This window comes from Pseudomonas sp. 1 R 17 (genome assembly GCF_900067035.1).
GTDB lineage: Bacteria > Pseudomonadota > Gammaproteobacteria > Pseudomonadales > Pseudomonadaceae > Aquipseudomonas > Aquipseudomonas marginalis.
In genome coordinates, this window is the sequence record NZ_FKLB01000019.1 from 114,519 (window position 1) to 229,861 (window position 115,343).

The 115,343-nt window shown below is 61.4% G+C and carries 97 protein-coding genes and 2 pseudogenes (2 of these 99 cut by a window edge); 49 read left to right on the plus strand and 50 right to left on the minus strand.

Annotated elements, in window-relative coordinates; translation table 11 throughout:
* The 9 genes in view from BFP99_RS03630 to BFP99_RS03670 are tightly spaced (at most 33 nt apart) and all read left to right on the plus strand, a layout consistent with a single transcriptional unit that may run on beyond the window.
* Positions 1 to 1,959 carry the 3' portion of an MMPL family transporter gene (locus BFP99_RS03630; protein ID WP_065946646.1) on the plus strand. Its footprint begins 354 nt before the window's first position, so 1,959 of the gene's 2,313 nt are visible here — the last part of the coding sequence; its start codon lies off the left edge, out of view; it ends in the stop codon at positions 1,957 to 1,959.
* Between the two features lie 33 nt (positions 1,960 to 1,992).
* Entirely contained in the window at positions 1,993 to 3,240 is a 1,248-nt protein-coding gene (locus BFP99_RS03635) for an NAD(P)/FAD-dependent oxidoreductase (RefSeq protein ID WP_065925697.1), read from the plus strand.
* Positions 3,237 to 3,971 (plus strand): class I SAM-dependent methyltransferase, encoded by a 735-nt coding sequence (locus tag BFP99_RS03640; RefSeq protein ID WP_065925698.1) that lies wholly within the window; start codon positions 3,237 to 3,239, stop codon positions 3,969 to 3,971. The genes BFP99_RS03635 and BFP99_RS03640 overlap by 4 nt, the downstream gene beginning before the upstream one ends.
* Positions 3,968 to 4,450, plus strand: a complete 483-nt coding sequence (locus BFP99_RS03645) for a hypothetical protein (RefSeq protein WP_065946647.1) — start codon at positions 3,968 to 3,970, stop codon at positions 4,448 to 4,450. The genes BFP99_RS03640 and BFP99_RS03645 overlap by 4 nt, the downstream gene beginning before the upstream one ends.
* Positions 4,447 to 5,613, plus strand: coding sequence for a beta-ketoacyl-[acyl-carrier-protein] synthase family protein (locus BFP99_RS03650; RefSeq protein ID WP_065946648.1), 1,167 nt, complete (start codon positions 4,447 to 4,449; stop codon positions 5,611 to 5,613). The genes BFP99_RS03645 and BFP99_RS03650 overlap by 4 nt, the downstream gene beginning before the upstream one ends.
* Positions 5,610 to 6,071, plus strand: a complete 462-nt coding sequence (locus BFP99_RS03655) for an ApeP family dehydratase (RefSeq protein ID WP_027604991.1) — start codon at positions 5,610 to 5,612, stop codon at positions 6,069 to 6,071. The genes BFP99_RS03650 and BFP99_RS03655 overlap by 4 nt, the downstream gene beginning before the upstream one ends.
* Positions 6,068 to 6,796, plus strand: a complete 729-nt coding sequence (fabG, locus tag BFP99_RS03660; protein ID WP_065925701.1) for a 3-oxoacyl-ACP reductase FabG — start codon at positions 6,068 to 6,070, stop codon at positions 6,794 to 6,796. The genes BFP99_RS03655 and fabG overlap by 4 nt, the downstream gene beginning before the upstream one ends.
* On the plus strand, positions 6,796 to 8,022 hold the full coding sequence (locus BFP99_RS03665) for a beta-ketoacyl-ACP synthase (protein WP_027604993.1): 1,227 nt from the start codon (positions 6,796 to 6,798) through the stop codon (positions 8,020 to 8,022). Before fabG ends, BFP99_RS03665 begins: the two co-directional genes overlap by 1 nt.
* Positions 8,023 to 8,048: 26 nt before the next feature.
* Positions 8,049 to 8,495 carry a hypothetical protein gene (locus BFP99_RS03670; protein WP_065946649.1) on the plus strand — a complete coding sequence of 149 codons (447 nt, stop codon included), beginning with the start codon at positions 8,049 to 8,051 and terminating at the stop codon, positions 8,493 to 8,495.
* A gap of 110 nt (positions 8,496 to 8,605) precedes the next feature.
* Here BFP99_RS03670 and BFP99_RS03675 read toward each other — a convergent pair whose 3' ends face one another.
* Entirely contained in the window at positions 8,606 to 9,514 is a 909-nt protein-coding gene (locus BFP99_RS03675) for a LysR family transcriptional regulator (protein ID WP_065925704.1), read from the minus strand.
* 172 nt (positions 9,515 to 9,686) lie between these two features.
* Between BFP99_RS03675 and BFP99_RS03680 the strand changes: the two genes are divergently transcribed.
* From BFP99_RS03680 to BFP99_RS31680, 3 genes are all read left to right on the plus strand, one after another.
* Positions 9,687 to 10,916 carry an MFS transporter gene (locus BFP99_RS03680; protein WP_370737631.1) on the plus strand — a complete coding sequence of 410 codons (1,230 nt, stop codon included), beginning with the start codon at positions 9,687 to 9,689 and terminating at the stop codon, positions 10,914 to 10,916.
* Positions 10,917 to 10,992: 76 nt separating this feature from the next.
* Positions 10,993 to 12,258: an AAA family ATPase gene (locus BFP99_RS03685; RefSeq protein WP_065946651.1), complete on the plus strand. Its 1,266-nt coding sequence runs from the start codon at positions 10,993 to 10,995 to the stop codon at positions 12,256 to 12,258.
* On the plus strand, positions 12,255 to 12,899 hold the full coding sequence (locus BFP99_RS31680) for a retron system putative HNH endonuclease (RefSeq protein WP_083221129.1): 645 nt from the start codon (positions 12,255 to 12,257) through the stop codon (positions 12,897 to 12,899). The genes BFP99_RS03685 and BFP99_RS31680 overlap by 4 nt, the downstream gene beginning before the upstream one ends.
* Here BFP99_RS31680 and BFP99_RS03695 read toward each other — a convergent pair.
* The 11 genes and pseudogenes from BFP99_RS03695 to pilM all read right to left on the minus strand — a co-directional run bounded on the left by BFP99_RS03695 (position 12,857) and on the right by pilM (position 28,061).
* Complete coding sequence (locus BFP99_RS03695; protein ID WP_065946652.1) at positions 12,857 to 13,435, minus strand: cytochrome b/b6 domain-containing protein; 579 nt, start codon at positions 13,433 to 13,435, stop codon at positions 12,857 to 12,859. The genes BFP99_RS31680 and BFP99_RS03695 overlap by 43 nt on opposite strands.
* Before the next feature lie 195 nt (positions 13,436 to 13,630).
* Positions 13,631 to 14,698 carry a uroporphyrinogen decarboxylase gene (gene hemE / locus BFP99_RS03700; RefSeq protein WP_065946653.1) on the minus strand — a complete coding sequence of 356 codons (1,068 nt, stop codon included), beginning with the start codon at positions 14,696 to 14,698 and terminating at the stop codon, positions 13,631 to 13,633.
* A gap of 243 nt (positions 14,699 to 14,941) precedes the next feature.
* A complete protein-coding gene (locus BFP99_RS03705) occupies positions 14,942 to 16,360 on the minus strand; it encodes an FAD-dependent oxidoreductase (protein ID WP_053140574.1) in 1,419 nt (472 codons plus the stop codon).
* Between the two features lie 32 nt (positions 16,361 to 16,392).
* On the minus strand, positions 16,393 to 20,838 hold the full coding sequence (gene gltB, locus BFP99_RS03710) for a glutamate synthase large subunit (protein WP_065946654.1): 4,446 nt from the start codon (positions 20,836 to 20,838) through the stop codon (positions 16,393 to 16,395).
* A 351-nt stretch (positions 20,839 to 21,189) separates the two neighbouring features.
* The gene (locus BFP99_RS03720) at positions 21,190 to 22,734 is read right to left on the minus strand and encodes an SPOR domain-containing protein (protein ID WP_027605003.1); all 1,545 of its coding nucleotides are present in this window, start codon (positions 22,732 to 22,734) and stop codon (positions 21,190 to 21,192) included.
* Positions 22,735 to 22,744: 10 nt separating this feature from the next.
* Entirely contained in the window at positions 22,745 to 23,845 is a 1,101-nt protein-coding gene (gene aroB / locus BFP99_RS03725; RefSeq protein WP_027605004.1) for a 3-dehydroquinate synthase, read from the minus strand.
* A gap of 125 nt (positions 23,846 to 23,970) precedes the next feature.
* The gene (aroK, locus tag BFP99_RS03730; protein ID WP_003171222.1) at positions 23,971 to 24,489 is read right to left on the minus strand and encodes a shikimate kinase AroK; all 519 of its coding nucleotides are present in this window, start codon (positions 24,487 to 24,489) and stop codon (positions 23,971 to 23,973) included.
* A gap of 4 nt (positions 24,490 to 24,493) precedes the next feature.
* Positions 24,494 to 25,750, minus strand: a pseudogene (locus tag BFP99_RS03735) (type IV pilus secretin PilQ); the annotation flags it as partial.
* Between the two features lie 138 nt (positions 25,751 to 25,888).
* Positions 25,889 to 26,860 carry a pilus assembly protein PilP gene (locus BFP99_RS03740; protein WP_065946656.1) on the minus strand — a complete coding sequence of 324 codons (972 nt, stop codon included), beginning with the start codon at positions 26,858 to 26,860 and terminating at the stop codon, positions 25,889 to 25,891.
* Positions 26,857 to 27,408, minus strand: coding sequence for a PilN domain-containing protein (locus BFP99_RS03745; RefSeq protein WP_065946657.1), 552 nt, complete (start codon positions 27,406 to 27,408; stop codon positions 26,857 to 26,859). The genes BFP99_RS03740 and BFP99_RS03745 overlap by 4 nt, the downstream gene beginning before the upstream one ends.
* Complete coding sequence (gene pilM / locus BFP99_RS03750) at positions 27,405 to 28,061, minus strand: type IV pilus biogenesis protein PilM (protein ID WP_065925845.1); 657 nt, start codon at positions 28,059 to 28,061, stop codon at positions 27,405 to 27,407. Before pilM ends, BFP99_RS03745 begins: the two co-directional genes overlap by 4 nt.
* Before the next feature lie 221 nt (positions 28,062 to 28,282).
* On the opposite strand from pilM, the gene BFP99_RS03755 reads away from it, so the two are divergent.
* Positions 28,283 to 30,742 (plus strand): penicillin-binding protein 1A, encoded by a 2,460-nt coding sequence (locus BFP99_RS03755; RefSeq protein WP_370737632.1) that lies wholly within the window; start codon positions 28,283 to 28,285, stop codon positions 30,740 to 30,742.
* A 135-nt stretch (positions 30,743 to 30,877) separates the two neighbouring features.
* Here the strand turns inward: BFP99_RS03755 and BFP99_RS03760 are convergent, their stop codons facing one another.
* The 3 genes from BFP99_RS03760 to rpmE form a co-directional block, all read right to left on the minus strand.
* Complete coding sequence (locus BFP99_RS03760) at positions 30,878 to 32,146, minus strand: malic enzyme-like NAD(P)-binding protein (protein WP_027605010.1); 1,269 nt, start codon at positions 32,144 to 32,146, stop codon at positions 30,878 to 30,880.
* Between the two features lie 181 nt (positions 32,147 to 32,327).
* A complete protein-coding gene (locus BFP99_RS03765) occupies positions 32,328 to 33,134 on the minus strand; it encodes a thermonuclease family protein (protein ID WP_065946659.1) in 807 nt (268 codons plus the stop codon).
* A gap of 14 nt (positions 33,135 to 33,148) precedes the next feature.
* Positions 33,149 to 33,382 (minus strand): 50S ribosomal protein L31, encoded by a 234-nt coding sequence (gene rpmE, locus BFP99_RS03770; protein ID WP_005784030.1) that lies wholly within the window; start codon positions 33,380 to 33,382, stop codon positions 33,149 to 33,151.
* A gap of 230 nt (positions 33,383 to 33,612) precedes the next feature.
* On the opposite strand from rpmE, the gene BFP99_RS03775 reads away from it, so the two are divergent.
* The 10 genes from BFP99_RS03775 (at position 33,613) to BFP99_RS03820 (ending at position 46,332) form a co-directional block, all read left to right on the plus strand.
* A complete protein-coding gene (locus tag BFP99_RS03775; RefSeq protein ID WP_065946660.1) occupies positions 33,613 to 35,832 on the plus strand; it encodes a primosomal protein N' in 2,220 nt (739 codons plus the stop codon).
* A gap of 110 nt (positions 35,833 to 35,942) precedes the next feature.
* Positions 35,943 to 37,679, plus strand: coding sequence for an arginine--tRNA ligase (gene argS / locus BFP99_RS03780; RefSeq protein WP_027605013.1), 1,737 nt, complete (start codon positions 35,943 to 35,945; stop codon positions 37,677 to 37,679).
* A 1-nt stretch (position 37,680) separates the two neighbouring features.
* The gene (locus BFP99_RS03785; RefSeq protein ID WP_027605014.1) at positions 37,681 to 38,382 is read left to right on the plus strand and encodes an SPOR domain-containing protein; all 702 of its coding nucleotides are present in this window, start codon (positions 37,681 to 37,683) and stop codon (positions 38,380 to 38,382) included.
* Positions 38,383 to 38,640: 258 nt separating this feature from the next.
* On the plus strand, positions 38,641 to 39,171 hold the full coding sequence (gene hslV, locus BFP99_RS03790) for an ATP-dependent protease subunit HslV (RefSeq protein WP_010563201.1): 531 nt from the start codon (positions 38,641 to 38,643) through the stop codon (positions 39,169 to 39,171).
* 37 nt (positions 39,172 to 39,208) lie between these two features.
* Positions 39,209 to 40,546: an ATP-dependent protease ATPase subunit HslU gene (gene hslU, locus BFP99_RS03795; RefSeq protein ID WP_027605015.1), complete on the plus strand. Its 1,338-nt coding sequence runs from the start codon at positions 39,209 to 39,211 to the stop codon at positions 40,544 to 40,546.
* A gap of 79 nt (positions 40,547 to 40,625) precedes the next feature.
* Positions 40,626 to 41,003 (plus strand): gamma-butyrobetaine hydroxylase-like domain-containing protein, encoded by a 378-nt coding sequence (locus tag BFP99_RS03800; RefSeq protein WP_065925716.1) that lies wholly within the window; start codon positions 40,626 to 40,628, stop codon positions 41,001 to 41,003.
* 249 nt (positions 41,004 to 41,252) lie between these two features.
* Complete coding sequence (gene phaC, locus BFP99_RS03805) at positions 41,253 to 42,932, plus strand: class II poly(R)-hydroxyalkanoic acid synthase (protein WP_065925717.1); 1,680 nt, start codon at positions 41,253 to 41,255, stop codon at positions 42,930 to 42,932.
* 135 nt (positions 42,933 to 43,067) lie between these two features.
* Positions 43,068 to 43,913, plus strand: coding sequence for a poly(3-hydroxyalkanoate) depolymerase (gene phaZ / locus BFP99_RS03810; protein WP_027605018.1), 846 nt, complete (start codon positions 43,068 to 43,070; stop codon positions 43,911 to 43,913).
* A gap of 88 nt (positions 43,914 to 44,001) precedes the next feature.
* The gene (phaC, locus tag BFP99_RS03815; RefSeq protein ID WP_065925718.1) at positions 44,002 to 45,684 is read left to right on the plus strand and encodes a class II poly(R)-hydroxyalkanoic acid synthase; all 1,683 of its coding nucleotides are present in this window, start codon (positions 44,002 to 44,004) and stop codon (positions 45,682 to 45,684) included.
* A 27-nt stretch (positions 45,685 to 45,711) separates the two neighbouring features.
* Positions 45,712 to 46,332, plus strand: coding sequence for a TetR/AcrR family transcriptional regulator (locus BFP99_RS03820; protein ID WP_065946661.1), 621 nt, complete (start codon positions 45,712 to 45,714; stop codon positions 46,330 to 46,332).
* A gap of 38 nt (positions 46,333 to 46,370) precedes the next feature.
* On the opposite strand, the gene BFP99_RS03825 is transcribed toward BFP99_RS03820, so the two are convergent.
* Positions 46,371 to 47,033, minus strand: a complete 663-nt coding sequence (locus BFP99_RS03825; RefSeq protein ID WP_065925846.1) for a response regulator transcription factor — start codon at positions 47,031 to 47,033, stop codon at positions 46,371 to 46,373.
* 370 nt (positions 47,034 to 47,403) lie between these two features.
* Between BFP99_RS03825 and BFP99_RS03830 the strand changes: the two genes are divergently transcribed.
* From BFP99_RS03830 to BFP99_RS03855, 6 genes are all read left to right on the plus strand, one after another.
* Complete coding sequence (locus BFP99_RS03830; RefSeq protein ID WP_065925847.1) at positions 47,404 to 47,985, plus strand: fimbrial protein; 582 nt, start codon at positions 47,404 to 47,406, stop codon at positions 47,983 to 47,985.
* Positions 47,986 to 48,083: 98 nt separating this feature from the next.
* Positions 48,084 to 48,851 carry a fimbrial biogenesis chaperone gene (locus BFP99_RS03835; protein ID WP_235865639.1) on the plus strand — a complete coding sequence of 256 codons (768 nt, stop codon included), beginning with the start codon at positions 48,084 to 48,086 and terminating at the stop codon, positions 48,849 to 48,851.
* An 8-nt stretch (positions 48,852 to 48,859) separates the two neighbouring features.
* Positions 48,860 to 49,627, plus strand: a complete 768-nt coding sequence (locus tag BFP99_RS03840) for a fimbrial biogenesis chaperone (RefSeq protein ID WP_065946662.1) — start codon at positions 48,860 to 48,862, stop codon at positions 49,625 to 49,627.
* A 158-nt stretch (positions 49,628 to 49,785) separates the two neighbouring features.
* Positions 49,786 to 52,371, plus strand: a complete 2,586-nt coding sequence (locus BFP99_RS03845; protein WP_083221130.1) for a fimbria/pilus outer membrane usher protein — start codon at positions 49,786 to 49,788, stop codon at positions 52,369 to 52,371.
* Positions 52,358 to 53,377, plus strand: coding sequence for a fimbrial protein (locus BFP99_RS03850; RefSeq protein WP_370671256.1), 1,020 nt, complete (start codon positions 52,358 to 52,360; stop codon positions 53,375 to 53,377). Before BFP99_RS03845 ends, BFP99_RS03850 begins: the two co-directional genes overlap by 14 nt.
* Before the next feature lie 18 nt (positions 53,378 to 53,395).
* Positions 53,396 to 53,917, plus strand: a complete 522-nt coding sequence (locus BFP99_RS03855) for a fimbrial protein (RefSeq protein ID WP_065925722.1) — start codon at positions 53,396 to 53,398, stop codon at positions 53,915 to 53,917.
* 70 nt (positions 53,918 to 53,987) lie between these two features.
* Here the strand turns inward: BFP99_RS03855 and BFP99_RS03860 are convergent, their stop codons facing one another.
* The 3 genes from BFP99_RS03860 to BFP99_RS03870 all read right to left on the minus strand — a co-directional run bounded on the left by BFP99_RS03860 (position 53,988) and on the right by BFP99_RS03870 (position 55,784).
* Positions 53,988 to 54,968, minus strand: coding sequence for a phasin family protein (locus BFP99_RS03860; RefSeq protein ID WP_065946663.1), 981 nt, complete (start codon positions 54,966 to 54,968; stop codon positions 53,988 to 53,990).
* A 12-nt stretch (positions 54,969 to 54,980) separates the two neighbouring features.
* Complete coding sequence (locus tag BFP99_RS03865; RefSeq protein WP_027605028.1) at positions 54,981 to 55,403, minus strand: phasin family protein; 423 nt, start codon at positions 55,401 to 55,403, stop codon at positions 54,981 to 54,983.
* A gap of 105 nt (positions 55,404 to 55,508) precedes the next feature.
* A complete protein-coding gene (locus tag BFP99_RS03870) occupies positions 55,509 to 55,784 on the minus strand; it encodes a polyhydroxyalkanoic acid system family protein (RefSeq protein ID WP_027605029.1) in 276 nt (91 codons plus the stop codon).
* Between the two features lie 144 nt (positions 55,785 to 55,928).
* Here BFP99_RS03870 and ubiE point away from each other — a divergent pair, with 144 nt between their 5' ends.
* From ubiE to BFP99_RS03925, 12 genes and pseudogenes are all read left to right on the plus strand, one after another.
* Entirely contained in the window at positions 55,929 to 56,699 is a 771-nt protein-coding gene (ubiE, locus tag BFP99_RS03875; protein WP_003171186.1) for a bifunctional demethylmenaquinone methyltransferase/2-methoxy-6-polyprenyl-1,4-benzoquinol methylase UbiE, read from the plus strand.
* Positions 56,699 to 57,322: a ubiquinone biosynthesis accessory factor UbiJ gene (locus tag BFP99_RS03880; RefSeq protein ID WP_065925724.1), complete on the plus strand. Its 624-nt coding sequence runs from the start codon at positions 56,699 to 56,701 to the stop codon at positions 57,320 to 57,322. The genes ubiE and BFP99_RS03880 overlap by 1 nt, the downstream gene beginning before the upstream one ends.
* A complete protein-coding gene (gene ubiB / locus BFP99_RS03885) occupies positions 57,319 to 58,923 on the plus strand; it encodes a ubiquinone biosynthesis regulatory protein kinase UbiB (RefSeq protein WP_065925725.1) in 1,605 nt (534 codons plus the stop codon). The genes BFP99_RS03880 and ubiB overlap by 4 nt, the downstream gene beginning before the upstream one ends.
* A gap of 41 nt (positions 58,924 to 58,964) precedes the next feature.
* The gene (hisI, locus tag BFP99_RS03890; RefSeq protein ID WP_065946664.1) at positions 58,965 to 59,357 is read left to right on the plus strand and encodes a phosphoribosyl-AMP cyclohydrolase; all 393 of its coding nucleotides are present in this window, start codon (positions 58,965 to 58,967) and stop codon (positions 59,355 to 59,357) included.
* Between the two features lie 2 nt (positions 59,358 to 59,359).
* Complete coding sequence (locus BFP99_RS03895) at positions 59,360 to 59,692, plus strand: phosphoribosyl-ATP diphosphatase (protein WP_027605032.1); 333 nt, start codon at positions 59,360 to 59,362, stop codon at positions 59,690 to 59,692.
* 26 nt (positions 59,693 to 59,718) lie between these two features.
* Positions 59,719 to 59,997, plus strand: a complete 279-nt coding sequence (locus tag BFP99_RS03900; RefSeq protein WP_003171180.1) for a twin-arginine translocase TatA/TatE family subunit — start codon at positions 59,719 to 59,721, stop codon at positions 59,995 to 59,997.
* Positions 59,998 to 60,007: 10 nt separating this feature from the next.
* Positions 60,008 to 60,418 (plus strand): Sec-independent protein translocase protein TatB, encoded by a 411-nt coding sequence (gene tatB / locus BFP99_RS03905; protein WP_065946665.1) that lies wholly within the window; start codon positions 60,008 to 60,010, stop codon positions 60,416 to 60,418.
* The gene (tatC, locus tag BFP99_RS03910) at positions 60,415 to 61,206 is read left to right on the plus strand and encodes a twin-arginine translocase subunit TatC (RefSeq protein ID WP_027605034.1); all 792 of its coding nucleotides are present in this window, start codon (positions 60,415 to 60,417) and stop codon (positions 61,204 to 61,206) included. The genes tatB and tatC overlap by 4 nt, the downstream gene beginning before the upstream one ends.
* Complete coding sequence (locus BFP99_RS03915) at positions 61,203 to 61,910, plus strand: 16S rRNA (uracil(1498)-N(3))-methyltransferase (RefSeq protein WP_065946666.1); 708 nt, start codon at positions 61,203 to 61,205, stop codon at positions 61,908 to 61,910. Before tatC ends, BFP99_RS03915 begins: the two co-directional genes overlap by 4 nt.
* 216 nt (positions 61,911 to 62,126) lie before the next feature.
* A pseudogene (locus BFP99_RS33950) lies at positions 62,127 to 63,098 on the plus strand (methyl-accepting chemotaxis protein); the annotation flags it as partial.
* A gap of 141 nt (positions 63,099 to 63,239) precedes the next feature.
* On the plus strand, positions 63,240 to 63,953 hold the full coding sequence (locus tag BFP99_RS33955; RefSeq protein ID WP_370671261.1) for a methyl-accepting chemotaxis protein: 714 nt from the start codon (positions 63,240 to 63,242) through the stop codon (positions 63,951 to 63,953).
* Positions 63,954 to 64,118: 165 nt separating this feature from the next.
* Entirely contained in the window at positions 64,119 to 66,026 is a 1,908-nt protein-coding gene (locus BFP99_RS03925) for a methyl-accepting chemotaxis protein (protein WP_065946668.1), read from the plus strand.
* 12 nt (positions 66,027 to 66,038) lie between these two features.
* Here the strand turns inward: BFP99_RS03925 and BFP99_RS03930 are convergent, their stop codons facing one another.
* The 22 genes from BFP99_RS03930 to hutC form a co-directional block, all read right to left on the minus strand.
* The gene (locus BFP99_RS03930) at positions 66,039 to 66,773 is read right to left on the minus strand and encodes an amino acid ABC transporter ATP-binding protein (protein ID WP_027605038.1); all 735 of its coding nucleotides are present in this window, start codon (positions 66,771 to 66,773) and stop codon (positions 66,039 to 66,041) included.
* Complete coding sequence (locus tag BFP99_RS03935) at positions 66,766 to 67,725, minus strand: amino acid ABC transporter permease (protein ID WP_065925730.1); 960 nt, start codon at positions 67,723 to 67,725, stop codon at positions 66,766 to 66,768. The genes BFP99_RS03930 and BFP99_RS03935 overlap by 8 nt, the downstream gene beginning before the upstream one ends.
* Before the next feature lie 94 nt (positions 67,726 to 67,819).
* Positions 67,820 to 68,617, minus strand: coding sequence for a transporter substrate-binding domain-containing protein (locus tag BFP99_RS03940; protein WP_065925731.1), 798 nt, complete (start codon positions 68,615 to 68,617; stop codon positions 67,820 to 67,822).
* Positions 68,618 to 68,827: 210 nt separating this feature from the next.
* Positions 68,828 to 69,637, minus strand: coding sequence for a transporter substrate-binding domain-containing protein (locus tag BFP99_RS03945; protein WP_065946669.1), 810 nt, complete (start codon positions 69,635 to 69,637; stop codon positions 68,828 to 68,830).
* A 177-nt stretch (positions 69,638 to 69,814) separates the two neighbouring features.
* Positions 69,815 to 72,385 carry a glucans biosynthesis glucosyltransferase MdoH gene (gene mdoH / locus BFP99_RS03950; RefSeq protein ID WP_065946670.1) on the minus strand — a complete coding sequence of 857 codons (2,571 nt, stop codon included), beginning with the start codon at positions 72,383 to 72,385 and terminating at the stop codon, positions 69,815 to 69,817.
* A complete protein-coding gene (locus tag BFP99_RS03955; protein ID WP_235865643.1) occupies positions 72,378 to 74,057 on the minus strand; it encodes a glucan biosynthesis protein G in 1,680 nt (559 codons plus the stop codon). The genes mdoH and BFP99_RS03955 overlap by 8 nt, the downstream gene beginning before the upstream one ends.
* A gap of 323 nt (positions 74,058 to 74,380) precedes the next feature.
* The gene (gene dtd, locus BFP99_RS03960; RefSeq protein WP_065925734.1) at positions 74,381 to 74,818 is read right to left on the minus strand and encodes a D-aminoacyl-tRNA deacylase; all 438 of its coding nucleotides are present in this window, start codon (positions 74,816 to 74,818) and stop codon (positions 74,381 to 74,383) included.
* Positions 74,815 to 75,786 carry a prolyl aminopeptidase gene (gene pip, locus BFP99_RS03965; RefSeq protein ID WP_027605045.1) on the minus strand — a complete coding sequence of 324 codons (972 nt, stop codon included), beginning with the start codon at positions 75,784 to 75,786 and terminating at the stop codon, positions 74,815 to 74,817. Before pip ends, dtd begins: the two co-directional genes overlap by 4 nt.
* A 103-nt stretch (positions 75,787 to 75,889) precedes the next feature.
* A complete protein-coding gene (locus BFP99_RS03970; RefSeq protein ID WP_065946671.1) occupies positions 75,890 to 76,819 on the minus strand; it encodes an alpha/beta hydrolase in 930 nt (309 codons plus the stop codon).
* Between the two features lie 175 nt (positions 76,820 to 76,994).
* Positions 76,995 to 77,942, minus strand: coding sequence for a choline ABC transporter substrate-binding protein (locus BFP99_RS03975; RefSeq protein WP_065925737.1), 948 nt, complete (start codon positions 77,940 to 77,942; stop codon positions 76,995 to 76,997).
* Between the two features lie 131 nt (positions 77,943 to 78,073).
* Complete coding sequence (hutG, locus tag BFP99_RS03980; protein WP_065925738.1) at positions 78,074 to 78,874, minus strand: N-formylglutamate deformylase; 801 nt, start codon at positions 78,872 to 78,874, stop codon at positions 78,074 to 78,076.
* Positions 78,875 to 78,885: 11 nt separating this feature from the next.
* Complete coding sequence (gene hutI, locus BFP99_RS03985; protein ID WP_065946672.1) at positions 78,886 to 80,091, minus strand: imidazolonepropionase; 1,206 nt, start codon at positions 80,089 to 80,091, stop codon at positions 78,886 to 78,888.
* Between the two features lie 15 nt (positions 80,092 to 80,106).
* Positions 80,107 to 81,516, minus strand: coding sequence for an amino acid permease (locus BFP99_RS03990; protein ID WP_065925740.1), 1,410 nt, complete (start codon positions 81,514 to 81,516; stop codon positions 80,107 to 80,109).
* 160 nt (positions 81,517 to 81,676) lie between these two features.
* Positions 81,677 to 83,215 carry a histidine ammonia-lyase gene (gene hutH / locus BFP99_RS03995; protein ID WP_137211651.1) on the minus strand — a complete coding sequence of 513 codons (1,539 nt, stop codon included), beginning with the start codon at positions 83,213 to 83,215 and terminating at the stop codon, positions 81,677 to 81,679.
* 33 nt (positions 83,216 to 83,248) lie between these two features.
* Positions 83,249 to 84,757, minus strand: coding sequence for a histidine ammonia-lyase (hutH, locus tag BFP99_RS04000; protein WP_065946673.1), 1,509 nt, complete (start codon positions 84,755 to 84,757; stop codon positions 83,249 to 83,251).
* Positions 84,758 to 84,811: 54 nt separating this feature from the next.
* Positions 84,812 to 85,636, minus strand: coding sequence for a quaternary amine ABC transporter ATP-binding protein (locus tag BFP99_RS04005; RefSeq protein WP_051429333.1), 825 nt, complete (start codon positions 85,634 to 85,636; stop codon positions 84,812 to 84,814).
* Positions 85,633 to 86,484: an ABC transporter permease gene (locus tag BFP99_RS04010; RefSeq protein WP_027605053.1), complete on the minus strand. Its 852-nt coding sequence runs from the start codon at positions 86,482 to 86,484 to the stop codon at positions 85,633 to 85,635. Before BFP99_RS04010 ends, BFP99_RS04005 begins: the two co-directional genes overlap by 4 nt.
* Positions 86,485 to 86,555: 71 nt before the next feature.
* Complete coding sequence (locus BFP99_RS04015) at positions 86,556 to 87,521, minus strand: ABC transporter substrate-binding protein (RefSeq protein WP_027605054.1); 966 nt, start codon at positions 87,519 to 87,521, stop codon at positions 86,556 to 86,558.
* Between the two features lie 70 nt (positions 87,522 to 87,591).
* Entirely contained in the window at positions 87,592 to 89,052 is a 1,461-nt protein-coding gene (locus tag BFP99_RS04020) for a purine-cytosine permease family protein (RefSeq protein ID WP_065946674.1), read from the minus strand.
* A gap of 142 nt (positions 89,053 to 89,194) precedes the next feature.
* Complete coding sequence (hutU, locus tag BFP99_RS04025) at positions 89,195 to 90,865, minus strand: urocanate hydratase (protein WP_027605056.1); 1,671 nt, start codon at positions 90,863 to 90,865, stop codon at positions 89,195 to 89,197.
* Between the two features lie 406 nt (positions 90,866 to 91,271).
* Complete coding sequence (locus BFP99_RS04030; protein ID WP_065925743.1) at positions 91,272 to 91,832, minus strand: HutD/Ves family protein; 561 nt, start codon at positions 91,830 to 91,832, stop codon at positions 91,272 to 91,274.
* A complete protein-coding gene (hutC, locus tag BFP99_RS04035) occupies positions 91,829 to 92,539 on the minus strand; it encodes a histidine utilization repressor (RefSeq protein WP_223841674.1) in 711 nt (236 codons plus the stop codon). The genes BFP99_RS04030 and hutC overlap by 4 nt, the downstream gene beginning before the upstream one ends.
* 147 nt (positions 92,540 to 92,686) lie before the next feature.
* Here hutC and BFP99_RS04040 point away from each other — a divergent pair, with 147 nt between their 5' ends.
* Positions 92,687 to 94,051 (plus strand): formimidoylglutamate deiminase, encoded by a 1,365-nt coding sequence (locus BFP99_RS04040; RefSeq protein ID WP_065946675.1) that lies wholly within the window; start codon positions 92,687 to 92,689, stop codon positions 94,049 to 94,051.
* Positions 94,052 to 94,180: 129 nt separating this feature from the next.
* Here BFP99_RS04040 and BFP99_RS04045 read toward each other — a convergent pair whose 3' ends face one another.
* The 6 genes from BFP99_RS04045 to BFP99_RS04070 form a co-directional block, all read right to left on the minus strand.
* Positions 94,181 to 94,750 (minus strand): lipocalin family protein, encoded by a 570-nt coding sequence (locus BFP99_RS04045; RefSeq protein ID WP_027605060.1) that lies wholly within the window; start codon positions 94,748 to 94,750, stop codon positions 94,181 to 94,183.
* Between the two features lie 30 nt (positions 94,751 to 94,780).
* The gene (locus BFP99_RS04050) at positions 94,781 to 95,035 is read right to left on the minus strand and encodes a hypothetical protein (protein ID WP_027605061.1); all 255 of its coding nucleotides are present in this window, start codon (positions 95,033 to 95,035) and stop codon (positions 94,781 to 94,783) included.
* A gap of 176 nt (positions 95,036 to 95,211) precedes the next feature.
* Entirely contained in the window at positions 95,212 to 96,222 is a 1,011-nt protein-coding gene (locus BFP99_RS04055) for a class 1 fructose-bisphosphatase (RefSeq protein ID WP_065946676.1), read from the minus strand.
* A gap of 110 nt (positions 96,223 to 96,332) precedes the next feature.
* A complete protein-coding gene (locus BFP99_RS04060) occupies positions 96,333 to 97,685 on the minus strand; it encodes a DUF3999 domain-containing protein (protein WP_065946709.1) in 1,353 nt (450 codons plus the stop codon).
* Positions 97,685 to 101,200, minus strand: coding sequence for a DUF2339 domain-containing protein (locus BFP99_RS04065; protein WP_065946677.1), 3,516 nt, complete (start codon positions 101,198 to 101,200; stop codon positions 97,685 to 97,687). Before BFP99_RS04065 ends, BFP99_RS04060 begins: the two co-directional genes overlap by 1 nt.
* Before the next feature lie 133 nt (positions 101,201 to 101,333).
* Positions 101,334 to 103,784 carry a glycogen/starch/alpha-glucan phosphorylase gene (locus tag BFP99_RS04070; protein ID WP_065925746.1) on the minus strand — a complete coding sequence of 817 codons (2,451 nt, stop codon included), beginning with the start codon at positions 103,782 to 103,784 and terminating at the stop codon, positions 101,334 to 101,336.
* 238 nt (positions 103,785 to 104,022) lie between these two features.
* Between BFP99_RS04070 and BFP99_RS04075 the strand changes: the two genes are divergently transcribed.
* A complete protein-coding gene (locus tag BFP99_RS04075; RefSeq protein WP_024072902.1) occupies positions 104,023 to 104,457 on the plus strand; it encodes a YkgJ family cysteine cluster protein in 435 nt (144 codons plus the stop codon).
* A gap of 247 nt (positions 104,458 to 104,704) precedes the next feature.
* Here BFP99_RS04075 and typA read toward each other — a convergent pair whose 3' ends face one another.
* Positions 104,705 to 106,525: a translational GTPase TypA gene (gene typA, locus BFP99_RS04080; RefSeq protein ID WP_032890153.1), complete on the minus strand. Its 1,821-nt coding sequence runs from the start codon at positions 106,523 to 106,525 to the stop codon at positions 104,705 to 104,707.
* Positions 106,526 to 106,664: 139 nt separating this feature from the next.
* Positions 106,665 to 108,119, minus strand: coding sequence for a tRNA uracil 4-sulfurtransferase ThiI (gene thiI / locus BFP99_RS04085; RefSeq protein WP_065925747.1), 1,455 nt, complete (start codon positions 108,117 to 108,119; stop codon positions 106,665 to 106,667).
* A gap of 334 nt (positions 108,120 to 108,453) precedes the next feature.
* Here thiI and glnA point away from each other — a divergent pair, with 334 nt between their 5' ends.
* The 5 genes from glnA (at position 108,454) to ntrC (ending at position 114,014) form a co-directional block, all read left to right on the plus strand.
* Complete coding sequence (gene glnA / locus BFP99_RS04090) at positions 108,454 to 109,860, plus strand: glutamate--ammonia ligase (RefSeq protein WP_024072899.1); 1,407 nt, start codon at positions 108,454 to 108,456, stop codon at positions 109,858 to 109,860.
* A 275-nt stretch (positions 109,861 to 110,135) separates the two neighbouring features.
* Positions 110,136 to 110,675 (plus strand): chorismate mutase, encoded by a 540-nt coding sequence (locus BFP99_RS04095; RefSeq protein ID WP_065925748.1) that lies wholly within the window; start codon positions 110,136 to 110,138, stop codon positions 110,673 to 110,675.
* A gap of 98 nt (positions 110,676 to 110,773) precedes the next feature.
* Entirely contained in the window at positions 110,774 to 111,199 is a 426-nt protein-coding gene (locus BFP99_RS04100; protein ID WP_065925749.1) for a cupin domain-containing protein, read from the plus strand.
* A 296-nt stretch (positions 111,200 to 111,495) separates the two neighbouring features.
* Positions 111,496 to 112,581, plus strand: coding sequence for a nitrogen regulation protein NR(II) (glnL, locus tag BFP99_RS04105; protein ID WP_024072896.1), 1,086 nt, complete (start codon positions 111,496 to 111,498; stop codon positions 112,579 to 112,581).
* On the plus strand, positions 112,578 to 114,014 hold the full coding sequence (gene ntrC / locus BFP99_RS04110; RefSeq protein WP_027605069.1) for a nitrogen regulation protein NR(I): 1,437 nt from the start codon (positions 112,578 to 112,580) through the stop codon (positions 114,012 to 114,014). Before glnL ends, ntrC begins: the two co-directional genes overlap by 4 nt.
* 530 nt (positions 114,015 to 114,544) lie before the next feature.
* On the opposite strand, the gene BFP99_RS04115 is transcribed toward ntrC, so the two are convergent.
* Entirely contained in the window at positions 114,545 to 114,985 is a 441-nt protein-coding gene (locus tag BFP99_RS04115) for a hypothetical protein (RefSeq protein WP_065946678.1), read from the minus strand.
* On the opposite strand from BFP99_RS04115, the gene BFP99_RS04120 reads away from it, so the two are divergent.
* Positions 114,984 to 115,343, plus strand: the 5' portion of a protein-coding gene (locus BFP99_RS04120; RefSeq protein ID WP_065946679.1) for a tRNA (cytidine(34)-2'-O)-methyltransferase. 96 nt of this gene lie beyond the right edge of the window; only the first 360 of its 456 coding nucleotides appear in the window; it begins with the start codon at positions 114,984 to 114,986; its stop codon lies off the right edge, out of view. The two genes, BFP99_RS04115 and BFP99_RS04120, sit on opposite strands and share 2 nt — an antisense overlap.

Here is a 115,343-nt window from a genome sequence, read left to right on the forward strand (position 1 = left end):
CTCTCGGCCAAGGACCGCGAACAGCTGATCGACCACCCCGACGCGTTCATCCAGCAACGGGTGCAGTCGCTGTTCGACCCCTTCACCGGCTTCAGCCTGGTGCCGAGCCAGGACGACTGGCTGGGCCTGACCGGGCGCATCCAGAACAGCCAGCCGCAACGCGGCTCGGTGCAACTGGACATCGGCAGCGGCACCTTGATCGCCGATGCCGACGACAAGAGCTGGGTGCTGCTGCGCGCACGCACCACCGGCAATGCCTTCGACATGAAACTGCCGCTGCAGGTGGCGGATCTGCTCCAGGCCAGCCGCACGCAGGCCGGCGAACACGGCGCGCAATTGCTCGCCGCCAGCGGTTTGCTTTACGCCGCCAATGGCCAGCAGCAGGCCACGCGGGAAATCACCTGGGTCGGCGGCGGCGCCACCGTCGGCATTCTGCTGTTGCTGTTGCTGGCGTTCCGCCGCGGGCGAGTGCTGCTGGCGTTTGTACCGGTGCTGGTGGGCATGCTGTTTGGTGCCGTCGCTTGTGTGGCGCTGTTCGGCCATATGCATGTGATGACCCTGGTGCTCGGCTCCAGCCTGATCGGCGTCGCGGTGGATTACCCGCTGCACTACCTGTCGAAAAGCTGGAGCATGAACCCCTGGCGCAGTTGGCCGGCATTGCGCCTGACGCTGCCAGGGCTGAGCCTGAGCCTGGCCACCAGTTGCATCGGCTACCTGGCGCTGGCCTGGACGCCCTTCCCGGCCTTGACGCAAATCGCGGTGTTCTCCGCCGCGGGCCTGGTCGGCGCCTACCTGTCAGCGGTGTGCCTGCTGCCGGCACTGCTCAAGGGTGTCGAACTGCGCCCGGCACAATGGCCGCTGCGCGTCGCCGAATGCCTGTGGCGGGTGCGGGCCGCCTTGCTCAAGCGTGTGCCCAGTCCGGTGCTGCTGGTGTGGGTGCTGCTGTTCTGCGCCGGCGGCCTTTGGCAGCTGAACAGCAAAAACGATATCCGCCAGTGGATCGGCGCGCCGCCGCAGTTGCTGCAAGAGGCACAGGCCGTGGCGCGCATTACCGGTTTCCAGCCCACCAGCCAGTTTTTCCTGATACGGGCCGACAACCAGCCGCAGTTGCTGGAGCGCCAAGCCGCCCTGGGCCAACGCCTGGACCAGTTGGTGAATATGGACAAGCTCCAGGGTTACCTGGCGCTCAACCAACTGGTCAGCCTGCCCGCCGAACAGCAGCAACTGCGCGATGCCCTGAGCACACTCCCACAGCATTGGCAGCCGCTGCTGGACCTCGGCGTGCCCGCCAGCGCGCTGCAAGCCGAAGTCGCGCAACTGCAAGCGCTGCCTACCGAAGACATCGACGCTGCGCTGGTGGGCCCTTTGGCCGAACCCTGGCGCACCCTGTGGCTCGGCCCGGTGGACGGCGGCGTGGCGGCCATGGTCAGCCTGCAGGGTTTGAACAACCCGGCGCTGCTGCGGGTGCAGGCCGTGGACCTGCCCGGCGTGCAGTTGGTGGATCGTCTCGGGGATTTGAACCGTGTATTCGCCGACACGCAGATCAGCGCCGCCGAATTGAAGTTGATGTCGTGCGTACTGATCGTGCTGTTACTGATCCTGCCGTTCGGCTTCGGCGGGGCCTTGCGCATCGTCGCCCTGCCGTTGCTGGCGGCGCTGTGCAGCCTGGCCAGCCTGGGTTGGCTGGGCCAGCCGTTGACCCTGTTCAGCCTGTTCGGGTTGCTGCTGGTCACGGCCATCAGTGTCGACTATGCGATTTTGATGCGCGAACAGATCGGCGGCCCCGCGGTCAGCCTTTTAGGGACGCTGCTGGCAGCGCTGACGACCTGGTTGTCGTTCGGCCTGCTGGCGGTGTCCAGTACCCCGGCAGTGAGTAATTTCGGCCTGTCGGTCAGCCTGGGCCTGGCATTCAGCTTTATGCTGGCGCCCTGGGCCGGCCAACGGAAACACGCCTCATGAATGTAGTTATCGCCAAAGCGGCAAGGAGCCCTCGTGCCCATAGTTGAAATGGAACGTCGCCAGGTCGTGGTGATTGGTGCCGGGCCATCCGGCGCGATTGCCGCCGCACTGCTCAAACGCAAAGGGCATGATGTATTGATCATCGAGCGCCAGCATTTCCCGCGCTTCTCGATCGGCGAAAGCCTGCTGTCGCACTGCATCGATTTTATCGAGGAAGCCGGCATGCTCGACGCCGTGCAGGCGGCGGGATTCCAGGTAAAAACCGGTGCCGCGTTTGCCTGGGGCGAGCGTTACAGCGCGTTCGATTTCGGTGACACCTTCAGCAACGGCAAGCCCACCACCTTCCAGGTGCAGCGCGGCGAGTTCGACAAGTTGCTGGCCGATCAGGCCGCCCAGCAAGGCGTCGACATCCGCTACGGCGAAACCATCGTCGGCGTGGATTTCTCCGGTGAGTGCCGCTACCTGCATGTGCGCCGTGAGAACGGCAGCGAGTACCACATCAAGGCCAAGTTCGTGCTTGATGCCAGCGGCTACGGCCGCGTGCTGCCGCGCCTGCTCGACCTGGAGGCGCCGTCGCATTTCCCGCTGCGCCAGGCGGTGTTCACCCACGTTGAAGACCGCATCGAACACCCAGGCTTCGACCGCACCAAGATCCTGGTCACCACGCACCCTACGAAGCGCGACATCTGGTTCTGGACCATCCCGTTCAGCAACGGTCGCTGCTCGGTGGGTGTGGTCGCGGCCAAGGAGCATTTCGACGGCCGCGACAGCGATCTCGACGCTTGCCTGCGGGGTTTTATCGATGAAACCCCAAGCCTGTCCGGTGTACTGCGTCACGCTGTGTGGGATACCCCCGCGCGCACCATCGGCGGCTACTCGGCCAACGTCAAAACCCTGCACGGCCCCGGCTTTGCGCTGCTGGGCAATGCGGCGGAATTCCTCGACCCGGTGTTCTCCTCCGGCGTGACCATCGCCATGCGCTCGGCGAGCATGGCCGCCGGCGTGCTGCATCGTCAGCTCAAAGGCGAAACGGTGGACTGGCAAACCGAGTTTGCCGAGCCGCTCAAGCGCGGTGTCGACACCTTCCGCTGCTACGTCGAGGGCTGGTATGCAGGCACCTTCCAGGATGTGATTTTCCACCCCGGCAGCTCACCGGACATTCGCCGGATGATCAGTTCGATCCTCGCAGGTTACGCGTGGGACGAACGCAACCCGTTTGTCAGCGAGCCCAAGCGGCGCTTGCGGATGTTGTCGGAAATTTGTGCGAGTGAACCGGTATGACGTCTCAATACCTGAGTAAAAACTACGTCGAAGAAACCCGCTTCGGCTTCTGGTTCCTGCGCAGCCATACCTGGCAGCACCATGTATTGCGCGTGGCAATCAACGACCTGCGCAGCCTGTTCACCGACCCGTTGCCCGAGGCGCCGGTGCTGCTGGACGCCGGTTGCGGCCAGGGCAAGTCATTCCAGTACTTGCAGCAGGTGTTTGCCCCCGCGCGCCTGATCGGCCTGGATGCCGACCCCCACAGCCTGGAACTGAGCAAGGCCGAAGCCGCGCGCCAGGGCTTGGCCATCGAATTGATCGGCAGTGACTGCGCCACCCTCGATGTGCCGGACGCCAGCGTCGACATCCTGTTCTGCCACCAGACCTTCCATCACTTGGTTGAACAGCATCGCGCACTCAAGGAGTTCTACCGGGTGCTCAAGCCGGGCGGTTACTTGCTGTTTGCCGAATCCACCGAAGCCTATATCGACACCTGGGTCATTCGCTGGCTGTTCCGCCATCCCATGCATGTGCAGAAAAGCGCCGAAGAGTACCTGCAGATGCTCCGCGAGCAGGGCTTTGAGTTCGACCCGCAGAACGTTTCGTACCCCTACCTGTGGTGGAGCCGTTCCCGCGACTTCGGCCTGCTGGAGCGCTGGGGCCTGCGTAACCCGCCGCCGGTGGGCCAGCGTGAGGAAACCCTGGTCAACTGCGTGGCGCGCAAACCCCTGGCGAGCGCCGCACCATGATGCGCAGCCTATTGATCGGTTGCCTGTTGCTGCTGAGCGCCTGCGCCAGCCAGCCGCCGCTGCCTGAAAAAACCCCGGCCTTGGCCTTGCCGCTACAGCTGCATGTGCAGCGCCTGGCAGACGGCCAGAGCCAGGACTGGCTGCTGGTGATCCAACGCGAAGGGGGTGCAATCCGCTGGTCGATGATGGACCCCCTGGGCATTCCCCAGGCCCGGCAAAAACTGATCGATGGCCAGTGGCAGGCCGACGGTCTGCTGCCGCCCAATCCCCAGGCACGCGAGCTGTTTGCCGCACTGTTGTTTGCCTTGGCCTCGGCCGATGACGTGCGCGCTCTCTACCCTGGCGCCCAGGCGATGGACCTCACGCGCACCCTGCCGGGCCATTGGCAGATCGTCTACCAATCGTCAGAAGTCTTCAGTGTGAACATGAGCGGCCAGCCCTTGAGCTACCGCATCACGCCGCTCGGTGCCGCCCGATGAGCGCCTACCTCAATGCCCTCGGCGTGATTTGCGCCCTCGGCCGTGGCCAGGCCGCCGTCAGTCGCAGCCTGTTTGCCGGCGACTGCTCGGGGATGCGTGCCGAAAGCGGCTGGGTGCCGGAGCGCACGCTGCCGGTAGGCAGTGTGCACGGCGAGCTGGTGACCATCCCGGTGGAACTCGGCCAGCAAAGCAGCCGCAATAACCAACTGCTGCTGGAGGCGGCGCTGCAGATCGAGGGCGAGATCCGCCAGGCGATCCACCGCTATGGCGCCTCGCGGGTCGGGGTGGTGCTCGGCACCAGCACCTCGGGCATCGACGAAGCCAGCCGCGGTATCGCCCAGTACCTGCGCGATCAGCACTTCCCCAGCGACTACGACTACCAGCAACAGGAACTCAGCGCCCCGGCGAATTTTCTCGCCGACTGGCTGCAACTGAGCGGCCCGGCCTATGTGATTTCCACCGCCTGCACCTCCAGCGCCCGGGCCTTGATGAGCGCACAACGCCTGCTCGACCTGGGAGTGTGCGACGCGGTGCTCTGCGGCGGCGTCGACAGCCTGTGCAAGCTGACCCTCAATGGGTTCGGCGCGTTGGAGGCGGTGTCCAACGAACGCTGCAACCCGTTTTCGGTGAACCGCAACGGCATCAATATCGGCGAAGCGGCGGTGCTGTTCCTGATGACTAAAACGCCTGCGGCGATCGCCCTGCTCGGCAGCGGTGCGAGTTGCGATGCGCACCATATTTCCGCGCCGGAACCCACCGGCAAAGGCGCGTTGCAGGCGATGCGCAAGGCCCTGGCCAGCGCAAAAGTGCAGCCCGGGCAGATCGGCTACCTGAACCTGCACGGCACCGCCACCCAACACAACGACGCCATGGAAAGCCTGGCCGTCGCCAGCCTGTTCCCCGACGGCGTGGCCTGCTCGTCGACCAAACCCATGAGCGGCCACACCCTGGGCGCGGCCGGCGCGCTGGAAGCCGCGTTCTGCTGGCTGAGCCTGGCCCACGGCCGGGTGCCGCCCCATGTGTGGGACGGCCAGGCCGACCCCACGCTGCCCGCCCTGCAATGGGCGCAGGCGGGGGACACCTTGGAAAAACCCCGCCTGATGAGCAACTCGTTTGCCTTCGGTGGCAACAATGTCAGCCTGATAATCGGAGAGGCCCCATGACCGATTGGCCACTCGCCGAACTGCTGCCCCACGCGGGCGACATGATCCTGATCGACCAGGTGCTGTCGTTCGATGAAGAGCAGATTCACACCCGCCTCACCGTCAAGCCCGGCGGCCTGTTCAACCGCCCTGACGGCAGCCTGCCGGCCTGGGTCGGCGTCGAGTTGATGGCGCAGAGCGTCGCCGCCTACGCCGGCTGCCGTGCCCGTCAAAAGGGTGAAGCGGTGGAACTGGGCTTCCTGCTCGGCACACGCAAGTTCGAGTGCAACGTGGAACACTTCCCGGCCGGCGCCGAGTTGAACATCCACGGCCTGCGTTCCCTGGAAGACGACAACGGCATGGGTGTGTTCGAATGCCACCTCACCGGTAGCGGTATCCAGGCCAGTGCGCGCCTGAATGTATTTCGACCGCCCCAGGCGGCCAACTATTTAGATGAATCGAAGGACGAAACGCCATGACTGAACCCGTACTGGTCACCGGCTCCAGCCGTGGCATCGGCCGCGCCATTGCCCTGCGCCTGGCCCAGGCCGGGCATGACATCGTGCTGCATTGCCGCAGCGGTCGGGCCGAAGCCTGCGCGGTACAGGTCGAGATCGAGGCCTTGGGCCGCCAGGCGCGTGTGCTGCAATTCGATGTGGCGGACCGCGCCGCGTGCAAGCAGATCCTTGAAGCCGATGTTGAGCAACACGGTGCTTATTACGGCGTGGTGCTCAACGCCGGCCTGACCCGCGACGGTGCCTTCCCAGCCCTGTCGGAAGACGATTGGGACGTGGTGATGCGCACCAACCTGGATGGTTTCTACAACGTGCTGCACCCGGTGATGATGCCGATGATTCGTCGTCGCGCAGCCGGGCGTATCGTGTGCATCACCTCGGTCTCCGGGTTGATCGGCAACCGTGGCCAGGTCAACTACAGCGCCTCCAAGGCCGGCCTGATCGGTGCGGCCAAGGCCCTCGCCATCGAACTGGGCAAGCGCAGGATCACCGTCAACTGCGTCGCCCCCGGCCTGATCGACACCGCCATGCTGGATGAAAACGTACCGGTGGAAGAACTGATGAAGATGATCCCGGCGCAACGCATGGGCACCCCGGAAGAAGTCGCCGGTGCGGTGAATTTCCTCATGTCGGCCGAAGCCGGCTATATCACGCGCCAGGTCCTGGCCGTGAATGGAGGCCTGTGCTGATGAAACGCGTCGTCGTCACCGGCATGGCCGGCGTGACCTCCCTGGGCAGCGACTGGGACACCATCGCCGCCAACTTCCGCGCCAACCGCAGCGGCATCCGACGCATGGACGAGTGGGAGCGTTTTACCGAATTGAACACGCGCCTGGCCGGGCCGGTCGATGATTTCGTCGTGCCCGCCCATTGGACGCGCAAGCAGCTGCGCAGCATGGGCCGCGTCTCGCGCCTGGCGGTGTGGGCCGCGGAACAGGCGTTGCAGGACGCGGGCTTGCTCGGTGACGAGTCGATCAAGGACGGGCGCATGGGCGTGGCCTGTGGCTCGTCCACCGGCAGTACCGACGAGATCAAGGCCTTCGGCAATATGCTGCTGAACTCGGTGGCCGAGGGGCTCAATGCCAACTCCTACGTGCGCATGATGCCCCACACCACGGCGGCGAATATCAGCATCTTCTTTGGCCTCACCGGGCGGCTGATCCCCACGTCCAGCGCGTGTACCAGCGGCAGCCAGGGCATCGGCTATGCCTATGAAGCGATCAAGTTCGGCCGTCTGCCGTTGATGCTCGCCGGCGGCGCCGAGGAGCTGTGCCCCACCGAAGCCATGGTGTTCGACGCGCTGTATGCCACCAGCCTGAAGAACGATGCGCCGCAGACCAGTCCACGTCCCTACGACAGCGGCCGCGATGGCTTGGTGATCGGCGAAGGCGGCGGCATGCTGGTGCTCGAAGAGCTGGAACACGCACTGGCGCGGGGCGCGCATATCCATGCCGAGATCGTCGGTTTCGGCAGCAATGCCGACGGCCAGCACACCACGCGCCCGGAACAGAAAACCATGCGCCGCGCCATGGAGCTGGCCCTGGAAGATGCGGGCCTGGAGCCGGCCGCCATCGGCTACGTCAACGGCCACGGCACCGCCACCGACCAGGGCGATATCGCCGAGACCCAGGCTACCAGCAGCCTGTTCGGCAGCCGCATGCCCATCAGCTCGCAGAAAAGCTTCCTCGGCCACACCTTGGGCGCCTGCGGTGCGCTGGAATCGTGGTTCAGCATCGAGATGATGAACCGCGACCAATACGTGCACACCTTCAACCTGGACTCCGTCGACCCGCAATGCGGCGAGCTGGATTACCTGCAGGGTGAATTCCGCGAGATGCACCACGACTACGTGATGAACAACAACTTTGCCTTTGGCGGCGTCAATACTTCGTTGATCTTCCGCCGCTGGTCCTGACTTTTTAATCGATTGGAGAATACGGAATGTCTTCCTTGCTACGCGTCACCCTGATCACCCTGGCTCTGCTGGTCACCGCCGGCTGCACCAGCAAGCCGGTCCTCAACACCCAGCACGACCTGCCGGCCGACGCCCAGGTCAGCGAAGAAAAGATGAAAAAGGTGATCGTCAACGCCCTGCAAAAACGCGATTGGACAGTGCAACGCCTGAGCCCGCAACTGGTACAGGCCGAAATCATCGTGCGCAACCAGTACTACGCGGCCATCGACATCCGCTACACCCGCAACAGCTACGCCATCACCTACCGCGACAGCCGCCAACTGGGCTACAAGGACGGCAAGATCCATCGCAACTACAACCGTTGGGTGAACAACCTGGACAGCGACATCATGGCGGGACTGCGCAGCAATGGCGTGAGTGGTGAGGCAGGGTCGGCAGCGCAGTTGTTTGAGCAGACGGGAACGTCGAAGTAAAACCAAGGCCGGGCACAACCTCTGTGGCGAGCGGGCTTGTCGAATCGTCGCACCGCCAGCGTTGGGCTGCGTAGCAGCCCCATTAAGATCACCGCGTTTTTTCAGGCAGATCACAGCGTCAGATTTGGGGCTAGCCCGGTCACCACCAACAACTCCACAAACGCCTTCGCCATCGGCGTTTGTGCGCCTTTGCGCTGCACCAGCCATACCGCCGTCACCGCCTCCTGATCCAGCAAGGTGCGATAGACCACGCCATCGATGCGTATCCGTTGGTACGACGCCGGCAGCACCGACACGCCCAAGCCCGCCGCCACCAACCCGATGATGGTCATCGCCTCCCCCGCTTCCTGGGCGAAGTGCGGGCTGAAACCGGCATCGCGGGCCAGGTTGAGCAGTTGGGCGTACAGGCCACTGCCGTAGGTGCGAGGGAAAAATACAAAGGGTTCCTCCGCCAGTTGCGCAAGGTGCAGGCCACGCTCACTGCCCTCCACTAAGGGGTGGTCAGCGTTTAATACGGCAACCAGCGGTTCGCGCATCAGCTCAATCACACTCAATGAGTCCGGCAACGGCAGCGGACGCATCAGCCCAACCTGGATCGACTCATCCACCAGCGATTCGGCCACTTCGGTGCTGCTCATTTCCTGCAGGTTCAGGTGCACCGCCGGGAAGGCTTGGCGAAACGCGAAGATCGCCTGCGGAATCGTGGAGTTGAACGGCGCCGACGAGGTGAAGCCAATCTTCAATTCGCCCAGTTCCCCCAACTGCGCACGGCGGGCCACGTCTGCCGCTTTGTCGACCTGGGCCAGCACCAGCCGCGCCTCGTGCAGGAACAAGCGCCCGGCCTCGCTCAGCTCGACCCGACGATTGGTACGCTCAAACAAGCGCGCGCCCACCTCCTGCTCCAGCGCCTGGATCTGCTGGCTCAATGGCGGTTGCGAGATGCCCAGCACCTGCGCCGCGCGACCAAAGTGCAGCTCCTCGGCGACAGCGATGAAGTACCGCAGGTGACGTAATTCCATGCCAGCCTCATTAGGTCGTAAAAGCTATCAAACGGGTCGAACAATATATTGGAAAGAATCATTAGCCGGCTATATTCTTTTTTGCATTGCCAGTCCTGGCAGGCTTTTCCTCCCCGAGGTCTCCGTGAAATCTGCTGTCGCTCCATTCGCCCAAGAAGTCCCGCCCACCGCCCTGGATGAGGTGGTGGCGCAGCTCAATGACGCGTACATCGAAAAAGGCACGCCGATGTTCATGCGCACGGTGCTGGCGCTGTTCTCCGGCGGCTTCGCCACGTTCGCCCTGCTGTATTGCGTGCAGCCGATGATGCCGGCGCTGTCCCACGAGTTCTCGATCAATGCGGCACAAAGCAGCCTGATCCTCTCAGTGGCGACGGCGATGCTGGCGCTGGGTTTGCTGATTACCGGGCCGATTTCCGACACCCTGGGCCGCAAGCCGGTGATGGTCGCCGCGTTGTTTTGCGCAGCGCTGGCGACCATCGCCAGCGGCTTGATGCCGTCCTGGGAAGGGATTTTGCTGATGCGTGCGCTGGTGGGCCTGTCCTTGAGCGGCCTGGCTGCCGTGGCGATGACGTACCTGAGCGAAGAGATCCACCCCCAGCACATCGGCCTGGCCATGGGCCTGTACATCGGCGGCAATGCCATCGGGGGCATGAGCGGACGCCTGATCATCGGTGTACTGATCGACTTCGTCAGCTGGCACACCGCAATGCTGATCATCGGCGCCCTGGCGTTGATTGCCGCCACGGTGTTCTGGAAGATTCTCCCCGAATCGCGCAACTTCCGCGCCAGCAGCCTCAAGCCCCGCAGCCTGGTGGATGGCTTCGTCATGCATTTCAAGGATGCCGGCCTGCCGTGGCTGTTCCTTGAAGCCTTCCTGCTGATGGGCGCGTTCGTGACGATGTTCAACTACATCGGCTATCGCCTGCTGGCCGACCCGTATGACCTGAGCCAGGCCGTGGTGGGCCTGCTGTCGCTGGTGTACCTCTCGGGCATCTACAGCTCGGCGAAAATCGGCTCCCTGGCCGACCGCCTCGGCCGCCGCCGCGTGCTCTGGGCCACCATCGTGCTGATGCTCGCCGGCATGGCCCTGACCCTGTTCACCCCACTGTGGCTGGTGGTGCCGGGCATGCTGATCTTCACCTTCGGCTTCTTTGGCGCCCACTCGGTGGCCAGCAGCTGGATCGGGCGCCGCGCGGTGAAAGCCAAGGGGCAGGCGTCGTCGCTGTATCTGTTTTGCTATTACGTAGGCTCAAGCATCGCCGGGACAGCGGGCGGATTCTTCTGGCACTTCGGCGGATGGAACGGCATCGGCTCGTTTATCGTGGCGCTATTGATGGGTGCGTTGCTGGTGGCGTTGAAGTTGGCGAAGTTGCCGCCGTTGGGGAGCGCAAAAAGCGCGTAACGCCTGCACCTCTGGCGGTTCCGGCGGGCCAAGGTACACTGTCGGCATTCGTCAGTCTTGGTAAAGGAAAGCCAGAATGCGCCTGGACCAGCTTCATATTCAGAATTTTCGTTGCTACGAAGATGCCACTTTTGACTTTCAGCCAGGTTTTAACCTGGTGGTGGGGGTTAATGGGAGTGGCAAGACTTCGTTGTTGCAGGCGGTGGCGGCAAGCCTGTATTCGTTTTCATCGTCATTGGGGGGAGCGGCTCTTCAGATCTCAAACCAAGATGCAAGGTTCGAAATCCAAGAGTTCGAGGGTCGCTATAGGTTTGAACGTATATATCCCGTGACACTGGATGCTGTCGGCTCCGCTTTCGGCCGCGCGGCTTGGAATGAATCGTTGGTACGTGAAGGTCAACTCAAGGTCTTTGATATCCCAGTACTCAACAGTTCAATTGATATCCTCAACCCATCATCAAAAAAAATTGTTGATCTCCCGCTCATGGCTTTTTATCGAGCTGACCGCCGATGGAATTCGTCTGATATATCTGTTGAATTCGCAGCACGCCAACAACCCTCAAGACTAGACGCCTACAAAGACTGGTTTGATGCCTCTGCAAATCTAGAAACATTTGAAAGCTGGCTTATTGGAAAAACCTTAGAACGCCTTCAGAAAATGTCTCGTTCCACAGCATCACCCAAGTTCAATGACGAGCTCCAACTGATAAATTCAGCACTGACCCACGCTCTACCTGACGCAAAAGGGATTGAGTACGACCTTGGTATTCGCAGCTTACTGGTGCATTTTGAAAACAATAGAAGCTTAACTTTTAACAGTTTGAGCGATGGACAGCGCGGCATGCTGGCAATGGTTTCTGACATAGCCCGGCGAATGTGCCTACTCAATCCACACTTAAAAAATAAAGTTTTAGAAGAGACAACTGGAATTGTCATAATCGACGAACTGGACATCCACTTGCACCCTGGATGGCAGCGGACAATAGCTTCGACTTTGAAAAAACTATTCCCTAAAATCCAATTCATCGCAGCCAGTCACTCGCCTCAAATTATTGGTAGTCTCAGGCCAGGAGAAGTCATTCTCTTAACTAATGAATCCCCCTCTCATCCCCGCGTTACTTATGGATTAGACTCCAGCCGAATCCTTGAAGAAGTCATGGGTGTCTCCGAGCGCGAGCCAAAAGTAGAAGTACTTCTAAGCGAACTATTCAGCACCATCGAAGATAACGAACTGGAAAAGGCCAAAACCCAGCTCCAAGCACTTAAAAAACTAGCGCCAGACCTACCCGAATTTGCTGGTGCCCAAGCGCTGATTCGCCGCAAGGAGATACTCGGAAAATGAAACAAGTGTTCAAAGGAACTGAACCTGCTTCTTTTAGTCAGTGGAAAGCTTCAATCAACGACGAATGGGTACCCACATACTCTACGCTGCAGAATCCCGAAAAACGTGAACTGCATGTCAGCTTATTGCTGGAACAAGGTGGCTTTTGTTGTTACTGCGGCAGAGATATTGATGCTGCATCCAGCCACATCGAACACTTCCGTCCCCAGGAGCATTTCGAAGAGCTGGCGCTTGAATACCAAAACCTTCATGCCTCCTGCATCAGGGAAACCAAGCCCGGTTCGCCTTTGCATTGCGGGCACGTCAAAGGCAATTGGTTTGATGAAGCTGAACATATCTCGCCCACCGAGGACGGTTGTGAACTGCGCTTCCGCTATCTATTGACGGGGCAAATCCAAGCGACACATACCAATGACTCGCCAGCAACAAAAATGATCGAAGTCCTAGCCTTGGATATCGCCTATCTGAACAACCGCCGCCAAGATGCCTTAGAGCGCGTATTCGATCCGGCATTTGTTGCCCAGGCCACTGACGAGGACTTCAAAACCATTACGACTGCATTACGCGCGATAGAACTCGGTAATCAGCAAGCCTTCGATCATGTGGTTGCACGATTTGCAGAACAAATTCTGACACCCTGATCCCCGAGCACAGCACCGGATGTCTTCTCAAAAGACATCCGCGCCATCACCCGCTTGCCTCGGCGCTCATGCATGACCACGGCGCCGATATGCAGGACCAGCATCAGCAGCAACCCCACACACGAGAGCACATGCACACGGGTATACAGGGCGATGCGGGCCGGGTCGTTGTCGAGGGGGGCGATGGAGAGCAGGTTAAAGATATTGATCGGGCGATCCATCATCAGCACGCCGGTCGCCAACACCACGGCGAGCACCAGGTACATGGCCTTGTGAACCAGCAACGCCAGGTATTCCTGCAGTGTTCGCTTGACGGAAAAGTCCAGGCCGTGGGCAAAGGAACAATAGACCCGCAAGACAAACACCGGAATATAGACAGTGGTCAGCGACACATTGAAGAACGCCACCCACGCCTTGACCGAGGCGGGCACGCTGAATACAGCCACGAAAAAACCCGACAATAACGCCCACACAATAATGACAGCCGAAACCCAATGCAGCAGTTTCTGGCTCGTTGAATACGCTGAAGTGTTCATCCTGATATCACCTGACAATAAACGCCATGCACTGGCGAGAGGAAGAGTCGGGTAGGATTTTTACCGAGGCAAGTTACCGGAGGCTGTAGGAGAAATCCCAAAGCACCCACACTACCAAGGCAGGACTTAACGAACGCTGAAACGCAACGAATCCCCCTTCGCCAGGCAAAGGGGGATCCGATTCAGGCGGGAATATTACGGGTGGTATTGCGCTGACAGCTCGTGCACGGCCTGCAGGAACGCACCCGCATGGTCCGGGTTCACTTCCGGAGTGATGCCATGGCCGAGGTTGAACACGTGGCCGCTGCCTGTGCCGTAGCTGGCCAGGATGCGGCCGACTTCGGTGCGGATCGCTTCCGGCTTGGCGTACAGCACGGTCGGGTCCATGTTGCCTTGCAGCGCGACCTTGCCACCGACACGACGACGGGCATCGCCGATATCGCAGGTCCAATCCAGGCCAAGTGCATCCGCGCCAGCGTCGGCGATGCTCTCAAGCCACAGGCCACCGCCCTTGGTGAACAGGATGACCGGCACTTTGCGGCCTTCGTGTTCACGGATCAGGCCGCTGACGATCTTGCGCATGTAGGCCAGGGAGAATTCCTGGTACGCCGCCGCGGACAGGTTGCCGCCCCAGGTATCGAAGATCTGCACGGCTTGCGCACCGGCCATGATCTGGCCGTTGAGGTAGGAGGTGACCGACTGGGCCAGCTTGTCCAGCAGCAGGTGCATGGCTTGCGGGTTGTCGTAGAGCATGGCCTTGGTCTTGCGGAAGTCTTTCGACGAGCCGCCTTCGACCATATAGGTGGCCAGGGTCCATGGGCTGCCGGAGAAGCCGATCAGCGGCACGCGGCCGTTCAGCTCGCGGCGGATGGTGCTGACGGCGTCCATCACGTAGCCAAGGTCTTTGTGCGGGTCGGGGATCGGCAGGGCTTCGATATCGGCCAGGGTGCTGATGACTTTCTTGAAACGCGGGCCTTCGCCGGTCTCGAAGTACAGGCCTTGGCCCATGGCGTCAGGGATGGTGAGGATGTCGGAGAAGAGGATGGCCGCGTCCAGTTGCGGGTAGCGATCCAGTGGCTGCAGCGTGACTTCGCAGGCGAACTCCGGGTTCATGCACAGGCTCATGAAGTCGCCGGCGTGGGCGCGACTGGCGCGGTATTCCGGCAGGTAGCGACCGGCCTGGCGCATCATCCACACAGGGGTGACGTCCACGGGTTGCTTGAGCAGGGCACGAAGGAAACGGTCGTTCTTGAGGGCAGTCATGTCGGCATCCGCAAAAAAAGTGCGGGCATTTTCTCAGAGCGCGACGCAAAAGGCACGGCAAGAGCGGTGCCTTTTGTCTATCGGGTCAATTTGTCGCGGTAGCTAGCTGTGGTGAGGGGGCTTGCCCCCCGTCGGGTTCACCGCAGATCAAAGGGGCTGCTTCGCAGCCCGGCGCGGGACAAGCCCGCTCACCACAGCAAGCCCCCTCCCACATTTTGATCGCATTTCAACCTGGGATCAGGGTCAGACTTGCAGGTAGTCCAGGATCCCTTCGGCGGCATTGCGGCCTTCGAAGATCGCCGTCACTACCAGGTCAGAGCCGCGCACCATGTCGCCACCGGCGAAGATTTTCGGGTTGCTGGTCTGGTGCTTGTACTGGCCTTGTTCCGGGGCGACAACGCGGCCCTGGCTGTCGGTCTGGATCTCGAACTGCTCGAACCACGGCGCCGGGCTTGGGCGGAAACCGAAAGCGATGACCACGGCGTCGGCCGGGATGATCTCTTCGGAGCCCGGGATCGGCTCGGGGCTGCGGCGGCCACGGGCGTCCGGTTCGCCGAGACGGGTCTCGACCACCTTCACGCCTTCGACGCGGTCTTCACCGACGATGGCGATCGGCTGGCGGTTGTAGAGGAATTTCACGCCTTCTTCCTTGGCGTTCTTCACCTCTTTGCGCGAGCCGGGCATGTTGGCTTCGTCACGGCGATACGCACAGGTCACCGACTTGGCGCCCTGGCGGATCGAGGTACGGTTGCAGTCCATCGCGGTGTCGCCGCCGCCGAGGACCACGACCTTCTTGCCTTTCATGTCGACGAAATCTTCCGGCGACTTTTCAAAGCCCAGGTTGCGGTTGACGTTGGCGATCAGGAAGTCCAACGCGTCGTAAACGCCCGGCAGGTCCTCACCGGCAAAGCCGCCCTTCATGTAGGTGTAGGTGCCCATGCCCATGAACACCGCATCGTATTCTTCGAGCAGTTGCTCCATGGTCACGTCTTTGCCGATCTCCGTGTTCAGGCGGAACTCGATGCCCATGCCGGTGAAGACTTCGCGGCGATTGCTCAACACGGTCTTTTCCAGCTTGAACTCGGGGATGCCGAAGGTCAGCAGGCCGCCGATTTCCGGGTTCTTGTCGAACACCACCGGGGTCACGCCGCCGCGCACCAGCACGTCGGCACAGCCCAGGCCCGCCGGGCCCGCACCGATGATCGCGACACGCTTGCCGGTCGGCTTTACCTTGGACATGTCCGGACGCCAGCCCATGGCGAACGCGGTATCGGTGATGTACTTCTCCACCGAACCGATGGTCACCGCGCCGAAGCCGTCGTTCAGGGTGCAGGCACCCTCGCACAGGCGGTCCTGCGGGCATACCCGGCCGCAAACTTCCGGCAGGGTGTTGGTCTGGTGGGACAGCTCGGCGGCGGCGAGGATGTTGCCCTCGGCCACCAGCTTGAGCCAGTTGGGAATGAAGTTGTGCACCGGGCACTTCCATTCGCAATACGGGTTACCGCAACCCAGGCAGCGGTGGGCCTGATCGGCCGAATGCTGGGGTTTGAAGGGCTCGTAGATTTCCACGAACTCTTTCTTGCGTTGACGCAACAGTTTCTTCTTCGGATCTTTGCGCCCGACATCGATGAACTGGAAGTCGTTATTCAGACGTTCAGCCATGTTAAAACCTCATCAAACTCTTCAGGCGCATATCACTGCGGGTTGGCACGGATGCTGGAAAGCAACGATTTCAGGTTGGCAGCCTTGGGCTTGACCAGCCAGAAACGACGCAGGTAATCATCGAGGTTTTCGGCGAGGTTACGCCCCCATTCGCTGCCGGTCTCCTCGACGTACTCGTCCAGCACGTGCTGCAAGTGGTTCCGGTAGGATTCCATGGCTTCGCCGCTGATCCGCTGGATCTCGACCAACTCGTGGTTGACCTTGTCGACGAAGGTGTTGTCCTGGTCGAGCACGTAGGCGAAACCGCCGGTCATGCCCGAACCGAAGTTGTAACCGGTCTTGCCCAATACCGCGACAAAGCCCCCGGTCATGTACTCGCAGCAGTGATCGCCAGTGCCTTCCACCACGGTGTGGGCACCGGAGTTACGCACGGCGAAACGCTCACCGGCCGTACCCGCGGCGAACAGCTTGCCACCGGTGGCACCGTACAGGCAGGTGTTGCCGATGATGGCACTGTCCTGGGTCTTGTAGACGCTACCTTTGGGCGGAACGATGACCAGCTTGCCGCCGGTCATGCCCTTGCCTACGTAGTCGTTGGCGTCGCCTTCCAGGTACATGTGCAGGCCGCCGGCGTTCCAGACGCCGAAGCTCTGGCCCGCAGTGCCCTTGAAGCGGAAGGTGATTGGCGCTTTCGCCATGCCCTGGTTGCCATGCTTGCGTGCGATTTCGCCGGAGATGCGTGCGCCGATGGAACGGTCGCAGTTGCAGATATCCAGGGCGAATTCGCCACCACTGGCGTCGTTGATCGAGGAACCGGCCATCTCGACCATCTTCTCGGCCAGCAGGCCCTTGTCGAACGGCGGGTTGCGATCCACCTGGCAGAATTGTGGCTTGTCTGCCGGGATGTGATCGCTGCCCAACAACGGCGTCAGGTCCAGGTGCTGTTGCTTGGCGGTCTGGCCTTCGAGGATGTCCAGCAGATCGGTGCGCCCGATCAGCTCTTCCAGGGAACGTACGCCGAGCTTGGCCAGCCACTCACGGGTCTCTTCGGCGACGTAGGTGAAGAAGTTCACCACCATGTCGACGGTGCCGATGTAGTGATCCTTGCGCAGCTTTTCGTTCTGAGTGGCGACGCCGGTGGCGCAGTTGTTCAGGTGGCAGATGCGCAGGTATTTGCAGCCCAGGGCGATCATCGGCGCGGTGCCGAAACCGAAGCTCTCGGCGCCGAGGATGGCGGCCTTGATCACGTCGAGGCCGGTCTTCAGGCCACCGTCGGTCTGCACCCGCACTTTGCCGCGCAGGTCGTTGCCGCGCAGGGTCTGGTGGGTTTCCGCCAGGCCGAGTTCCCACGGTGCGCCGGCGTACTTGATCGAGGTCAGCGGCGATGCGCCGGTGCCGCCGTCGTAGCCGGAGATGGTGATCAGGTCGGCATAGGCCTTGGCCACGCCGGCGGCGATGGTACCGACGCCCGCTTCTGCGACCAGTTTCACCGAGACCAGGGCCTGCGGGTTGACTTGCTTCAGGTCGAAAATCAGCTGCGACAAGTCTTCAATCGAGTAGATGTCGTGGTGCGGCGGCGGCGAGATCAGGGTCACGCCCGGTACCGCATAACGCAGCTTGGCGATCAGGCCATTGACCTTGCCGCCCGGCAGTTGGCCGCCCTCACCGGGCTTGGCGCCCTGGGCCACCTTGATCTGCAGCACTTCGGCGTTGACCAGATATTCCGGGGTCACACCGAAACGGCCAGTGGCAACCTGCTTGATTTTCGAGCTCTTGATGGTGCCGTAGCGCGCCGGGTCTTCACCGCCTTCACCGGAGTTGGAACGCGCGCCCAGGCGGTTCATGGCTTCGGCCAGGGCTTCGTGGGCCTCAGGCGACAAGGCGCCCAGGGAAATACCGGCAGAGTCGAAGCGCTTGAGGATCGATTCCAGCGGTTCGATTTCGCTGATGGCCAGCGGCGTATCCAGGGTCTTCACCTTGAACAGGTCGCGGATCATCGACACCGGGCGGTTATCCACCAGCGCGGTGTATTCCTTGAACTTGGCGTAGTCGCCCTGCTGCACGGCGGCTTGCAGGGTACTCACCACGTCCGGGTTGTAGGCGTGGTATTCGCCACCGTGCACGAACTTGAGCAGGCCACCTTGCTGGATCGGCTTGCGCGCGCTCCAGGCTTCGGCGGCCAGGGCTTTCTGTTCGGCTTCGATGTCGACGAAACGCGCACCCTTGATGCGGCTCGGCACGCCACGGAAGCTCAGCTCGCAAACTTCTTCCGACAGGCCGATGGCTTCGAACAGCTGCGCGCCACGGTAGGAGGTGACGGTGGAGATGCCCATCTTCGACAGGATCTTCAGCAGGCCCTTGGTGATGCCCTTGCGGTAGTTCTTGAACACCTCGTAGAGGTCGCCCAGTACTTCACCGGTACGGATCAGGTCACCCAGCACTTCATAAGCGAGGAAAGGGTACACCGCCGAGGCGCCGAAGCCGATCAACACCGCAAAGTGGTGCGGGTCGCGGGCGGTGGCGGTTTCCACGAGGATGTTGGAGTCGCAGCGCAGGCCTTTTTCGGTCAGGCGGTGGTGCACCGCGCCGGTGGCCAGAGACGCGTGGATCGGCAATTTGCCTGGAGCGATATGACGGTCGGTCAGCACGATCTGGGTACGCCCGGCGCGCACGGCTTCTTCGGCCTGGTCGGCGACGTTGCGCACAGCGGCTTCAAGGCCGAGGCTCTCGTCGTAGTTCAGGTCGATGATCTGGCGGTCGAAACCCGGCCGCTCCAGGGTCATCAGCGAACGCCACTTGGCCGGGGAAACGACCGGCGAGCTGAGGATCACGCGGGAGGCGTGCTCAGGCGACTCCTGGAAGATGTTGCGCTCGGCACCGAGGCACACTTCCAGGGACATCACGATGGCTTCGCGCAGCGGGTCGATCGGTGGGTTGGTCACCTGGGCGAACTGCTGGCGGAAATAGTCATACGGCGTGCGCACGCGCTGGGACAGCACGGCCATCGGCGTGTCATCGCCCATGGAGCCGACCGCCTCGTAGCCCTGCTCGCCGAGCGGGCGCAGGACCTGGTCGCGCTCTTCGAACGTGACCTGGTACATCTTCATGTACTGCTTGAGCTGGTCGATGTCGTAGAACGCCGAACCGTGGTCGTTGTCTTCCATGGTCGCCTGGATGCGCAGGGCGTTCTTGCGCAGCCATTGCTTGTACGGGTGACGGGACTTCAAGCGGTTGTCGATGGCATCGGTGTCGAGGATCTGGCCGGTTTCGGTGTCCACGGCGAGGATCTGGCCAGGGCCTACACGGCCCTTGGCGATAACGTCTTGCGGCTTGTAGTTCCACACGCCGATTTCCGACGCCAGGGTGATGAAACCGTTGGTGGTCGTGACCCAGCGGGCCGGGCGCAGACCGTTACGGTCGAGCAGGCACACCGCGTAGCGACCGTCGGTCATGACCACGCCGGCCGGGCCGTCCCACGGCTCCATGTGCATCGAGTTGTACTCGTAGAATGCACGCAGATCCGGGTCCATGGTCTCGACGTTCTGCCACGCAGGCGGAATGATCATACGCACGCCACGGAACAGGTCGATGCCGCCGGTGACCATCAGCTCGAGCATGTTGTCCATGCTGGAGGAGTCGGAGCCCACGCGGTTGACCAGTGGGCCGAGCTCTTCCAGGTCCATCAAATCGTTGGCGAACTTGGTGCGACGGGCCACGGCCCAGTTGCGGTTGCCGGTGATGGTGTTGATCTCGCCGTTGTGGGCGAGGAAGCGGAATGGCTGGGCCAGCGGCCATTTCGGCAGGGTGTTGGTGGAGAAGCGCTGGTGGAACACGCAAATGGCGGTTTGCAGGCGCTCATCGCTCAGGTCTGGATAGAAGGCGGTCAAGTCCGCCGGCATCATCAGGCCTTTATAAATGATGGTCTTGTGGGAAAAGCTGCAGATGTAGTGGTCGACATCGGCGGCGTTGGCCACGGACGAGCGACGACGGGAGGTGAACAGCTTGATCGCCATATCCTGGTCGCTCAGGCCGTCGCCTGCGATGAACACTTGTTCGATCTGCGGCAGGCGCTCAAGGGCCAGGCGGCCGAGCACGCTGGTGTCGATCGGCACTTTACGCCAGCCCACCAGCTGCAGGCCGGCAGCGATGATCTCGCGGTTCATGTTCTCGCGAGCGGCTTCGGCTTTGACCGGGTCCTGGTTGAAAAATACCATGCCCACGGCGTACTGCTTGGGCAGGTCGACCGCGAAATGCTCCTTGGCGACCGCGCGCAGGAACTGGTCGGGCTTTTGAATCAGCAAGCCGCAACCGTCACCGGTCTTGCCGTCGGCGTTGATCCCACCGCGGTGGGTCATGCAGGTCAGGGCCTCGATGGCCGTTTGCAAAAGGGTATGACTGGGCTCGCCCTGCATATGGGCTATCAGGCCGAAACCGCAGTTATCCTTGAATTCATCGGGTTGGTACAGACCTGCTTTCATAGACACTTTCTCACCAGGCTGCCTCTTATATCGAGGCAAATTTCTTTTCAATTCAACCGGTTACCTTCCACGCCGAACGTACGCCGGCTTAGCGGGGGCAAAAGGGAGGTCATTGTACACACCGACACGAACGCTCACAAATTTAGCGACGAAATGTCGCAAATCTATGTCGCATTTATGAAAGGTTTAAAGCGATATGCTGTGCTAGTCAAAACTTTTTTAATTCTGACCGCTACGACTCAAAAGCTACTGTAACGCAGACACCACAAAGCGCGCGGCCTGGAGGGGCTGCACGCCTTGCGATCTTTTTTGAGGTGCCGGGAGGGCGGCCTGGGTAAGGCCGCCGGATCTTCAGCGAGTTGCTGCCAGTTCTTGTTGAACGCTGGCGACAGTGCGAGGCCAAGGTTTACCAGCCTGAACCTTCGCTGGCAAGGCTTTGATGGCGGAATCAGCTGCGGCACGACTTGGGAAACTGCCGTAGGTGATCACGTAGAGAGGCTTGCCGTTGAGCACTTTCTTGAAATAACGGTATTCGCCGCCCTGCTCTTTCACGAACGCCTGGGCGTTCGCTTCGGAGCTGGTGCCGAGGATCTGCACGACGAAGTTGCCGGTGGGCTGGCTGCTGTACCAACTGCTGCCGGCCTTGGCGACGGTGGCTGCCGGCTTTTCAGCCGGTTTGGCGGCTGGCGCCGGAGCCGGCTTCGCCACTGGCGCCGCGGGCTTGGCAGTGGCAACGGTCGGTGCCGGGGTCGGCTTGGCGGCTGGCGCCACAGGGGTCGCTGGCGTACCTGCGGGAACGCCCGCAGGTGGCGCAGTAGTGGTCACGGTCGGCGGTGTGGCGCTGGAGCCTTCCACCGGCACACCGTCGTCGCCTTCGGAGATACCACCGGCTTCTTCCGCGAGCGGGCCACGCATCACCGGCTGGCCCACCATCGGCAGGTTGGTCGGCTGACCGGAATTGGCGAACTCGACATTCGGCGTGGGCTTGCCCAGTGGCAACTGCGCCTGTTCGGTTGGCGCACCGGCGGTGGTCGGCGCCTTGCTGCGACCCGGAATCAACCAGGCGGCGGCAACAGCAACCACGACAACGGCGGAAATTGCCAATACGTGCTTCTTAGGCATAGTGAACCCCATCTTTGGACGCTTGACCGCAGAGCGGCTGGCAATCATGGCTTCGATCATGGCATCGCGGGCGACCTGGTTGATGGTGCCAGGCCAGCCGTCGGAGCTTTCGTGAATATCAGAGATCTGCGCAGCGGAGAAAAGTTCGATGCCCTGCCCTGCGCCTTCGAGGCGTTGAGCCAGGTATTCCCGGGTTTCGTCCTCTTCGTACGGTTGCAGTTCGATAACGTGGAACAGCTCCTGATCACCGCTGATCTGCTCCAGATCGGCGATCAACGACGATTCACCGAACAGGAACACATGGGGGCGACCTTCCGGCGTGCCCGCCGCCAGCGCCAACAGCGCTTCCAGGGCGGACTCGTCGAGCTGCTCGGCGTCATCCACCAGCAGGTAGACTTCCTGGCCGGTCAGACCCAGTTGCACCACCTGCTTGAGGATCGCATTCGGCTCGGCAGTGGCCACATCCAGCGCCTGGGCTACCTGACGCAGCACGCCCGCCGCATCACCGGCGCCACGGGCAGACACCACCACGCTCTGTACGGACTGTTTGTTGGTACTGGCCACCAGGGCCTGGCGCAGCAAGGTCTTGCCGCTGCCCAACGGGCCCGTGACAACCAGCAGCAGCTGGCTGTAGCGCGCGAGATGGTGCAGTTGCCCCAGCACCGGCTTGCGCTGGGCCGGGAAAAATTTGAAACCAGGCACCCGTGGAGCAAAAGGGTCGTGGCTTAACTGGTAATGGCCGAGGAACGCCTCGTCGGCATGCAAACTAGTCATCGGGATCTTATTAACCTTTCAGCTGAGCCAGGGCGCGGTAATCCGCTCCCAGCGTGGCCTGTAAAATCTCTTTCGGATAATCGTCGGTCACTACCGCTTCGCCCATATGGCGCAACAGCACCAGTCGCAGGCGACCGTCGATCACTTTCTTGTCTATCGCCATATGTTCGAGGAAGTCCGCCTCAGTCATCTCTTCCGGCGGGATAACCGGCAAACCGGCACGCTGGAACAGGCGGATGCCGCGATCCCGCTCCTGGGCGCTGATCCAGCCCAGACGTTGCGACATTTCCAATGCCATCACTGTGCCAGCCGCTACGGCCTCCCCATGCAACCACACACCATAGCCCATGTGCGTTTCGATCGCATGGCCGAAGGTGTGGCCCAGGTTCAAGGTGGCCCGCACACCGGACTCCCGCTCGTCGGCATTCACCACCAGCGCCTTGGCGGCGCAGGAGCGGGAAATCGCCTCGGTGAGCGCAACCTGGTCGAGTGCGCGCAGGGCGTCCACATGTTCTTCCAGCCAGGCCAGGAAGGGTTCGTCGCAGATCAACCCGTACTTGATGACTTCCGCCAGGCCCGCCGACAGTTCCCGCGGTGGCAAGGTGTTGAGGGTCGCGGTGTCGATCAGCACGGCCTGGGGTTGGTAGAACGCGCCAACCATATTTTTGCCCAGGGGGTGGTTGATACCGGTCTTGCCGCCCACCGACGAATCGACCTGGGACAACAGGGTGGTCGGCACCTGGATAAAGTCCACGCCGCGCTGGTAGCAGGCCGCCGCAAAGCCGGCCATGTCGCCGATCACACCGCCGCCCAGGGCAATCACGGTGGTTCGGCGGTCATGGCGTGCGGTCAGCAGGCCATCAAAGATCAGTTGCAGGGTTTCCCAGTTCTTGTGGGCTTCGCCATCGGGCAGAATCACGGAGATCACTGAGTACGCCGCCAGGCTGCGGCTCAGACGCTCAAGATACAGCGGCGCGACCGTCTCGTTGGAGATGATTGCCACCTGCCGCCCGGCAATGTGCGGGGCCAGCAATTCGGGCTGGTCCAGCAGACCTTCGCCAATATGGATCGGGTAGCTGCGCTCGCCTAGATCGACCTTAAGTGTCTGCATGTGTCCCCGCGTTGAAGATGTATTGACGACCGGTAACGTCGAGATCTGACGTTGCCTGATGGCTCTACGCCACACCCCGCAGGGTGATAGCGCGCCGCCGAGAATAGCGCATTTCGGGCCTGGCTTTAACGGGGTGGCAGCCGTTGCAGGCGCTCGAGAATGTCGAGAACCACCATCCTAGGCGGCCGCTCATCGGTTTCCACCACCAGATCGGCGATTTCCCGATACAGCGGATCGCGCAGCGCGAGCAGGTCGCGCAAAGTTTTTTCCGGGTTCGCCGTGCGCAGCAAAGGACGATTGCGATCACGGGCGGTACGCCCCACCTGCTGCTCGACCGACGCATGCAGATAGACCACCCGACCACCGGCATGCAGCGCCCGCCGATTTTCATCGCGCATCACCGCGCCGCCGCCGGTGGCCAATACCACGCCATCGCAGCCGCACAGCTCGGCAATCATCGCCTGCTCGCGGTCGCGAAAGCCCAGCTCGCCTTCCTTATCGAAGATCCATGGGATATTGGCACCCGTGCGCAATTCAATTTCCTTGTCGGAATCTTTGAATGGCAGGCGCAGCTCTTTGGCCAGCAATCGGCCGATGGTGCTTTTTCCAGCCCCCATCGGTCCTACAAGAATCAAATTTCGCACAGAATCAACGACTCACAGCAATCGCCTGGTTATTCATAATACGCGGAGTCAGGAATACCAGCAGCTCGGATTTTTTCTCCGCCAGCACATCGCGCCGGAAAAGGCGGCCAAGATACGGCACATCGCCCAAAAATGGCACTTTATCTACCACTTTGCTTTGGGTATTGGAGAAAACCCCGCCGATGACGATGGTCTCGCCATCCTTGACCAGCACCTTGGCATTCACCTCGTTTTTCTTGATCGGCGGTACGTCGTTGAGTTTGTTGAGATAGTCGGGCTCATCCTTGGTGACCTTGACCACCATGATCACATGGTCATCGGGGGTGATCTGCGGCGTGACCTCCAACGACAGGGACGCCTCCTTGAACGACACCGAGGTAGCACCTTGAGAGGTGGATTCCTGATAGGGAATTTCGGTGCCCTTCAGAATGCGCGCGGTTTCCTTGTCGGAAGTGACCACCTTGGGCTGCGAGACGATTTCGCCATTGCCGGTTTTCTCCATGGCGGTCAGTTCCAGGTCCAGCAGGAGGTTATCGGTGATAAAGGCGATGCCCAGGCCCGAGGTACCCGTGAGTGAACCCAGGTCGACAAATGGCGAGCCGGGCACGTTTTCCGGCGCCTGGGCACCGTCCGGCAAAGGCTTCTGGATCCCCCCGGCAGCCCAATTCCCGCGATTGAGCCGCCCACCCCAGCGCGCGCCCAGGCTTTTGTCGTAGTCGACATTGGCCTCGACAATACGCGCTTCAATCATCACCTGGCGCACCGGCACATCCAGTTGCGCCACGATCCGCCGCAACTCTTCCAGGCGCTCGCCGGTCTGGAAGGCAATGATGTTATTGGTGCGGTCATCCACTGCCACTGAACCACGCTCATCGGTCGTGCCTTCAAAGCCGCTCACCGACTGAAACAGCTTGGCCAGGTCTGCCGCCTTGGCGTGGTTGACTTGCAGTAGCTCACGGCGCAGCGGCGCCAGGTCAGCCATCTGCTTGCGCGATTCCAGCGCCAGCAGTTCCCGTGCAGCCAACTCCTCGGCCGGCGCCACCAGCAGGACACCAGCCTTTATCCGTTTATCCAAGCCTTTGGTTTGCAGCACCAGGTCCAGCGCCTGATCCCAGGGCACGCCTTTGAGCCGCAGGGTGATAGAGCCCTGTACGTCATCGCCGACCACCAGATTGAGGCCCGCCACGTCGGCGATTTGCTGCAAGGCAGCACGCAGTCCGATGTCCTGGAAGTTGAGGTTCAGCTTTTCACCGCTATAGGCGCCCGAACCCGCGCTGCCGGGAGGCGGTAGCTGGATCAGGTCCACACGATTGGGCACAGCAGCAGCCATCGGTGCCGTGAACGCTATCCATAGCGCCACACCGAAGGACGAGAAAGTCCTTTTCATTGTTTGATTCCGTTATGAGTTGACGTTTAGCACGAGGGTTCGCGGACGCTCCAGCCATCCCCCCTGTTCATCGGGAAATAACTCGACCAGTTCGATATGGCCGTCATGAATCGCTGTAACTCGACCATGGTCCGGACCCAGATAGTCGCCGACTGCCAGGCGGTGCACGGTTGAGGCCTGGCGCAGCAAGGCGAAGGTCTGCGCCCCACGGGACAACGTGCCGACCATCTCGAACTGATCCACTGGGTGGCCTTCCAAGGCTTCCCGCGGGCGAGCGAGGTCCGGCGCAGCGGCCGTCCGCCCTGGCGCGCGGTCGACTTGCAGGGCAATGGGCTGGAACGGATCGCGAATACCAGAAGCACCGTATACAAAGGGTTGCCTTTGCATGACAGCCGCGTCCCGCTTGATGCCTTGTCGCTCATGCCAATAAGTCTTGGCCAGCAGATCAAGGTGCAGCAGTTTGCCGTCACGTCGCATGGCAATATCGTGCGCCGTGGCGATTCGCGAAAGGCCGCCCAGGGCACTCACAAACGTCGCCAGGTCGTGATAGGTACCGGTGGCGCCGATGCGAACGGGCTGTTCGCGATAGAACGGCCTAGACAGCTTATCCAGCGGAGTGACGCTCTCAATCACCAAACCGTTGGCCAGCGCCATCCTGGCGATGTCCTCAAGAAAGCCGGGCATTTCGGACTCTTCGGGCATTTGCTGCAAAAGCCTGCCGACCTTCTCCTGCATAAGCTGGACCTGGCGAGCCCGCTCTTCAAGATCGGCAGCCAGGACGGCCTTTTCCGCGAGTTGCTGCTGCAAGCCCACTTCCTGCACCTCGACCTCGCGCAAGCGCTCCCGCGACGGGCTGAGGTACACAAGGTCGCCCAACAGCATCACTACGCCGGCCAGCGCGCAGCCCAGCAAGATCCTGCCAGGTAAGGGCCATTTGGCAGCATTGTGAGTCAGCGCGGAAAATTCGAGCCAGGACCGGCTCATGGCTGGGCCTCGGAAGACTCTCCCTGGCGCACCATCAACTGGAATTCAGTGTTGCCGCGAGCGCCTTCGGTTCGTACATGCTGCAGGCGAGTGGCGTGGGCGCCTTCGGATGCCTCCAGGCGACGCATCAGTTGGGCAATATCCTGGCTGGATTCAGCACTGCCGCTGATACTCACCGTATCGCCTTTCGCCACGACCTCATGCAAATGCACACCGTCGGGCACCGCACGGGCCAACTGATCCAGCAGCTGTGCACCGGCGGAGCGATTATCGTGCAGGTCCTGCACGACTTTCATCCGCTCCGCCAGTTGCTGGCTTTGCACCTGGAGGTCATCAATGGTCTCGATACGCGAGTCCAGGACGCCGACGTCCTTGCGCACATGATCGTTTCGCGTCACCTGCCGGTCGATCGCCTGGTCGATCACCTGGTCCGCCAGCCACACCGTCGCGAGCGCCACACAGGCAAACGCCACCAGCAGTATCAGGAAATATTTACGCCGCCGCTCAACCAGCGCCTGGCGCCAAGGCAAAAGATTGATTCGTGTCATCCAGCGAAACTCCTCAGGGCCAACCCGCAAGCGACTCCCATCCCAGGGGCATCCACGATCCACTGGGCACCATCGACTCGATGACCCGGCGTGAAGCTGGCGAAATCCTGACGGCAAGCGCGCGCCAATGCAAACCCTTCGACATCCACCACCCTGGGCACCAGCCCCGCCAGGGCCAACACGGCTTCACGAACCTCGACGTGCTCCTTCAGACACGCCGCCAGCAACACCTCGACCTGCGCGGAATCCTGCGTCGACGGCCCCTGGACCTGAAAGTCCAGCGCCACCTCGTCCAGTGGGTAGGGAATGTATTGCTCTGCCTCCACCTGGATCCTCCGGGCCATTTCGTCGTCGCCAAGCCCCGCCTGCATTTCGATGACCCGTGTAATGACCGAAGGACCGGAAACGGCGACTGCCGCCTGCCTGGCTGACGTGCGCAGCCGGGAGAGCGCCATGTACAGCGCATGGCCTATGCCTTCCAGGTCCAGCCAGACGCCGTCGACCACCGCCTGGGCCGGCAGCGCCTGTGTGGCGTAGCCCTGCACGGTGTAACGGTTGGCTGAACAGCTCAGCTCTACCAACTTGATCCCTGCCTCATTGATGTCGACGCCAAGGACGGTGTCGACTTTGCGCCTGAAAAATCCCTTTCCCATAAAACTCCCCAAAGCTTTGCCTGTCTTAACGCCTGATTGCCGCCGGAAGCCCTGCATTCGGTCGACTTGTTGAGCCGGCGCGAATGACGCCCCAAGGCGAAAAATGCTTTAATGCCCAGCGTTTTTCCCCGCTTTTTATCTGCAGCTCGGGTCGATCCATCGTTTGCCATGCATGCCCCGACGCGTAACCCATTCTTTTCTCTGGAAATCCAAAAGCCTTGATCCGTCTGCTGAAGTTTTTCGGGTACTCCATTGTCGCGATCGTCTGCGGGCTGCTGCTCGTACTCAGCGGGGCCTACCTCTACCTTAGTCCGGGTTTACCCTCCGTAGAGGCCCTCAGAAGTATCCAGTTGCAGATTCCTTTGCGGGTCTACAGCAGCGATGAAAAGCTGATCGCGGAGTTCGGCGAAATGCGCCGCACACCGATCCGTTTTGCCGACATTCCACCTAATTTCATCAGCGCATTGCTGTCGGCCGAAGACGATAATTTTGCCAACCACTATGGCGTCGACCCCAGCAGCCTGGTGCGTGCGGCCACACAACTGGTAAAAAGCGGACACATTCAATCCGGCGGCAGCACCATCACCATGCAGGTGGCGAAGAACTTCTTCCTCACCAGCGAGCGCAGTTTTTCGCGCAAAGCCACTGAAATCCTGCTGGCATTGCAGATCGAACGTCAGCTGACCAAGGACGAGATCCTCGAGCTGTACGTCAACAAGATCTACCTGGGCAACCGTGCCTACGGGATCGAGGCGGCCTCGCAGGTCTACTACGGCAAGTCGATTCGTGACGCCAGCCTGGCGCAGATGGCCATGATTGCCGGCCTGCCCAAGGCCCCTTCGCGCTTCAACCCCCTGGCCAACCCGGCGCGCAGCAAAGAGCGCCGCGACTGGATCCTGGGGCGCATGTACAAGTTGGGCAAGATCGACCAGGCCGCCTATGAAAGTGCGGTGGCCGAGCCATTGAACGCCAGCTACCACGTGCCGACGCCGGAGGTGAATGCCCCGTATATCGCTGAAATGGCGCGTGCGGAGATGGTCGGTCGTTACGGCAGCGAGGCCTACACCGAAGGCTTCCGCGTGACCACGACGGTTCCGAGCGACTTGCAGGACATCGCCAATGACTCCGTGCATTCCGGCCTGATCACCTACGACCAGCGCCACGGCTACCGAGGCCCTGAGTCGCGCCTGCCAGGCAAGACCCTGAGCGCCTGGACGGCCGAGCTGGGCAAACAGCGTGCGATCAGCGGCCTGGAACCGGCCATCGTCACCCAGGTGAAGAAAGATGGCGTGCAGGTACTGACCCGCACCGGCGAAGCCCACGTGGCCTGGGACAGCATGAAATGGGCACGCCCGTTCCTGAACACCAACAGCATGGGCCCGATGCCGAAGCAACCGTCGGATGTCGCGCAAGTGGGTGACCTGATCCGCGTGCAACGCCAGAAGGACGACAGCCTGAAATTCAGCCAAGTGCCGCTGGCCCAGGGCGCACTGGTATCGCTGGACCCGCAGAACGGTGCAATCCGCGCCCTGGTGGGTGGCTTCGCGTTCGAGCAGAGCAACTACAACCGGGCCACCCAGGCCAAGCGCCAGCCAGGCTCGAGCTTCAAGCCGTTCATCTACAGCGCCGCCCTGGATAACGGCTACACCGCCGCCAGCCTGGTCAACGATGCACCCATCGTGTTCGTCGACGAGTACCTGGATAAAGTCTGGCGCCCCAAGAACGACACCAACACCTTCCTCGGCCCGATCCGTATCCGCGAGGCGCTGTACAAGTCGCGCAACCTGGTGTCGATCCGCTTGCTTCAGGCGATGGGTGTAGGCAAGACCATCGACTACATCACGCGCTTTGGCTTCAACAAGTCGGACCTGCCGCCGAACCTGTCCCTGGCCTTGGGTACCGCGACCCTCACGCCGATGGAAATCGCCACTGGCTGGAGCACCTTTGCCAACGGCGGCTACAAGATCGCGCCGTACCTGATCGACAAGATCGAAAGCCGCAACGGCGACACCCTGTTCACCGCCAACCCACCACGTGTGCCGGGTGATGTGGTCAACGGCATCGCTGCGACGGATGGCCTGGCGGCGCCAGGCAATGGCGGCATCACCATCGAGCCGACCCCAGGCACCGCGCCAGCCACCAACCCCGCTGCAACCGAACCGCAGGCACCCGCCGTGGCCGAGCGCATTGTGGATGGCCGTACCACCTATATCCTCAACAGCATCCTCGAAGACGTAATCAAGAAGGGTACCGGCCGTCGCGCCCTGGCCTTGGGCCGCGCAGATATCGCGGGCAAGACTGGTACCACCAACGAATCCAAGGACGCCTGGTTCTCCGGCTATAACGCCGACTACGTGACCACCGTGTGGACCGGCTACGACCAGCCGGAAAGCCTTGGCCGCCGCGAGTTCGGCGGCACCGTCGCGCTGCCGATCTGGATGAGCTACATGGGCGCCGCCCTGAAAGACAAGCCGCTGCACACCCAACCGGAGCCGGAAGGCATCCTCAGCCTGCGGATCGACCCGATCAGTGGCCGTGCGGCCTCGCCGAGCACGCCGAATGCGTACTTCGAACTGTTCAAGAGCGAAGACACGCCGCCGTCGGTCAATGAGCTGGGCAACGGCGTCGTACCGGGCAGCCCGTTGCCGGCGGATGAGGCGGCGCCGATCGATCTCTTTTAGAGAGCGGCAAGCTGTCAGCTACAAGCGGCAAGTTAAGAACTGCGATGTGCCGCTCTTGAACTTGCCGCTTGCAGCTTGAAACTTCCCCATAAAAAAACCCGGCGTTCTGAGCCGGGTTTTTTATGGGTCTACGGCTTAGCCGTTGAACACATCATCCACGCTTTGCAGCGGGTAGTTTTTCGGATACGGCAGGGTGGCCACACCGGTCTCGATCGCGGCCTTGGCCACGGCATCGGAGATCAGGGTGATCAGGCGCTTATCCATTGGTTTCGGGATGATGTACTCACGACCGAATTCCAGCTTGGCGCCACCGTAGGCGTCGCACACATCCTGAGGCACCGGCAGCTTGGCCAGTTCACGCAGGGCGTTGGCGGCAGCCACTTTCATCTCTTCGTTGATGCGCTTGGCGCGAACGTCCAGGGCACCACGGAAGATGAACGGGAAGCCCAATACGTTGTTGACCTGGTTCGGGTAGTCCGAACGACCGGTGGCCATGATCACGTCGTCGCGGGTGGCGTGGGCCAGTTCCGGGGCGATTTCCGGATCAGGGTTGGAGCAGGCGAACACGATCGGGTTGGCCGCCATGGACTTCAGGCCTTCAGCGCTCAGCAGGTTCGGGCCGGACAGGCCGACGAACACGTCGGCACCGTTCAGGGCGTCAGCCAGGGTACGCTTGGAGGACGGGTGGGCAAACATCGCCTTGTACTGGTTCAGGTCGGTACGCTCGGACTGGATCACGCCCTTGCTGTCGACCATATAGATGTTTTCCAGCTTGGCGCCCATGCTGACGATCAGCTTCATGCAGGAGATGGCCGCAGCGCCGGCGCCCAGGCAGACGATCTTGGCGTCAGCCAGGGTCTTGCCGGCGATTTCCAGGGCGTTGATCATGCCGGCCGCGGTGACGATCGCGGTGCCGTGCTGGTCATCGTGGAATACCGGAATGTCGCACTGCTCGATCAGGGCCTTTTCGATCTCGAAGCACTCAGGTGCCTTGATGTCTTCCAGGTTGATGCCACCGAAGGTGATGGAGATGCGCTTGACCGTGTCGATGAAAGCCTGCGGGCTCTCGGAATCGACTTCGATATCGAAAACGTCGATGCCGGCGAAGCGCTTGAACAGCACGCCCTTACCTTCCATGACTGGCTTGGAGGCCAGTGGGCCGAGGTTACCCAGGCCGAGAATCGCGGTGCCATCGGAAATCACTGCAACCAGGTTGCCTTTGCCGGTGTACTTGTACGCCAGTTCGGGGTCGCGGGCGATTTCACGTACGGGCTCGGCCACGCCAGGGCTGTAGGCCAGCGACAGGTCGCGGGCGGTGGCGGTGGCTTTGGTGAGCTCTACACTCAGCTTTCCTGGACGAGGATGGGCATGATATTCGAGAGCGGCAGTTTTCAAATCAGACATATCGGCATTCCGCTTTTACTGTTGGTCGACGGACCGCCGAGGATACTCGTGTCGTAAAGTCCCTACAAGACTGGGCAGTCACAGGTGTCAAGGGCCCTGCACTAAGACTTTCGGCCAAGAGCCACGGGATACAAGGGCTCAACTGTTCACAATCGACTTAAAAAATGTCTACAATTTTTTCTCAGTGCGTCGATTTGAGCATGCTTGGATCGGTCAACGGCAGAAGCCAGCGCGCCTGACCTTTTTTCAGCCCGCCACGTCGCGAGCGATCCTGTACCCAGCCCCGCGCCTCAACAGTGCGGCCTTGCAGACCATTGAGCCCGACAGCGTCGAATTGACTGACCAGAGCAGGCGAGACACGTAATACCAATGATCCCTGCATTTCAATCCAGATACCGCCGCGATTGCGCTTTACCTGGCTGACCCGGCCACTGACCACGGCAAACCCGGAGCGCTTGAGCTGCGCCACAGACTGTACCGGCGATTGGCGCCACAGGCCCAGGCGCGCGCTACGGGCGCTGTTTTCAGCCGCCTGCTGACAGGCGACGAGATCGACATTCGGCGCCACGCCAACCTGGAACCCCAGGCCCTCGGCCAACAGTTGCGCCTCCAGGTTCTCGCCGTCGGCACCATAGAGGTGGGCCAGGGTGCGACCGTAATGATCCTTGCGCTCACGCCCCGGCACCAGGCCGACACGACCACCGCTGGCACCCACCAATGCCTGCAGGCGTTGACGCGCGGCGACCGCGAAAGGCTCGTCGGCGCGCCCCTTCTTGCCTGTTTCCGGGGCATTGATACCGATCATCCGCACACTGCGGCCATCCTTGAGGCGCACCGTGTCGCCATCCACCACCCGCTGCACTTCCACGCGGGCCAGGGCCGTCGGCGCCGGGCAGAATACCTCGGCCTGCACGGCCGTCACCCAAATTACAGGCACAAAAAAGGCGCCCGCAAGGGACGCCTTTTTCAACAGCTGGCAAAAGCCCATAAGGCTTTTGAGCCTTACTCTGCTGGAGTAGCAGCAGGCTTCTTGCCGAAAGCACCAAAGCGATCTGCGAAGCGCTGTACACGGCCGCCGGTGTCCAGAGTTTTCTGCTTACCGGTGTAGAACGGGTGGCACTCGTTGCATACGTCAGTACCCAGTGGCTTGCACAGGTTCGAGCGAGTTTCGAACTTGTTGCCGCAGCTGCAGGTCACTTCGATGGTTTCGTACGCTGGATGGATATCGGCTTTCATGGTGACTTCCTCGGGCTAGCGTGCCGCCACTCGACACTATTGTCGAATACCGCACGTAATTAGGCCGCGGATTCTACCAGACCTTTTTAAACGCGCAAGCGGCGACACCCATCGCGTGTCAACATAAAAGCACCTTTCATCAGAAAACTGGCGGCTACCCCAAGGCTCCCCCGGTCTGCTAGGCTCCCGCCCCTGCGCCACTGCCTGCCTTTATAGATGAGACCTCTCGCGTGCCCGACGCCATTTTGCGCCTAGCCCTGCCCTCGCCCCTGCGCCGCCTGTTCGACTACCGGGCCCCGGCCGGTGTGCTGCGTGCGCAGTTGCAGCCGGGCATGCGCGTGCGCGTGCCGTTTGGCCGTCGAGAGATGATCGGCATCCTGGTGGAAGTCGCCGACCACAGTGAAGTGCCGGCCGAGAAGCTCAAGCCGGCCATCGCCATGCTCGATGCCACGCCGCCGTTGCCGCCCGCGCTGTTCAAGCTGTGCCTGTGGACCGCCCAGTATTACCAGCACAGCCTCGGTGACACGTTGAGCTGGGCACTGCCGGTGCTGTTGCGCCAGGGTGAACTGGCCGAAACGCGCCAGGAACGCTTCTGGTCGACGGTGCCCAGCGCACGCCTCGACGACCCACGCATCGCCCGCGCCCCGCGCCAGCGTGAAGCCCTGGCAACCCTGGCCCAGCACCCCCATGGCGTCGCCCATCAGCTATTGAGCAAGCTGATGCTGAGCAAGGACAGCCTCGACCTGTTGCTGGCCAAGGGCTTGGTGCAGGTGGAAATCCGCAGGCACGCCCCCGACCCGCGCCACGAACACTGGCTGGCCCAGCCCGAACTGCCGCTGAACCCTGAACAACGCGCCGCCTATGAAGCGATTCGCGCAGGTTTCGACAGCTTCCATGCGTTCCTGCTGGCGGGCGTCACCGGCAGCGGCAAGACCGAAGTCTATTTGCAGCTGATCCGCGAAACCCTGCAGGCCGGCAAACAGGCACTGGTGCTGATCCCCGAGATCAACCTGGGCCCGCAGACCCTGGCGCGCTTCGAACAGCGTTTCAATGCGCGCATCGCCCTGGTGCACTCGGCGGTCAATGACCGTGAGCGCCTGGAGTCGTGGCTGGCGGCGCGGGATGGCGAAGCCGACATTATTATCGGCACCCGCTCGGCGCTGTTCACGCCGATGAAAAACCCCGGGCTGATCATCATCGACGAGGAACACGACGGCTCCTATAAGCAACAGGAAGGCCTGCGCTACCACGCCCGCGACCTGGCGCTGGTGCGCGCGCGCCAGGAAGACATCCCGATTGTGCTGGGCTCGGCCACACCCTCCCTGGAAAGCCTGCACAATGCCTACACCGGTCGTTACGGGCTGCTGCGCCTGAACGAGCGCGCCGGCGGCGCCAAGCAACCCCGTTTCCTGCGCCTGGACGTAAAAAGCCGGCCGCTGGACAGCGGCATTTCCGGGCCGATGCAACAAGCCATCGGCCAGACCCTGGCGGCCGGCCAGCAGGTCTTGGTGTTTCTCAACCGCCGAGGCTTTGCACCGACGCTGCTGTGCCATGACTGCGGCTGGATGTCCGAGTGCGAGCGTTGCGATGCGCGCATGACCGTGCACCAGCGCCATGGCGAACTACGTTGCCACCATTGCGGCCATGTGGAACGTGTACCGCGCCATTGCCCGCAGTGCGGCAAGGTCGACCTGCGCCCGGTGGGTGCAGGCACCGAGCGCGCCGAGGAGCGCCTGGGGATTCTGTTCCCGGACTACCCGGTTTTGCGGGTCGACCGCGACAGCACCTCGCGCAAGGACGCGATGAACCAACTGTTCGCCACCATCCAGAAGGGCCAGCCGTGCATCCTCGTGGGTACACAGATGCTCGCCAAAGGGCACCACTTCCCACGGGTGACTCTGGTGTCGATCCTGGATGCCGACGGCGGCCTGTTCTCCGGCGACTTCCGCGCCAGCGAGCGCATGGCGCAGTTGATCGTGCAGGTCGCCGGCCGCGCCGGGCGTGCCGAAGAGCCGGGCAAGGTGATTATCCAGACCCACCTGGCCGACCATCCGCTGCTGATTCAACTGACCGAACAAGGCTACTTTGCCTTCGCCGAACAGGCGCTGAGCGAACGTCGCTCCGCCGGCCTGCCGCCCTTTGCGCACCTGGCGCTGTTGCGCGCCGAAGCCCATAAACCAGGGCAGGCCGAGGGTTTTCTGGATGAAGCCTGCAGCGCCGCCGAACGCTTGCTCGGCGAGCTGGGGCTGAGCGGCATCGAACTGCTCGGACCGGTACCCGCGCCCATGGAGCGTCGTGCCGGGCGTTATCGTGCCCAGCTACTCTTGCAGGCCACGTCCCGCGCAACGTTGCATCGGCTATTAAGTAGCTGGTTACTTGCGCTGGAGCAAATGCCCAGTGGCCGCCAGGTGCGATGGTCGTTGGATGTAGACCCGGTAGATTTGTATTAAGCCTGGCCATAGGTCCCGCGAAGGTTGGCAAGCCCGCCCTCGCCACGGATAATGCCCAGTTTTTCCACCTGCGCATCGCGCGCCGCCGCTTGCGGTCGAAAGAGAACACCATGAAAGACACCATTCGCCAGCTGATCCAACAAGCCCTCACCCAACTCGTCAACGAAGGTGTGTTGCCTGAAGGCCTGACGCCGGCGATCCAGGTGGAAAACACCCGCGACAAGACCCACGGCGACTTCGCCAGCAACATCGCGATGATGCTGTCCAAGCCGGCCGGCATGAAACCGCGCGACCTGGCGGAAAAAATCATCGCCGCGCTGCCTGCCGACGAGAGCGTTACCAAGGCCGAAATCGCCGGCCCGGGCTTTATCAACTTCTTCCAGAACACCCAGGCCCTGGCTTCACGCCTGGATGCGGCACTGGCCGACGCCAGGATCGGCGTGCGCAAGGCCGGCCCGGCTCAGCGCGTGGCCATCGACCTGTCGGCGCCCAACCTGGCCAAGGAGATGCATGTCGGTCACCTGCGCTCGACCATCATCGGCGACGGCGTGGCCCGGGTACTGGAGTTTCTCGGCGACACCGTGATCCGCCAGAACCACGTGGGCGACTGGGGCACCCAGTTCGGCATGCTGATGGCCTACCTGCAGGAAAACCCGATCACCAGCAACGAGCTGTCGGACCTGGAGAACTTCTACCGCGCCGCCAAGAAGCGTTTCGACGAATCCGAAGAGTTCGCCGACCGCGCGCGCGGCCTGGTGGTCAAGCTGCAAGCCGGCGACAAGGAATGCCTGGAACTGTGGGGCCGCTTCCGCGAGATCTCGCTGTCCCACTGCCAGGAAATCTACGAACTGCTCAACGTCAAGCTGACCATGGCCGATGTAATGGGCGAAAGCGCCTACAACGACGACCTGATCAACGTGGTCAACGACCTCAAGGCCAAGGGCCTGTTGGTGGAGAGCAACGGCGCGCAGTGCGTGTTCCTCGAAGAATTCAAGACCGCCGACGGCGAGCCGCTGCCGGTGATCATCGTCAAGGCCGATGGCGGCTACCTCTACGCCACCACCGACCTCGCGGCCGTGCGCTACCGTAGTGGCGTGCTCAAGGCCGACCGTGCGCTGTATTTCGTCGACCAGCGCCAGGCCCTGCACTTCCAACAGGTGTTCGAAGTGGCACGTCGCGCCGGTTTCGTCACCCATCCGATGCACATGGAGCACATGGGCTTCGGCACCATGAACGGCGCCGATGGCCGCCCGTTCAAGACCCGCGACGGCGGCACCGTCAAGCTGATCGACCTGCTCAACGAAGCCCAGGACCGCGCCTACAACCTGGTGAAGGAAAAGAACCCGGAGTTGGCGGAGGCCGACCTGCGCAATATTGCCCGCGTGGTGGGTATTGGCGCGGTGAAATACGCCGACCTGTCCAAGCACCGCACCAGCGACTACAGCTTCAACTTCGAACTGATGCTCAACTTCGAGGGCAACACCGCGCCGTACCTGCTGTACGCCTACACCCGCGTGGCCGGTGTGTTCCGAAAGCTGGGCAAGGACTTCAGCGAAGTCGAAGGCCGGATCGTGCTGGACGCGCCCCATGAACAGGAGCTGGCCGCCAAGCTCGCGCAGTTCGGCGAAGTGCTGAACAGCGTCGGCGAGAAAGGCACGCCGCATATCCTGTGCACCTACCTGTACGAAGTCGCCGGGTTGTTCTCCAGCTTCTACGAGAACTGCCCGATCCTCACCGCCGACGACGAAGCCCAGAAGCAAAGTCGCCTGCGCCTCGCCGCACTGGCTGGACGGACCCTCAAGCAAGGCCTGGAACTGTTGGGCCTGGAAACTCTGGAGCGTATGTAAGTTGGCTGCCAAGAAAAAACCTGCACCCAAGCGCGGCGCCAGCCGCTACCAGGCCCCGGCGAAGAAGCCGATCCCGGGTTGGTTGTGGATGGCGATCGGCCTTACGGTCGGCGCGTTCATTGTGTTCCTGATGAAGCTGGACCCAGGCCAGGGCGATGACGTCAAACGGGTCAAGCAGGAACAGCAGAAGGCCACGAAAATGGCTGAAGCCAACAAGACTGCGCCGAGCCCGACGGCACCGGTAAAGCCGAAGTACGATTTCTATACGCTGCTGCCGGAATCGGAAGTCATCGTGCCGCCTGACGCCGTGCCGGAGAAAACCCTGCCGACGCCGCAAGTGCCGACCACCCCGGTAACCCCTGCGGAAGCGGCGAAAATCGACACGGCGCGGGCCCAGGCGGCGTTGGCCGGGATTACTCCGCCGCCAGCACCACCGGTTGCCGAAACCAAGGCCGCGCCGGTGACCAAGTTCTTCCTGCAGGCGGGCTCGTTCCCGAAGCAGGCGGATGCGGATCGTGTGCGTGCGCAGATCATTCTGCTGGGCCAGACGGTGACGGTGGAGTCCGGCACGGTGAAGGACGCAACCTGGTATCGCGTGCTGGTGGGGCCGTTCAGCAACCGCGAACAGCTGACCGTGGCGCAGAAGCAATTGGCCGGCGCCGGGTTTAGCAACCTGTTGTTACAACAGCGCCAGAGCCGCTGATTCAAACTCAACACCGATCAAAATGTGGGAGGGGGCTTGCCCCCGATAGCGGTGTATCAGTCACCGAAAATATTGACTGATCTACCGCCATCGGGAGCAAGCCCCCTCCCACATTTGGTTTTGCAGCGCCCTGAAATGTGTGTCAGACCGATAAACACCACTCGTCCGCCTTAAACCCCCACGGTTGAAATCCCCCCCGCCACCCCCATATGAGTTTCCATCAGGGCATTTTCGCCCCGCTGCGTGGAGACTCTCCCCTTGACCACCATCGTTTCAGTACGTCGCCACGGCAAAGTCGTCATGGGCGGCGACGGCCAGGTTTCCCTGGGCAATACCGTGATGAAAGGCAACGCCAAGAAAGTCCGTCGCCTGTACCACGGCCAGGTCCTCGCCGGGTTTGCCGGTGCCACCGCCGACGCCTTCACCCTCTTCGAGCGTTTCGAAGGCCAACTGGAAAAACACCAGGGCCACCTCGTACGCGCCGCGGTCGAACTCGCCAAGGAATGGCGCACCGACCGCTCCCTCAGCCGCCTGGAAGCCATGCTGGCCGTCGCCAACAAAGATGCGTCCCTGATCATCACCGGTAACGGCGATGTGGTTGAGCCTGAACATGGCCTGATCGCCATGGGCTCCGGCGGTGGTTATGCACAAGCCGCAGCCAGCGCACTGTTGAAGAAAACCGACCTGTCGGCCCGCGAAATCGTCGAGACTGCCCTGGGCATCGCCGGCGACATCTGCGTGTTCACCAACCACAACTTCACCATTGAGGAGCAGGACCTCGCCGAGTAAGCCGTAGGCTTATTCCCGCTTGAGGCCGCCAAACACTATGTCCATGACTCCCCGCGAAATCGTCCATGAACTCAATCGCCATATCATCGGCCAGGACGATGCCAAGCGCGCGGTTGCCATCGCGCTGCGTAACCGCTGGCGCCGGATGCAACTGCCCGAAGAATTGCGCGTTGAAGTAACACCGAAGAACATCCTGATGATCGGCCCGACCGGCGTCGGTAAAACCGAGATCGCGCGACGCCTGGCCAAGCTGGCCAACGCGCCGTTCATCAAGGTCGAAGCGACCAAGTTCACCGAAGTCGGCTATGTGGGCCGCGATGTCGAGTCGATCATTCGTGATCTGGCCGACGCTGCCCTGAAGCTGCTGCGCGAGCAGGAAATGACCAAGGTCAGCCACCGCGCCGAAGACGCCGCCGAAGAACGCATCCTCGACGCCCTGCTGCCACCGGCGCGCATGGGCTTCAACGAAGACGCCGCACCGGCCTCGGATTCCAACACCCGCCAGCTGTTCCGCAAGCGCCTGCGTGAAGGCCAGCTGGATGACAAGGAAATCGAGATCGAAGTCGCTGAAGTCTCTGGCGTCGACATTTCCGCACCGCCTGGCATGGAAGAAATGACCAGCCAGTTGCAGAACCTGTTCGCCAACATGGGCAAGGGCAAGAAGAAAAGCCGCAAGCTCAAGGTCAAGGACGCGCTGAAGCTGGTGCGCGATGAAGAAGCCGGACGCCTGGTCAACGACGAAGAGCTCAAGGCCAAGGCCCTGGAAGCCGTTGAGCAGCATGGCATCGTGTTTATCGACGAGATCGACAAGGTCGCCAAGCGCGGCAACTCCGGCGGCGTCGATGTATCCCGCGAAGGTGTGCAGCGCGACCTGCTGCCGCTGATCGAAGGCTGCACCGTCAATACCAAGCTGGGCATGGTCAAGACCGACCACATCCTGTTTATCGCTTCGGGTGCGTTCCACCTGAGCAAGCCAAGCGACCTGGTGCCCGAGCTGCAAGGCCGCCTGCCGATTCGCGTAGAGCTCAAGGCGCTGACCCCCGGCGACTTCGAGCGCATCCTCAGCGAACCCCATGCGTCGCTCACCGAGCAGTACCGTGAGCTGCTGAAAACCGAAGGGCTGGGCATCGAGTTCCTGCCGGACGGCATCAAGCGCCTGGCGGAGATTGCCTGGCAGGTCAACGAGAAGACCGAGAACATCGGTGCGCGCCGCCTGCACACCTTGCTTGAGCGCCTGCTTGAGGAAGTGTCCTTCAGCGCCGGCGACATGGCCGGGGCGCAGAATGGCGTAGCGATCAAGATCGACGCCGACTACGTCAACAGCCACCTGGGTGAATTGGCGCAGAACGAGGACTTGTCACGGTACATTCTGTAAGCCGCAAGCTGTAAGCTACAAGCCGCAAGTTGAGCACACTCAACTCGCAGCTTGTAGCTTGCAGCCCAAGGTGTCCCCAATGCCGAAATTCCCCACCGCTGTTAATTTGCACAAAACCTCCAACACCCTCGGCCTCACCTATGGGCCCGACGAGGTCTACCAGTTGCCCGCCGAACTGCTGCGGGTGCATTCGCCTTCCGCCGAGGTCCAGGGGCACGGCAAACCCATCCTGCAATTCGGCAAGCTCAACGTGCGCCTGACCAAGATCGAACCGGCCGGCCAGTACGCACTGAAATTGACCTTCGACGATGGCCATGACAGCGGACTGTTCACCTGGGACTACCTCTACCAATTGGCCGTGCGTCAGGACGCGTTGTGGGCCGATTATCTTGCCGAGCTCAAGGCAGCCGGCAAAACCCGCGATCCGAGCGAGTCGGTCGTGCGGCTGATGCTCTAGTCCAGGCTTCTTGCTCTTTAGAGGGCATTTTCTAATTTCATCTGCTTGAATGCCCTGTCGCGTGGCCAACGATTGGCCCGCTTGCGAAAAAAATTAAACTCGGGTAACCAATGGAACTGGCAAGTTCCCTGCATTTGACGATGCGGTATCAACGGTCACCCGAGTCGCAGTACCTGGCTTGTGTTGTGTATCGAAACCTGGTGCGCAGCGGTACCCGGTACTCGTCTTTCGGACAATGGAGCGTCGTAGATGAGTAACAAGAACAACGATGACTTGAAACGCCAGGCCTCGGAAAACACCCTGGGGCTTAACCCGATCATCGCGTTACGTAAAAAGGATTTACTGGCCTCGGCCAAGATGGTGCTGACCCAAGCCATCAAGCAACCGTTGCACAGCGTCAAGCACGTCGCCCACTTTGGCGTTGAATTGAAGAACGTGATGTTCGGCAAATCGCAGCTGCAACCCGAAAGCGATGACCGTCGCTTTCACGACCCAGCCTGGAGCCAGAACCCGCTCTACAAACGCTACCTGCAAACCTACCTGGCGTGGCGCAAGGAACTGCACGACTGGATCGGCGACAGTAACCTGTCGGACCAGGACATCAGCCGCGGCCACTTCGTGATCAACCTGATGACCGAAGCCATGGCTCCTACCAACAGCGCGGCCAACCCGGCGGCGGTCAAACGCTTCTTTGAAACCGGCGGCAAGAGCCTGCTCGACGGCCTGTCGCACCTGGCCAAGGACATGGTGCACAACGGCGGCATGCCGAGCCAGGTCAACATGGGCGCGTTCGAAGTGGGCAAGACCCTGGGCATCACCGAAGGGGCGGTGGTATTTCGCAACGACGTGCTGGAGCTGATCCAGTACAAGCCGATCACCGAACAGGTGCACGAACGCCCGTTGCTGGTGGTACCGCCGCAGATCAACAAATTCTATGTATTCGACCTGAGCCCGGAAAAGAGCCTGGCGCGCTTCTGCCTGCGCAATGGGCAGCAGACCTTTATCGTCAGTTGGCGCAACCCGACCAAGGCCCAGCGCGAATGGGGCCTGTCGACCTATATCGAGGCGCTCAAGGAAGCGGTCGATGTAGTCACGGCAATCACCGGAAGCAAGGATATCAACATGCTCGGCGCCTGCTCCGGCGGAATCACCTGCACCGCCCTGCTGGGCCACTACGCGGCGCTGGGTGAGAAGAAGGTCAACGCCCTGACCCTGCTGGTGAGTGTGCTGGACACCACCCTGGACACCCAGGTGGCGCTGTTCGTGGATGAGCAGACCCTGGAAGCGGCCAAGCGCCACTCCTACCAGGCCGGCGTGCTGGAAGGCCGCGACATGGCCAAGGTGTTTGCCTGGATGCGTCCCAACGACCTGATCTGGAACTACTGGGTGAACAACTACCTGCTGGGCAATGAGCCGCCGGTGTTCGACATCCTGTTCTGGAACAACGACACCACGCGCTTACCGGCGGCGTTCCATGGCGACCTGATCGAACTGTTCAAAAACAACCCGCTCGTGCGCGCCAATGCCCTGGAAGTGTGCGGCACGCCGATCGACCTCAAGCAGGTCACGGCCGATATCTATTCACTGGCCGGCACCAACGACCACATCACCCCCTGGCAGTCGTGCTACAAGTCGGCACAGCTGTTTGGTGGCAAAGTGGAATTCGTGCTGTCGAGCAGCGGGCATATCCAGAGCATCCTCAACCCGCCCGGTAACCCCAAGGCGCGCTACCAGACCAGCGACAGCCTGGCGGGCAAGCCACTGGAGTGGCAGGAGAATGCGACCAAGCACACTGATTCGTGGTGGTTGCATTGGCAGGTGTGGCAAGCGGAACGTGCGGGCAAGCTGAAGAAGGCACCGACGGTATTAGGCAACAAGACGTACGCCGCAGCCGAAGCGGCGCCGGGTACCTATGTGCATGAACGCTAGTCCTGTAGGAGCGAGCTTGCTCGCGAAAGGCTCAAGATCAACACGGGACATCAGCTATCCCGCGTTATCGTTGACGACCTTCGCGAGCAAGCTCGCTCCTACAAGGGATTGAAGTACCTATCGAAGGGTTCCCCCATGCCGCAACCGTTCATCTTCCGTACCATCGACCTGGATGGCCAGACCATCCGCACGGCGGTACGCCCGGGCAAGCCCCACTTGACGCCGTTGCTGATCTTCAACGGCATCGGCGCCAACCTTGAGCTGGTGTTTCCGTTCGTCCAGGCCCTGGACCCGGACCTGGAAGTGATCGCCTTCGATGTGCCGGGCGTGGGTGGTTCCTCGACGCCCAACCGACCCTATCGATTTCCCGGCCTGGCCAAGCTCACCGCACGCATGCTGGACTACCTGGACTATGGCCAGGTGAATGCGGTGGGCGTGTCCTGGGGTGGCGCGTTGGCGCAGCAGTTTGCCTATGACTACCCGGAGCGCTGCAAGAAGCTGATCCTGGCGGCGACCGCTGCCGGGGCCTTTATGGTGCCGGGCAAGCCGAAGGTGCTGTGGCTGATGGCGAGCCCCCGGCGTTATATCCAGCCGTCCCACGTGGTGCGCATTGCACCGATGATTTATGGCGGTTCGTTCCGCCGCGATTCGAAACTGGCCGCCGAGCACGCGAGCAAAGTGCGCTCGGCCGGCAAGCTGGGCTACTACTGGCAACTGTTCGCGGGGTTGGGCTGGACCAGCATCCACTGGCTGCACAAGATCCGCCAGCCCACCCTGGTGCTGGCCGGGGACGACGACCCGCTGATCCCGCTGGTCAACATGCGCATGCTGGCCTGGCGCATTCCCAACGCACAGTTGCACATCATCGATGACGGCCACCTGTTCCTGATCACCCGGGCTGAAGCCGTGGCGCCGATCATCATGAAGTTTCTCGAGGAGGAGCGCATGCGGGCCGTGATTCACCCGCGACCAGCGGTGTAAGGAGCACACCGCCGCGCAACTTGCCGAGAACCGACTATGGTTCTGAATTGGCGTGCCTGTTGATGGCTTGACGAAGGAGTGTTGGCTCATGCGAGAAAGACCCGTGACGAACCCGGCGCCCACCCCTGCCGCGTTCATCAACGCACAAAACGCGATCACCGGCCTGCGCGGTCGGGATTTGCTGTCGACCTTGCGCAGCGTTGCCGCCCACGGCTGGCGCAACCCGGTGCATACCGCCCGTCATGCCCTGGCCCTGGGCAGTCAACTGGGTCGTGTGCTGCTGGGTGAGACCGTGCACGAGCCCAACCCACGGGACAGCCGCTTCAGCGACCCGACCTGGACGCTCAACCCGTTCTACCGACGCAGCCTGCAAGCCTATTTGAGCTGGCAGAAGCAGACCCGCCAGTGGATCGATGACAGCTCACTGAGCGCCGACGACCGCGCCCGCGCACACTTTGCCTTCGCCTTGATCAACGACGCCGTGTCGCCCTCCAACACCCTGCTCAACCCGCTGGCCGTCAAGGAGCTGCTCAACTCCGGCGGCAACAGTGTGGTGCGCGGCGTGAGCAACCTGTTCGACGACCTGCTGCACAACAACGGCCTGCCGCGCCAGGTGAGCAAACAGGCCTTTGAAGTCGGCAAGACCGTGGCCACCACCCCAGGCTCGGTGGTATTTCGCAATGAGCTGCTGGAGTTGATCCAATACAAGCCCATGAGCGAAAAACAGTACGCCAGGCCGCTGCTGATCGTGCCGCCGCAAATCAACAAGTACTACATCTTCGACCTGAGCCCGGCCAATAGCTTCGTGCAGTACGCCCTCAAGAACGGCCTGCAGACCTTCATGGTCAGCTGGCGCAACCCGGATGTACGCCACCGCGAATGGGGCCTGTCCACCTATGTGGCGGCGCTGGAGGAAGCGCTCAATGTCTGTCGGGCCATCACCGGCGCCCGCGAGGTCAACCTGATGGGCGCCTGCGCCGGTGGCCTGACCATCGCCGCCCTGCAAGGCCACTTGCAAGCCAAGCGCCAGCTGCGTCGTATCTCCAGCGCCAGCTACCTGGTGAGCCTGCTGGACAGCCAGATCGACAGCCCCGCCATGCTGTTCGCCGATGAGCAAACCCTCGAGGCGGCCAAGCGTCGTTCCTACCAGCAAGGAGTGCTGGACGGCCGCGACATGGCCAAGGTGTTCGCCTGGATGCGCCCCAACGACCTGATCTGGAACTACTGGATCAACAATTACCTGCTGGGCAAGAAACCGCCGGCCTTCGACATTTTGTACTGGAACAACGACAACACGCGCCTGCCCGCCGCACTGCATGGCGACCTGCTCGATTTCTTCAAGCACAACCCGCTGAGCCATCCCGGCGGCCTGGAAGTGTGCGGCACGCCCATCGACCTGCAGAAGGTCACGGTGGACAGCTTCAGCGTGGCCGGGATCAACGACCACATCACGCCGTGGGACGCGGTGTATCGCTCCACGCAATTGCTGGGTGGCGAGCGGCGCTTCGTGCTGTCCAACAGCGGGCATATCCAGAGCATCCTCAACCCGCCGGGCAACCCCAAGGCCAACTACGTCGAAAACCCCAAGCTGAGCAGCGACCCGCGTGCCTGGTACTACGACGCCAACCACGTCGAAGGCAGTTGGTGGCCGCAGTGGCTGGCGTGGATCCAGCAGCGCTCGGGCGTACAGCGCGAAACCCTCACCGCCCTGGGCAACCAGAACTATCCACCGATGGAAGCGGCGCCCGGCACCTACGTGCGAGTGCGCTGAGCTCAACGATCAGATTAAGAAGACTGGATGAAGACCCGCGACCGTATCCTTGAATGTGCCTTGCAGTTGTTCAACCAGAAGGGCGAGCCGAACGTGTCGACCATGGAGGTGGCCAATGAAATGGGGATCAGCCCCGGCAACCTCTACTACCACTTCCATGGCAAGGAGCCACTGGTGCTCGGGCTGTTCGAGCGCTTCCAGGGCGAATTGGCGCCGCTGCTCGACCCGCCGGCGGACGCGCAACTGCAGGCCCAGGATTACTGGCTGTTCCTGCACCTGATCGTCGAACGCATGGCCCAATACCGGTTTTTGTTCCAGGACCTGTCGAACCTGGCGGGGCGCCTGCCGAAACTGGCCAAGGGCATTCGCAACCTGCTGACCGCACTCAAGCGCACCCTCGCGTCCTTGCTGGCGCGCCTGAAGGCGGACGGGCAACTGGTCAGTGACACCCAGGCGCTGGGCCAGTTGGTGGAGCAGATCACCATGACCCTGCTGTTCTCCCTGGACTACCAACGCATTCTCGACCGTGAGGGCGAGGTGCGGGTGGCGGTGTATCAGGTCATGATGCTGGTGGCGCCGCATCTGCTACCTGCGGCGCGGCAGGCCACGGAGCGATTGGCGCTGCGCTATCTGGACGATCATGTTTAAGCATTATCCGAAAACCTGCGGCTGACATTTGAGCCGAATCAATCAAACTCCCCGAATTGCTGGGTAAACTTGAACAACTCACTGTCATTCTTGATTCCCAATTTTCTATAAGCCGATTGTTTCTGCGTACTGATCGTACTCGCACTGCGTGAGAACTTTGCAGCAATCGAATTCACCGACATTCCATCCAGAAAACACCGCAGCACCTCCTGTTCTTTAGGCGTAAGACAGGCGTGCAAGCGCAACGGCGTTGCATAGTCCATTTTCGACTTCATACTCACGACTTCCAGCATTGACTGCATGCCCTGCAAAGCAGGCACCATGCAAGGCTGCAGATAAATTCGACCTTGGGCGACGGTTCGAATAGCCGTGATCAACTCCGTCAGGTTCTGGGTTTTACCCAGGATTCCCCAACAGCCAGCCTTCAGCGACAGTGATACGGTAGCGGGCGTGTAATGCGAACAGACAATCAACGGCCGGCACTGGCTGAAGCGCCGGTTCAGCGCTTGTATAAGACTCAGGCCATCGTTGTCCGAAGGGGCCAGGATGAAGTCCATTACCACCACATCCGCCGGACGCCGCGCAAGGGCTTCCAGTAATTCCTTGGCCGTCCCGAAAGAGCCGACCACATGGAGGTCGGCCTCGTTGCTCAACCCCAACTCGATCCCCTGCCGAAGCATCGCATGGTCATCTAGCAGCATGACGGTATACGTGGTGGATATTGAAGTAGGCATAAATAAACCCGCATAAGTAAATACAACACCGCAACATTATTCGCTGCTGCGAGCACGGTATACCCTGCCCCATCAAGGGATCAACATAGCGGGGCAATAAGCGTTACCCCTTCAGCAACATCCTACAGATAATTCCCAGTACTACAGACAATTCCTAAGTTAACTCGATTATTTTTCGAACTATCACGAGATAAAACTCGCCACTTCGCTATAGATGCCATCTGGCACTGCACGCCAAATTATATAACCGCCATTAGAGACTAGTTCGAAACGAACTACAGGTGCTGCTTTTTACCTGTGGCGGCTCTCGTTTATTAAAATCACGACCGGAATCATCATGAAATTTACCGCTATCTCCACCGCTGCAACACTGCTTGCCCTGACGGCTGCGTTATCACGGCCCGCATTCGCCACCAACGACGGGGTCATCAACTTCACGGGGTTGGTGACCGATGTGACCTGCACCGTCGAGGGTGCCGCACCTGGCACAGGCGCAGTGGTCAAGGACGTCAACCTGGGCGGCGTCTCTGCTTCACGCCTGGCAACCGCTGGCAGTCGCGCCAACCTCACCGGTTTCACCATTCGCATTGGCGGGCCCGGCGAAGGCAGTTGCACCAACGGCCGCACGGCCATGGTGGCTTTCGACCCAACCAGCCCAGCCATTGACGTCGCTACCGGCCGCTTGAACATCGACGGCTACGACGACCCTTCCGACACCACCAACGCCAAGAACGTACAGGTCGAAGTCACAAACCGCGACGGCTCGCCGATCAACGTCTACACCGAAAAATCCGAGGGCGTTGTGATCGCCGATAACCAGGCCATTATCCCGCTGGCAGCCCAAATGTACGCCAGCGGCGCCGCAACCGAAGGCACGGTGAAAACACGCGTCGGCTTCCTGGTCGAATACGCCGAGTAAGGGATAACACGTCTGCACACGCAGACCTCGAACCCAGGACCTGCAACTGCGTTGCGGGTCCGCCCCCAGACTCGAAGAGACTTCAAATGATTAAAAGAATGGCCCGCCGTGCTCTCGCCACCTGTGCCCTCGGGCTGCTGTCGCTGCACGCGCTCAACGCCCATGCCGGCATCATTGTCCATGGCACACGCGTGATCTACCCCGCTGAGCAGCAGGAGGTCGTTGTGCGCCTGGAGAATAAAGCCGATCGTCCGGCATTGGTACAGACCTGGCTGGATACGGGCGACCGAAACTCGACACCAGCGACTGCGCGGACTCCGTTCACCCTCTCACCGCCGATGTTTCGCATCGAACCGCACCAACAACAGGCATTGCGCCTGCGTTATTCCGGCGCCCCGTTGCCTACTGATCGCGAAAGCCTGTTCTGGTTGAACATATTCGAAGTGCCGCCGACTTCCGCCGACGCCGCGCAAAACAACCAGATCGAATTGTCGTTTCGCACTCGCTTGCGGGTCTTCCTGCGCCCACAAGGATTGCCATACCCCGTCAGCAGCGCGGCAACCAAACTGCAGTGGAAACTGGTCCCCCATAACCATGGGTTCGCCCTGCAAGCGACCAACCCCACGCCCTACCATATTTCGCTGGCATCGGTCGCGTTGCTGAGCGAAGGCAAACGGTTCAACAAGGCGCCGAGCCAGGCGGCCAATGACGGTCTGTTATTGCCGGCCGGAGACATGAAACTGTTTGCATTGCCCCAGTTGCGTATTCGTCCCAACGGCAACCCCCAGGTCGAGTTCGTTTCCGTCAGCGATTTTGGCGCCCGCGTGCAGCACACGGCGGCTGTCACCCTTTCGTCCGCAGGATAACCCGCAGCATGAACGCGACTTTGATCTCACATTGGCTAACCAGACTCAGCCTGTTGACGCTTGCACTGATCTGTCCCGTCATGGCGCAGGCAAGCGTTGTGATCAGCAGCACACGGATCATCTATCCGCAACAGGACAAGGAAGTCACAGTAAGGCTGGAAAGCAAGAATCAGGTACCCGTCCTGATGCAGGCATGGCTGGACAAGGGTGACGAGCACTCTACCCCGGACGCCGGCGGAATCCCCTTTGTTGTCACGCCGCCGATCTTTCGTATCGAGCCAGGCCGGCAACACGTCGTGCGCCTGGCATACACCGGCGAAACGCTGCCGTCTGCGCAGGAAAGCCTGTACTGGTTCAACTTACTCGAAGTGCCTTCGCAGGCCCAAGATGCCGACCAGGGTAACCAGTTGCAACTTGCCTTCCGCTCCAGGATCAAGGTGCTTCTCCGACCGCCCAGCCTGCCCTTTGCGGCCGAAGCCGCGCCGGCCAAATTGCAGTGGCGCAGCGTAACCACCGAGCACGGCTCGTCACTGGAGGTCTATAACCCGACCCCCTATTACGTGAATTTCGACAAGATCGAAGTGGTCGCGCAGGGGCAGCGCCATGCGCGCAAATCCGCTGCATCGAGCGGCGACAATATGGTGGCGCCCGATAGCCGCAACCACTTCCAGATTGCAGGGCTTGCGTCGTTGCGTACGACCGAGATGACCGTGGAGTTCCAGACGCTCGACGACTTCGGGCTCACGATCCAGCACAGCGCCAAGGTGTCGCCATGATCGCCCCACCCTGAGTTCATCAGGGTCCAGTCACTGCCTCTCGAGGTTGATTGACCCGCCGCAGCACAAATCAAACACGTCCGTTCAGTACTTGTTCGTCAGGACAGGGCCGCGCTTTGTCGCAATTCGGACCACAACTTTCCCCGGGAACGGTATCCATGAGTTCGAAAACACCGGCCAGACCCGAAAACGGGTTTATATCGCCTTTCAGGTTGACGCTTGTAGCTCAAGGTCTATTGCTGTTGGGTGGCGCCCACACTGCAGCGGCCCAAGACGCCACGCATTCTGTATTCAACCCGGCCTTTTTTCCCGGCGGGGCAGCGGGCTTGCAGGTCGACATTTCAAAGTTCAACCAAGGCAACGTCGTGCTACCCGGCAGCTACCGTGCGGAGGTTTATCTCAACGGCCAATGGATAGGCAGAGAGACGCTATCGTTCAAGGCCATGGACGGACAAGACACTGCGCAGATGTGCCTTGAGCGTGACGCGCTCTTCAGGTTCGGCATCGACATGGAGGCGGTCGACAGGCAATCGACCGACGCCGTATTTTCCGCATGCGCCGATATTGCCAGCTACCTGCCAGGCGCCAGCAGCCGGTTCGATTCTGGTGAAAATCGCCTTGACCTGCAGATCCCGCAGATTTACCTCGCACGCAAGGCTCGGGGCTATATCGATCCCAAACACTGGGACAGTGGCATCGACGCAGCCTTCGTGCGTTACAACGCCAACACCTTTGCCACCCAAACCAGGCATCAGTCGCTCAACTCCAACTACCTGGGCCTGAACACCGGGCTCAACCTGGGCGACTGGCATTGGCGCCACAACGGCAGCTACAGCCAATCATCGGTGGGCTCTGGCTACCAGAGCAGCAGCACCTACGTTCAGCGTGAAATGAGCTCGCTGCAGTCTCAATTGATGGTCGGCGAAATCTACACGCCGGGCGAGCTGTTCGACAGCGTCCGCCTGCGGGGTGCGAGCCTGTTCAGTGATGACCGGATGCTGCCTGATTCCCAGACCGGTTTTGCCCCCGTGGTGCGCGGCGTTGCCGAGACCAACGCGCGGGTTACCGTGCGCCAGCGCGGGGTACTGCTGGATGAGGTGTCGGTGGCGCCCGGGCCGTTTGTACTCAATGATTTATTCCCTACCGGATATGGCGGCGACCTGACCGTCACGATCACCGAGGCGGATGGCCGTCAGCGGGAGTTCATCGTCCCCTTTGCGGCCAACGCCAACCTCCTGCGACCCGGCCACCACCGCTATTCGCTGAGCATCGGCCAGCTCGATGAACTTGGCCTTCGGCACCCTCCCACACTGATGCAGGCGACCTACCAGCATGGCCTCAGCAATCTACTGACCGGCTATACCGGCGCGGTGGTGGGCCAAGACTACAATTCACAATTATTGGGAACGGCACTCAACACGCCATTGGGTGCGGTGTCGTTTGACTTGACCCACTCCAATGCCCATGTACCTGGGCACGGTTCGCGGGAGGGACAAAGCCTGCAACTGCGCTACAGCAAGAATTTCGCAGACACCGGCACTCACTTCGCATTGGGGGCCTACCGCTATTCCACTGAAGGGTTCCTGAGCGTAGGCGATGCCGCACGGATTCGCGACCTTGCCATCGACGGACTCAGCCTCGACAGCGTCTCGCGCCTGCGCGACAGAATGGACATAAGCCTCAACCAGAGCCTGGGCAACGGCTCGGTTTACCTGACCGGTTCTTCGCAAAACTATTGGAACCGCACAAGTGGCAACCTGACCTTTACCGCGGGATACAGCGGCACCTGGAAGGGCCTTCACTATACCGTCAGTGCACAGCGCACCCGTGACCTGTTGAGCGACCGAGTCGACAAGCAGGTGGATCTGACCTTGAGCCTGCCCCTGGGCAGCGGCGCGCGTTCGCCGACCCTGACCACCACGGTCTATCACGGCGACCAAAACAGTGGCGAGCGCGTGAACGTCGGCGGCAGCCTTGGCGAACGCAGCGAATTCAGCTATGGCCTTGGTGCCAGTCGAACCCGAGGCAGTGGTAACGCCGCGAGTGCCGATATGAAATACCAGGCCAGTCATGGCGTGCTGTCTGCCGGTTACGGGCAGAGCAGCGACTACCGCTCGGTATCGCTGGGGATGACCGGCGGCATCGTTGCCCACGCCGGCGGCGTGACCTTCGCTCCGGAGCTGGGCGACACCATCGGCATCGTCCAGGCGCCCGACGCCCAGGGTGCGCGGATCAACGGTAACCACAGCGCGCAAGTCGGTAACAGCGGCTACGCCGTGGTACCCCACCTTACCCCGTATCGCCAGAACGTCGTGGAGCTGGACCCGAAGGATCTTTCGGTCGATGTGGAACTCAAGACCGCCGCCCAGAACGTAGCGCCCCGTGCCGGTTCGGTGGTGAAGCTTAAGTTCGAGACGGTCAGCGGCCAGGCCATGTTGATCACGGCACTGCGCGAGGATGGCAGCTCCTTGCCGTTTGGTGCGGATGTGTTTGATGAGGACGGCGCGAGCGTCGGGGTGGTCGGGCAGGGTGGTCAAGCCTTTGTTCGAGTGTCTCGTGCACAGGGACCATTGACGATCAAGTGGGGCCCCCATGCCGGCGCCGCATGCCAGTTGCATTACGACTTGGGCGCACAGTCGAACATTGCCGGCACCCAACGGTTGCTTAATCTCGACGCGGGCACCTGCCGGCTCGATACAGCACAGCACATGCCACCGTCGAGCGAGCGCAATGCAAGCAGTTGATCCGGCGCAGGCAAGCACGCCCAGTGCACTGCTTGCCTGCAACCGCCCTATTTCTTTTGCGGGACTGAAGATGAAACGCGCCATACAACTCATGTCAACAGTGCTGGTCCTTGGCTCGCCGATTGCGGCTCAAGCGGCGTGTGACAGGTATCAGAACGACACATTCACACTCACCCTTCCGTCCACAATCGTCGTACCGGACAGCCTCCCAGTGGAGTCTGAAATTGTCATTAAGGAATTCACTGGTACGGCACCCAATTACACCATGAATTGCGGCCACACTTTAGGAACGATCACCGGGCGCTACAGCGCAAGGTCTCACGTAAAGTACTACGAGACCGAAGTTCCTGGTGTGGGTGTACACATGCGCATCCGACATTCCGGCTCGCTTTACCCTTTCTTTGCCATGCAGAGCCTACAACGCACATTCAGCGGCCCCATCACCAGCTTCATGGCCGCGGAGTTGAGGTTCTATAAAGCCGGGCCTGTAACAGACGGGACAGTGCCTGCCGGTAACATTTGGGTGAAGAGACTGGATAACCGTCCGGAGAGTTTTACCCTGAGGCTCGGCAACGCAGTGCGCTTTGTCAGGCCCGCCGCCACCTGCGACCTGGCAACCGGCGACGTCAACCGCACGATCTCGCTCGACCCGGTGCAAGTCGGCGCATTCAATAACGCAACGACCGCGGGCCCACGCAACTTCGAGTTAACCGCAAACTGCACCAACGCTTCCAACGTGACCTTCCGCTTTTCCGGTACCCCCGCACCTGGCAATGATCGGCTCTTCGCCAATACGGGCACTGCCGGTGGCGTCGCCCTGTGGCTGTATTCGCGCATTGGCGGTGGTATCCAGAACATCCTCGCCAACGGCACCGAAAACACCCGCACGGTGCCGGTCTCCGGGGGGCGCGCGGTGCTGCCGCTGGGTGCGGCCTATCACAAGAACGGCACGGTCAGCCAAGGCAGGCTCGAAACGACCGCGACCGTCAACATCACCTATAACTAAAAACCTGAGGAGTATGTAATGAGGATTCGAGCCCTGCCCCTGCTGCTGGCTATCACCGCGAGCCTGGCCGCCACTGCGGTCCAGGCCGCAACCACGGGCACCTTGCGCTTTACCGGCCAGGTCAATGCCGGCACCTGCAACCTGGCCGCCGGTGATGTGACCCGCACCATCACCCTGCCCTCGATCAAAGTATCGGATTTTGATTCATCCGAAGAAGTGGGTACGACAAATTTCGACATTACCGCCGAGTGCGAATCGGACATTCAAAATGTGTTCTTTCTGTTCGCGGGCACTCCGTCCAGCGGCAACGGCGCATTGTTCGCCAACACCGGAACCTCAGCCGGGACGGCGCTCTCGCTTTCCCACCGAAACGTCGCTGACATTCCCGCCAATGGTTCTGTCGCCCAGCGCACCCGCCAGATCGCCACAAGCGGCGCAAGAGCGTTGTTACCGATGAATGCGTCGTACCGGAAAACCGGCTCCGCGATTACCGCAGGTACCCTGGACAGCACTGTCACCGTTTCCATCACTTATAATTGATGGGGTAACCGCGCACAAAAAAAATGCCCAGCTTTTGCAGGCCGGGCATTTTTTGCGCGTCCCGGAAAAATCAGGACTGACTGGTTGGCGTCGGGGTGACCGGCGTTGCAGTCGGGGTGGCGGCAGGCGTGGGTGCCGACACCGAGTTGGCCGCCGAAGCAGCCGGTGCCGTGGTTGCCGGCTTGGCGGCAACAGCAGGCTTAGGCGCTGCCGTTTTTTTCGCTGCAGCTGGCTTTTTCGCCGCAGCAGGTTTGGCGGCTGGCTTGGCCACCGGTTTCGCGGCGGCGGGCTTGGCTGCAGGTTTAGCAGCGGCAGGCTTGGCCGCGGGTTTGGCGGCTGCGGTTTTGGCTGCGGGCTTAGCGGCCGGTTTTGCGGCGGCCTTGGCTGCTGGCTTGGCCGCAGGTTTGGCAGTTGCTTTCGCAGCCACGGGTTTAGCTGTGGTCTTGGCAGCCGGTTTGGCCGCTGCGGTTTTGGCAGCCGGTTTAGCGACTGCTTTTACAGCTGCCTTGGCCGCGGGTTTTGCAGCTGGCTTGGCGGCAGCTTTCACCAGAGGTTTGGCAGCCGTTTTAGCCGCTGGTTTGGCAGCGGCCGTTTTTGCAGCAGGCTTGGCAGCCGGCTTAGCTGCAGCCGCTTTCACAGGAGCCACTTTGGCACCGGTGAGTTTTTCGATCTGCTTGGTCAGGGTATCGACCTTGCCGTGCAATGCCTTCAATTCAGCTTTACTCGGCACGCCCAGGCGCGAAATAGCACTGTTGAGGCGCTTGTCCAGCGCCCCTTCAAGCTCGCCCCAAGTACCCAATACCTGTTTCTTCGCATCGCTGATGCGCGAACCGGCAGTGGCTTTAGCAGCGCCTACTTGTTTACCGACTGCGCTCTTGGTCAACTTCTCGGCCTTCTCGCCGTCTTTAACCAAGGTCTCGAAGAGTTTGCTGCCGTCACTGTCGATCTTCGAGTAAACGCCTAAACCAGCCAGCCAGATCTTGCGGGAGTATTCTTCAACTTTCCCGACCCACGAGCTGCCTTCTTTCTGAGTAGTCTTTTTAACAGCCATCCCGATGTCTCCTTAGTGTTTACGCGCGACACGTTCGAGCAATGCCGTCAGCTCTTCGAGCTTAGCAGAGAGTGTCTCCACGTCATGTTTAGACGCAATGCCAATTCGATTCAAGGCACTGGCAACGCGAGTATCAAAAGCTTTTTCAACTTTATCCAGCTGAACTTCTACCAGACCTTTGACCGCGGAGACATTACTCTTTACTTGATCAATCTGACTGTTGGCCGCATCAAGTTGTTCCACTGCAACTTTTTTTCCTTTACTTTCAACATGTTGACCGGTTTTAACCAGCTCTTTGAAGTAGTCGCCGCCCTCGCTGCCGACCTTCGCGTAGGCACCAAGACCCGCCAACCAGATCTTGCGGGCATAGGTTTTAACGTCACTCAACGCGCCGGTCTGAGCATCGATTTTTTTCTTCAGGATAACTTTGGCCATGGTGCACCTCACGCAGAAAAGGGGGGAGGAACGGCCCGCAGGAGTTGAGGACCTGGGCACAAAGTAGGCTGGAAAATTAGAATCGGCACCCTAAGTACTCGCGGATCAGGCCAAGGCTTTATCCAGGGCTTTCTCGATTTCGGACTTGATGGTGCCACTCATGGCCGACATCAACAGGCCCAGTTCCACATCAATGCGCAGCGAATCATCCGCCACCAACACGGTGCCTTTAACCCCCGAACGCTTGAGGTTCAAGGTATCGCCGGACCACGAGGGCTCCAGGCCATATTGCTCCTGGAGTTTATGCGCCAACTTCTCGGCCTTTGCGCGTGCCCCTTCTTTACCCAGGGAATGCGCACGCTCAACGGTTATACGGGCCATTGCAATGACTCCTCTTTATAGGGATTTGAATACCTTGAATGCGGCAAAAGGTCTCGGTGCCTGCCTATCTTACCTGCAGCCTTGCCAAGACAAAGCAGGCCTTGGGGATTATCATGTCCCGCATTCTCTTTTGGTGACAGCGATATGACTGATCAGCGCAAAGGCAGCGATGCCGAACCCACCACTCACTTCGGCTTCAAGAACGTCCCGGAAAGCCAGAAAGCGGAAAAAGTCGCTGAGGTATTCCACTCCGTGGCGGCCAAGTACGACCTGATGAACGACGTGCTCTCCGGCGGCATGCACCGCCTGTGGAAACGCTTCACCATCGAGCTGTCGGGTGTACGCACCGGCAACCGCGTGCTGGACATCGCCGGCGGCACGGGTGACCTGGCGGCCAAGTTTTCCAAGCTCGTCGGCCCTACCGGCCAGGTGGTGCTGGCGGACATCAACGGCTCGATGCTCAAGGTCGGCCGTGACCGCCTGCTCGACAAAGGCGTGGCCGGCAATATCGAATTCGTCCAGGCCGACGCTGAAAAGCTGCCGTTCCCCGACAACCATTTCGACTGCGTGACTATCGCCTTCGGCCTGCGCAACGTGACCCACAAGGAAGACGCGATCCGCTCGATGCTGCGCGTACTCAAGCCGGGTGGTCGCCTGTTGGTACTGGAGTTCTCCAAGCCGACCAACGCGCTGATGTCCAAGGTCTACGACACCTACTCCTTCGCCTTCATGCCGTTGATGGGCAAGCTGATCACCAATGACGCCGAAAGCTACCGCTACCTGGCCGAATCGATCCGCATGCACCCCGACCAGGAAACCCTGAAGTCGATGATGGTAGAAGCCGGTTTCGACCGCGTGACCTACCACAACATGACTTCGGGGATTGTCGCCCTGCACCGTGGCATCAAGCCCTGATGCTGCTCAAAGGCCTTCTCGCCAGCGTCGAACACGGTATCAACCGTGTACTGCGCCTGGACAGCACCGCCCTGGCACGGCTCGCGCACTTGAACGGCAAGGTCATCGCCGTGGACTGCACCAGCCCCGCCCTGCAGCTGTTTATCCTGCCCAGCGATGAAGGCCTGCTGCTCGCCACTCAATGGGCTGCCGAAGCCGACTGCACCCTGCGTGCACCGGCCTCCAGCCTGTTGCACCTAACGCTGAGCCGCAACAAGACCGCCATCCTCCACGGCCCCGAAGTGCACCTGGAAGGCGACAGCGCGGTCCTGATGGACCTGGCCGCCGTACTGCAGGACCTGGAACTGGACTGGGAATACGAGCTGTCCCGCTGGATCGGCCCCGTCGCCACCCAGTTGATCAGCGGGCACCTGCGCAGTCGCACGCGCTGGTACCAGCAGGGGTTCGCCAGCCTCAACCAGAACCTTGCCGAATACCTGAGCGAAGAATCGCGCACCCTGGTCGGAGAACGCGAAGCGCAAGCGCGCTTTCGTGAGCTCGACAAGGCCAAAATCGACCTGGAACGCCTCGAGGCCCGCTTCGAGCGCCTGAGCCGTTCCCTTGATCCAAGCGATAACGCATGAAGCTGCTCGCCGTCCGCCGTTTGTTCCGTATCCAGCGCGTCGTAATCCGCTACCGCCTCGATGACCTGCTGTTCGCCCTGCCTTTGCCGTGGTTCCTGCTGGCGGTGCGCTATGTGCTGCCGTGGCGCTGGTTCCCGCGCAAGCAGCTGGAGTTGAGCCGGGGCGCGCGCCTGCGCCTGGCGTTGCAGGACCTGGGGCCGATCTTTATCAAGTTCGGGCAGATCCTCTCCACGCGCCGCGACCTGCTGCCCGAAGACATCGCCGACGAACTGATGCTGCTGCAGGATCGCGTACCGCCGTTCGATTCCCAGCAGTCGATGAAGCTGATCGAAGAGCAGCTGGGCAAGAAGATCAGCGAGGTGTTCAGCCGCTTCGACGTCGAACCGCTGGCCTCGGCCTCGGTGGCGCAAGTGCACGCCGCGCAGTTGAAGAGCGGCGAAGAAGTGGTGGTTAAGGTGATTCGCCCGGGCCTCAAGCCGATCATCGGCCAGGACCTGGCGTGGCTGTTTATCCTGGCCCGCGCCGCCGAACGTTTCTCTGCCGATGCGCGCCTGCTGCACCCGGTGGACGTGGTCGCCGACTACGAGAAAACCATCTACGACGAACTCGACCTGCTGCGCGAAGCGGCCAACGCCAGCCAGCTCAAGCGCAACTTCGAAGGTTCGCCGTTGCTGTACGTGCCGCAGGTGTATTGGGACTGGTGCCGCCCGAAAGTGCTGGTGATGGAGCGCATCTACGGCGTGCAGGTCACCGACCTCGCCACCCTGGCCGACCAGCGCACCGATATGAAGATGCTTGCCGAGCGCGGCGTGGAGATTTTCTTCACCCAAGTGTTCCGCGACAGTTTCTTCCACGCCGACATGCACCCCGGCAATATCTTCGTCAGCACCGTCAACCCTTGGAGCCCGCAGTACATCGCGATCGACTGCGGCATCGTCGGCAGCCTGACCCCGGAAGACCAGGACTACCTGGCGCGCAACCTGTTCGCCTTCTTCAAGCGCGACTACCGCCGCGTGGCGCAGTTGCACATCGATTCGGGCTGGGTGCCGGCGGAAACCAAGCTCAACGAATTCGAAGCGGCGATCCGCACCGTGTGCGAGCCGATCTTTGAAAAGCCCCTGAAAGATATCTCCTTCGGCCAGGTGCTGATGCGCCTGTTCCAGACCGCGCGGCGCTTCAATATGGAAGTGCAGCCGCAGTTGGTGTTGCTGCAAAAGACCTTGCTCAATATCGAAGGCCTGGGCCGCCAGCTGTACCCGGACCTTGACCTGTGGAACACCGCGCAGCCTTTCCTGGAACGCTGGATGCGCGAGCGCATGAGCCCCAAGACCATGCTGGGCAACTTGCATAGCCAGATGGAACAACTGCCCCACCTGGCCAACATGACCCGCGACCTGCTGGAGCGCATGTCCCAGCCCCACGCCAAAGACCCGGAACCGCCATGGCGCAAGCGCAAGGACGATTGGTTCCTGCGCCTGCTGGGCGCCGCGCACCTGGTGGGCGGGGCAATGCTGGCCATTGGCGGACCGCTGAACCAACTGGGCCACTGGCCGGCCGGCATCATGGTCGCCGTGGGTGTTTATCTGATCGTGCGTCGATAGCCCATCCGGTTATACACTGTCGCAAATTGCCGGAGCCGAAGATGAAAGACTGGCTGGACGAGATCAAGTGGGACAGTGACGGCCTGGTGCCGGCCATTGCCCAGGACTACAAGACCGGGCGCGTGCTGATGATGGCCTGGATGAACCGCGAGGCCCTGAGCCTCACCGCCACTGAGCAGCGCGCCATTTACTGGTCACGTTCCCGTGGCAAACTGTGGCGCAAGGGCGAAGAGTCCGGGCACGTGCAGACCCTGCACGAGATGCGCATCGACTGCGACGCCGACGTGGTGATCCTCAAGGTCGAGCAGATCGGCGACATCGCCTGCCACACCGGCCGCCACAGCTGCTTCTATCGCGTGTTCGAGAACGGCGAATGGAAGGTTGTAGAGCCGGTGCTCAAAGACCCGCACGCCATCTACTCGCCAGGACACTGAACATGAGCGATACCCTCAACCGTGTGGCCCAGGTGCTGGAGGACCGCAAAGGTGCGGACGCCGACAGCTCCTACGTCGCCAGCCTGTACCACAAGGGCCTGAACAAGATTCTGGAAAAACTCGGCGAAGAGTCCATCGAGACCATCATCGCCGCCAAGGACGCGCAAATCAGCGGCGATTGCAGCGATGTCATCTATGAGACCGCCGACTTGTGGTTCCATAGCCTGGTCATGCTCGCCCAACTGGGGCAGCATCCACAGGCCGTGCTGGATGAACTGGACCGTCGCTTCGGCTTGTCCGGGCACGCCGAAAAGGCCTCGCGCCCGTCCGCTTGAATAACTTTTACTAGAGGATTTGCAGCATGGGCATTTTTGACTGGAAACACTGGATCGTCATCCTGGTGGTAGTGGTACTGGTATTCGGCACCAAGAAACTCAAAAACCTCGGCACCGATGTGGGCGAGTCGATCAAGGGCTTCCGTAAAGCCATGAACGACGATGAGAAGCCTGCCGACCCGGCCGCCAACCCGGTGCCACCGGCCCAGCCTGTACACCCCCAGGCCACCCAGCCGATCACCGAGCGTCGTACCTTCGACGTGCAGGCTGAAAAAGTCGAAGAGCCGACCCGCAAAGACTCGTGAGCACTGACTAATGTTTGGTATCAGCTTCTCTGAACTGCTGCTCGTCGGCCTGGTTGCCTTGCTGGTACTGGGGCCGGAACGCCTGCCCGGTGCCGCGCGCACGGCCGGCCTGTGGATCGGGCGCCTGAAACGCAGTTTCAACGCCATCAAACAGGAAGTTGAACGGGAAATCGGCGCCGACGAGATCCGTCGCCAACTGCACAACGAACATATTCTGTCGCTGGAGCAGGAAGCCCGGAAGATCCTGTCGCCGGTGCAGGAGCCCGCCAAACCGGTGGAGCCTGGGGCCGAGCACAGCATCGCGCCTGCGGTGGATACCCCGCCCGCCGCCCCGACCCCGACCGCTCCAACCGAGCCTGCGCCGACGCCCGCTGCGTCGCCCGCGCCCCATGACCCTACATTGCCGCCGCGAGCCCCATGAGCGCTGATAAACCGGAAAACGACCAGCATATGCCGCTGGTCTCGCACCTGACCGAGCTGCGGACCCGCCTGCTGCGTTGCGTGGCCGCGATCTTCGTGATCTTTGCCGGGCTGTTCGCCTTTACCCAGCAGATCTACACCTTCGTCTCCACGCCACTGCGCCAGTACCTGCCGGCCGGCGCGACGATGATTGCCACCGATGTGTCATCGCCCTTCCTGACGCCGTTGAAGCTGACGATGATGGTCTCGCTGTTCCTGGCGATCCCGGTGATCCTGCACCAGATCTGGGGCTTTATCGCACCGGGCCTGTACAAGCATGAGAAGCGCATCGCCGTGCCCTTGCTGGTATCGAGCATCCTGCTGTTCTACACCGGCATGGCCTTCGCCTACTTCCTGGTGTTCCCGTTGATCTTCAAGTTCTTCGCCGCCGCCACCCCGGCCGGCGTGGAGATGATGACCGACATCACCAGCTACCTTGACTTCGTCATGACGCTGTTCTTCGCCTTTGGCGTCGCCTTCGAAATCCCGGTGGCCGTGGTGTTGCTGGTGTGGATCGGCGTGGTCAACGTGCAGTACCTGAAGAAGATCCGCCCGTACGTGATCATCGGCTGCTTCGTGGTCGGTATGATCCTCACGCCGCCGGACATCTTCTCCCAGACCCTGCTGGCCGTGCCGATGTGGATGCTGTTCGAGATCGGCATCCTGTTCAGCGGCCTGATCAGCAAGCGTGGCGATCACCCGGATGACCAACCCGCCGACGACGACCAGCCGCCAGCGACCCAGCCGTGAACCTGCTGCTGCTGTTCGATGCCGACTTTATCGCGGCCGACCGGGTGATCCTGCGTGATCGGCGCCTGGTGCATATGCAGGAAGTCCACCGTGCCGCCGTAGGCGACAGCCTGCGGGTCGGGCGCCTTGGCGGGTTGATGGGCAACGCGCAATTGCTGCGCCTGGAAGCCCGCGAAGCCGAACTGCAAGTGAGCTTCGACCAACCACCGCCGGTCAAACTGCCCCTGACCCTGCTGCTGGCCCTGCCACGTCCGAAGATGCTGCGCCGGGTCCTGCAAACCGTGGCGGCCATGGGCGTGCCGAAAGTGGTGCTGGTCAACAGCTACCGGGTGGAAAAAAGCTTCTGGCAGACCCCCTTCCTGGAGCCCGAGGCCATTCGCGAACAACTGATCCTCGGCCTGGAACAGGCGCGGGACACGGTACTGCCGCAAATCGTTATCGAAAAGCGCTTCAAGCCCTTCGTCGAAGACCGCCTGCCGGCCATGACCGCAGGCACCCTTGGCCTGATTGGCCATCCAGGCGACTACCCAGCCTGCCCCCGTGGGCTGGATGAACCGGTCACCCTGGCCATAGGCCCGGAAGGTGGCTGGATCCCCTATGAGGTGGACCTGCTGGCCAAGGCCGGCTTGCAGCCGGTGCAATTGGGCGCCCGCATCCTGCGCGTCGAAACGGCCGTCACCGCCCTGCTCGCCCGCCTTTTCTAACCACACCGCATAACCCTGTGGGAGGGGGCTTGCTCCCCCCACAGGGGACAGCGTCGCTACAGAATTCCGTATGCAAGCCGATAACCCGTGAATAAGTCCAAGCTTTGTTCCAGGGGAGTTCGCAGCATGTATCGTTGGTTAGCCGAAAAACTGGGAAATGTCAGCGTCAAAACCAAGCTGGCGGTGGGCTTTGGCCTGGTATTGCTGTTGACACTGATGATCACCTTCACCGGCTGGAGCGGCCTGGGCGACGTGATCAGCCGTGGTGACAAGCTGGGTTACATCTCCAGCCTCAACGGCTTGACCAAAGACCTGCGCCTGGCACGCCTCGACTACGAGATGCGCCGTGGCGAACAAGGCCCGACCGCCGTCAGCGAGCTGCTGAACAAGCTGGACACTGGCCTGAAGACCGCACGCAGCCTGATCGAACAACCCACGGATGCCGCCCTGGTCGATGAGCAATTGGCCGCCGTGGACCAGTACAAGCGCGCGTTCAACGATATGGTGCAGGCAGGCACCAACCGCGAAAATGCCCGCAGCAAGCTGGGCGATACCGCCGATAATGCGGTACTCAAGGTCAGCGAAGTGGAGAAATCCCTGCTGCAAGGCGACAGTGTCACGCTGTTCAACAGCGTGGTGGGCCTGAGCAAACTGATCCAGCAAGCGCGCTTCCAAGTACGGGGCTACACCTACAGCGGCAAGGTCGAGGCCGAGCAGCCCGCGCTGGATGCCATCGACAACGCGCTGAAAAAAATCACCAGCCTCACCAGCCAAATACCTGATCAGTATTCAGCCAACCTGCAACAGGCCAGCGTCTCATTGCAAGCCTACCGCGCCGCCGTCAGCCAATACCGCGACTCTCAAGTGGCCAGCGCAGCGGCACTCAAGACCATGTCTGCCCAGGGCGATATCCTGCTGGGCCACAGTGACAAACTGACGGTTTCCCAGACCGCGGTACGCGATGCGGATGCCGCGCAAGCCAAATACTTGCTGCTAATGGCCACCGTGCTGGCGCTGATCTTCGGCCTGGTTGCCGCCTGGGCCATCACCCGCCAGATCATCCTCCCCCTGAACCAGACCCTGCAGGTCGCCGAGCGTGTCGCGTCGGGCGACCTGAGCCACAACCTCACCTCCTTGCGCCAGGATGAGCTGGGCCAATTGCAACGCGCCATGCAAAGCATGACCATGGGCCTGCGCGAGTTGATCGGCGGCATCAGTGAAGGGGTCACCCAGATCGCCAGCGCTGCCGAGCAACTGTCGGCCGTGACCGAACAGACCAGCGCCGGGGTCAACAGCCAGAAAGTCGAGACCGACCAGGTGGCCACCGCCATGAATGAAATGGCCGCTACCGTGCAGGAAGTGGCACGCAATGCCGAGGAAGCCTCGGAAGCCGCGCTGGCCGCCGACCAGCAGGCCCGTGAAGGCGACAAAGTGGTCGGCGAAGCGATCGCCCAGATCGAACGCCTGGCCACTGAAGTCGGCAACTCCACGGTCGCCATGGCCGATCTGAAGCGCGAAAGCGACAAGATCGGCAGCGTGCTCGATGTGATCAAGTCCGTGGCCCAGCAAACCAACCTGCTGGCCCTCAACGCAGCCATTGAAGCGGCACGGGCCGGTGAGGCCGGACGCGGTTTCGCGGTGGTGGCCGATGAAGTACGCAGCCTGGCCCAGCGCACCCAGAAGTCCACCGAAGAGATCGAAGAGCTGATCGTCGGCCTGCAAAGCGGCACCCAGCAGGTGGCGAACATCATGGACAACAGCCGTGGCCTCACCGACAGCAGTGTCGAGTTGACGCGCCGCGCCGGCAGCGCCTTGGAGAACATCACACGCACGGTCTCGACCATCCAGGCGATGAACTCCCAGATCGCCACCGCCGCCGAGCAGCAAAGCGCCGTGGCGGAAGAGATCAATCGCAGTGTGTTGAACGTGCGTGATATCTCCGAGCAGACCGCTTCGGCCAGTGAAGAGACCGCCGCATCGAGTACCGAACTGGCGCGCCTGGGCACCCATCTCCAGGCGCTGGTCGGCCGCTTCCGGGTCTGACCCCTTCCCCGCGTGGCGACCCGCCCTGGGTCGCCGCCTGCAATCTGTGAAATTTCCTACGCGTTTATCAGCCCCACCTCTGCGCCGAGAGAACTAGCGTTCAATTCAGCTCAATGTGCCTGCGCATGTTGAGAACGCCCACTGTTCACTTGTCGGAGGTTGATCATGCTTCGTCGAATGACTTACCTGTTGGGTGACGCCAGTGTCACTCTCAAACTGGCCCTGGGCTTCTCCCTGGTCCTGGCATTGAGCCTTGTGATTGCCGTGACTGGCTGGCAGGCGCTGGCCGCGTCCCTTTACCGCTCGCAAACCCTGACCGTGCTCGCGCAACTGGCCGTGACGGGTGAAGAACTGCGGGCCGACAGAATCGTCTACCGAACCCTGGACGATACCAACAGCCTCAACAAATTGAGCCTGAGCATAGAAAAAATAGACGGGCTCCTGAGCGAGCTTTCCAACCGGCTCAAAGTCCCCAAATCCATTCAATACCTGCAGGAGATGACCCGCCTCTCCGCAACGTTCAAAACCACGCTCAAGGAGGTGCCTGCCCTGGTCGAGAAACGTGAGAGTGCCCGTGAACAACTGAAGCAGAGCTCCGTACGCACCGGTGACGTGCTGGCACAACTGGCCAGCGACTTACCCGACCAGGAGGATGAAAAAGCCCTCGATGCCATCGAAAACCTGCGCCAGGCCATAGAGCAGGCGGAGGATCGCGCCCAAACCCCTGCCTGGGCCGCCAGCTCGCTGGATGCCTACGCCCAGGCCGTCAGCGACGCCGAGCGTAACCTCGAACTCGCCCAGGCTGGCGTAGCAAAATTGCCGGTCGACAGCGGCGCCCTGAAAAATACCGTGCTCAGTATCCGCACCCACCTCACACGCCTCAAGGACACGCAACTCACAACCGAAGGCGCGCAAAATCAATTGGAACAGCAGCTGGACCAACTGCTCGCCCAGAGCGATCTCTTGAGCCAGGACCAGACTCAACGACGCGAACGCGAAGCCGAACAAGCCCGCACCCAAACCCTTGGTACGACCGCTGCAGCCTTGCTCCTCGGAGCCCTGGCGGCCTGGCTGATTGCCGGGCAAATCGTGAAACCGCTGCGCAAAGCGCTGTCCGCCGCCAATCGCATTGCGCAAGGCGACCTGAGCCATGACGTGCAATCCCGACGGCGTGACGAGTTGGGTCAACTGCAACGCAGCATGAGCCAAATGACGCTGAACCTGCGGGGGCTGATTGGCAACATCAGCGACAACGCGCGGCAAATTGCCAGCGCCGCCGAGGAGCTCTCCACCGTGACCGAACAAACTCGCGCAGGGGTGAATAATCAGCGCGATGAAACCGAGCAGGTCGCCGCCGCCATGAACCAGATGCTCGCCACCGCCCAGGAGGTTGCGCGCCACGCCGAGCAGGCGTCCCTCGCCGCCGGACAGGCCAATCAACAGACTGAGCTGGGCGATCAGGTGGTGACGGATGTCGTGGCGCAAATCGAGCACCTTGCCCATGAAATGGCGCGCGCAGGCCAGGCCATGATTGGGCTGCAACGGGAAAGCCAGAAAATCAGCAGCGTGCTGGATGTGATCAAGTCCGTGTCACAGCAGACCAACCTGCTGGCGCTCAACGCTGCGATAGAAGCCGCACGGGCCGGCGAGGCCGGTCAAGGCTTCGCGGTGGTCGCCGATGAGGTGCGCGGTCTCGCCCAACGGACCCAGCAGTCCGCCGAGGAAATCGAAGAGCTGATTGGCGGCCTGCACAGCGGTACACAACAGGTGGCCGACATCATGGACTACAGCCGCACCCTGACCGACAACAGCGTCGGCCTGGCCCGCAACGCCGGGGACTCCCTGACGGAGATCGCCCGCACGGTGTCGGTCATCCAGGAAATGAACCCGCAGATCGCCGCTGCCGCCGAGGAGCAAAGTGCGGTGGCCGAAGAGATCAATCGCAGCGTATTGAAAGTACGCGACGCCTCGGAGCAAACCGCCGCCGCCAGTGAACAGACGGCAGCGGCCAGTATCGAACTGGCGCGGTTGGGAACGGATTTGCAGCAATGCGTGGGGCGGTTCAAGGTATGAACGCCCCGCGCCCTATAGCACCTGGCGCAGGAACGCCTGGGCACGCGGGTCTTTGGGCGCCGCGAAGAACTCGGCCGGGGCCGCATCTTCCAGCAACTTGCCATGATCGAAGAACAGCACCCGGTCCGCCACTTCACGGGCAAAACCCATTTCGTGAGTGACGCAGACCATGGTCATGCCTTCCAGGGCCAGGGTCTTCATCACGTCCAGCACCTCGCCGACCATTTCCGGGTCGAGGGCCGAGGTGGGCTCGTCGAACAGCATCACCTTGGGCTCCATCGCCAACGCCCGGGCAATCGCCACGCGCTGTTGCTGGCCACCGGAAAGCCGCGACGGGAACTCGTTGGCTTTCTGCGCAATGCCGACCTTTTCCAGCAGCGCCAGGGCCTTGGCTTCGCGCTCTTTCTTACCGCGCTTGCGCACGACTTTTTGCGCCAGGCACAGGTTTTCCAGCACGGTCATGTGGGGGAACAGGTTGAAGTGCTGGAACACCATGCCGACTTCACGGCGATAGGCATTCACATCGGTTTTCGGGTCGGCCAGTTGCAGGCCATCGATGCTCACCGAGCCGGAATCGAACTCTTCCAGGCCATTGAGGCAACGCAGGAACGTGGACTTGCCGGAGCCGGACGGGCCGATCACCACCAACACTTCGCCCTTGGCCACCTGGGTGGTCACATGGTCCACCGCGCGCACCACATGCCCGCGGGTATCGAAGACTTTTACCAGATCGCGGACTTCAATCACTTTGGGCGAGCCTCCGCTCAAGCCGGCTGGCCATTTTCGACAGCGGCAGGTTGATCAGCAGGTACAACCCTGCGACGCAGAACAGGATTTCAAACGGCGAGAACGAGGTGGTGATCACTTCGCGACCGCTTTTGAGCAGCTCGGTAATCGCGATCACCGAGACCAGCGAGGTGTCTTTCACCAGGCTGATAAATTGCCCGGCCAGCGGCGGCAACACGCGCTTGAAGGCCTGCGGCAGCACCACATGACGCATCGACTGGCTGGCGCTCAGGCCCAGGGAGCGAGCCGCCTCGTTCTGGCCACGGGTGATGGACTGCACCCCCGCGCGGACGATTTCCGCCACATAGGCGCCGGTGAACAACGACAGGGCGGCGATCCCGGCGAATTCCCGGGACAGGTTGAGCACCGTGCCGATAAAAAAGTAGAAAATGAAGATCTGCACCAACAGTGGCGTACCACGCACCAGCTCGACGTAGATCGTCGACAGATCGCGCAGGGTCGGGTTATTGGACAGTCGGCACAACCCGGTTGCAAGACCGATCGCCAGGCCGAGAATCCCGGATACCACCGACAGCCACAACGTGGTCCACAGCCCCCACATCAAGGGGCCCAACGCCCAATGGCGGTTAACCCCGATGACATCGCCTTCGGCCACATCATCGCCGCGCGCCACTTGCAGGCTGTTGTCGGCCACGCTCACGCGTTGTTCGACGCCGGCATCGTTGCGCAGGGTGACTTCGGCCACATCGCCCTTGCGGACCAGCTCCACGACAGTGGAGATGTCCGCAGCGCGCTGGGACTCTTCGGCCTGGTAGGCGAAGTATTGCGGGACCCGGTTCCAGCGCCATTCGTAGGACATCAGCGAGGTAGCGTAGTACAAGGCGCCAGCCAGGCCGACCAGCACGACGACGGTCAGCAGGTGCCAGGGCCATTGGGCTTTTTTCTGTTTCATCTACTCAGCATCCAAAAAATTCGAGGCCCGCACACTTGAGGTGGCAAGCCCGCTCCCCACATCAAACCCTCTCGCAACAGAAAACAGTCCCGCTTTATTCCATGTCCTTGAGCCACTCGGAGCTCTTGAACCACTTGTCATGGATGCGATCGTAGGTGCCGTCGTTCTTGATCTGGTGCAGGAAATTGTTGATGAAGTTGATGCTGTCGTAGTCACCCTTCTTCAGGCCGAACGCCAGGGGTTCAAAGGTGAAGGGTTCTTCGAGGAACACCAGCTTGCCGTTACCGACTTTTTTCTCGGCGACCACGTTGTATGGCGCGTCATACACAAAGGCATCGGCCTTGCCGTTGACCACGTCCAGCACACCTTCCTGCTCGTTGTCATAGCCGTGGTACTTGGCCTTGGAGATCAGCTTCTTGGCGACCATCTCACCGGTGGTGCCGAGCTTGGAGGTCAGGCGGTACTTCTCGTCGTTCAGGTCTTTGTAGGACTTGATGGTGCCTTCCAGCTCCTTGCGGATCAGCAGGGTCTGGCCAACCACAATGAAGGGTTCGCTGAAGTTCAGGCGCAGGTTGCGTTCCTGAGTCAGGGTCATGCCGCTGCCGATCATGTCGAACTTGCCGGTGAGAAACGCCGGGATGATGCCGTCATAGCCGGTGGACACCAGCTCCAGCTTGACACCCATGGACTTGGCCATGGCCTTGAGGATATCGACCTCGAACCCAATGATTTCGCCGCGTTTGTCGGTCATTTCGAACGGCATGTAGGTCGGGTCCATGCCGACTTTCAGCGTGCCGCGCTTGACCGCATCATCGATGGCACCGGCCTGGGCGGCATTGGCCGCAACCAGCGCGGCGACGCCGAGCAGCAGCATCGAAAGATACTTTTTCATCATCAAGTCCCCTGAACGATTCTTATACGGTCGGCGCGCAAAAGGGCTGCACCAATTCGGGGTGCGATCCTAACCCACTCATTGCCTGTCACAAAGGTTTCACGGGTATTTGTTATCTGCGTATGTCGGAAAAGTCCCACAACAACGCAGCCAGCTGCTGGGATAGACGCTTGCGTTGGTAGCGCTGGCAACGGATTGATGTGTAAGAAGTTATGACTTCCAGTCGACCTCTACCAGCCAGTCCATGTCCTTGAACCACTTGTCGTGCAAGCGATCGTAGGTCCCGTCCTGGGCGACTTGATTGAGGAAATGGTTGATCCAGTTGAGGCTGTCAAAATCGCCTTTCTTCACGCCAAACGCCAAGGGTTCAAAGGTGAACGGCTGTTCAAGCGCCAGCAGCTCGCGGTTTTCCGGCAAGCTCAGGGCGATCAGGTTGTAGGGCGCATCGTAAATAAAGGCATCGGCGGCACCGTTCACCACTTGGCGCACAGCTTCCCGGGGCGTTGCAAAACTGCTCAAGCGCGCCGCCCCCAGGAAGCGTTGCGCCGCCGCCTCGCCAGTGGTGCCCTGGACGGTGGTGACACGGTAAGTGGCGTCGTCCAGGTCTTCGACACTGGCGACCTTGTCCTTCAGGCTGGGGTGCAGCAACACGGTTTGCCCCACCACGATAAAGGAGTCGCTGAAATTCAGCTTCAGGTTGCGCTTCTGGGTGACGGTCATGCCGCTGCCGATCAGGTCGAACTTTTTCGCCTGTAGCCCAGGCAGCAACTCGGTATAGGGCACGCTGACCAATTCAAGCTCAACGCCCAGGGCCTGGCTCATCACCTTGAGCAGGTCGATTTCAAAGCCAACGATACGGCCCTCTTTATCGGTCATTTCAAAGGGGACATAGGTGGGCGTAGTACCCACTTTCAACACACCACGCCGAACCGCATCGTCGATGGCACCGGCCTGCACCAGACCAGCGTGAATCAATGCAATAACGCCGATCAGCAATGCCGAACAATACCTTTTGATCATGAATCCCCCTGTGACCGAGTCAAATTTGGGGGGCGATCCTACCCCACTCGCGGGCACGCAAATACGCCTCGGACAAGGGACTTTTGTTTCGAAATAACAAGGAGTTAGAGCGATAGAGAAACGCTGTAGGACCAGCGCTTCGAACGCCCCCGAAGTGAACCCTCGGGGGCGCCTGAATCAGGCCGGTTGGGCCTGGGACGACAGCGGTTGCAGCGGCAGTAACGGCGCGTGCGGGTCGGCCTTGATCGAATTACGCCAGGCAGCGAGCCACTCGGCATGCCCTTCGCTCCAGATCTGCTCATGCAAGCGGGCCAGGGCTACCGGGTCGCTGAGCAACGCCAGGCGTTCGCCGTTGTTGAGGCCGGCAGGGCCGACTTTCAACGCGTGGCGCACACGCTCGGCACGCAGGTACTCGATCGGCTCGGCCTGACCGTGACGCGAGGTCGCCAGGGCACAGGCCAGGGCGTTCTGCTGCGGGTCGACCACCGAGCGCACAAAGCCGTCTTTCAGCGCGTGCCAACGGTTTTCATGGGTGTACTTGTCGGTGGACAGCAACGCTTGCGGCGGATTGTATTCCTCAGGGATCAGGAACAGGCTCTCATCGCGGGACTTCAGGCCAAGGTTGACCCGGCTGGAGATCACCGACACCGGGATCGACAGCATCAACGAACCGACGATCGGTACCAGCCACCACAGGAAGCTCGGGTTCAACCACACCACCAGCAGGGCCCAGAAGAAGCCCAGCAGGGTCTGCGTGCCGTGACGCTTGATCGCTTCGCCCCACGGGGTGGAGTCGTCGTCACGCTGCGGCGAGTTCCAGGTCGCGGCCCAGCCGAGGAACGCGGCGAGCACGAAACGGGTGTGGAAAATCATCCGCACCGGCGCCAGCAGCATGGAGAACAGCATCTCCAGCAGCATGGACATCGTCACCTTGAACTTGCCACCGAACTCCTTCGCACCTTTGGCCCAGATCAGGATGATGCTCAGCAACTTCGGCAGGAACAGCAGCACGATGGTGGTGGAGAACAGCGCCACCGCCTTGTCCGGATGCCATTGCGGCCACAGTGGGTACAACTGGCGTGGCGCCATGAAGTACTGCGGCTCCATCAGGGTGTTGACCGCCAGCAAGGCCGTCGACAGCACCAGGAACAGGAACCACAACGGCGCCGACAGGTAGGACATCACACCGGTCAGGAACACCGCGCGGTGCACCGGGTGCATGCCCTTGACCAGGAACAGGCGGAAGTTCATCAGGTTGCCGTGGCACCAGCGACGGTCACGCTTGAGTTCATCCAGCAGGTTCGGCGGCAGTTCTTCGTAGCTGCCCGGCAGGTCGTAGGCAATCCACACGCCCCAGCCGGCACGGCGCATCAGCGCCGCTTCAACGAAGTCGTGGGACAGGATGGAACCTGCGAACGCACCTTTACCCGGCAATGGCGCCAGGGCGCAGTGCTCGATAAACGGTTTCATGCGGATGATCGCGTTGTGACCCCAGTAGTGGGATTCACCCAACTGCCAGAAGTGCAGGCCGGCGGTGAACAGCGGGCCGTACACCCGGGTGGCGAATTGCTGCATGCGCGCATACAGGGTGTCCATGCCCGACGCACGTGGCGCGGTCTGGATAATCCCGGCATCCGGCGTGGCTTCCATCAGGCGCACCAGGCTGGTCAGGCATTCGCCGCTCATCACGCTGTCGGCGTCGAGAACGACCATGTACTTATAGTCACCACCCCAGCGACGGCAGAAGTCGTCGAGGTTGCCGCTTTTGCGTTTCACGCGACGGCGACGGCGGCGGTAGAAGATCTTGCCGAAGCCACCCGCCTCACGGCAGACGTCGAGCCAGGCTTGCTGCTCGGCGATGCAGATGTCGGCCTCGTTACTGTCGCTGAGCACGAAGAAGTCGAAACGATCGAGGTCACCGGTGGCGGCCACCGATTCGAACGTCGCGCGCAAACCGGCGAATACCCGCGGCACGTCTTCGTTGCAGATCGGCATGACCAGCGCGGTGCGCGCCTCTTTCGGGATCGGCTCGTCGCCGGCACTTTTACCGGAAATCCGGTATTTATCGTGGCCAGTGAGCAGTTCGAGGAAGCCCATCAATGCAGTCCAGAAACCGGCCGAGACCCAGCAGAACAAGATCCCGAACATGATCAGGATGCTGGTCTGCAGGGCGTAAGGCAGCACCTGGGTGGCGGTTTGCAGCAGGGTCTGGTTGCGGATCTCGTCGAAGTCGACCAGCGACCAGCCCTGGTACGGCATGATGCCTTTCATGTACCAGCCGGCCACGATGGTCTGGCCGAGCATCAGCACCAGCAGGATATAACGACGAATCGAACCCACGGTACGCCAGCGGGCCGCCGGCAATACGCGCTCATCCTTCGGCGGGGTCGGCGGGTTGCTGCGGCCGGTGATCCGTCGCCAGCCGCGCACCAGGATATTGGTGCGCCACGGTTCAGGCACCACGCGGGTACGGCGGATGGGCGGCGTGGCCTTGAGGCACACGCGCCCACTGGCGTCGAGCCCGAGCATTTCGGCGTCTTGCAGCTCTTCGGCCGTGCTGAGGGTCAAGCGGCGACCCACCGACGCCTGGGCGGCGTCGACGGGTGCATCGAACGCCTTGGACGACAAGCGCTCGTGCAACTCGGTGAAGGATGTGCAGCCCGCCAACTCGGCGCGCTGCTCAGCGGTCATCGGAAGATGCGCCAGGTACTCGGAGAGAGTCTCTGGCTGGACTTGAGAATTACTCATCGGCAGGCAACTGATAGCTCCAGGTTTCGGTCAGGACTTGCTCGGTCTTGATCGGCTCCGGTGTGGCTGGGGCAGCTTCTGGCTGCTTGGCTTCCTTGTCTTTCGCGTCTTTCTTGGCCTGTTTATCATGCTGCTTGGCCAGGACCTTGTCGGCCTTCAGCACCTGGGTGGAAACATGCTCAGGCTCAGGCGGCGTGATGTCCTGGACCAGGGCTGCACGCATCTCGGTCGGCTTGCCTGCGTCCTTGATCTTCATACGCAGGGTCAGGCGCCAGCCTTTGGTGTGTTCGTTGTAGCGCACGCTGTTTTCTACCAGCTCCGCGTTGTCACTCACGCTCACCTGGCTGCGCACCGGGGCGTCCGGCAGCAGTTTCTTCAAGGACGGGCCCTCGAAGTCCACCAGGTAAGCCACGCTGCCATCCGGCTGACGGATCAGGTTGGATTGCTTCACGTCACCGGTGGAGCGCAGGGTCTGCTTGACCCAGGCGCTGTCCGGCGAATGGAACGCGGCATCATCGAGGGTCCAGTGCAGGCGGTAGGCCACTTCCAGCGGCTTGCCGACTTCCGGCAACTCGGCCGGGCTCCAGAACGCAACGATGTTGTCGTTGGTTTCATCGGCAGTCGGGATCTCGACCAGGTCGACGGAGCCCTTGCCCCAGTCGCCTTCAGGCTCGATCCACGCGCTTGGACGCTTGTCGTAGTTGTCGTCGAGGTCTTCGTAGTGGCTGAAGTTGCGACCGCGTTGCAGCAGGCCGAACCCACGCGGGTTCTCCACGGTGAAGTTGCTGACCGACAGGTGTTTAGGGTTGTTCAGGGGGCGCCAGATCCACTCGCCGTTGCCGGCATGGATCGACAGGCCGCTGGAGTCATGCAACTCGCGACGGTAGTTGAGCACCTTGGACGGCTGGTTGGCGCCGAACAGGAACATGGAGGTCAACGGGGCAACGCCCAGCTTGCTGACCTTGTCACGCAGGAACATCTGGGATTTCACATCGACAACCGTGTCGGTGCCCGGACGCAGGATCAGGCGATAGGCGCCGGTCGCACGTGGGGAATCCAGCAGGGCAAAGATCACCAGGTGCTTGTCACCCGGTTTTGGACGTTCGATCCAGAACTCGGTGAAACGCGGGAATTCTTCACCCGACGGCAGCGCGGTATCGATCGCCATGCCACGGGCGGACAGGCCATAGACCTGGTCCTTGCCGACGACGCGGAAATAGCTGGCGCCGAGCATGGTCATGATTTCGTCTTGCTTGTCGCCCTTGTTGATCGGGTACAGCACACGGAAACCGGCGTAACCCAGCTGTTCGGTGGCTTTAGGATCAAACTTCACGTCGCCGAAATCGAAGCGAGTCGGGTCGTATTTGATTTCCTGGACGCTGTCGGCGGTCACTTCGTTGATTTTCACCGGTGTATCGAAATGCATACCCTGGTGATAGAAGGACAACTTGAACGGGGTGTTCTGATCGGCCCATTCGGCTTTTTCATTGCGGAAACGAATCTTCTGGTAGTCCGCGAACTTCATTTCGCGGAACTCGTTCGGCAGATTGCTGCGCGGAGCTTCGTATTTCTGCCCGGCCAGCTCTTTTGCCTTGGCCGACACATCATCCAGACTGAATGCCCACAGTTGACCCGCGCCGAACAGGCAAAACAGGGCGGAGCCCGTCACCAGTGCGTTTCGTAACCGTTTGGCAGACAATTTTGGTGCATTACAGGGACTAACAATCACGAGCAACCCTCGCCGAAAACAGATCAAAAAACCAACGGCCAGCTATCTATATGCCAGGTTGGCGAGCATTGTTCCGACTCCCCAGGGTCCAAATGATTCCCCTGAGGCCGTCGGACAAGTCTCTACCTAAGTCAAAAATGGACCAAACAACGCTGATCCCCGTAGCGCGCGATTATCTAGTAGCCCGCGAGACAACGCATCAGGGACAACGAAGTATTTGTAGCGAAACCCTACGTTTTTAGGCATTAAAGTCGTTTTTAATACATTCATGTCTGTAAGAGAAAGGTCACAGGGCCATCATTGACCAGATGCACCTGCATATCTGCGCCAAAACGCCCCGAGGCCACCTTGCCATGCAATTGTTGCGCTTGTAACAGCAAGTGATCAAAAAGCGCCGCTCCCAGGGCCGGCGGTGCAGCGGTTGAGAAGCTTGGCCGCAGGCCGCTCTTGGTATCCGCCGCCAGGGTGAACTGCGACACCAGCAGCAATCCGCCATCGATATCCTTCAACGACAGGTTCATCTTGCCCTCGTCGTCGCTGAACACCCGGTAGTTAAGCAGCTTGTGCAGCAGTTTGTCGGCGCTCTCGGGCGTATCTGCAGGTTCGACGGCCACCAGCACCAGCAAACCTTGGTCAATCGCTCCGACGATTTCGTCCGCCACTTCGACCCGGGCGCTACGCACCCGTTGCAGCAAGGCCTTCATGCTTCTTCTGGCGGAAGATCAAGCAGGCGCCGTGCCATTTCGCCGGTCGCGCGCACCAGTGCATCGGTAATCCCGGGCTCGGACGCCGCATGACCCGCTTCACGAATGACCTGCAGTTCGCTGTTCGGCCAGGCCTGATGCAGCTCCCAGGCGTTATCCAGCGGGCAGATCATATCGTAGCGGCCATGGATGATGACGCCAGGCAGATGGGCGATCTTGTGCATATCGCGAATCAGCTGGTTGGGCTCCAGGAAGGAGTTGTTGGTGAAGTAGTGGCACTCGATACGGGCGATGGACAGCGCGCGCTGAGGCTCGGAAAAACGCTCCACGTGCTGCGGGCTCGGGCACAGGCCGAGCATGCGCCCTTCCCAGCCGGACCAGGCCTTGGCGGCGTGCATCTGGGCGATCTGGTCGTTGCCGGTCAGGCGCTTGTGGTAGGCCGCGATCATGTCGTGACGCTCATCGGCGGGAATCGGCGCGATGTAGTCCTGCCAGTAGTCCGGGAACAGGCGGCTGGCACCAGCCTGGTAGAACCATTCGATGTCCTGGGGGCGGGCGAGGAAAATACCGCGCACGATCAGGCCATGCACACGTTCGGGGTGGGTTTGCGCGTAGGCCAGGGCCAGGGTCGAGCCCCAGGAGCCGCCGAACAGCACCCATTTGTCGATGCCAAGATGTTCGCGGATGCGCTCGAGGTCGGCGACCAGGTCCCAGGTGGTGTTGTTTTCCAGGCTGGCGCGCGGGGTGGAACGGCCGCAGCCACGCTGGTCGAAGGTGACGATGCGGTACAGGTTGGGATCGAAATAGCAGCGGCTCTGGGCATCGCAACCGGCGCCAGGGCCACCGTGGATGAATACGACAGGCAAGCCTTCGGGGGAGCCACTTTCATCGACGTACAGCGTGTGGGTGTCATCGACGGCCAGATCGTGCCGGGCGTAGGGTTTGATCTGCGGGTACCAAGTCTGCATTGCGCGCTCCGTAGGGGGTCGGGTTCATCCCTGGGGGGACGTCTTTTATTTTGCCGTCTGGCACTATAAACCCGAATTGTGCAATGAGCATGTCCTTGAGCGCTTAGAGCTGCGTCAGTAGTTCGCTCCTCAGGTAATCCAACAGGTAGCCGTACAGCCGATCCACCTCCGGGGCCTGGCCCTTTGCGCGTAGACAGCCGTGGACCAGGCCTTTGCCCGGATACAACCGCGCAGGCACACCGGCCTGTTGCAGGCGCTCGGCGTACAGCATGCCGTCGTCGCGCAGCGGGTCGAATTGGGCTACTGCGATCAAGGCCTTGGGCAAACCACTGAAATCCTCGGCCAGCAGCGGCATAGCATAGGGCGATGGTTTAGCCAAACCACGCAGGTAGAGCGCCAGGTAGTAGTCGGTGTCGGCAGTGCTGAGCAGCGGCGCGTCCATGCAGTCACGGCGCGAGGGCAAATCAGCCGGGCCGCCCAGTCCGGGGTAAATAAGGACCTGGGCCCGCGGCATAGGCTGGCCATCATCGCGCAACCCCAGGCACAACGCCGCCGCCAGGTTGCCGCCCGCACTGTCACCGACCACTGCGAGGCGTTGCCGATCGATGGCGTGTGGCGCCTGCCCTTTCTGGATCGCCTGCCACACTGCGCGGCAATCGTCGTAGGCGGCCGGGAATGGGTGCTCGGGCGCCAGGCGGTAGTCGATGGCGATCACCAGCACCCGGAGGGCATTGGCCAGCTCGAAGCAGATGAAGTCGTGGGAATCCAGGCCGCCGACCACCCAACCACCGCCGTGTATATAGAGGAGACATGGCCAGCCGTCGGCGGGTGGCGGTGTGGGGGGCAGATAACTGCGCACGTCCACGCCGGCCAGGGTGAAGTCCGTGAGCTGCAAGCCTTCCGGTTTCGGCGGGGTGAATGCCTGGCACATGCGTTCGTAACTTTGGCGCAGGCTCGCCAGGGAAGAGTCGGCGCTGGTGAAAGACTCGGTTTTTTCAACGAACGCGACAAGTTGCGGGGATATCGGGTACATACGCAATGATCTCTGGCGCGGCAGGTTCAAGGTCGGAGGTTTCCGATTGCGATGGATCAGTCACTTGATAGGTGGCCCGGCATGGCGCTATCAGGGCAGTCGTATCTACATATTTTCGGTGAAAGCATAACCTGAGGTAATGAAGCCCTTGTGGTGAGCGGGGGCTGCACTTGGCTTAGGGTTTGAGGTAGGCCTGGAGCGACGCCAAGCCATCGCTGCCATCAAATGCTGTAACCCCGGCCAACCAGCGCTGCAAATCCTCGGGGTGGTCGCGCAGCCATTGCCTGGCCACGTCCTGCGGTGACTGGCGCTCCATGATCGGCACCATGAGCTGGCTTTCCTGGGCCGCGGTGAAGGTCAGGTTCTCGAGCAAACGGTTAGCGTTGGGGCAGCGTTCGGCGAAGTCCGGCGCGGTCACGGTGGAGACCGTGGCGCGCCCTTCGTCAGGACCGAACACGTCTTCGCTGCCAGTGAGATAGGCCATTTTCATATTGATGTTCATGGGGTGCGGGGTCCACCCGACAAATACCACGAACTCCTTGCGGTTCACCGCGCGCTGCACCGCCGCCAACATGCCAGCCTCACCGGAAGCCACCAGCTTGAAGCCGCCCAGGCCGAAGTGGTTGGTGTCGATCATTTTCTGGATATCGGTATTGGCGCCGCTGCCGGGCTCGATGCCGTAGATCTTGCCGCCCAGCTTGTCCTTGAAGCGGGCGATGTCGGCAAAGGTCTTCAGCCCGGCGTCAGCCACGTATTGCGGCACGGCCAGGGTGGCCTGGGCGTCGGCGAGGCTGGGTTTATCAAAGACTTTGACCTGCCTGGCGGCCAGAAACGGCGCGATGTTGTTGTCCATCGCCGGCTTCCAATAGCCGAGGAACACGTCCAGGCGTTTATCGCGGATACCGGCAAAGATGATCTGCTGCACGGCGCTGGTCTGCTTGCTGTCATAGCCCAGGCCGCTGAGCAGCACGTCGGCCATGCCCGAGGTGGCGACCACATCGGTCCAACTGACCACGCCCATGCGAATGGATTTGCAGGAGGCCGGTTCGGCGGCCATGGCTTGGGCACTGAGGAGTGCGGCGCCGGTGAGGGTCAACAGGTAACGGTTGAACAGTCTTCTCATGAAAGAGGTCTCACTCGGCAGCTTTTATTATGGGAAGTGGCGTCTGGTGCGCCATAACCACAACCTTACCGAGCGAGACCTCTCCCAACACGACCTGTGGCGACTGTGAGTTGCACAGGGGCGACCGTTCGTCACTCGTAGCGCTTGCGCCCCCACGCCAGCAAGCCTTCCAGCAGCTGCTTCAACACCACCTGCGTCGGCTCGGCCAGATCCGGGCGATAGCGGAACGGCTCGAACTCTTCCATATACGTGCTCTGGCACAATTCCAGCTGCACCGCATGGATATCCTGCGCCGGATTGCCGTAATGGCGGGTGATATGGCCGCCCTTGAAGCGCCCGTTCAATACATGGGTGTACTGAGGATGGGTGGCACAAATGGCCTCGAGCTGGCTGGCCAGTTCCGGATCACAGGCGGCGCCGTTGAAGGTGCCCAGGTTGAAATCCGGCAGTTTGCCGTCGAACAGGTGCGGGATCACCGAGCGGATCGAGTGCGCATCGAACAGCAACGCATAACCGAACTCGGCCTTGAGCCGCGCCAGTTCCTCTTGCAGCGCGCGGTGATACGGGCCCCAGATCTTTTGCAGGTAACTGGCGCGCTCTGTCTCGCTCGGCTCCAGACCTTCGCGGAACAACGGCACGCCATCGAACAGGGTCGCCGGGTACAGGCCCGTGGTGGCACCGGCGTACAGCGGCTTGTCGTCCGAGGGCCGGTTCAGGTCAATGACAAACCGCGAGTACTCCGCCGACAGGGTGCTGGCACCCAGCGCTTCGGCGAAGTCATACAGCGTGGGGATGTGCCAATCGGTGTCCGGCAGGCTTTGCGCTTCGGGGATCAACCCGGCTTCCACCGCAGGCGTCAGGCGCAGGCCGGCGTGGGGCATGCTGATCAGCAGCGGCACACGGCCTTGTTTGAAGTTCAGAACCTTATCCACAGCAGTGCTCCTTATAGGGTGACGTCGACGCCGTGGCGCACGACGCGTTTATCCAGCTCACCGCCCAGCCAATAGGCGAGGTCGGCGGGGCGATCAATCTGCCAGGCGACAAAGTCGGCGACCTTGCCCACTTCAAGGGACCCATGGGTGTCGCCCATGCCCAGGGCGGTGGCCGCATGTTGTGTGACACCGGCCAGGGCTTCTTCCGGGGTCATACGGAACAGGGTGCAGGCCATGTTCAGCATCAGGCGTACCGACAACGCCGGCGAGGTGCCGGGGTTGAGGTCACTGGCGATGGCGATCTTCACGCCGTGCCTGCGCAGGGCGTCCATCGGCGGCAGCTGGGTTTCGCGCAGGAAGTAGAACGCCCCCGGCAGCAACACGGCGACGGTGCCGGCAGCGGCCATGGCGATGGCGTCTTCTTCGGTCATGAATTCCAGGTGATCCGCCGACAGCGCGTGGTAACGCGCCGCCAGGCTGGAGCCGTGCAGCGACGACAGCTGCTCGGCATGCAGTTTCACCGGCAGGCCGAGTTGCTGGGCGACCTTGAACACCCGCTCCACCTGCTCGGTGGAAAACGCCAGGTATTCGCAGAACGCATCCACCGCGTCCACCAACCCCTGCGCCGCCAAGGCCGGCAGCATTTCATTGCAGATGTGCTCGATGTAATCGTCGGCGCGGTCCTTGTACTCCGGCGGCAATGCATGGGCCGCCAGGCACGTGGCACGCACGCTGACCGGCAGCGCTTCGCCCAGGCGCCGAGCCACACGCAACATCTTGCGCTCGTTGGCCAGGTCCAGGCCGTAGCCGGACTTGATCTCCACCGTGGTCACGCCATCGCGCAGCAGGCTGCGCAGGCGCTTATGGGCGCTGGCGAAGAGTTCATCCTCCGTGGCGGCGCGGGTGGCGCGCACGGTGCTGGCAATACCGCCGCCCTTGGCCGCGATGTCGGCATAGCTCACGCCCTCGAGGCGCTGCTCGAATTCGCCGCTGCGATTGCCGCCAAACACCGCGTGGGTGTGGCAGTCGATCAGCCCGGGGGTGACCCACGCGCCTTGCAGATCATGCACCTGGGCGTAATCCGCCGTCGGTACTTCGCTGCGCGGACCGATCCACTCGATGAGCGAACCGGCGGTGACCAGGGCGGCATCCTCGATGATCGAGTATTTGCCCTGGGCCATGGTTGCGACGTGGCAGTGTTGCCAAAGGGTTTTCATCAACGCCTCCCTAAGTTATCGATGAGACAAGGCCGGGTCGTAATGGACCTTGGCCGCTTGCCCGGCGGCGGGCTTGACCCACAGCAGATAGGCAACGACCAGCAACACGATCCACACCGCACCGACCAGCAAGGCCGCCTGGGTGTCCGGGAAGTAACCGAGCACGCCAAACACAAACAGCATGAACACGATGGCCGCAGCCGGCGCGTAGGGCCAGAACGGCACCGGGAATTTCAATTCGGCGACCTGCTCTTTCGTCATCGAGCGGCGCATGGCGACCTGGGTGAACAGGATCATCAGCCACACCCATACGGTGGCGAAGGTGGCAATCGATGCGATCAGCAGGAACACGTTTTCCGGGATCAGGTAGTTGAGCAGCACACCGCCGAGCAAGGCGGCGCCCATCACCACCACCGTCATCCACGGTACGCCTTGCCTGGACAACCGGGCAAAGCCCTTGGGCGCCTGCCCTTGCTGCGCCAGGCCGTACATCATGCGGCCGGCACCGAAGATGTCGCTGTTGATAGCCGACACGGCCGCCGAAATCACCACGATATTGAGGAGGGTCGCCGCCGAGCCTATCCCGAGGTTGCTGAAGATCTGCACGAACGGACTGCCCTGGCTGCCGATCTGCGGCCATGGGTAGATGGCCATCAAGACAAACAACGTCAGCACGTAGAACAACAGGATGCGCAGCGGCACGGCGTTGATCGCCTTGGGGATCACGCGCTGCGGATCCTTGGCTTCACCGGCGGTGATGCCGATGATCTCGATGCCGCCAAACGCGAACATCACCACTGCAAACGAGGCGATCAGCCCACCAATGCCGTTGGGCATGAAGCCGCCGTGGGCCCACAGGTTGCTCAGGCCGCTGGCCTGGGTTTCGCCGGCCGAGTGGATGCCGAACAGCATGATGCCGAAACCGCCGAGGATCATCGCCACGATGGCGCCGACCTTGAGCAGCGACAGCCAGAACTCCATCTCGCCAAAGACCTTGACGTTGCACAGGTTCAGGCCGCCGATCAAAAACACGATGCCGAGCACCCAGACCCAGCGTGCGACCTCGGGAAACCAGAAGCCCATGTAGATGCCGAAGGCGGTGACGTCGGCGAGACAGACGATGATCATTTCAAAGGCGTAGGTCCAGCCCAGGATAAAACCGGCCAACGGGCCCAGGTAGGTGCTGGCGTATTGGCCGAAGGAGCCGGAGACCGGGTTGTGCACGGCCATTTCACCGAGGGCGCGCATCACCATGAACACTGCGGCGCCGCCGATCAGGTAGGCCAGCAGCACGGCGGGGCCAGCCATCTGGATGGCCGAGGCGGACCCGTAGAACAGCCCGGTGCCGATCGCGGAACCGAGGGCCATGAAGCGAATATGTCGGGCGCTCAGCCCGCGTTTCAAACCCTTTTCTTGCTGGTGCATTTCTCGTCCCTAATTATTTTTATCCTGAGAAAGTTGTTTGTGGTGAGCGAGCTTGCTCGCGCTCGAGTGCGAAGCGCTCGCGGCCTTTTTTGGGGCTGCTGCGCAGCCCGGCGCGAGCAAGCTCGCTCACCACAGAGAGCCATGCCGTTGTCTGAACCGCTTACAGGCTCGGCAGCAACGTGGCCGGCACCAGCTCATTCAGGCAGCGGCTGGCGAGCAGTTCGCTGGCGGCGATGATGTCCGGGGCGAAGAAGCGGTCCTTGTCGTAGAACGTCACTTTGTCGCGCAGGATGCCACGGGCTTTTTCCAGCTTCGGCGAGGTTTTCAGGCCTTCGCGCAGGTCCAGGCCCTGGCACGCGGCCAGCCATTCCACGGCGAGGATGCCGCGGGTGTTCTCGGCCATTTCCCACAGGCGCTTGCCGGCAGCCGGGGCCATCGACACGTGGTCTTCCTGGTTGGCGGACGTCGGGATGCTGTCGACGCTATGGGGATGAGCCAATGCCTTGTTCTCACTGGCGAGGGCGGCGGCGGTCACCTGGGCGATCATGAAACCGGAGTTCACCCCGCCATTGCCCACCAGGAACGGCGGCAGTTGCGACATGTGCTTGTCCATCATCAGCGAGATGCGACGCTCGCTCAGGGAGCCGATTTCGGCGATGGCCAAGGCCATGTTGTCAGCGGCCATGGCCACCGGTTCGGCGTGGAAGTTGCCACCGGAGATCACGTCACCCTCAGCGGCAAATACCAACGGGTTATCGGACACGGCGTTGGCTTCGACCACCAGTACCTCGGCCGCCTGGCGCAACTGGGTCAGGCAGGCGCCCATGACTTGTGGCTGGCAGCGCAGGGAGTACGGGTCCTGCACCTTGTCGCAGTTCTGGTGCGACTGCGACACCTGGCTGCTCTCACCGAGCAGGTCACGGTAGGCCGCCGCCGAATCGATCTGCCCACGTTGACCGCGAGCCGCATGAATACGGGCGTCGAACGGCGAGCGCGAACCCAGCACCGCTTCCACGGTAAGGCCGCCGCACGCCAGGGCGCCGGCGAACAGGTCTTCGCCTTCGAACAGGCCACGCAAGGCATAGGCGGTGGACACCTGGGTGCCGTTGAGCAGCGCCAGGCCCTCCTTGGCGGCGAGGGTCAGCGGCGTCAGGCCGGCGACTTTCAGCGCGTCGGTGGCTTCCAGCCATTCGCCCTTGTAGCGCGCCTTGCCTTCGCCCAGCAGCACCAGGGACATGTGCGCCAACGGCGCCAGGTCACCGGAAGCACCAACGGAGCCTTTCAGAGGAATATGCGGGTACACCTCGGCATTGATCAGCGCAATCAGCGCGTCGATCACCTGCCGGCGAATCCCGGAGAACCCACGGCTGAGGCTGTTGACCTTGAGCACCATGACCAGCCGCACCAGCGCATCGCTGATCGGCTCACCGACGCCGGCGGCGTGGGACAACACCAGGGAACGCTGGAGGTTTTCCAGGTCTTCGCTGGCGATGCGGGTCGAGGCCAGCAGGCCGAAACCAGTGTTGATGCCATAGGCGGTGCGGTTCTCGGCGAGAATCTGTTCCACGCAGGCCACACTGGCTTCGATCTGGGCCGAGGCACTGTCATCCAGACTGAGGGTTACCGGCTGCTGGTAGATGGCCCGCAGTTGGGCGAGGCTCAGTTGGCCTGGAATCAGGTTTAGCGCAGTCACATTCATACTCCTTGTGAATTATTCTTTTGAAATAAGTATTCAGTACAGATTCGGTAATGCGGTGTCCTTGAGCACCTTGGCGGCGGCCGCAATATCCGGCGCCAGCCAACGGTCCTGCTCATAGGCCGGCACCACTTCACGCAACAGGCGCCAGGCGCGATCGGTGCCCGCGCCGAAGCGCTGGTCTTTCAGGAATTCGAAGGCCTGGGCCGCCAGCAGGTACTCGATGGCGAGGATCTGGGTGACGTTGGCCACTACCTGGTGCAGCTTGAGCGCGGCGTTGGTGCCCATGCTCAGGTGGTCCTCCTGCAGGCCCGAGGTGACGAAGTTGTCGAGCACCGCCGGTTGCGCCAATTGGCGGTTCTGTCCGCACAGCGAGGCGGCGACGTACTGCACGATCATCATCCCGGAGTTGACCCCTGGGTTGCTCACCAGGAACGCCGGCAGGCCGCTGACGTGGGGGTTGATCAGGCGGTCGAGGCGGCGCTCGGCCACCGAGCCGATTTCGGCCAGGGCAATCGCCAGCAGGTCGGCCGCCAGGGCGACGGACTGGCCGTGGGGGTTGGCCTGGGACACCACGCGGTAGTGGTCCGGCGTGCCGAGCACCAGCGGGTTGTCGGTGGCGCTGTTGAGTTCGGTCTCGATCTGACGAGTGGCGTGTTCCACCTGGTCGCGCGCCGCGCCGTGGATCTGCGGGATCGAGCGCAGGCTCAGGGCGTCCTGGGTGCGGATGCCTTTGCTGCTCGCAATCACTTCACTGCCATCGAGCAACGCACGCAGGTTGCGGCCGACATGCTGCATGCCCGTGTGCGGCTTGAGGGCGATGATTTCTTCGTCAAAGGCGTCGATCTGGCCGCGTTGTGCCTCGAAGCTCATGGCGCCGATCACGTCGGCCCATTGCAGCAAGTGATGGGCGTCGGCCAGGGCCAGGCAGCTCAGGCCGGTCATGCACGGCGTGCCGTTGACCAGGCACAGGCCGTCCTTGGCGCCGAGGACCACCGGCTGCAAACCTTCTTCGTCCAGGGCCTGTTGCGCCGGGACGATCCGGCCGCGATAGCTCACATTTCCGACACCCAGCAGCGCCACGCCGACATGGGCCATATGAGTCAGGTAACCCACCGAGCCCTGGGACGGTACTTGTGGCGTGATGCCGTGGTTGAGCAGCGCCAGCAGCGAATGCACCACCTGCGGATGCAGGCCGGATTTGCCGTGGCTGTAGTTGATGACCGCCGCGCAGATGATCGCGCGGGTCTGCTCGTCGCTGAGGACCGGGCCGACGCCACAGGCGTGACTCAACAGGGTATTGCGCGACAGCTGGCTCAGTTGCTCGCCTTTAAGCGACACGTTGCACAATGCGCCCAACCCGGTGTTCACGCCGTAGGCGCGTTCGCCGCTGGTAACGATGCGCTGCACGATGGCCTGGGCATTGTCGATACGCGCCCAGGCCTGGCCCGAGAGTTCGAGCACCGCACCGTGACGGGCCACGGCGACCACGTCCTGCCAGCGCAGGGGGGTGTCGGCGATGATGATTTTTGCTGCCTGGGACATTGTTGACCTCTTCATATTCTCTACAGCTTTGCCGGCCTCACCACAGAACCTGGGTCAGACCACCGCCGCACGCCGCTGGACAAACCGATCCACATACTCATCCGCCGGCGAATGCAGGATCTCCCGCGGCGTGCCGACCTGGATCAGCCGGCCGTCCTTGAGAATCGCGATGCGGTTGCCGATACGCACGGCCTCGTCGAGGTCGTGGGTGATGAACACGATGGTCTTGTGCAGGGTCTTTTGCAGCTCGAGCAACTGGTCCTGCATCTCGGCGCGGATCAGCGGGTCGAGGGCGCTGAAGGCTTCGTCCATCAGGATGATGTCGGTGTCAGCGGCCAGGGCGCGGGCCAGGCCGACACGCTGGCGCATGCCGCCGGAGAGCTGGTGCGGGTACTTGTTTTCGTAGCCCTTGAGGCCCACGGTTTCGATCCAGTGCAGCGCGCGTTCAGCGCAGACCTGCTTGGTTTCGCCACGCACCTTGAGGCCGTAGGCGACGTTGTCGAGCACGCTCTTGTGGGGCAGCAGGCCGAAGCTCTGGAACACCATGCTGATCTTGTGCCGACGGAATTGGCGCAGGGCGTCCATGTCCAGTTGCAGGATGTCTTCGCCGTCCACCAGGATCGCGCCGCTGGTGGGGTCGATCAGGCGGTTGAAGTGGCGCACCAGCGTGGATTTGCCCGAGCCCGACAGGCCCATGATCACGAAGATCTCACCGGTGCCGATGCTCAGGGACAAATCGTTCACGCCGACCACGCAGCCGGTCTCGGCCAGCACCTGGTCCTTGGTCTTGCCCTGGCCAACCATCGCCAGCGCCTCCTTGGAGCGGGCGCCGAAGATCTTGAAGACGTTTTTAACTTCGATTTTGCTGACAGTAGTCATTTGCTCGCCTCATGCCGTGGACGACCATAGGCCTGGGTAATGCGGTCGATGACCACGGCGAGAATCACGATCGCCAGCCCGGCTTCGAGGCCACGGCCGACGTTGAGGGTCTGGATGCCGACCAGGACGTCTTCACCCAAGCCACGGGCGCCGATCATCGAGGCGATCACTACCATCGACAACGCCATCATGGTGGTCTGGTTGATACCGGCCATGATGCTCGGCAGCGCCAGCGGCAATTGCACGCCGAACAGCTGTTGCCAGCGGTTGGCACCAAAGGCGTTGATGGCTTCCATGACTTCGCCGTCGACCTGGCGAATCCCCAGGTCGGTGAGGCGAATCAGTGGCGGCGCGGCGTAGATCACCGTGGCGAAAATCGCTGGCACCTTGCCCAGGCCGAACAGCATCAGCACCGGGATCAGGTACACGAAGCTGGGCATGGTCTGCATGATGTCGAGCAGCGGCATCAACACCGAACGCAGGCGATTGCTGCGCGCCGACAGGATGCCCAGCGGGATGCCGATCAACACCGAGATCACCGTGGCAACCATCATCAGCGCCAGGGTCTGCATCAGCTTGTCCCACAGGCCGACCGCGCCCACCAGGAACAGCAAACCAACGATCACCGCCGTGGTCAGCACCTTGCGGGTGGCATGCCAGGCAACGGCGCCGACGATGGCCAGCATCAGCCACCAGGGGGCGGCGCGCAGCAGCCCTTCCAGGTTGACGATGGCCCACAGCAGGGTGTCGGAGATGTGCCGGAACACATCGCCGTAGTTGGTGACCAGTGAATCCACCCAACCATTGACCCAGTCGGCGATGGAAAACGTAAAACTCTCAGGAAACATAGCGTGCTCTCGATCCAGTGGGTTGTGGCCAGGCGCCCGGCTACCCATGAGGGTAGCCGTGCACACTTGACCTACAAGGCCGCGTCGATTTTCTTGGCTGCCTCGTCGCTCACCCAGGCGTGCCAGACTTCAGGATGTTCCTTGAGGAAAATTTTCGCCAGTTTCGGCGACTCAATGCGCTCCTTGGCCATGCGCCCCAGGTTCTGGTTCAGCAGGTCGATGGGCAAGTTGACTTTTTCCAGCACGGCCACCAGTTCCGGGGCTTGTTCGTGGAAGGTCTTGGACAGGCCGACCTTGATGCTCACGGTCTTATCCACACCGGGTTTTTCTTCCAGCTTGACCAGGTCGACCTGGCCCATCAGCGGGGTTGGCGACCAGTAGTAGAACAGGATCGGCTCGCCACGCTTGTAGCTCGACAGCACCGCCGCATCCAGCGCCGGGCCGGTGCCTGGGCGGAAGTTGGTGTAGGTGCTTTCCAGGCCGTAGCTCTTGAGCATTTCGCTGTTGTCCAGCTCGCAGGTCCAGCCGGCCGGGCAGTTGTAGAAACGGCCCTTGGACGGTTCTTCCTGGTCCTTGAACACCGCGGCGTACTTGGCCAGGTCGGCGATGTTTTTCAGGTCCGGCGCCTTGGCTTCCAGCTTGCGCTTGGCGTCGCCTTCGATCACGTAGCGCGGTACGTACCAGCCTTCTACGGCGCCCACCACCGGGGCACCGACACCGACGACTTTGCCGGCCTTCTCGGCCTTGTTCCAGACTTCGCTGCGGCCGACCCATTCTTCGGCAAACACTTGGATGTCGTTGCTGCTCAGGGCGTTTTCCATGGTGATGGAGTTGCCTGGCAAGCTGTCGGTTTTGCAGTCGTAGCCTTTTTCCAGCACGGTTTGCAGGATGTCGGTGAGCAACATGCCGCTTTCCCAGTTCAGGCCGGCGAATTTCACCGGTTTGCCGGATTCACACCAACCGGCCGCCTGGGCGCCAGCAGTGGCCAGCAAGCCCGCGGAAAACACGGTGGCCAACAGGGTCTTATGCATTTTCATTGTTGTGACGCTCCCAAATCTTGAAATGGATTACGGCAGTCAGTAGGCATCCTGCCCTGTCCACGTCCCATCAGGCCTGTGCAACCAGCCCGTTTGTCGTCGTCGGTGCAGCGCCCTGCTCTGTCGGCAGGGTCAGGTGTTCAGGCGTTGCGCGAGGCCACTTTTTCGCCGCCCAGCAATAGAGCGCGGCGGGAAGAACCAGGCCGATGATCCAGGAAATATCCACATCCCCCAGGGCCGCCACCAGGGGACCGGTGTAGAACTTGGTGGAGATGAACGGCAATTGCACCAGCACACCGAAGACATACACGCTGATACCGAGCAGGTTCCAACGGCCATAGCGCCCGTTCGGATCGGCCAGCGCCGGCACGTCGTAGCGATCGCGGGTGATGCAGTAGTAGTCGACCAGGTTGATCGCGCTCCATGGGGTAAAAAACGCCAGCAGGAACAGGATGAAGGACTTGAACGCCCCCAGGAACGAGTGCTGCCCGAGCAAGGCGATCAGGGTCGCCGTACCGACGATGGCCAGTACGAAAAACAGGCGCTGCAAGCGCGTGACCTCGAGGCGACCGCGAAAGCCGCTGATGATCGTGGCAATGCACATGAAGCTGCCGTAGGAGTTCAGCGTGGAGATGGTGACCTTGCCGAACGCGATGCTGAAATACAGCAGCGCCGCAGTGGCTCCGGTACCGCCCAGGCCGACGATGTAGGCCACTTCGTGACCGGCAAATTGCCCGTTGGACATGGCCGCGGCAAACACGCCGAGGATCATCGCCACTTGTGCACCCACCACCGAACCTGCGCCTGCGGCAAGAAAGGTTTTCAGCGAGGACGTGTTGCTCGGCAGGTAGCGTGAATAGTCCGCCACGTACGGGCCGAAGGCGATTTGCCAGGAGGCCGCGAGCGACACCGCCAGCAGGAAGCTGCTCCAGCTGAAGTGGCGGATTTGCAGGAGTGCGCCTACGTCGGCCTGGCTCATCAGACGGCTGAACAGGTAGACAAAGGCAATCACGCCAATGACGCTGGCAACGCGGCCGATGAAGTGGATCACCCGGTAACCGAGCACCGTGACCAGCACGATGACACTGGCGAAGATCAGGATCCCGACGCTGTCGCTGACACCAAACAACTGGCCCAGGGCCTGGCCGGAAAGCACGGTGCCGGTTGCGGTGAAACCAAGGTACATCAGGCAGACCAGCACGATCGGAATCGCCGCGCCGTACACACCGAACTGCACCCGGCTGGAGATCATCTGCGGCAGGCCCAGCCTGGGCCCTTGCGCCGCATGCAACGCCATGACGCCGCCGCCCAGCAGTTGACCGATCAACAGACCGATCAACGACCAGAACACATCACCGCCCAGCACCACGGCCAGGGCCCCGGTGACGATCGCCGTGATCTGCAGGTTGGCACCCAGCCACAGGGTGAACTGGCTCAAGAGACGACCGTGTCTTTCCGCTTCCGGGATGTAGTCGATCGAACGCCTTTCGATCAACGGGGTGGTGCTTGCACGCGCGTCACTTGCAGCCATGGGTGTTCAACCTCTGATGGATTGTCTTGGGGGTCGCCGCCGCTCAACTGTGGGAGGGGGCTTGCTCCCGATAGCAGTGGGTCAGTCACCAGACCTATTGGCTGATACACCGCCATCGGGAGCAAGCCCCCTCCCACATTGGTTACTTGATCATTGGAAGATTGAGGCCCTGCTCTTTGGCGCAGTCGATGGCGATCTGGTAACCGGCGTCCGCATGACGCATCACACCGGTGGCCGGGTCGTTGTGCAGCACGCGGGCGATGCGCTCGGCCGCTTCGTCGGTCCCGTCACAGACGATCACCATGCCGGAGTGCTGGGAGAAGCCCATGCCCACGCCGCCACCGTGGTGCAGCGAAACCCAGGTCGCGCCGCTGGCGGTGTTGAGCAAGGCGTTGAGCAGCGGCCAGTCGGACACGGCGTCGGAACCGTCCTGCATGGATTCGGTTTCGCGGTTGGGGCTGGCGACCGAACCGGAGTCCAAGTGGTCACGACCGATCACCACCGGTGCCGACAGCTCGCCGCTACGCACCATCTCGTTGAACGCCAGGCCGAGCTTGGCGCGTTGGCCCAGGCCAACCCAGCAGATACGCGCTGGCAGGCCCTGGAAGCTGATGCGCTCGCGCGCCATGTCCAACCAGTTGTGCAGGTGTGCGTCATCGGGGATCAGCTCTTTGACCTTGGCGTCGGTCTTGTAGATGTCCTGCGGGTCGCCCGACAGCGCAGCCCAGCGGAACGGGCCGATGCCACGGCAGAACAGCGGACGGATGTACGCCGGTACGAAGCCTGGAAAGTCGAAGGCATTTTCCACGCCCTCTTCCTGGGCCATCTGGCGGATGTTGTTGCCGTAGTCGAAGGTCGGGATGCCTTGCTTCTGGAAGTCCAGCATGGCTTTGACGTGCACTGCCATCGACTGCTTGGCGGCCTTGATCACGGCAGCCGGTTCGGTCTTGGCGCGGGCGCGGTATTCGTCCCAGGTCCAGCCGGCCGGCAGGTAACCGTTGAGCGGGTCGTGGGCGCTGGTCTGGTCGGTAACCATGTCCGGGCGCACGCCACGCTTGACCAGTTCCGGCAGGATTTCAGCGGCGTTACCCAGCAACGCGATGGAGATGGCCTTGCCTTCCTTTGTGTACTTGGCGATGCGGGCCAGGGCGTCATCGAGGTCGGTGGCCTGCTCGTCGACATAGCGGCTATTGAGGCGGAAATCGATGCTGACCTGCTGGCATTCAATGTTCAGCGAGCACGCGCCAGCGAGGGTTGCGGCCAGAGGCTGGGCACCGCCCATGCCGCCGAGGCCGGCGGTGAGGACCCAACGACCCTTCAAGTTGCTGTCGTAATGCTGGCGACCGGCTTCGACGAAGGTTTCGTAGGTGCCCTGGACGATGCCCTGGCTGCCGATGTAGATCCAGCTGCCGGCGGTCATCTGGCCGTACATGGCCAGGCCCTTGGCATCCAGTTCATTGAAGTGCTCCCAGCTGGCCCAGTGCGGTACCAGGTTGGAGTTGGCGATCAGCACACGCGGGGCATTGCTGTGGGTCTTGAACACGCCGACCGGCTTGCCGGATTGCACCAGCAGGGTTTCGTCGTCATTCAGGTGGGTGAGGCTCTCGACGATCTGGTCGTAGCACTCCCAGTTGCGCGCTGCACGGCCAATACCGCCGTACACCACCAGTTCCTTGGGGTTCTCGGCCACTTGCGGGTCGAGGTTGTTCATCAGCATGCGCAGCGGCGCTTCAGTCAGCCAGCTTTTGGCGGTGAGCTTGTTACCGCGGGCGGCGCGGATTTCGACGTCACGGTATTTTGTAGGCTTGGTCACAACAAGAACTCCTCGGCGATCGATGCGCGAACATGGATGGTGCGAAGGAGAGTCTTACGCACACATCTTTACTTGTACATACAAGCATATGCAATCAAGCGGCCAACTTTCCGAGAGAGGTGTTAGGATTTTTCCGAAAAGCGTGTGCGAGCCTTGTAAATTAAGGCTTCGAGGCGTGATGAAATTTCTTGCGAAGGGGTTTTATAGCGAGGGAGGTGTGTCACGACAGCGCGGTTTTGCGCCGAGCTGGGGCGTTCGGTAACAAATTGGTGCAGGGACTGGAAACAGATTCTATAAGCGACACAAAAACAAATGTGGGAGGGGGCTTGCTCCCGATTGCGGTGTGTCAGCCCAGGATATACCCACTGATCCACCGCTATCGGGAGCAAGCCCCCTCCCACATTTTTTAACCCCGCGGGGTCAGTTCGATGATGCAGCAGCGACCCGTGACGGAAATATCCAGCAGACCGCTGTTACCGTCCACTTGCAGGCAATCGTGATGGCCCAGTACCTCGTCCAGCACCTTCACTTCATCCGCCACACTGAACACCAGCACCGTCTGCGCCGTGCTGAAAAACCGTTGCACACCATCCACCCACTGCAACCGCGCATGGTAACGCTGGGGCGAGTAGATCAGGTTGAAGTCGCGGATCGGCCCGGTAATCAAGCGGCATGAAACCTGGCTGTCGCCTTTGAAGGCGAACGGTTGCAGCGGTAACAACCCGCGCTGCTCCTCGCCATCCACGGTCAGCACCATGCCTGCGCCTTTGATCACGGTGATCACGCGCTGGTAGCCGGCAAAGGTGGAAAAACCGCCAGACTCGCCGATATCGGCAATCGACAGGCGCCAGCCGAAGCCTTCCAGGCCCTCGCCGGCATCGCGGGTGATTTCTTCGGTACTGCCGCCGCCGTTTTTCCACGGCATGCGCGCGTAATCGGCGGCGCGCCAGACTTTTACTGCACTCATTTACTGAACCGTCCTTCCAGACTGTGGCGGGAACCGGGGTGGATCAAACGCGCGGCAGTCACCGGCTGACGACCGGACCAGGTACGCCGGCGAATCAACAGGCACGGCTCGCTCGGCTCGATCTGCAGCAACTTGCACTCGGCAACGTCGGCGAGAATCGCTTCGACCACATGCTCGCCTTCGGTCAACGGCGCCACCTGGTTGAGATAGGCATAGGGGGTTTGCAGGGTGAAGTCCTGTTGCAGGTACTCCGGCGCGACCAGGGCGTTGACGAAACGGTCCTCGATTTGCACGGGAATATCGTTTTCGTAATGCACGATCAACGAGTGGAACACCCGCCCGCCTTCGCGCATTTCCAGGGCGACGGCGCGCTCGGAACCGGCAGCCTCTTCGCCCAGGGTGATGACCTGGCAGGTATGCCGATGACCGCGGGAGGCGATCTCATCGGCAATGTTGTGCACTTCGAACAGCGCCGACTGGCTCTTGGGCTCGGCGACGAACGTACCGACACCTTGCATGCGCACCAGCAAACCTTCGGCGGTGAGTTCGCGCAGGGCACGGTTGATGGTCATGCGGCTGAAGCCCAACTGGCTGACCAGTTCGCTCTCCGACGGTACGCGGTAATGGGGCGGCCAGTTGCCGTTGAGGATCTGCTGGCTGATCATCTGTTTGACGCGGGCATACAAGGGCGCCGGACTTTCGTCCATGTGGGCAGCCAGTGAAGACTTGGCGGGCGGAGTCGGCACAGGGAATCCTTGCAAGGGGAAAAGATGCATAGATTGCCGGAGTTTACCGAGCAGGCAAACGTCTGTATATGTATATACAAATAAACACACGACCGGGGTGCTCTAATCATGTCCGCTTTCTTTGCCGAACGCGCGCTGCTGCCTAGTGGATGGGCCAACGATGTACGTCTTGAAGTCAGCGCCGATGGCCTGCTGACACAGGTTGAGGCCAACGCCAGCGCAGACGGTGCCGAACGGCTCAGGGGCCCGGTATTGGCGGGCATGCCGAACCTGCACTCCCACGCCTTTCAGCGCGCCATGGCCGGGTTGGCCGAAGTGGCCGGCAACCCGAATGACAGTTTCTGGACCTGGCGCGACCTGATGTACCGCATGGTCGGCAAGATCAGCCCGGAGCAACTGCAGGTGATTGCCCGACAGTTGTATATCGAGATGCTCAAGGCCGGTTACACCTCGGTGGCTGAATTCCACTACGTGCATCACGACGTCAGCGGCCAGCCCTACGCCGACCGCACGGAATTGTCACGGCAGATCAGCCAAGCCGCAGCGAGCAGCGGTATCGGGCTGACGCTGGTACCGGTGCTCTATACCCACTCCGGGTTCGGCGGCCAGGCGCCCAATGAGGGCCAGCGACGGTTTATCAACAGCACCCAAAACTACCTGGACCTGCAGGCGCGCCTCAAACCGATCCTCGCGGCGCAACCGGCGCAGCAACTGGGGCTGTGCTTCCACTCGCTGCGCGCGGTTACGCCACAGCAGATCAATGAGGTATTGGCTGCCAGCGACAAGACGTGCCCGGTGCATATCCATATCGCCGAACAGCAAAAGGAAGTCGACGACTGCCTGGCCTGGAGCGGCAAACGCCCGTTGCAATGGCTGTACGACAACGCCGAGGTCGATGAGCGCTGGTGCCTGGTCCACGCCACCCATGCCAACCCGGAAGAAGTGACACGCATGGCCACGAGCCGCGCGATTGCCGGCTTGTGCCTGACCACCGAAGCCAACCTGGGCGACGGGATTTTCCCGGCCGTGGATTTCCTCGCCCAGGGCGGACGCCTGGGAATCGGTTCCGACAGCCATGTATCACTGAGCGTGGTGGAAGAACTGCGCTGGCTGGAATACGGCCAACGCCTGCGCGATCAACGGCGCAATCGCTTGTATCGCAGCGACCAGCCGATGGTCGGCCGTACGTTGTTCGATGCGGCGCTGGACGGCGGCGCACAAGCGCTGGGGCAGCCGATAGGTCGACTGGAAGTGGGCAAGCGTGCGGATTGGATCGTGCTGGACGGTAACGACCCTTACCTGGCGACAGCGACACAAGACGGCATCCTCAATCGCTGGCTGTTTGCCGGCGGTGATCGGCAGGTGCGCGATGTGCTGGTGAACGGCAAGTGGGTGGTGCGCGATGGGCGGCATGCCGGCGAGGAAGAAAGCAACCGGGCGTTCACTGAAGTCTTGAGAGATTTGCTGAGCTGACAGGCAACACATAACAAATATGGGAGGGGGCTTGCTCCCGATTGCGGTGTGTCAGCTAGAAATAATCTGCTGATACACCGCTATCGGGAGCAAGCCCCCTCCCACAATTGGATCTGTAGTGATCCTGGGTTATTGCGAAGTCTTGGCCATCTGCTTATCCGACGTGCGCCAGATCAACCGCGTGGTGTCATACCCTTGCTGCCGCGCCCTGCTCAACAGGTCTTCACGGGTGTCCGCACTGACCGTCGGCGTGCGCGACAGGATCCACATATAGCGCCGGCTCGGGCTGCCGACGATGGCGGTCTTGTAGTCATCGCTGACGTACAGCACCCAGTAATCGCCCTTGGCGACGCCTGGCAGCAGTGACGTAAACCAGTTGTTGAATTCCACCCAGAGCTTGTCGGTCTTGCCAGGCACCTGCGGCGTGGCCGTGCCCTTGGCTTCTTCCCACTTCCACTCGGTGGTGAGGCAGCGGTTGAATACCGACATATCGCCATCAGGCAGCAATGTGTAGCGGGCTTCGGACTGCGCGCAGTTGCGCTGGAAGTACATCGGCAATCGAGCCAACTCATACCAGGTGCCCTGGTAACGCTTGAGGTTGACGTTGCTCGCTGTCTTGGGTTGCAGATCATCGCCAGAATGGCTGGCGCAGCCCGCCAAAAACAGGCTGGCGCAAAGGAACAAAACAAAACGCATCATTCTTCTTCTCCCGCAGGCTTTCGCCCCGGTTTACTTCAGGCCTTGCCCGGAAAACATCAGAACTTTGTCACCGGCATATTGAACGCTGATAAAGCTGTTTTTATCGCCCCATGTGCAGCTGGACATGCCCAGTGCGCCGGAACAATCGGTCGGCTTGCCCAGCAGCGACTCCACCTCGGCCTTAGGCATGCCGGCCGACAACTTTGCGTAGTTTTCTTGATTGACCTTGCTGCAAGCGGCCAACAGCACGCAAAAGGCCAGCAAAGCGAGACGGCGTAACGACATGGAATAACTCCTGGAGGGACGAAGCAGCTTGGGTATCTGCCAGAAGCTTAGAAGGGAAAAGAGGTGTCTGGTTCCCGACGAACGAAAACAAAAAAGCCCCGAAAACGCTGAAACGTTTCGGGGCTTCTTTAAGGGTGAACCGGCTCACAACAACGCCGTTCACTTATCGCCGCAGCTTACTTCTTGTGGTAGGCGGTCACACGCTCAACTTCTTCCTTGGAACCCAGGAACACCGCCACACGCTGGTGCAAGCCGTCGGGCTGGATATCAAGGATGCGCTGGCGGCCGTCGGTGGACGCACCGCCCGCCTGTTCTACCAGGAAGGACATCGGGTTGGCTTCGTACATCAGGCGCAGTTTGCCCGGTTTGGACGGCTCGCGGCTGTCGCGTGGGTACATGAACAGGCCGCCACGGGTCAGGATACGGTGTACGTCGGCCACCATCGCCGCGACCCAACGCATGTTGAAGTTCTTCTTCAACGGGCCTTCTTCGCCTTCCATCAACTCGTTCACATAGCGCTTGACCGGCTCTTCCCAGTGGCGCTGGTTGGACATGTTGATCGCGAATTCCTGGGTGGAAGCCGGAATGGTGATGTCTTCATGGGTGAGGACGAAGCTGCCCATTTCACGGTCCAGGGTGAAGCCTTTGACGCCATCGCCCAGGGTCAGCACCAGCATGGTCTGTGGGCCGTAGATCGCGTAGCCGGCAGCGACCTGCTCAGTGCCCGGCTGCAGGAAGGCCTTTTCGTTCAGGGCTTCGTTCTGGCTCAGGTATTCGTTCGGGCAACGCAGTACCGAGAAGATGGTGCCGACCGGGGCGTTGATGTCGATGTTGGACGAACCGTCCAGTGGGTCGAACACCAGCAGGTAGGCGCCCTTCGGGTATTTGCCCGGGATCTGGTAGGCATTGTCCATTTCTTCGGACGCCATGCCGGCCAGGTGACCGCCCCATTCGTTGGCTTCGAGCAGGATTTCGTTGGAAATCACGTCGAGCTTCTTCTGCACTTCGCCCTGCACGTTTTCAGTGCCCATGCTGCCCAGGACACCACCCAATGCGCCTTTGGACACGGCGTGGCTGATTTCCTTGCAAGCACGCGCCACCACTTCGATAAGGAAGCGCAGATCGGCAGGCGTGTTGTTGCTGCGGGTCTGCTCAATCAAATAGCGACTCAAGGTAACGCGGGACATGGAAGGCTCCGATGAAGGGGGGGGCTAAAAACCCGCGCAGTTTAACGCGAGTCGGGGGTGTATTTCCTCCTATCAGAGGATTTAAACCCAATAGAGTTCATGGACTTTATTTAACGTGCCTCCGGCGGCTTGCGCAGCAAACTGTAGGCCATGCCTCCCAGCGCCGCCACGCCGAGCAGTAATACGGCCCAGAGTCCGAGTTTTTTCCAGTTCGGCCCGCTGTCGACCGCCGCCGGGACCGCTGGCGAAGTGACCGCGACGGCCCCGGCCACCTTGGCCTGTCCCAGGGTGTTGAGGCGCTCGGCGGTGTAATCCGGGATCAGCGTCGAAAACGGCAGGTTCGCCGCCTTCACCGAAGCATTCCCCAGCGCCAGCGTGAACGGCGGCTCGCCCCGCGCCAGGAACACCAACTGCGTGGCGCGCACCGCGAAGTGCAGGGCCGGCTCCACGACGCCCAGGCCACCGCCGCGCTCGTCGACCTGCAACTTGAGTTCGGCGACCGTCTGGCCGGGCAGTTGCAACTCGTCCTGCACCACGTCCTGGCCATTCTGGGTCAGGCGGTAGAGCAGACCATTGCTCAGCGGCTGCCAGGCTTGATTGCCATCCCGTCGCCCCGCCAACGTCACCGGCGCCAGCGTATTGGGCTGCTTCAGCTCGATACGCAAGCGTTCGACACCCAGCCCGGTGGGCAACTTCCAAGTGTACTCACCCGCCTTGAGCCGCGTGCCCGAGAGCGGCTGCGACCATACCAGCGGCAGCGGCAGGCTGCTGCTGGTGGCACTGGCCAACCTGGCCGAGGTCAGCAACGGTGCCGCCTGCCCCTTCCACACCAGGCGCAGGTAACGCGCGGACTGGCCCGGCAAACTGACGTCATGCTGCTCGACCCGCTCGTCGGCAAACGACAAACGCGCCACTTGCCCATCCCCCCAGGATTGCCAGTGCTGCAAGTCATCACTGGCTTCAATGCTGAAGCGCTGGAAGCCCTCCTGCTCGCGGCTCCAGTCCAGGCTCAACTGCTGCAACGGCGCCTTGATTTTACTGGCATCGAGCACCCAGCCGCGCAGCACCTGCTTGCCGGGCTTGGGTGCGGTGGACGGTTTGATTTCCACCAGGGTACCTTCGTCCGTGGTTTTCATCACCACACCGGGCAAGGTTGCCTGGGTGTCGGCGGCGTACAGCGGGAACCACTTCACGTCGGTGACTTCACGACTTTCGGTGCGTTGCGACGCTTGACGCGACAGCGCGTAGGCCTGGGGTTCACCGGCAGCGTTAAACACCCGCACATCGCTGAGGTCAGCCTGGCGCGCATTCAGTTGCACGGCCAAGGGCAACTCAAGGCGATACCAGGGGCCGTTGCCGCTGACGCTGAGCGGCACCTGGCTGCTGAAGTCGGCCGGCGTTTCCAGCGCCCACGCCGACAATGTCGTACAGATGCCCAGCACGACCACGCTCAACTTACCGATCAAGAGGATGCTCCTTCAGTGTCCAACACAGGTTCGGCACGCTTGGGCGGCAGCGGCGCAAAGTAGCCCACCACCAGCAACAACCCGCCCACGCCGATAAACGACACGATCCGCGCCAGGCCGCCACGGTTGCTCAGCTCGACAAAGAACAGCTTGGCCACCACCACCGCGATCAGCGCCGCGCCGATCAGCCACACTTCGCGACGATGGCGCAGGTGACCGCCGATCATCAGGCCGAGGGCGATCAGGGTCCAGACAATCGACAGGCCGGCTTGCACCAACATCGATTCCAGCAACCCATCCAGATGGAACGGCACGCCGCCCCAGTGGTGTGCGGTGCGCATCACCAGGGCCGTAAAGAACGCGAACAGCGAAATACCGGCAATGCCTTGGGCGATCAATTCAGCACGCGGCCCGCGTTGCGGCGCCACGCTGCGCGACCACAGGTACACGCCCAGCAGCGCAAACAGCAAGCCGAGGTCCAGCGGGTTGAGCAACGGCACATAGGGCAGCGGCCTGGCCGTGCCGTCGCTGAAGGTATTCGCCAGCCAGAACCAGCCCAGCATCAGCACCGCCAATGGGAGTGCCGCCAGCACTCGATATTCCCGTGGATACGCCGACACCGGCCACGGCCAGCGACGCGGTGCAGCAGCCAGCACCAGGTACAAACTTGGCAGGATTGCCCAGCCCAGCCAGCGCCAGGCGTTGTATTCGCTCGACAGCAACAACAGGCCGTAGCGCAGCTCCAGCGCCAATACGCCGATCAGCATCCAGCAACCCAACACGTGAGCAACGCTCAGGACGGTGGCCGGCACCAGCGTCGCCAAACGCCGCAGCGCGATGAAATGCACCCCGAACACCGCCAGCCAGGCCAGCCAGCCGTAGTGCGCTGCCGGGTGGTAATAATTATGCGCAGACACCAGCAATACCATCCCCGCCGCCGGCATCAACAGGGTGCAGAGCATGCCCAGGGACGCCCAGCGCAGGCGCGTCGCGAGCAACGCCCAGATCGCCACGCTGACCGCCGCACTACCCAGCAGGAGCGCACCCCGCAGCTCATCGGGCATAAACCGCAGCACTTCAGCGATCAGCGCCAACGCCCACCACGCCGCGCCCCACACCAGCAGCAGGTCCGACAGGCGTTGCAGCTTGAGTACGGCAAACACCGGCGCATGGGGTTCACGCTGCAGGCGCCAGGCACCGATCAAGGCGGCCAGGCCCAACACCATCGGTGTCCAGAACCCGCTATGCCCCAGGGGACGCAGGCCCTCGCTGGTCAAAGGCCCGAGCAGCTCCGGCACCGCCAGCAGGAACGACGCGCCGCCGATCACTTGCAGCAGTAACCCGAACACGAAACTGACGCGCTGTTGCAGGTACAGGCTCAACCAGATGATCAACAACCCACTGGCCGCCCACACACCGCTGGCGCTTTCCCATGGCAGTACAAACAGCACGGCAAGGTTGATCAGCACCAACCCGGCCAGCAGCACCACGGACAGCCCGCGCAACAGCCGTACATCGCTGCGCACCATGTCATCGCGCGCCGCCAGCAGCATGCCGCCGATCAACGCCAGGCCGATCAACGACGCGCTGAGCAGGCCGCTCCAGCCGGCGTTGAATACCGCTGCCGAGTCGCCGCCTTGCAAGCGCAGCAGGAACAACGCCCCGGCCAGCAGTTGCACGGCAAACGCCGTGAACAGGAAGGTGCGCGAGCCAATCCGCAAGCCGATGAACAGGGTCGCCAGGCCGGCGAGCGCCCAACTGATGGCAGTGCCTTGAGTCAGCAACAACAGCGGCGCGAGCAGGTACACAAAGGCCAGGCCGAGGCTGGCCAGAACCGGCAGGCCCTTGCGCTCCCACTCCGCCGCCTGCTCCGTCGCGGCCCTGCGCAGTTGGTCGAAGCTGAACAGCAACGCCGCGCCCAGCAGCAACGCCCCCAGGGGCGCCCCCTCCAGCAGCGTGTGTTCGCCGATGCGCAGCTCACTGAGAAACGCCAGCGCCGAGCCCAATTGCAGCAACAGGCCAAATGCCCGCGCCAACGGCCGCTGCTGGCGCAAGCCGAGCCAGAAGATCCCGGCACCTTCCACCGCCCAGGCGGCTGCGGTCCATCGGGCATCGAGGCCCAGGGGAATCGCCAGGCTGGCAAAGATCACCCCCAGGGCCAGGCAGGTTTCCGCCAGCAGCAAGGCGCGCCCGCCACTGAGCACGCGGGCCAGGCCCATGTAGAGGATGCCCAGGCCCAGCGCGCTGAACGCCGCGGCGAACTCAAGGTGCTGCACCAGCGCGAACTGCAGGCCAAACCCCACCAGCGGCGGGCCGAACAGCATGCTGCCATCAACGTAATCGCCCTTGGCCGCCGACCAGCGCAACAGCGCATCGCGACCTTCGGGGGCGTCGCCCATCTCCCGCAATTTGCGCCGGGCGAACAACAGGCCGATAGCCAGGTACATCAGGAAAAACAGGATCAGGAACGGCTCGGTACTCCACAGCAACTCAGGCGTATAGGAACGCATGCCCCAGGCAAAGCCGATACCGAAGGTGCCGACAAAGCCGATCAGGTTGAGCAGGCGCCAGGCCTTGAACCAGGCGATGGCGAGGATACCGGCATTGAGCAGGGCAAAATAACTGAACAGCGCGACATGATTACCGGCGCCGGTGGACGTGAGGATCGGCGCCGCGAAGCCGCCGAGCGCTGCCGCACAGGCCAGTCCCAGCGCATCCTGGGTAATCGCCAGGATCGCCGAGAACACCGTGACCGCCACCAGCAGGCCCAGCGCCGCGCTCGGGTCGATCAACGGGTGCAGGCGCATCGCGGCAAACACCGTCAGGTACAGCACCGCGATCCCGGTGCCTTGCAGCATCAAGCCGTAGTTGCTGTTGCGCAGCCGCAGCCACCAGCCCAGGCCCAACAGGCCAAGGGCCGCCGCCGCAACGCCGGCGTAACGCAGTTCGATCGGCACCACCATACCTTCGGTGGCGTAGCGCAGCAGGAACGCCAGGCCGAGAAACAGCAGCACCACGCCGACACGCAGCACGGTGTTGCCACCAAACAGCCAATTGCGTGCGCCGCTGATGGCGCGTTCGATCAGGTTGGGGCCACGGGGAGCGGCAGGTTCTTGAGGCGGGCGTGGCGTCGGGGCAGGCGTCCAGACGTCATCCGGCAAGGGCTGGCTCGGTTCGGCGACCATGGCGACAGGCGTCAATTCAGCCGGCAGCTCCCACACCAGTTCAGGCGCCTTGGCGACAGGTGCCGCCTCAGGGACAGGCGGCTCGACGATGACAGTGCGTGTCGGCGTGGGTACTTCCAGTTGCCGCAGGCGCTCACCCAGGGCGATCAACGCCTTCTGCGTGGCTTCCAACTGAACAGCCTGTTGCTGCGCCTGGGCCGCCAGCTTCGACAGGCGAATCGCCTGGCCAATGCCCAACCCCAACAGCGCACCAATGCCCGCATCATAGAACGACTCATCGAGCGTCCAGCCGAGCACCAGGCCAATCAGCATGAAAATCCATTGCATGGTCGATATTCCCTAAACAAACCGTGCTGTAGGAGCGAGCTTGCTCGCGAAGAACGCAAAGATACCGCGTTAAATCAGAAAGCACGCGTTATCGTTGGCGTTTTTCGCGAGCAAGCTCGCTCCTACAGTAGATCTAGTCGAGGGCTTTCCAGATTTCCGTAGCGTACTCGCGGATCGTCCGGTCCGACGAGAACCAGCCCATCCGTGCGGTATTGAGCACCGCCGAACGCCACCACGCCTTGGAATCATGCCAATGCGCTTCGACCCGCGCCTGGGCGTCCCAGTAGGAATCGAAGTCGGCGCAGACCAGGAAGCGGTCGTAGTCGATCAACCCGTCGATCAAGCCCACATAGCGGCCCGGATCGTCCGGCGAGAACACCCCGCCCCGAATCGCTTGCAGCACATCGTTCAGACGATGGGACGCCGCAATATCGGGCCCGGCGTTGAATTCCCCGGCGTGTTTACGTGCCTCGACCTGCTGTGCGCTGAGACCGAAGATAAACATGTGATCGGCGCCCACGCGCTCGTGCATCTCCACGTTGGCGCCGTCCATGGTGCCGATGGTCAGCGCGCCGTTGAGGCCGAACTTCATGTTGCTGGTGCCCGAGGCTTCAAAGCCGGCGGTGGAGATCTGCTCCGACAAGTCCGCCGCCGGGATGATGCTTTCCGCCAGGCTGACGTTGTAGTTGGGCAGGAACACCACCTTGAGCAGCCCACGTACGGTCGGGTCGTTGTTGACGGTGCGCGCGATGTCGTTGGTCAGCTTGATGATCAACTTGGCCTGGTGATAGCTGGCCGCCGCCTTGCCCGCGAAGATCTTCACCCGTGGCACCCAGTCGGTGCCCGGCTCGGCACGGATCGCCTGGTACAGCGCCACGGTGTGCAGCAGGTTGAGCAACTGGCGCTTGTATTCGTGGATACGCTTGACCTGCACGTCGAACATCGCCGCCGGGTTCACCGAAATGCCCAGGCGCTCATGGATGATCTCGGCCAGCGCACGCTTGCTGTGCAGGCGCTGGTCGGCAAAGGCTTTGCGGAAGGTCTGTTTCTCGGCGAAGGTTTCCAGCTCGCCCAGGCGGGTTTCGATGTTGTCGAGAATGTCCGGGCCCAAGGCTTCCACCAGCATATCGGTGAGCTTGGGGTTGGCCTGGTACAGCCAGCGGCGGAAGGTAATGCCGTTGGTCTTGTTGTTGATGCGCTCCGGGTAGAGCTTGTGCAGTTCGGAGAACACCGTGCTGCGCATCAGTTGGGTGTGCAGGCCGGACACGCCGTTGACGCTGTGGGAGCCGAGGAACGCCAGATTGCCCATGCGCACACGGCGGCCGTTGTCTTCTTCGATCAGGGACACAGCGCGCAGCACGTCGAAGTCATGGATGCCCTTGGCGCGCAGCGCATCGATGTGCTGGGCGTTGATCAGGTAGATGATCTGCATGTGCCGGGGCAGCATGCGCTCCATCAGGCCGACCGGCCAGGTTTCCAGGGCTTCGGGCAACAGGGTGTGGTTGGTGTACGACAGGGTTTCGACGGTCACATCCCACGCGGCTTCCCACGGAATGTCGTGCAGGTCGACCAACTGGCGCATCAACTCAGCCACGGCGATCGAGGGGTGGGTGTCGTTGAGTTGGATCGCCGCGTGTTCGCCCAGGCTCAGGACCGAGCCGTGCATGTTTTTGTGGCGGCGCAACAGGTCTTGCAAGGAGGCGGCGACGAAGAAGTATTCCTGGCGCAGGCGCAGTTCCTGCCCCGCTTCGGTGCTGTCCGCCGGGTAAAGCACTCGGGAGATGCTCTCGGCGCGGGCCACTTCGGCGACGGCGCCCAGGTGGTCACCGGCGTTGAAGCGCTCCAGGTGTAGGTCTTCCACCGCACGGGCACGCCACAGGCGCAAGGTATTCACGCTGGCGCCGCGCCAGCCGACCACCGGGGTGTCGTAGGCAACGGCACGCACGGTTTCGTTGGGCGTCCACACCTGGATCAGCTTGCCGGAGGCATCCGGCAGGGTCTCGACGCTGCCGCCAAAGCCAATCGGGTAAATCACCTCGGCCCGCTCGAATTCCCACGGGTTGCCGAAATCCAGCCAGCGTTCGGTCTGTTCCTGCTGCCAGCCATCGACAATCGCCTGGCGGAACAAGCCGTGCTCATAACGAATGCCATAACCATGGCCGGCGATGCCCAAGGTCGACATGCTTTCCATAAAGCACGCGGCCAGACGGCCGAGGCCGCCGTTGCCAAGCGCCGCGTCGGGCTCCAGCAGGCGAATGCGTTCGAGGTCCACACCCAGCTCGGACAAGGCTTCGCGAGCGATCTCCAGCACGCCGAGGTTGCTCAGGCTGTCGTAGAGCAGGCGGCCGATAAGGAATTCCAGGGAGAGGTAATAAACCCGCTTCTGGCCTTTGCGGTAGATACGCCGCGTGTGATCCATCCAGTGGTCGACCATCTGGTCGCGGGCGGCCAGGGCAATGGCTTCGAACCAGTCATGGTCGAAGGCATGGTCCGGGTCTTTGCCCACCGCGTAGGTGAGTTTGGTCAAGACAGCATCGCGGAATGCGGCTACCTCTGCTTCTCGTGCAAGCGGTTCCTGAGACATCGGTGTGACCTCGGGCGAGATTGAAAGAGTTGCTAGAGCCTAGTCGGTCTGACAGACGGTAGACGCTCTGGTTCGGCAGTTTTTTAACTCATTCACCTTTACAGGCATTTGATGCAGGGGTCGTGCCCGATCGGCCCATGTCCAGCCTTTGAGCTGAAATACGCAAAATATTGTTCAAAAAACCACCAATCCCGGTATGATCGCGCGCCCGGATACAGCCCCACCTTTTGGAACCCCGATGAAGCCTCAACTGATCGCCGCCGCGGAACTCGACCGTCTCGAGACTTGGCAGAAATATTCCGCCCATATGTGCGGCGGCTGCGTGTCCAGCTGCTGCACGCTGCCGGTTGAGGTGAAGATCAAGGACCTGATCCGCATTGGCATCGTCGATGAATTCGAGCGCGGCGACCCGCCGAAGAACATCGCCAAGCGGTTGCAGAAGGAAGGCATCGTCGAGCGCTACAACAACAAATCCGAGATTTTTACCCTGCAGCGCATGAGCAACAACGACTGCCTGTACCTGGATCGTAAGACGCGCTTCTGCACTATTTATGACAAGCGCCCGGATACTTGCCGCAACCACCCGAAAATCGGGCCGCGCCCGGGGTATTGCGCGTACAAGCCGAAGGAAGTGGTGCGCGAGACCAAGTTCAAGACCCTCGACAAGTTCTGATCACAACCTTGTAGTTAGCGGGCTTGTTGTGGTGAGCGGGCTTGCCCCGCGCTGGGCTGCGAAGCGGCCCTAACCCGGTCTCTGCATTTTTCCAGATAAAACTCAGGTTCCTGGATTTGGGGTGGCTTCGCCACCCAGCGCGGGGCAAGCCCGCTCACTACAAGAGCCCGCACAACACAAATTGCAGGCATAAAAAAACGCCCCCGGCCTTTCGACCGGGGGCGTTTTTCATTCAGCCTGAGTTAACTCAGTTCTTGGCTTTCTTGGCAGCGCGGGTACGCTCGCCTTCGTCCAGGATCTTCTTACGCAGGCGGATCGACTTAGGCGTGACTTCGCAAAGCTCGTCGTCCTGGATGAATTCCAGGGCCTGTTCCAGGGTGAAGCGAACAGGTGGGACCAGGGCGATGGTTTCGTCTTTGCCCGAAGCACGCATGTTGTCGAGCTTCTTGCCTTTGGTTGGGTTGACGCCCATGTCGTTGTCACGGCTGTTCAGACCAACGATCTGACCGTTGTAGATCTCTTGACCGTGCTCAACGAACAGCTTGCCACGCGCCTGGAGGGTTTCCAGGGAGTAGGTCAGGGCCTTGCCGGTTTCTACCGATACCAGAACACCGTTCTGACGGCCGGACATGTCGCCGGACTTCATGGTGTCGTAGCGATCGAAGATCGAGGTCAGGATGCCAGCACCGTTGGTCAGGGTCAGGAACTGGTTACGGAAACCGATCAGACCACGAGCAGGAATGTTGTATTCCAGACGCACACGGCCTTTGCCATCCGGCACCATGTTGGTCAGGTCGCCTTTACGCAGACCCATCTCTTCCATGACCTTGCCCTGGGATTCTTCCGGGGTGTCGATGGTGACGTTTTCGAACGGTTCCTGCTTCACGCCGTCAACCTGACGGATGATCACTTCTGGACGACCAACGCCCATTTCGAAGCCTTCGCGACGCATGGTTTCGATCAGTACCGAGAGGTGCAGCTCACCACGGCCGGAAACCTTGAACTTGTCAGCCGAGTCGCCTTCTTCAACGCGCAGTGCAACGTTGTACAGCAGCTCTTTGTCCAGACGTTCCTTGATGTTACGGGAAGTCACGAACTTGCCTTCTTTACCGCAGAAAGGCGAGTCGTTTACCTGGAAGGTCATGGAAACGGTTGGCTCGTCGACGGTCAGAGGCTTCATCGCCTCAACGTTGTCCGGCTGGCACAGGGTGTCGGAGATGAACAGGGAGTCCATGCCGCTCACGCAGACGATGTCGCCAGCGAAAGCTTCTTCAACGTCGATACGGTGCAGACCGTGGTGACCCATCAGCTTCAGGATACGACCGTTACGCTTCTTGCCGTCGGCGCCGATAGCAACAACCGGGGTGTTCGGCTTGACGCTACCACGAGCGATACGGCCAACGCCGATAACACCCAGGAAGCTGTTGTAGTCCAGTGCCGAGATTTGCATCTGGAACGGACCATCACGGTCAACTTTAGGCGCCGGTACGTTGTCGACGATCGACTGGTACAGCGGGGTCATGTCTTCAGCCATGTCGGTGTGTTCCAGACCGGCAATGCCGTTCAGGGCCGAGGCGTAGACGACTTTGAAGTCCAGCTGTTCTTCGGTGGCACCCAGGTTGTCGAACAGGTCGAAGATCTGGTCCAGAACCCAGTCCGGACGCGCGCCTGGACGGTCAACCTTGTTGATGCACACGATCGGACGCAGGCCGGCTTCGAAAGCCTTCTTGGTCACGAAACGGGTTTGCGGCATAGGGCCGTCTTGAGCGTCAACCAGCAGCAGAACGGAGTCAACCATCGACATTACGCGTTCTACTTCGCCGCCGAAGTCGGCGTGGCCCGGGGTATCCACGATGTTGATGTGGTAGCCGTTCCAGTTGATAGCGGTGTTTTTTGCCAGGATGGTAATACCGCGCTCTTTTTCCTGGTCGTTGGAGTCCATCACGCGCTCGTCGTTGAGCTCGTTGCGCTCCAGGGTGCCGGATTGACGCAGGAGTTTGTCTACCAGGGTGGTTTTACCATGGTCAACGTGGGCAATGATGGCGATGTTACGTAGATTTTCGATCACTTGTGTATCTCGATCAGAGGATTCGGTGTGCTGACAGGTCGTGGCAGCGATTAACAGTAGAGTCAGGCCTTGCCGTTACAGCTTGACGGCAGAGTCGGGGGGCCGGTGACGCAGGCCACAGGCAAACAGCCCCGGGCTCTTAGCTCGGTCGATAAACGCGCACATTGGCATGCCCCTCACTGAGCAAATGGTGGGCATGCAGGCGACTCATCACGCCTTTGTCGCAATACAACAGGTACTGACGGCTGTTATCCAGTTCCTTGAAACGCGCGTTCAATGCATAGAACGGCAGCGTTTGTACGTCGATGCCGGCGACTTCCAGCGGCTCATCTTCAGCGGCATCCGGGTGACGGATGTCGATGACGATTTGTCCGGCCAGGGCTTCGCTGACTTCTTCGATCTGCACATCCTGGCCCAGTTCGTCGATAACACGATCGATCGGGACCAGCTTGGCGTTCTCGAGCGCACGCTCCAGAACCGCCATATCAAACTGTTGTTCTTCGTACTCCACGCGGTTGCGCTTGGCGTGGGTCTTGGGGTTCACCGAAATGACCCCGCAATATTCAGGCATGTGCTTGGCAAAGTCGGCGGTGCCGATTTCTTCTGCCAAGTCGATGATGTCCTGCTTGTGGCTGGCGATCAGCGGACGCAGTACCAGCTTTTCAGTCACGCAATCGATCAGTGACAGGTTCGGCAGCGTCTGGCTGGAAACCTGGGAAATCGCTTCACCGGTCACCAGCGCGTCGATCTGCAACTGATCGGCGATTCGGGACGCAGCGCGCAACATCATACGCTTCAAAACTACGCCCATATGACTGTTATCGACTTTACCGAGAATTTCGCCCAGCACTTCCTCGAACGGTACGCTCACAAATAGCACGCGCTGGGAGCTGCCGTACTTCTTCCAGATAAAGTGCGCAACCTCCATCACGCCCAATTCGTGTGCACGCCCGCCCAGGTTAAAGAAGCAGAAGTGGCTCATCAGGCCGCGGCGCATGATCTGGTAGGCCGCCACCGTGGAATCGAAACCGCCGGACATGAGGACCAGGGTCTGTTCCAGGGCGCCCAGCGGGTAGCCGCCGATGCTGTCGTGCTGGCTGTGAATCACAAACAACCGTTGGTCGCGAATTTCCATGCGCACTTCAATTTGCGGCGCCTTGAGGGAAATTCCGGCGGCGCCGCACTCGCGACGCAGCTTGCTGCCGACGTATTTCTCGACGTCCATGGAGCTGAACGGGTGCTTGCCGGCACGCTTGCACCGCACCGAAAAAATCTTGCCTTCAAGGCTGTCGCCGAAGTGCCGTTTGCATTTTTCGGTGATGTCGTCGAAGTCCCCCAGCGGGTACTCATCCACCTGCAGGAAATGCGCGATACCCGGCATGCAGCTCAGGCGCTCGGTCATGTCCTTCAAGGCTTTGACGTCGGTCAGGCGGGTTTCCAGCTCGAGGTTGTCCCACACACCGTTCACCACCACAGCCGGGTCCAGATCGCGGAGCACGGCACGGATGTTCTTGGCCAACTGACGGATGAAACGCATCCGTACCGGTCGGCTCTTGATGGTGATCTCGGGGAAGACTTTAACGATTAATTTCATGGAAACAGCGCGCGCAGGGCCTGCCGAAAAAGGGGGGCGCGGATTATAGCGGAAATCGCTCAAGGTTTAACCAGTTAATATGCACAACACTCAACTCGCACTAAAGAGGTGCATTTGCATCGCCTTGCGCCACATTTCGGTGCTCGTATTTCAGGCTTTTGTCGCTATGTACCCTTTATAGGGCGTTTTTGGAGCAAAAAACCCATGTTGGCGCACTGGCACGCAATTTGCTCTCTTGTGAGGCAGGTTGCCATGGCGGACTATCCGCGCCGGCATCACCCACATTCTAAGGGCTAACTCCACTACCCCAGCCCGAAGCCACCCGGAGGACACTATGTCGAAGTCGGTTCAACTCATCAAAGATCATGACGTTAAATGGATTGATCTGCGCTTCACGGACACCAAAGGCACTCAGCACCACGTGACCATGCCGGCTCGCGACGCGCTGGATGATGCTTTCTTCGAAGAAGGCAAAATGTTCGACGGCTCCTCCATCGCTGGCTGGAAAGGCATCGAAGCCTCCGACATGATCCTGATGCCGGACGACAGCACTGCCGTCCTCGACCCGTTCACCGAAGACCCAACCCTGATCATCGTCTGCGACGTGATCGAGCCTTCGACCATGCAAGGCTACGACCGCGACCCACGTGCGATCGCCAAGCGTGCCGAGGAATACCTGAAGTCCACCGGTATCGGCGACACCGTATTCGTAGGCCCGGAGCCGGAATTCTTCATCTTTGATTCGGTCAAGTTCAAGTCCGACATCTCCGGTTCGATGTTCAAGATCTTCTCCGAACAAGGTTCGTGGATGTCCGACCAGGACGTGGAAGGCGGCAACAAAGGCCACCGTCCAGGCATCAAAGGTGGCTACTTCCCGGTTCCGCCGTTCGACCACGACCACGAAATCCGTACCTCCATGTGCAACGCCATGGAAGAAATGGGCCTGGTCATCGAAGTTCACCACCACGAAGTGGCGACTGCCGGCCAGAACGAAATCGGTGTGAAGTTCAACACCCTGGTCGCCAAGGCTGACGAAGTCCAGACCCTGAAGTACTGCGTACACAACGTGGCTGATGCCTACGGCCGTACCGCTACCTTCATGCCTAAGCCACTGTACGGCGATAACGGTTCGGGTATGCACGTTCACCTGTCCATCGCCAAAGAAGGCAAGAACACCTTCGCTGGCGAAGGTTATGCCGGCCTGTCCGACACCGCCCTGTACTTCATCGGCGGCATCATCAAGCACGGTAAGGCCCTGAACGGCTTCACCAACCCGTCGACCAACTCCTACAAGCGTCTGGTCCCAGGTTTCGAAGCACCGGTCATGCTGGCCTACTCGGCTCGCAACCGTTCCGCCTCGATCCGTATTCCTTACGTATCCAGCCCGCGCGCTCGCCGTATCGAAGCTCGCTTCCCGGATCCAGCAGCCAACCCATACCTGGCCTTCGCTGCCCTGGTCATGGCCGGCCTGGACGGTATCCAGAACAAGATCCACCCTGGCGACGCCGCCGACAAAAACTTGTACGACCTGCCGCCTGAAGAGGCCAAAGAGATCCCACAAGTGTGCGGCAGCCTGAAAGAAGCCCTGGAAGAGCTGGACAAGGGCCGTGCGTTCCTGACCAAAGGCGGCGTATTCAGCGACGACTTCATCGATGCCTACATCGAGCTGAAAAGCGAAGAAGAAATCAAAGTACGCACCTTCGTACACCCACTGGAATACGAGCTGTACTACAGCTGCTGATCCGGTAGCGCTGCTTAAGGTGGCGTGATGCGAAAAGACCTCCTTCGGGAGGTCTTTTTTTGCCTGGGGATTGTCAGGTGGCTGCTCGGCGGTCGAGCATATGGCTGACCATCGAAGACGGAGGGCGGTGGATTTGGGGTTGGCTTGAGCCCTACGCGACCACTGTAGGAGCGAGCTTGCTCGCGAAAAACGCCAGGGCACCGCATTTCTTCAACATTTACGCGTTATCGTTAACGACCTTCGCGAGCAAGCTCGCTCCTACAGGGGGATTTCCTTTGAAACATCGACTTGCGTTCACTTTGTTCTTTATCAGCGCCAGTGCATTGGCTGCGCCACCTACGCTTGAGCCTTTACTCAACAGCATCGCCGAACGCCTGGAAATCGCCGACCAGGTGGCGCTGAGCAAATGGGACAGCAAAAAACCGGTGGAAGATAAGAAGCGCGAACAAGAAGTGATCGCCAGCGTTGTCGCCCAGGCGCCGAGCTACAAACTGGCACCCGCCGCCGCCGAGCAATTCTTCTCGGCCCAGATCGAGGCAAACAAGCTGGTGCAGTACACCCACCTGTCCGATTGGCAGTTCCAGGGCAAGGCACCCGACGATCCGCGCCCGGACCTGGTGAAGCAGATTCGCCCGCAGCTGGATCAATTGCAAACACGCCTGCTGCAACAACTGGCGGACTTCACCCCCCAACGTACCGACCCGCAGTGCCCTCACTGGCTGGCCGAAGCGGTGCATGAGCCGCTGAACGACCCGCTGCGGCAACTGGCGATGATCCGCGCCACGGCCGAGCTGTGTATTCGCACAGGCCAATAACGGATGACACCCACATTATTTTAGGCACCTTCCGGCATCCCTCCCCGAACAGCGATCGTAGCCTGACCGGCCACTCAGCGAACGGGATGAAACCAACCATGGAAGCCCTCAAATGCTTGATCGCAACAGCGGCCTGCTTGTCTGCCCTAGGCTGCAGCAGCCAGCCGAAAGTCGTCGTGCAAATCGAAAAGGAAATCCTGCTGCAGAGCAGCGCTTCATGGGACGGAACACCTTACAAGGCTTATCCCTCCGGCCCGCCGGAACTCACGCTGTTGCGGCTCAAGATCCCCGCGAATACGCAGTTACCCTGGCACAGCCACCCCATGCCGAACGCAGCGTATATCCTCTCGGGCGAGTTGATCGTTGAAGCCCGTAAAGGTGGGCAAGCCCTTACCCTGACACAGGGGCAAACCCTGGCCGAGATGGTAGGCACAGTCCATCGCGGCAGAACCGGCAGCACACCGGTGGAACTGCTGGTCTTTTACGCCGGCAGCGCGGGCATGCCACTCTCCCAGCCACACTGATAAAGCCCCACCACTGAGATCGCTCTCGCACAGCCGTCGAGAGCACTCTCTCATCACTTCCTGAACAAACCTCACGAAACCGCACTATATTGGTGCGACGACCTGCACCCTTCCCACTGACTCACCCCATTTTGGTTCGAAACTTCCCGGCCAAGCTGGCAGAACGCCACAGTTTCGCGCCTTAAACCCCTATTTCAGGGGATTAACGCTTCTTTTCGGAGCCTTGGTTTGGTTTTTGCATTTTCCTTGTATCAGCGCGGGCCTCAAGCCCGCGCCTTGCTCCAAAAGAGGTCCCGATGACCATCAGCGATGCACTGCACCGTTTGTTACTCGACAATCTGACTACCGCGACCATCCTGCTCAATGACGACCTGCGCCTTGAGTACATGAACCCGGCGGCGGAGATGCTCCTGGCCATCAGCGGCCAGCGCAGCCATGGGCAGTTCATCAGCGAATTGTTCACCGAGTCGGCCGAAGCCTTGAGTTCATTGCGCCAGGCGGTGGAGCAGGCACATCCGTTCACCAAGCGTGAAGCGATGCTCACGGCACTGACCGGCCAGACGCTGACCGTCGACTACGCCGTCACCCCGATCCTGAGCAACGGCGCGACCCTGCTGCTGCTCGAAGTGCACCCCCGCGACCGCCTGTTGCGCATCACCAAGGAAGAAGCCCAGCTGTCCAAGCAGGAGACCAGCAAGATGCTGGTGCGCGGCCTGGCCCATGAGATCAAGAACCCGCTGGGCGGCATTCGCGGCGCGGCGCAGTTGCTGGCCCGCGAGCTGCCGGACGAGCACCTCAAGGACTACACCAACGTCATCATCGAAGAGGCTGACCGCCTGCGTAACCTGGTGGACCGCATGCTCGGCTCCAACAAGCTGCCGTCGCTGGCGATGACCAACGTGCACGAAGTACTTGAGCGCGTCTGTCAGTTGGTAGAAGCCGAAAGCCAGGGCTGCATCACCTTGGTGCGCGACTACGACCCGAGCATTCCCGACGTGTTGATCGACCGCGAGCAGATGATCCAGGCGGTGCTCAACATCGTGCGCAACGCCATGCAGGCCATCAGCAGCCAGAACGAGCTGCGCCTTGGCCGCATCAGCCTGCGCACCCGTGCCCTGCGCCAGTTCACCATCGGCCACGTGCGCCATCGCCTGGTGACCAAGGTCGAGATCATCGACAACGGCCCAGGCATTCCTGCGGAACTTCAGGAAACCATCTTCTTTCCCATGGTCAGCGGCCGCCCGGACGGTACCGGGCTGGGCCTGGCCATTACCCAGAACATCATCAGCCAGCACCAGGGTCTGATCGAATGTGAAAGCCATCCCGGCCACACCACGTTCTCGATCTTTCTGCCTCTGGAACAAGGAGCCCCATCGACATGAGCCGTAGTGAAACTGTGTGGATCGTCGATGACGACCGTTCTATCCGCTGGGTCCTCGAGAAAGCCTTGCAACAGGAAGGCATGACCACCCAGAGCTTCGACAGCGCCGACGGGGTGATGAGCCGCCTGGCGCGCCAGCAGCCCGACGTGATCATCTCCGACATCCGCATGCCCGGCGCCAGTGGCCTGGACCTGCTGGCGCGGATTCGCGAGCAGCACCCGCGCCTGCCGGTGATCATCATGACTGCGCACTCCGACCTGGACAGCGCTGTCGCGTCCTATCAGGGCGGCGCCTTCGAGTACCTGCCCAAGCCATTTGATGTGGACGAGGCCGTGGCGCTGGTCAAGCGCGCCAACCAGCACGCCCAGGAACAGCAGAACCAGGAAGCCCCGCCGACCCTGACCCGCACCCCGGAAATCATCGGTGAAGCGCCGGCGATGCAGGAAGTGTTTCGCGCCATCGGGCGCTTGAGCCATTCCAACATCACCGTGCTGATCAACGGCGAGTCGGGTACCGGTAAAGAGTTGGTGGCCCACGCCCTGCACCGCCACAGCCCGCGGGCGGCCTCGCCGTTTATCGCGCTGAACATGGCGGCGATCCCCAAGGATCTGATGGAGTCCGAGCTGTTCGGCCATGAGAAAGGCGCGTTCACCGGCGCAGCCAACCTGCGTCGCGGCCGCTTCGAACAGGCGGACGGCGGCACGCTGTTCCTCGATGAAATCGGCGACATGCCGGCCGACACCCAGACCCGCCTGCTGCGCGTACTGGCGGACGGCGAGTTCTACCGCGTGGGCGGGCACACACCGGTCAAGGTCGATGTGCGCATCATCGCCGCGACTCACCAGAACCTGGAAACCCTGGTGCACGCCGGCAAGTTCCGTGAAGACTTGTTCCACCGTCTCAACGTGATCCGCATCCACATCCCACGGATGTCGGACCGTCGCGAAGATATCCCGACCCTCGCCCGCCACTTCCTCAGCCGCGCCGCCCAGGAGCTGGCCGTCGAGCCGAAGCTGCTGAAAAGCGAGACCGAGGAATACCTGAAGAACCTGCCATGGCCCGGCAACGTGCGCCAGCTGGAGAACACCTGCCGCTGGATCACCGTGATGGCGTCCGGCCGCGAAGTGCATATCGGCGACCTGCCGCCGGAGCTGTTGAGCCTGCCGCAGGATTCGGCACCGGTGACCAACTGGGAACAGGCGCTGCGCCAATGGGCCGACCAGGCCCTGGCACGCGGCCAGTCGAACCTGCTGGACAGCGCCGTACCGGCCTTCGAGCGGATCATGATCGAAACCGCCCTCAAGCACACCGCCGGCCGCCGTCGCGATGCCGCCGTGTTGCTGGGTTGGGGTCGCAATACCCTGACGCGCAAGATCAAGGAGCTGGGCATGAAGGTCGATGGTGGTGATGACGATGAGGGCGACGACGCCTGATCTCCAATCTACCGAGGTCTAATGTGGGAGGGGGCTTGCTCCCGATAGCGGTGGATCAGTCAGATAGATATCGACTGACACTCCGCCATCGGGAGCAAGCCCCCCTCTCACATTTGGACCTCCACACGGACTCAGAACCGTGCACCGCTTCAATGCACCCTGTTCTAGCATCGCGCACACGTTCCAAGCCCGAGGCAAGCCTCTTGTTAAAAAAATGCTGAACCCCGAAAACACCAAAGCCCCGTATTCCGGGGCTTTTCGCTTTCTGGAGAAATTTTTTGGCACAACTCAGCCACTCTGGCACGCGCCCTGCAATAACCCCAGTACAACCCAGTTTCGGGGACCTTGGTACAGGCAGGCCGAGAATCCCCTCTTTACACCCGGGGTGCTTGATGCGAACCGCGTCGCGCTCCACACCGCTTTCGGGAACCTCGGTACAGGCAGGCCGGGGATTCCCTCTTTAACACCGAAGCCTCTGGCTTCACCCCGTTTTGGGAGCCCTGGTACAGGCAGGCCGGGAACTCCCTCTTTTATTGCTCTTGGAGATGGATCTCCAGCCGCCAGCGGTCATCGACCTCCTCGCCCTTCCACTCCCCGCGCAACGGCCGAGCCGCCACCAGGTTCAGCAGCAAGCCCGCATCGGTCTTGCGCACGCGCCAGTTCACATCCTTGTCGTTGACCTTGAGCTGCCCGCTGGCGGCTTTGCCTTGTGCATCGAACAACAGCGCCAGGGTGCCGTCGATGTGCTCGCCGTGCAGCTTGGGTTCGCTGTTGAACCACACCACCACACCGTCCGCCGCCGTCTGTATCTGCTGCAACTCGACCGGGTCAGGGGTGGTCAGGCGGCCGATCATCAGGCCCACCATCAGGCCGACAATCGCCAATGAGCCCATGACCCTCGGCATTAGCTTCGGTCTTGGGTCTTCTTCAGGGGTAGAATGCAGCGCATCTTTGCCTTCGGAGCCGTGCATGTTTCACGTCATCCTTTTTCAACCAGAAATTCCGCCGAATACCGGCAACGTTATCAGGCTGTGCGCCAACAGTGGCTGCCACCTGCATTTGATCGAGCCCCTGGGCTTCGACATGGACGACAAGCGCCTGCGCCGTGCCGGCCTGGACTACCACGAGTATGCCACCCTGCAGCGCCATGCCGACCTGGCCAACTGCCTGGAAAGCCTGGGCCACCCACGGCTGTTCGCGTTCACCACCAAGGGTTCGCGACCGTTCCATGATGCCAGCTTCGCCGAAGGCGACGCCTTCCTGTTCGGCCCGGAAAGCCGTGGCCTGCCGGCCGACGTACTCGACGCCCTGCCGGACGGGCATCGCCTG

Excerpts from the sequence above, each read along its gene's own strand:
- BFP99_RS03640 (WP_065925698.1), top strand. The coding sequence starts at position 3,237 with ATGACGTCTCAATACCTGAGTAAAAACTACGTCGAAGAAACCCGCTTC.
- BFP99_RS03645 (WP_065946647.1), top strand. The coding sequence starts at position 3,968 with ATGATGCGCAGCCTATTGATCGGTTGCCTGTTGCTGCTGAGCGCCTGC.
- BFP99_RS03650 (WP_065946648.1), top strand. The coding sequence starts at position 4,447 with ATGAGCGCCTACCTCAATGCCCTCGGCGTGATTTGCGCCCTCGGCCGT.
- BFP99_RS03655 (WP_027604991.1), top strand. The coding sequence starts at position 5,610 with ATGACCGATTGGCCACTCGCCGAACTGCTGCCCCACGCGGGCGACATG.
- fabG (WP_065925701.1), top strand. The coding sequence starts at position 6,068 with ATGACTGAACCCGTACTGGTCACCGGCTCCAGCCGTGGCATCGGCCGC.
- BFP99_RS03665 (WP_027604993.1), top strand. The coding sequence starts at position 6,796 with ATGAAACGCGTCGTCGTCACCGGCATGGCCGGCGTGACCTCCCTGGGC.
- BFP99_RS03670 (WP_065946649.1), top strand. The coding sequence starts at position 8,049 with ATGTCTTCCTTGCTACGCGTCACCCTGATCACCCTGGCTCTGCTGGTC.
- BFP99_RS03675 (WP_065925704.1), bottom strand. The coding sequence starts at position 9,514 with ATGGAATTACGTCACCTGCGGTACTTCATCGCTGTCGCCGAGGAGCTG.
- BFP99_RS03685 (WP_065946651.1), top strand. The coding sequence starts at position 10,993 with ATGCGCCTGGACCAGCTTCATATTCAGAATTTTCGTTGCTACGAAGAT.
- BFP99_RS31680 (WP_083221129.1), top strand. The coding sequence starts at position 12,255 with ATGAAACAAGTGTTCAAAGGAACTGAACCTGCTTCTTTTAGTCAGTGG.
- BFP99_RS03695 (WP_065946652.1), bottom strand. The coding sequence starts at position 13,435 with ATGAACACTTCAGCGTATTCAACGAGCCAGAAACTGCTGCATTGGGTT.
- hemE (WP_065946653.1), bottom strand. The coding sequence starts at position 14,698 with ATGACTGCCCTCAAGAACGACCGTTTCCTTCGTGCCCTGCTCAAGCAA.
- BFP99_RS03705 (WP_053140574.1), bottom strand. The coding sequence starts at position 16,360 with ATGGCTGAACGTCTGAATAACGACTTCCAGTTCATCGATGTCGGGCGC.
- gltB (WP_065946654.1), bottom strand. The coding sequence starts at position 20,838 with ATGAAAGCAGGTCTGTACCAACCCGATGAATTCAAGGATAACTGCGGT.
- BFP99_RS03720 (WP_027605003.1), bottom strand. The coding sequence starts at position 22,734 with ATGACTAGTTTGCATGCCGACGAGGCGTTCCTCGGCCATTACCAGTTA.
- aroB (WP_027605004.1), bottom strand. The coding sequence starts at position 23,845 with ATGCAGACACTTAAGGTCGATCTAGGCGAGCGCAGCTACCCGATCCAT.
- BFP99_RS03740 (WP_065946656.1), bottom strand. The coding sequence starts at position 26,860 with ATGAGCCGGTCCTGGCTCGAATTTTCCGCGCTGACTCACAATGCTGCC.
- BFP99_RS03745 (WP_065946657.1), bottom strand. The coding sequence starts at position 27,408 with ATGACACGAATCAATCTTTTGCCTTGGCGCCAGGCGCTGGTTGAGCGG.
- pilM (WP_065925845.1), bottom strand. The coding sequence starts at position 28,061 with ATGGGAAAGGGATTTTTCAGGCGCAAAGTCGACACCGTCCTTGGCGTC.
- BFP99_RS03760 (WP_027605010.1), bottom strand. The coding sequence starts at position 32,146 with ATGTCTGATTTGAAAACTGCCGCTCTCGAATATCATGCCCATCCTCGT.
- BFP99_RS03765 (WP_065946659.1), bottom strand. The coding sequence starts at position 33,134 with ATGGGCTTTTGCCAGCTGTTGAAAAAGGCGTCCCTTGCGGGCGCCTTT.
- rpmE (WP_005784030.1), bottom strand. The coding sequence starts at position 33,382 with ATGAAAGCCGATATCCATCCAGCGTACGAAACCATCGAAGTGACCTGC.
- argS (WP_027605013.1), top strand. The coding sequence starts at position 35,943 with ATGAAAGACACCATTCGCCAGCTGATCCAACAAGCCCTCACCCAACTC.
- hslU (WP_027605015.1), top strand. The coding sequence starts at position 39,209 with ATGTCCATGACTCCCCGCGAAATCGTCCATGAACTCAATCGCCATATC.
- BFP99_RS03800 (WP_065925716.1), top strand. The coding sequence starts at position 40,626 with ATGCCGAAATTCCCCACCGCTGTTAATTTGCACAAAACCTCCAACACC.
- phaC (WP_065925717.1), top strand. The coding sequence starts at position 41,253 with ATGAGTAACAAGAACAACGATGACTTGAAACGCCAGGCCTCGGAAAAC.
- phaZ (WP_027605018.1), top strand. The coding sequence starts at position 43,068 with ATGCCGCAACCGTTCATCTTCCGTACCATCGACCTGGATGGCCAGACC.
- phaC (WP_065925718.1), top strand. The coding sequence starts at position 44,002 with ATGCGAGAAAGACCCGTGACGAACCCGGCGCCCACCCCTGCCGCGTTC.
- BFP99_RS03820 (WP_065946661.1), top strand. The coding sequence starts at position 45,712 with ATGAAGACCCGCGACCGTATCCTTGAATGTGCCTTGCAGTTGTTCAAC.
- BFP99_RS03825 (WP_065925846.1), bottom strand. The coding sequence starts at position 47,033 with ATGCTGCTAGATGACCATGCGATGCTTCGGCAGGGGATCGAGTTGGGG.
- BFP99_RS03830 (WP_065925847.1), top strand. The coding sequence starts at position 47,404 with ATGAAATTTACCGCTATCTCCACCGCTGCAACACTGCTTGCCCTGACG.
- BFP99_RS03835 (WP_235865639.1), top strand. The coding sequence starts at position 48,084 with ATGGCCCGCCGTGCTCTCGCCACCTGTGCCCTCGGGCTGCTGTCGCTG.
- BFP99_RS03840 (WP_065946662.1), top strand. The coding sequence starts at position 48,860 with ATGAACGCGACTTTGATCTCACATTGGCTAACCAGACTCAGCCTGTTG.
- BFP99_RS03845 (WP_083221130.1), top strand. The coding sequence starts at position 49,786 with ATGAGTTCGAAAACACCGGCCAGACCCGAAAACGGGTTTATATCGCCT.
- BFP99_RS03850 (WP_370671256.1), top strand. The coding sequence starts at position 52,358 with ATGCAAGCAGTTGATCCGGCGCAGGCAAGCACGCCCAGTGCACTGCTT.
- BFP99_RS03855 (WP_065925722.1), top strand. The coding sequence starts at position 53,396 with ATGAGGATTCGAGCCCTGCCCCTGCTGCTGGCTATCACCGCGAGCCTG.
- BFP99_RS03860 (WP_065946663.1), bottom strand. The coding sequence starts at position 54,968 with ATGGCTGTTAAAAAGACTACTCAGAAAGAAGGCAGCTCGTGGGTCGGG.
- BFP99_RS03865 (WP_027605028.1), bottom strand. The coding sequence starts at position 55,403 with ATGGCCAAAGTTATCCTGAAGAAAAAAATCGATGCTCAGACCGGCGCG.
- BFP99_RS03870 (WP_027605029.1), bottom strand. The coding sequence starts at position 55,784 with ATGGCCCGTATAACCGTTGAGCGTGCGCATTCCCTGGGTAAAGAAGGG.
- ubiE (WP_003171186.1), top strand. The coding sequence starts at position 55,929 with ATGACTGATCAGCGCAAAGGCAGCGATGCCGAACCCACCACTCACTTC.
- BFP99_RS03880 (WP_065925724.1), top strand. The coding sequence starts at position 56,699 with ATGCTGCTCAAAGGCCTTCTCGCCAGCGTCGAACACGGTATCAACCGT.
- ubiB (WP_065925725.1), top strand. The coding sequence starts at position 57,319 with ATGAAGCTGCTCGCCGTCCGCCGTTTGTTCCGTATCCAGCGCGTCGTA.
- hisI (WP_065946664.1), top strand. The coding sequence starts at position 58,965 with ATGAAAGACTGGCTGGACGAGATCAAGTGGGACAGTGACGGCCTGGTG.
- BFP99_RS03895 (WP_027605032.1), top strand. The coding sequence starts at position 59,360 with ATGAGCGATACCCTCAACCGTGTGGCCCAGGTGCTGGAGGACCGCAAA.
- BFP99_RS03900 (WP_003171180.1), top strand. The coding sequence starts at position 59,719 with ATGGGCATTTTTGACTGGAAACACTGGATCGTCATCCTGGTGGTAGTG.
- tatB (WP_065946665.1), top strand. The coding sequence starts at position 60,008 with ATGTTTGGTATCAGCTTCTCTGAACTGCTGCTCGTCGGCCTGGTTGCC.
- tatC (WP_027605034.1), top strand. The coding sequence starts at position 60,415 with ATGAGCGCTGATAAACCGGAAAACGACCAGCATATGCCGCTGGTCTCG.
- BFP99_RS33955 (WP_370671261.1), top strand. The coding sequence starts at position 63,240 with ATGAATGAAATGGCCGCTACCGTGCAGGAAGTGGCACGCAATGCCGAG.
- BFP99_RS03925 (WP_065946668.1), top strand. The coding sequence starts at position 64,119 with ATGCTTCGTCGAATGACTTACCTGTTGGGTGACGCCAGTGTCACTCTC.
- BFP99_RS03935 (WP_065925730.1), bottom strand. The coding sequence starts at position 67,725 with ATGAAACAGAAAAAAGCCCAATGGCCCTGGCACCTGCTGACCGTCGTC.
- BFP99_RS03940 (WP_065925731.1), bottom strand. The coding sequence starts at position 68,617 with ATGAAAAAGTATCTTTCGATGCTGCTGCTCGGCGTCGCCGCGCTGGTT.
- BFP99_RS03945 (WP_065946669.1), bottom strand. The coding sequence starts at position 69,637 with ATGATCAAAAGGTATTGTTCGGCATTGCTGATCGGCGTTATTGCATTG.
- mdoH (WP_065946670.1), bottom strand. The coding sequence starts at position 72,385 with ATGAGTAATTCTCAAGTCCAGCCAGAGACTCTCTCCGAGTACCTGGCG.
- dtd (WP_065925734.1), bottom strand. The coding sequence starts at position 74,818 with ATGAAGGCCTTGCTGCAACGGGTGCGTAGCGCCCGGGTCGAAGTGGCG.
- pip (WP_027605045.1), bottom strand. The coding sequence starts at position 75,786 with ATGCAGACTTGGTACCCGCAGATCAAACCCTACGCCCGGCACGATCTG.
- BFP99_RS03970 (WP_065946671.1), bottom strand. The coding sequence starts at position 76,819 with ATGTACCCGATATCCCCGCAACTTGTCGCGTTCGTTGAAAAAACCGAG.
- BFP99_RS03975 (WP_065925737.1), bottom strand. The coding sequence starts at position 77,942 with ATGAGAAGACTGTTCAACCGTTACCTGTTGACCCTCACCGGCGCCGCA.
- hutI (WP_065946672.1), bottom strand. The coding sequence starts at position 80,091 with ATGAAAACCCTTTGGCAACACTGCCACGTCGCAACCATGGCCCAGGGC.
- BFP99_RS03990 (WP_065925740.1), bottom strand. The coding sequence starts at position 81,516 with ATGCACCAGCAAGAAAAGGGTTTGAAACGCGGGCTGAGCGCCCGACAT.
- hutH (WP_137211651.1), bottom strand. The coding sequence starts at position 83,215 with ATGAATGTGACTGCGCTAAACCTGATTCCAGGCCAACTGAGCCTCGCC.
- hutH (WP_065946673.1), bottom strand. The coding sequence starts at position 84,757 with ATGTCCCAGGCAGCAAAAATCATCATCGCCGACACCCCCCTGCGCTGG.
- BFP99_RS04005 (WP_051429333.1), bottom strand. The coding sequence starts at position 85,636 with ATGACTACTGTCAGCAAAATCGAAGTTAAAAACGTCTTCAAGATCTTC.
- BFP99_RS04010 (WP_027605053.1), bottom strand. The coding sequence starts at position 86,484 with ATGTTTCCTGAGAGTTTTACGTTTTCCATCGCCGACTGGGTCAATGGT.
- BFP99_RS04015 (WP_027605054.1), bottom strand. The coding sequence starts at position 87,521 with ATGAAAATGCATAAGACCCTGTTGGCCACCGTGTTTTCCGCGGGCTTG.
- BFP99_RS04020 (WP_065946674.1), bottom strand. The coding sequence starts at position 89,052 with ATGGCTGCAAGTGACGCGCGTGCAAGCACCACCCCGTTGATCGAAAGG.
- BFP99_RS04030 (WP_065925743.1), bottom strand. The coding sequence starts at position 91,832 with ATGAGTGCAGTAAAAGTCTGGCGCGCCGCCGATTACGCGCGCATGCCG.
- hutC (WP_223841674.1), bottom strand. The coding sequence starts at position 92,539 with ATGGACGAAAGTCCGGCGCCCTTGTATGCCCGCGTCAAACAGATGATC.
- BFP99_RS04040 (WP_065946675.1), top strand. The coding sequence starts at position 92,687 with ATGTCCGCTTTCTTTGCCGAACGCGCGCTGCTGCCTAGTGGATGGGCC.
- BFP99_RS04045 (WP_027605060.1), bottom strand. The coding sequence starts at position 94,750 with ATGATGCGTTTTGTTTTGTTCCTTTGCGCCAGCCTGTTTTTGGCGGGC.
- BFP99_RS04050 (WP_027605061.1), bottom strand. The coding sequence starts at position 95,035 with ATGTCGTTACGCCGTCTCGCTTTGCTGGCCTTTTGCGTGCTGTTGGCC.
- BFP99_RS04055 (WP_065946676.1), bottom strand. The coding sequence starts at position 96,222 with ATGTCCCGCGTTACCTTGAGTCGCTATTTGATTGAGCAGACCCGCAGC.
- BFP99_RS04065 (WP_065946677.1), bottom strand. The coding sequence starts at position 101,200 with ATGCAATGGATTTTCATGCTGATTGGCCTGGTGCTCGGCTGGACGCTC.
- BFP99_RS04070 (WP_065925746.1), bottom strand. The coding sequence starts at position 103,784 with ATGTCTCAGGAACCGCTTGCACGAGAAGCAGAGGTAGCCGCATTCCGC.
- BFP99_RS04075 (WP_024072902.1), top strand. The coding sequence starts at position 104,023 with ATGAAGCCTCAACTGATCGCCGCCGCGGAACTCGACCGTCTCGAGACT.
- thiI (WP_065925747.1), bottom strand. The coding sequence starts at position 108,119 with ATGAAATTAATCGTTAAAGTCTTCCCCGAGATCACCATCAAGAGCCGA.
- glnA (WP_024072899.1), top strand. The coding sequence starts at position 108,454 with ATGTCGAAGTCGGTTCAACTCATCAAAGATCATGACGTTAAATGGATT.
- BFP99_RS04100 (WP_065925749.1), top strand. The coding sequence starts at position 110,774 with ATGGAAGCCCTCAAATGCTTGATCGCAACAGCGGCCTGCTTGTCTGCC.
- glnL (WP_024072896.1), top strand. The coding sequence starts at position 111,496 with ATGACCATCAGCGATGCACTGCACCGTTTGTTACTCGACAATCTGACT.
- ntrC (WP_027605069.1), top strand. The coding sequence starts at position 112,578 with ATGAGCCGTAGTGAAACTGTGTGGATCGTCGATGACGACCGTTCTATC.
- BFP99_RS04115 (WP_065946678.1), bottom strand. The coding sequence starts at position 114,985 with ATGCACGGCTCCGAAGGCAAAGATGCGCTGCATTCTACCCCTGAAGAA.